Annotated in this window: 84 protein-coding genes and 2 other RNA genes (1 of these 86 cut by a window edge); 71 read left to right on the top strand and 15 right to left on the bottom strand. The window is 44.3% G+C overall.

What is annotated here, in order from left to right; genetic code table 11:
- From AAAT93_RS01245 to yfbR, 11 genes are all read left to right on the top strand, one after another.
- Nucleotides 1–134, top strand: the 3' portion of a protein-coding gene (locus tag AAAT93_RS01245; protein WP_021985718.1) for an acyl carrier protein. 94 nt of this gene lie to the left of the window's left edge; 134 of the gene's 228 nt are visible here — the last part of the coding sequence; the start codon falls outside the window, past its left edge; its stop codon occupies nt 132–134.
- A 20-nt stretch (nt 135–154) separates the two neighbouring features.
- On the top strand, nt 155–1,648 hold the full coding sequence (locus AAAT93_RS01250; protein WP_227573329.1) for an MBOAT family O-acyltransferase: 1,494 nt from the start codon (nt 155–157) through the stop codon (nt 1,646–1,648).
- A 110-nt stretch (nt 1,649–1,758) separates the two neighbouring features.
- A complete protein-coding gene (locus AAAT93_RS01255; RefSeq protein ID WP_227573330.1) occupies nt 1,759–2,739 on the top strand; it encodes a hypothetical protein in 981 nt (326 codons plus the stop codon).
- A 301-nt stretch (nt 2,740–3,040) separates the two neighbouring features.
- Nucleotides 3,041–3,808 (top strand): ABC transporter ATP-binding protein, encoded by a 768-nt coding sequence (locus AAAT93_RS01260; RefSeq protein WP_118734825.1) that lies wholly within the window; start codon nt 3,041–3,043, stop codon nt 3,806–3,808.
- Nucleotides 3,795–5,858 (top strand): FtsX-like permease family protein, encoded by a 2,064-nt coding sequence (locus AAAT93_RS01265; RefSeq protein WP_227573331.1) that lies wholly within the window; start codon nt 3,795–3,797, stop codon nt 5,856–5,858. Before AAAT93_RS01260 ends, AAAT93_RS01265 begins: the two co-directional genes overlap by 14 nt.
- Nucleotides 5,859–5,912: 54 nt before the next feature.
- Nucleotides 5,913–6,093, top strand: a non-coding RNA gene (ssrS, locus tag AAAT93_RS01270) — 6S RNA.
- Nucleotides 6,094–6,110: 17 nt separating this feature from the next.
- Nucleotides 6,111–8,468, top strand: a complete 2,358-nt coding sequence (locus AAAT93_RS01275) for a SpoIID/LytB domain-containing protein (RefSeq protein WP_196021136.1) — start codon at nt 6,111–6,113, stop codon at nt 8,466–8,468.
- Between the two features lie 15 nt (nt 8,469–8,483).
- Nucleotides 8,484–9,392 (top strand): YihY/virulence factor BrkB family protein, encoded by a 909-nt coding sequence (locus tag AAAT93_RS01280; RefSeq protein ID WP_021985712.1) that lies wholly within the window; start codon nt 8,484–8,486, stop codon nt 9,390–9,392.
- A gap of 76 nt (nt 9,393–9,468) precedes the next feature.
- Nucleotides 9,469–10,704, top strand: a complete 1,236-nt coding sequence (glyA, locus tag AAAT93_RS01285) for a serine hydroxymethyltransferase (RefSeq protein ID WP_117780796.1) — start codon at nt 9,469–9,471, stop codon at nt 10,702–10,704.
- Nucleotides 10,705–10,918: 214 nt separating this feature from the next.
- Nucleotides 10,919–12,814, top strand: a complete 1,896-nt coding sequence (gene ftsH / locus AAAT93_RS01290) for an ATP-dependent zinc metalloprotease FtsH (protein WP_117780797.1) — start codon at nt 10,919–10,921, stop codon at nt 12,812–12,814.
- A gap of 10 nt (nt 12,815–12,824) precedes the next feature.
- Nucleotides 12,825–13,424, top strand: a complete 600-nt coding sequence (gene yfbR / locus AAAT93_RS01295) for a 5'-deoxynucleotidase (protein ID WP_117780798.1) — start codon at nt 12,825–12,827, stop codon at nt 13,422–13,424.
- Here yfbR and AAAT93_RS01300 read toward each other — a convergent pair.
- The 3 genes from AAAT93_RS01300 to AAAT93_RS13635 are packed head-to-tail and all read right to left on the bottom strand — an operon-like array spanning nt 13,421 to nt 16,220.
- A complete protein-coding gene (locus AAAT93_RS01300) occupies nt 13,421–14,746 on the bottom strand; it encodes a sensor histidine kinase (protein WP_118734828.1) in 1,326 nt (441 codons plus the stop codon). The two genes, yfbR and AAAT93_RS01300, sit on opposite strands and share 4 nt — an antisense overlap.
- Before the next feature lies 1 nt (nt 14,747).
- Nucleotides 14,748–15,512: a LytR/AlgR family response regulator transcription factor gene (locus AAAT93_RS01305; protein ID WP_021985707.1), complete on the bottom strand. Its 765-nt coding sequence runs from the start codon at nt 15,510–15,512 to the stop codon at nt 14,748–14,750.
- Entirely contained in the window at nt 15,513–16,220 is a 708-nt protein-coding gene (locus tag AAAT93_RS13635) for an accessory gene regulator B family protein (protein ID WP_118734829.1), read from the bottom strand. It lies immediately after the preceding gene.
- 103 nt (nt 16,221–16,323) lie between these two features.
- Between AAAT93_RS13635 and AAAT93_RS01310 the strand changes: the two genes are divergently transcribed.
- From AAAT93_RS01310 to AAAT93_RS01340, 7 genes are all read left to right on the top strand, one after another.
- Entirely contained in the window at nt 16,324–16,485 is a 162-nt protein-coding gene (locus tag AAAT93_RS01310) for a cyclic lactone autoinducer peptide (RefSeq protein WP_021985705.1), read from the top strand.
- Nucleotides 16,486–16,504: 19 nt separating this feature from the next.
- Nucleotides 16,505–16,963 carry a hypothetical protein gene (locus tag AAAT93_RS01315; protein ID WP_021985704.1) on the top strand — a complete coding sequence of 153 codons (459 nt, stop codon included), beginning with the start codon at nt 16,505–16,507 and terminating at the stop codon, nt 16,961–16,963.
- 67 nt (nt 16,964–17,030) lie between these two features.
- Nucleotides 17,031–17,924 carry a hypothetical protein gene (locus AAAT93_RS01320; protein WP_021985703.1) on the top strand — a complete coding sequence of 298 codons (894 nt, stop codon included), beginning with the start codon at nt 17,031–17,033 and terminating at the stop codon, nt 17,922–17,924.
- 29 nt (nt 17,925–17,953) lie between these two features.
- Nucleotides 17,954–18,532 (top strand): hypothetical protein, encoded by a 579-nt coding sequence (locus tag AAAT93_RS01325; protein WP_021985702.1) that lies wholly within the window; start codon nt 17,954–17,956, stop codon nt 18,530–18,532.
- The gene (locus AAAT93_RS01330; protein WP_021985701.1) at nt 18,516–19,313 is read left to right on the top strand and encodes an ABC transporter permease; all 798 of its coding nucleotides are present in this window, start codon (nt 18,516–18,518) and stop codon (nt 19,311–19,313) included. Before AAAT93_RS01325 ends, AAAT93_RS01330 begins: the two co-directional genes overlap by 17 nt.
- Nucleotides 19,310–19,963: an ABC transporter ATP-binding protein gene (locus AAAT93_RS01335; protein WP_118734830.1), complete on the top strand. Its 654-nt coding sequence runs from the start codon at nt 19,310–19,312 to the stop codon at nt 19,961–19,963. Before AAAT93_RS01330 ends, AAAT93_RS01335 begins: the two co-directional genes overlap by 4 nt.
- Nucleotides 19,960–20,793: a hypothetical protein gene (locus tag AAAT93_RS01340; protein WP_196021126.1), complete on the top strand. Its 834-nt coding sequence runs from the start codon at nt 19,960–19,962 to the stop codon at nt 20,791–20,793. The genes AAAT93_RS01335 and AAAT93_RS01340 overlap by 4 nt, the downstream gene beginning before the upstream one ends.
- A 58-nt stretch (nt 20,794–20,851) precedes the next feature.
- Here the strand turns inward: AAAT93_RS01340 and gltX are convergent, their stop codons facing one another.
- The gene (gene gltX, locus AAAT93_RS01345; RefSeq protein ID WP_227573333.1) at nt 20,852–22,309 is read right to left on the bottom strand and encodes a glutamate--tRNA ligase; all 1,458 of its coding nucleotides are present in this window, start codon (nt 22,307–22,309) and stop codon (nt 20,852–20,854) included.
- Between the two features lie 179 nt (nt 22,310–22,488).
- On the opposite strand from gltX, the gene AAAT93_RS01350 reads away from it, so the two are divergent.
- A complete protein-coding gene (locus AAAT93_RS01350) occupies nt 22,489–24,009 on the top strand; it encodes a hypothetical protein (protein ID WP_227573334.1) in 1,521 nt (506 codons plus the stop codon).
- Between the two features lie 6 nt (nt 24,010–24,015).
- Nucleotides 24,016–24,915, top strand: a complete 900-nt coding sequence (locus tag AAAT93_RS01355; protein WP_021985696.1) for a DUF2156 domain-containing protein — start codon at nt 24,016–24,018, stop codon at nt 24,913–24,915.
- Here AAAT93_RS01355 and AAAT93_RS01360 read toward each other — a convergent pair.
- Nucleotides 24,896–25,810, bottom strand: coding sequence for a DUF368 domain-containing protein (locus AAAT93_RS01360; RefSeq protein ID WP_021985695.1), 915 nt, complete (start codon nt 25,808–25,810; stop codon nt 24,896–24,898). The two genes, AAAT93_RS01355 and AAAT93_RS01360, sit on opposite strands and share 20 nt — an antisense overlap.
- Before the next feature lie 235 nt (nt 25,811–26,045).
- On the opposite strand from AAAT93_RS01360, the gene AAAT93_RS01365 reads away from it, so the two are divergent.
- The 8 genes from AAAT93_RS01365 to AAAT93_RS01400 all read left to right on the top strand — a co-directional run bounded on the left by AAAT93_RS01365 (nt 26,046) and on the right by AAAT93_RS01400 (nt 35,384).
- A complete protein-coding gene (locus tag AAAT93_RS01365) occupies nt 26,046–26,876 on the top strand; it encodes a DegV family protein (RefSeq protein WP_227573335.1) in 831 nt (276 codons plus the stop codon).
- 129 nt (nt 26,877–27,005) lie between these two features.
- Nucleotides 27,006–28,106, top strand: a complete 1,101-nt coding sequence (locus AAAT93_RS01370; RefSeq protein WP_021985693.1) for an N-acetylmuramoyl-L-alanine amidase — start codon at nt 27,006–27,008, stop codon at nt 28,104–28,106.
- 17 nt (nt 28,107–28,123) lie between these two features.
- Nucleotides 28,124–28,996, top strand: a complete 873-nt coding sequence (locus AAAT93_RS01375) for a DegV family protein (RefSeq protein ID WP_227573336.1) — start codon at nt 28,124–28,126, stop codon at nt 28,994–28,996.
- 102 nt (nt 28,997–29,098) lie between these two features.
- Nucleotides 29,099–30,451 (top strand): cell wall hydrolase, encoded by a 1,353-nt coding sequence (locus tag AAAT93_RS01380; RefSeq protein WP_227573337.1) that lies wholly within the window; start codon nt 29,099–29,101, stop codon nt 30,449–30,451.
- Between the two features lie 132 nt (nt 30,452–30,583).
- A complete protein-coding gene (locus tag AAAT93_RS01385; protein WP_181985586.1) occupies nt 30,584–31,753 on the top strand; it encodes a glycosyltransferase family 4 protein in 1,170 nt (389 codons plus the stop codon).
- Nucleotide 31,754: 1 nt separating this feature from the next.
- Nucleotides 31,755–32,663: a glycosyltransferase gene (locus AAAT93_RS01390; RefSeq protein ID WP_021985689.1), complete on the top strand. Its 909-nt coding sequence runs from the start codon at nt 31,755–31,757 to the stop codon at nt 32,661–32,663.
- Nucleotides 32,660–33,583, top strand: coding sequence for a glycosyltransferase (locus AAAT93_RS01395; protein WP_118373715.1), 924 nt, complete (start codon nt 32,660–32,662; stop codon nt 33,581–33,583). The genes AAAT93_RS01390 and AAAT93_RS01395 overlap by 4 nt, the downstream gene beginning before the upstream one ends.
- Nucleotides 33,584–33,593: 10 nt before the next feature.
- Nucleotides 33,594–35,384, top strand: a complete 1,791-nt coding sequence (locus tag AAAT93_RS01400) for a glycosyltransferase (protein ID WP_227573339.1) — start codon at nt 33,594–33,596, stop codon at nt 35,382–35,384.
- A gap of 62 nt (nt 35,385–35,446) precedes the next feature.
- Here AAAT93_RS01400 and AAAT93_RS01405 read toward each other — a convergent pair whose 3' ends face one another.
- Nucleotides 35,447–36,685, bottom strand: coding sequence for an argininosuccinate synthase (locus tag AAAT93_RS01405; RefSeq protein WP_021985686.1), 1,239 nt, complete (start codon nt 36,683–36,685; stop codon nt 35,447–35,449).
- A 251-nt stretch (nt 36,686–36,936) separates the two neighbouring features.
- Between AAAT93_RS01405 and argC the strand changes: the two genes are divergently transcribed.
- The 6 genes from argC (at nt 36,937) to AAAT93_RS01435 (ending at nt 42,358) form a co-directional block, all read left to right on the top strand.
- Nucleotides 36,937–37,980: an N-acetyl-gamma-glutamyl-phosphate reductase gene (gene argC / locus AAAT93_RS01410; RefSeq protein ID WP_021985685.1), complete on the top strand. Its 1,044-nt coding sequence runs from the start codon at nt 36,937–36,939 to the stop codon at nt 37,978–37,980.
- A gap of 236 nt (nt 37,981–38,216) precedes the next feature.
- On the top strand, nt 38,217–39,440 hold the full coding sequence (argJ, locus tag AAAT93_RS01415) for a bifunctional ornithine acetyltransferase/N-acetylglutamate synthase (RefSeq protein ID WP_227573340.1): 1,224 nt from the start codon (nt 38,217–38,219) through the stop codon (nt 39,438–39,440).
- A gap of 26 nt (nt 39,441–39,466) precedes the next feature.
- Complete coding sequence (gene argB / locus AAAT93_RS01420) at nt 39,467–40,357, top strand: acetylglutamate kinase (protein ID WP_330594741.1); 891 nt, start codon at nt 39,467–39,469, stop codon at nt 40,355–40,357.
- A gap of 73 nt (nt 40,358–40,430) precedes the next feature.
- Nucleotides 40,431–40,871: a DMT family transporter gene (locus AAAT93_RS01425; RefSeq protein ID WP_227573341.1), complete on the top strand. Its 441-nt coding sequence runs from the start codon at nt 40,431–40,433 to the stop codon at nt 40,869–40,871.
- Nucleotides 40,872–40,986: 115 nt separating this feature from the next.
- Entirely contained in the window at nt 40,987–41,661 is a 675-nt protein-coding gene (locus AAAT93_RS01430) for a helix-hairpin-helix domain-containing protein (RefSeq protein WP_227573342.1), read from the top strand.
- A gap of 10 nt (nt 41,662–41,671) precedes the next feature.
- Nucleotides 41,672–42,358, top strand: a complete 687-nt coding sequence (locus tag AAAT93_RS01435) for a response regulator transcription factor (protein WP_117780822.1) — start codon at nt 41,672–41,674, stop codon at nt 42,356–42,358.
- A gap of 24 nt (nt 42,359–42,382) precedes the next feature.
- On the opposite strand, the gene add is transcribed toward AAAT93_RS01435, so the two are convergent.
- Nucleotides 42,383–43,354, bottom strand: coding sequence for an adenosine deaminase (add, locus tag AAAT93_RS01440; protein ID WP_021985679.1), 972 nt, complete (start codon nt 43,352–43,354; stop codon nt 42,383–42,385).
- A gap of 128 nt (nt 43,355–43,482) precedes the next feature.
- Between add and AAAT93_RS01445 the strand changes: the two genes are divergently transcribed.
- The 4 genes from AAAT93_RS01445 to holA all read left to right on the top strand — a co-directional run bounded on the left by AAAT93_RS01445 (nt 43,483) and on the right by holA (nt 49,532).
- The gene (locus tag AAAT93_RS01445; RefSeq protein WP_021985678.1) at nt 43,483–45,009 is read left to right on the top strand and encodes a sensor histidine kinase; all 1,527 of its coding nucleotides are present in this window, start codon (nt 43,483–43,485) and stop codon (nt 45,007–45,009) included.
- Nucleotides 45,006–45,884 (top strand): GerMN domain-containing protein, encoded by an 879-nt coding sequence (locus tag AAAT93_RS01450; RefSeq protein ID WP_195541312.1) that lies wholly within the window; start codon nt 45,006–45,008, stop codon nt 45,882–45,884. Before AAAT93_RS01445 ends, AAAT93_RS01450 begins: the two co-directional genes overlap by 4 nt.
- A gap of 17 nt (nt 45,885–45,901) precedes the next feature.
- Complete coding sequence (locus AAAT93_RS01455; protein ID WP_227573343.1) at nt 45,902–48,316, top strand: DNA internalization-related competence protein ComEC/Rec2; 2,415 nt, start codon at nt 45,902–45,904, stop codon at nt 48,314–48,316.
- A 187-nt stretch (nt 48,317–48,503) separates the two neighbouring features.
- Nucleotides 48,504–49,532 (top strand): DNA polymerase III subunit delta, encoded by a 1,029-nt coding sequence (holA, locus tag AAAT93_RS01460; RefSeq protein ID WP_147353285.1) that lies wholly within the window; start codon nt 48,504–48,506, stop codon nt 49,530–49,532.
- Nucleotides 49,533–49,598: 66 nt separating this feature from the next.
- Here holA and AAAT93_RS01465 read toward each other — a convergent pair whose 3' ends face one another.
- The 4 genes from AAAT93_RS01465 to AAAT93_RS01480 are packed head-to-tail and all read right to left on the bottom strand — an operon-like array spanning nt 49,599 to nt 52,610.
- Nucleotides 49,599–50,531, bottom strand: coding sequence for a thiamine pyrophosphate-dependent enzyme (locus AAAT93_RS01465; RefSeq protein WP_021985674.1), 933 nt, complete (start codon nt 50,529–50,531; stop codon nt 49,599–49,601).
- 14 nt (nt 50,532–50,545) lie between these two features.
- Nucleotides 50,546–51,727, bottom strand: coding sequence for a pyruvate ferredoxin oxidoreductase (porA, locus tag AAAT93_RS01470; protein ID WP_196021110.1), 1,182 nt, complete (start codon nt 51,725–51,727; stop codon nt 50,546–50,548).
- Nucleotide 51,728: 1 nt separating this feature from the next.
- A complete protein-coding gene (locus AAAT93_RS01475) occupies nt 51,729–52,037 on the bottom strand; it encodes a 4Fe-4S binding protein (RefSeq protein WP_021985672.1) in 309 nt (102 codons plus the stop codon).
- Nucleotides 52,038–52,610 (bottom strand): 2-oxoacid:acceptor oxidoreductase family protein, encoded by a 573-nt coding sequence (locus AAAT93_RS01480; protein ID WP_021985671.1) that lies wholly within the window; start codon nt 52,608–52,610, stop codon nt 52,038–52,040.
- A 182-nt stretch (nt 52,611–52,792) separates the two neighbouring features.
- On the opposite strand from AAAT93_RS01480, the gene AAAT93_RS01485 reads away from it, so the two are divergent.
- From AAAT93_RS01485 to AAAT93_RS01500, 4 genes are all read left to right on the top strand, one after another.
- Nucleotides 52,793–53,575, top strand: coding sequence for a hypothetical protein (locus tag AAAT93_RS01485; protein ID WP_196021101.1), 783 nt, complete (start codon nt 52,793–52,795; stop codon nt 53,573–53,575).
- A gap of 11 nt (nt 53,576–53,586) precedes the next feature.
- On the top strand, nt 53,587–55,062 hold the full coding sequence (locus AAAT93_RS01490) for a hypothetical protein (protein WP_227573344.1): 1,476 nt from the start codon (nt 53,587–53,589) through the stop codon (nt 55,060–55,062).
- Nucleotides 55,063–55,088: 26 nt separating this feature from the next.
- Entirely contained in the window at nt 55,089–57,371 is a 2,283-nt protein-coding gene (locus tag AAAT93_RS01495; RefSeq protein ID WP_117781206.1) for a hydratase, read from the top strand.
- 74 nt (nt 57,372–57,445) lie between these two features.
- Nucleotides 57,446–58,096 (top strand): DUF1836 domain-containing protein, encoded by a 651-nt coding sequence (locus AAAT93_RS01500; RefSeq protein WP_021985667.1) that lies wholly within the window; start codon nt 57,446–57,448, stop codon nt 58,094–58,096.
- Nucleotides 58,097–58,114: 18 nt separating this feature from the next.
- On the opposite strand, the gene AAAT93_RS01505 is transcribed toward AAAT93_RS01500, so the two are convergent.
- Nucleotides 58,115–59,413, bottom strand: coding sequence for an HlyC/CorC family transporter (locus tag AAAT93_RS01505; RefSeq protein WP_420315038.1), 1,299 nt, complete (start codon nt 59,411–59,413; stop codon nt 58,115–58,117).
- A 222-nt stretch (nt 59,414–59,635) separates the two neighbouring features.
- Here AAAT93_RS01505 and AAAT93_RS01510 point away from each other — a divergent pair, with 222 nt between their 5' ends.
- The 5 genes from AAAT93_RS01510 to AAAT93_RS01530 all read left to right on the top strand — a co-directional run bounded on the left by AAAT93_RS01510 (nt 59,636) and on the right by AAAT93_RS01530 (nt 64,652).
- On the top strand, nt 59,636–60,949 hold the full coding sequence (locus tag AAAT93_RS01510; protein ID WP_227573346.1) for an O-acetylhomoserine aminocarboxypropyltransferase/cysteine synthase family protein: 1,314 nt from the start codon (nt 59,636–59,638) through the stop codon (nt 60,947–60,949).
- Between the two features lie 119 nt (nt 60,950–61,068).
- Complete coding sequence (locus tag AAAT93_RS01515) at nt 61,069–62,007, top strand: glycosyltransferase family 2 protein (RefSeq protein ID WP_021985664.1); 939 nt, start codon at nt 61,069–61,071, stop codon at nt 62,005–62,007.
- Between the two features lie 26 nt (nt 62,008–62,033).
- Entirely contained in the window at nt 62,034–62,612 is a 579-nt protein-coding gene (locus tag AAAT93_RS01520; protein ID WP_021985663.1) for a zinc dependent phospholipase C family protein, read from the top strand.
- A gap of 67 nt (nt 62,613–62,679) precedes the next feature.
- A complete protein-coding gene (locus AAAT93_RS01525) occupies nt 62,680–62,865 on the top strand; it encodes a hypothetical protein (RefSeq protein ID WP_021985662.1) in 186 nt (61 codons plus the stop codon).
- A 155-nt stretch (nt 62,866–63,020) separates the two neighbouring features.
- Nucleotides 63,021–64,652: an ABC-F family ATP-binding cassette domain-containing protein gene (locus AAAT93_RS01530; RefSeq protein WP_021985661.1), complete on the top strand. Its 1,632-nt coding sequence runs from the start codon at nt 63,021–63,023 to the stop codon at nt 64,650–64,652.
- Nucleotides 64,653–64,775: 123 nt separating this feature from the next.
- Here AAAT93_RS01530 and AAAT93_RS01535 read toward each other — a convergent pair whose 3' ends face one another.
- Complete coding sequence (locus AAAT93_RS01535; RefSeq protein WP_195541306.1) at nt 64,776–65,687, bottom strand: hypothetical protein; 912 nt, start codon at nt 65,685–65,687, stop codon at nt 64,776–64,778.
- 200 nt (nt 65,688–65,887) lie between these two features.
- On the opposite strand from AAAT93_RS01535, the gene AAAT93_RS01540 reads away from it, so the two are divergent.
- The 11 genes from AAAT93_RS01540 (at nt 65,888) to AAAT93_RS01590 (ending at nt 79,585) form a co-directional block, all read left to right on the top strand.
- Nucleotides 65,888–66,997, top strand: a complete 1,110-nt coding sequence (locus AAAT93_RS01540; RefSeq protein WP_195541305.1) for an alpha/beta fold hydrolase — start codon at nt 65,888–65,890, stop codon at nt 66,995–66,997.
- Nucleotides 66,998–67,333: 336 nt separating this feature from the next.
- Nucleotides 67,334–68,737: an extracellular solute-binding protein gene (locus AAAT93_RS01545; RefSeq protein ID WP_227573347.1), complete on the top strand. Its 1,404-nt coding sequence runs from the start codon at nt 67,334–67,336 to the stop codon at nt 68,735–68,737.
- Nucleotides 68,738–68,928: 191 nt separating this feature from the next.
- On the top strand, nt 68,929–69,912 hold the full coding sequence (locus AAAT93_RS01550) for a carbohydrate ABC transporter permease (protein WP_021985657.1): 984 nt from the start codon (nt 68,929–68,931) through the stop codon (nt 69,910–69,912).
- Nucleotides 69,913–69,927: 15 nt separating this feature from the next.
- Nucleotides 69,928–70,809: a carbohydrate ABC transporter permease gene (locus AAAT93_RS01555; RefSeq protein ID WP_195541303.1), complete on the top strand. Its 882-nt coding sequence runs from the start codon at nt 69,928–69,930 to the stop codon at nt 70,807–70,809.
- 152 nt (nt 70,810–70,961) lie between these two features.
- Complete coding sequence (locus AAAT93_RS01560) at nt 70,962–72,101, top strand: peptidylprolyl isomerase (RefSeq protein WP_021985655.1); 1,140 nt, start codon at nt 70,962–70,964, stop codon at nt 72,099–72,101.
- Nucleotides 72,102–72,246: 145 nt separating this feature from the next.
- A complete protein-coding gene (locus AAAT93_RS01565; protein WP_117781196.1) occupies nt 72,247–73,254 on the top strand; it encodes a deoxyguanosinetriphosphate triphosphohydrolase in 1,008 nt (335 codons plus the stop codon).
- Nucleotides 73,255–73,299: 45 nt separating this feature from the next.
- A complete protein-coding gene (gene dnaG, locus AAAT93_RS01570) occupies nt 73,300–75,111 on the top strand; it encodes a DNA primase (protein ID WP_021985654.1) in 1,812 nt (603 codons plus the stop codon).
- Nucleotides 75,112–75,206: 95 nt separating this feature from the next.
- Nucleotides 75,207–76,334 (top strand): RNA polymerase sigma factor RpoD, encoded by a 1,128-nt coding sequence (gene rpoD / locus AAAT93_RS01575; protein ID WP_227573353.1) that lies wholly within the window; start codon nt 75,207–75,209, stop codon nt 76,332–76,334.
- Between the two features lies 1 nt (nt 76,335).
- Nucleotides 76,336–77,085: a tRNA (adenine(22)-N(1))-methyltransferase gene (locus AAAT93_RS01580; protein ID WP_227573348.1), complete on the top strand. Its 750-nt coding sequence runs from the start codon at nt 76,336–76,338 to the stop codon at nt 77,083–77,085.
- A gap of 1 nt (nt 77,086) precedes the next feature.
- Nucleotides 77,087–77,875: a Nif3-like dinuclear metal center hexameric protein gene (locus tag AAAT93_RS01585; protein WP_227573349.1), complete on the top strand. Its 789-nt coding sequence runs from the start codon at nt 77,087–77,089 to the stop codon at nt 77,873–77,875.
- A gap of 24 nt (nt 77,876–77,899) precedes the next feature.
- On the top strand, nt 77,900–79,585 hold the full coding sequence (locus tag AAAT93_RS01590) for a nucleoside kinase (protein WP_117781193.1): 1,686 nt from the start codon (nt 77,900–77,902) through the stop codon (nt 79,583–79,585).
- Between the two features lie 16 nt (nt 79,586–79,601).
- On the opposite strand, the gene rnpB is transcribed toward AAAT93_RS01590, so the two are convergent.
- Nucleotides 79,602–79,949: RNase P RNA component class A (gene rnpB, locus AAAT93_RS01595), an RNA gene on the bottom strand.
- Nucleotides 79,950–80,018: 69 nt separating this feature from the next.
- Here rnpB and AAAT93_RS01600 point away from each other — a divergent pair.
- The 6 genes from AAAT93_RS01600 (at nt 80,019) to metF (ending at nt 84,236) form a co-directional block, all read left to right on the top strand.
- Nucleotides 80,019–80,564 (top strand): nitroreductase family protein, encoded by a 546-nt coding sequence (locus AAAT93_RS01600; protein ID WP_021985649.1) that lies wholly within the window; start codon nt 80,019–80,021, stop codon nt 80,562–80,564.
- Nucleotides 80,565–80,584: 20 nt separating this feature from the next.
- A complete protein-coding gene (locus tag AAAT93_RS01605) occupies nt 80,585–81,325 on the top strand; it encodes a LytR/AlgR family response regulator transcription factor (RefSeq protein WP_021985648.1) in 741 nt (246 codons plus the stop codon).
- The gene (locus tag AAAT93_RS01610) at nt 81,312–82,157 is read left to right on the top strand and encodes a sensor histidine kinase (protein ID WP_021985647.1); all 846 of its coding nucleotides are present in this window, start codon (nt 81,312–81,314) and stop codon (nt 82,155–82,157) included. Before AAAT93_RS01605 ends, AAAT93_RS01610 begins: the two co-directional genes overlap by 14 nt.
- Before the next feature lie 79 nt (nt 82,158–82,236).
- Nucleotides 82,237–82,932, top strand: coding sequence for a hypothetical protein (locus AAAT93_RS01615; protein ID WP_021985646.1), 696 nt, complete (start codon nt 82,237–82,239; stop codon nt 82,930–82,932).
- Entirely contained in the window at nt 82,929–83,360 is a 432-nt protein-coding gene (locus AAAT93_RS01620; protein ID WP_021985645.1) for an acyl-CoA thioesterase, read from the top strand. Before AAAT93_RS01615 ends, AAAT93_RS01620 begins: the two co-directional genes overlap by 4 nt.
- 21 nt (nt 83,361–83,381) lie before the next feature.
- The gene (metF, locus tag AAAT93_RS01625; protein WP_021985644.1) at nt 83,382–84,236 is read left to right on the top strand and encodes a methylenetetrahydrofolate reductase [NAD(P)H]; all 855 of its coding nucleotides are present in this window, start codon (nt 83,382–83,384) and stop codon (nt 84,234–84,236) included.
- On the opposite strand, the gene AAAT93_RS01630 is transcribed toward metF, so the two are convergent.
- The gene (locus AAAT93_RS01630) at nt 84,233–86,548 is read right to left on the bottom strand and encodes a diguanylate cyclase domain-containing protein (RefSeq protein WP_227573350.1); all 2,316 of its coding nucleotides are present in this window, start codon (nt 86,546–86,548) and stop codon (nt 84,233–84,235) included. The genes metF and AAAT93_RS01630 overlap by 4 nt on opposite strands.
- A gap of 229 nt (nt 86,549–86,777) precedes the next feature.
- Between AAAT93_RS01630 and purM the strand changes: the two genes are divergently transcribed.
- The 7 genes from purM (at nt 86,778) to radA (ending at nt 94,525) form a co-directional block, all read left to right on the top strand.
- Nucleotides 86,778–87,803 (top strand): phosphoribosylformylglycinamidine cyclo-ligase, encoded by a 1,026-nt coding sequence (gene purM / locus AAAT93_RS01635; protein WP_021985642.1) that lies wholly within the window; start codon nt 86,778–86,780, stop codon nt 87,801–87,803.
- Nucleotides 87,797–88,390 carry a phosphoribosylglycinamide formyltransferase gene (gene purN, locus AAAT93_RS01640; RefSeq protein WP_021985641.1) on the top strand — a complete coding sequence of 198 codons (594 nt, stop codon included), beginning with the start codon at nt 87,797–87,799 and terminating at the stop codon, nt 88,388–88,390. Before purM ends, purN begins: the two co-directional genes overlap by 7 nt.
- A 27-nt stretch (nt 88,391–88,417) precedes the next feature.
- Nucleotides 88,418–89,689, top strand: a complete 1,272-nt coding sequence (purD, locus tag AAAT93_RS01645) for a phosphoribosylamine--glycine ligase (RefSeq protein ID WP_021985640.1) — start codon at nt 88,418–88,420, stop codon at nt 89,687–89,689.
- An 18-nt stretch (nt 89,690–89,707) separates the two neighbouring features.
- Complete coding sequence (locus AAAT93_RS01650) at nt 89,708–90,109, top strand: GntR family transcriptional regulator (RefSeq protein WP_118734855.1); 402 nt, start codon at nt 89,708–89,710, stop codon at nt 90,107–90,109.
- Nucleotides 90,106–92,541 (top strand): ATP-dependent Clp protease ATP-binding subunit, encoded by a 2,436-nt coding sequence (locus AAAT93_RS01655; RefSeq protein ID WP_021985638.1) that lies wholly within the window; start codon nt 90,106–90,108, stop codon nt 92,539–92,541. Before AAAT93_RS01650 ends, AAAT93_RS01655 begins: the two co-directional genes overlap by 4 nt.
- 127 nt (nt 92,542–92,668) lie before the next feature.
- Entirely contained in the window at nt 92,669–93,082 is a 414-nt protein-coding gene (locus AAAT93_RS01660) for a hypothetical protein (RefSeq protein WP_021985637.1), read from the top strand.
- 84 nt (nt 93,083–93,166) lie between these two features.
- Nucleotides 93,167–94,525: a DNA repair protein RadA gene (radA, locus tag AAAT93_RS01665; protein WP_021985636.1), complete on the top strand. Its 1,359-nt coding sequence runs from the start codon at nt 93,167–93,169 to the stop codon at nt 94,523–94,525.
- The last annotated feature ends 302 nt before the right edge of the window (nt 94,526–94,827 follow it).

The following is a 94,827-nucleotide window of genomic DNA, read 5'->3' on the forward strand; positions in this document are numbered from 1 at the left end:
TTGCGATTTTATCACTTGTATCAGAAATCGAGGATACCTTTGATGTAGAGGTATCACCGGCAGAGCTGATCCCTGCGAACTTCAATTCAGCAAAGAGCTTGTGGGAGATGATTTGCAGACTCAAGGAAGACTAGTGTAGGAAAGGATGAATCATATGGCTTACCATCTGCTTACATACAGTTTAATATTTTTGCCAGTCGTGATCGCATTGTACCAGTTATGTCCGGCACGGTTCCGGTTTGTGGTACTGCTTGCAGCCGATTATACATTTTTCTGTATGATAAGCGGTAAGCTTCTTGTCTGGCTGCTTCTGGCGACGCTTGTGACATATGGAGCCGGCAGATGGCTGGCGGCGATTCCGGTCCGGCACAGTGATCTTCACGGAAAAGCACTGACGCGGAAAAAGCGTGGTGTGCTGGCACTTGGAATTGTTTTGATCTTAGGGGCGCTTGTGACACTCAAATACCTCCGCGTATTTGGGGTGACACTTGCAGCACCAATCGGTATTTCCTATTATAGCCTGCAGGCAATTTCCTATATGACGGACGTCTATCGTGGCACACAGGAGTCCTGTAAGAATCCAATCAAGGTGGCACTTTATTTGAGCTTCTTCCCGCAGATCATGGAAGGTCCGATCAGCCGGTTTTCCGAGACAGCAGATGCTCTGTATGGTGGGAACAGTATTCAGTTTGAGAATCTGGTCTTTGGTTACCAGCGTATCATCTGGGGGCTGTTCAAGAAGATGGTGATTGCAGACCGGCTGGCACCGCTTGTATCAAAGGTGTTCAGCAGCTACAACAATTTCGATGGTGCGGCAATCCTCGTCGGGGTGCTGGCATACACGATGCAGCTATATATGGAGTTTTCCGGATGTATGGATATCATCATGGGAAGTGGCGAGATCTTCGGTGTACCATTGCCTGAGAATTTCCGTCAGCCGTTCTTCGCGAAGAATGCGGGGGACTTCTGGCGCAGATGGCATATTACGCTTGGTGCATGGCTGAAGGATTATGTATTCTATCCGATCTCACTTGCCAAGCCAGTGAAGAATCTGGCGAAGAAGATCAAGAAGAAAGCTGGATTTTCGGTCAGCAAATTCGTAGCACCGACGATTGCGTTATTCTTTGTCTGGTTGTCAAACGGCATCTGGCATGGACCACATATGAATTATATCTTTTATGGCATGTATTATTTTATGCTCATTGTGATCGAGAATCTGACCGAGGAACCATGCAGGAAGCTGGTGGAGCGATTCAAGCTTGATACAGAATGCATCGGATTTCGGATCTTCCAGTTCCTGAAACTGTTTGTGATCGTGAATATTGGCGAGATGTTCTTCCGTGCTGACACGGTTGCAACTGGATTTCGGATGCTGCGCGGAATCGTGACAGACTTCCATATCACAGCACTTGCGGAGACGAATTTCGGTGTGGATGTGCCGGATCTCATTCTGGCAGTTGTCAGTATCCTGCTCGTATTTGTGGTGGACATCATCCATGAAAAGGGCATTTCAATTCGAAGAAAGGTAGCGGATTGCAAGCTGCCAGTCCGTTGGAGCTTCTGGTATGCAGTTGTACTTCTGGTTGTTGTATTTGGTGCCTATGGCAGTGGATACACGATCGTGGATATGATCTACGCGGCGTACTGATAGAGGGATGAATAATTACGTGGAAGATGACATTCGATGTTTGGTAATTTGAAATATTATGGATTGCATGGATAGCGTAATTGTATGTGATTTACGAAAGAGGAATGTTTATGAAAAAAGAAAGTGGAAAATGGAAAACAACTCTCAAGATGGCAGCGGGCAGCGTCGGGTTTCTAGCGGGACTTTGTGTGGTGCTGATTCTGGCAGGACGATTCCTGTGTCGGAAGAGTAACGCTGACATCTATGATACAACAGCCGTGCGCACGAAAGATGCGGAAGTGAAAAATGAAGTGAAGGATACGATTGACGTAGTGTTCTTAGGTGATAGTGAATGTTATTCGAGCTTCAATCCTCTGCAGATGTTCGCAGAGCATGGCTACACCTCATTTATCTGCGGGACATCGGCACAGCGTATGTGCGACTCGTATGCGATTTTACAGGCGGCATTTGAGACGCAGACGCCGGAGGTCGTTGTGTTGGAGACGAACTGTCTGTTCCGAAGCGTGAAATCTAAGGGTGATTCGAAAGATTATGTCTTAGACCGTCTGTCCGATCATGTGGAGATTTTTAAGAATCATTCCCGCTGGAAGGATGCGTTCGTAAGTACAAATTCCTTAACGAAGAAAAAAAATGAGAAGAACCGTGGGTTTATCAAGCGAAGCACGGTCAAGCCGTATGAGGGTGGAGCCTATATGCATGCGAGCGAGGAACGTAAATCTATGGATGCGGACGCAGAGAAATATCTGCTTTTGATGAAGGAATATTGCGAGAGTCATGGTGCAAAGCTTGTCTTAGTCAGTTCCCCTTCCCCGAAGAACTGGACGTATGCCAAGCACAACAGTGTGTCCGACTGGGCGCAGGAAAACGCGGTTACTTATGAAGATCTGAATTTGAATGATGCGCTTGGCATCGACTGGACGTCCGATACGAAGGATGGAGGCGACCATCTGAACTTTGACGGCGCGAAGAAAGTAAGCAATTACATTGGCGCGTGGTTGAGCGAGAACTATACACTGCCGGATAAGCGGAAGAATCCAGATTACAAACACTGGAACGAAGACAGTGTGGAGTATGCAGCAGCAAAGAACTAGCTTGCTGAAACATATTATTTTGGAGGCAGGGATGCCTCCTTTTTTCTTGCTTGGAGCAAAACATGAAATATCGGAAAATCCCCCAATCAGCTCCAATCAATCTTCCAAAAGGAAACTCTTGCATAGGAATTTGCAGGAAATCAATATATAATACAACCATTATATTACAAAATCGTAAGAAACCTGTAATCAAGACCGATGGATGGCGGCTGGAAAACCATATATACTGAATACAGTTAAAAGCGGCAGAAACCCCAGAATTCCTGCCTGCAGAATGTTAGCAAACGAAGGGAGACTATCTATGAATGAGATATTAAAGCTTGACAATGTAGAAAAATACTATGGCAACAAAGCGAATCTGACAAAGGCGGTAGATAAGATTTCTTTCTCTGTAGAGAAAGGCGAGTTTGTCGGAATTATGGGAGCCAGCGGCTCCGGCAAGACAACACTCTTAAACTGTATATCCACGATTGACCGTGTGACGGCCGGACATATCTATGTCGGAGAGAAAGATATCACGACGATCCGGGGGAATGAATTAAATAAGTTCCGTCGGGAAGAACTGGGATTTATCTTCCAGGATTTTAATCTGCTGGATACGCTGACCGGATATGAGAATATTGCACTGGCGCTCTCCATCCAGAACGTAAAACCGAAGGAGATTGACAGCCGGATCCAAGAGGTTGCGAAGCGGCTTGGCATCGAGGAAGTTCTGAACAAATACAGCTATCAGATGAGTGGTGGACAGAAGCAGCGCGTGGCGGCAGCCAGAGCCCTGATCACGAATCCGAAGCTGATCTTAGCCGATGAGCCAACCGGTGCTCTTGATTCCAAATCCTCCCGCTATCTGTTGGAGAGTATGAAGGAGATGAATGAAGGGCTTGCCGCAACGATCCTGATGGTTACACACGATGCATTTACAGCAAGCTATGCATCGCGCGTAATCTTCATCAAGGATGGCAAGATCTTCAATGAGATCCGCAGAGGGGATGATACCCGGAAACAGTTTTTTAACCGCATTATTGAGGTTGTGACAGTGTTAGGGGGTAGTTTGAATGATGCTCTTTAAATTATCCGCCCGGAATATCCGGAAAAGTATGCAGAATTATCTGATTTATTTTGCAACGTTGATCTTAGGAGTGGCAATCTTCTATGTATTTAATGCACTTGGAAGTCAGACGGTTATGCTGAAGGTATCGTCAAATACGGAAGAAATCATCGGGCTTATGAACGAGGCAATGTCTGTTGTCAGTGTGTTCGTGTCGGTTGTGCTCGGTTTCCTTGTTGTGTACGCAAGTACCTTCCTGATGAAGCGAAGGAAGAAGGAGTTTGGTATCTACTTAACGCTCGGTATGGGAAAAACACAGGTGGCAAAGATTCTGGTGATCGAGACACTGCTGATCGGCGTGATCTCTCTGGTAATCGGGTTACTGCTCGGTATCGGTATCTCACAGGGGATGAGTGTCGTGACAGCGAACCTCTTCGAAGCGGATATGACGAACTTCCAGTTTATGGTCAGCACATCAGCCATCATCAAAACGATTATTTATTTTGCAATCATGTATGTGATCGTCATGGCATTAGATGTAATCATTGTCAGCCGCGCCAAGTTAATAAACCTGCTTTATGCAGGCGCAAAGGCACAGAAAAACCATGCAAAAAACCCGGTTGTCTGTGTGCTTGTATTTATTATAGCGGCTATTCTGCTTGGAACGGCATATTATAAAGTGACAGCCGGTGTCCGTACAATCTCTGACTTTCAGGGACTTGGTATCCAGATCGCGAAAGGTATCATCGGAACCTTCCTTGTATTCTGGTCGGTATCCGGGATGCTGCTTGCAATCGTGAAGCGGTGCAGACGGTTTTATTATAAAGGTATCAACTCGTTCAGTGTGAAGGAACTTGGAAGCCGGATCAACACAACGGTGTTCTCTGGCGGGATTATCTGTCTGCTGCTCTTTTTTACGATCTGTATTCTGTCAAGCGCAATGGCAATCCGCAACTCAATGAACCATGTGTTAGAGACATGTACGCCGGTTGATGTGCAGTTTTCAAAGCTGTATTCCTATGATGCAGCCGAGGACTATGATATGACCGGACACAATGTGGAAGAAAACCTGAAAGCCTGTGATATCGATACATCGAAGCTTACGGATGTGACCGAGATGATTCTCTATGCACCGGAAGATATCAATATCGGAGATTTCTTCGGAAAGGCGTTTGCAGAGAGCGGATCGGAGGATTATTTCAAAGAAGCATCGATGGAGACGATGCATATTGGAGAATACAATGCGTTTGTAAGCTCCTTTGGCGGAACGACAATCGACCTTGCAGAGGATGAATATGTGATACTCTGTAATTACGGGGAGATGGAACCACGATACAACGAAGGACTTGCGGAGGGACAGACGGTTACGATAAAAGGAAAGACCTATCATCCGAAATACAGTACCTGTGTGGATGGAATCGTACACATCAGCAATTCAGAGAGCAATGCAGGCGTGCTGCTTGTCCCGGATTCTGTGGATATGTCTGACTGTGATTTCTGGTATGATATCTATTCCGCAAATTATAATACGACAGACCAGACAGAGGTGGATGCACTTAATGAGTACTATAGTGATGCGAATTTCTACAAACTGCAGGAGGCGAAGACAGAAGCAGTCTTAGGCGAGGATGGTTCCTATTATTCCATGAATTGCGAGACAAGCAAGCGGCTCCGTGATAACAGCGTGGGACTTACTGCGATGATCGTATTTATCGGAATCTACTTAGGTGTTGTATTTCTGATCTCCGGTGCGGCAATTCTGTCACTCAAGGAGCTTTCCGAGGCAGCCGACAGCAAGGAGAAATACAGGATCCTGCGCCGGATCGGAGTGGACGAGAAGAAAATCCGTCATTCCCTCCTGGCACAGTCGGGCGTGTTCTTTGCCATGCCGCTTTTACTTGCAATCGTGCATTCCGTCTTCGGAATGCAGACAGCAATGTTTATTCTGTCTGCATTTGGACGGGGCGGACTGCTTGGTTCTATCCTGCTTGCGGCAGCCGTGATATTGGTAATTTATGGTATTTATTTTATGATCACATATATCTGCAGCCGTAAGATCATCAGCGAATAAATATCTTGAAAAAAAAGAATAAGTAAGCTATAATTAGCACATATTAAAAATATAATATATCTGGAATGTTCGATAACTCCTGTTATTTTTGAACCTACATTTACTTTAAACGGGATTCCTATATCTGTGATATTATGTCAGGCCTCCTCCGAGTGGAAGACAGACGATCACATGCGGTTGCCCACCTAGCGTCAGCTAGGAGTCAAAAGGCAGGAACCGGCATCCCGGATATATTTTTTTGGAGGAAAATACGTGAAAAAGAAGATACTCACGTTTATGCTTTTGCTGGTTATAGCCGGGGTAGTTATGATTGCTGGTCATGAGATCGGGCGGCATATGCACAAAGCGGAACAAAATACAGAAACAACGGAAGCATCCGTGGATTATAGCTTATATTACACATACGAAGATGTGGAAAAGGTCGTCAGTTATCTGGCAGATACAAAGGCAGAATCCGAGGCGTTATCGCGCCTGATTGATCCTCTGAAAAAAAGCGAGGTCATCGATGTGGCATTTGTAAAGTCTGTGGCACAGACGATACAGGTGAAAGCTTCTATTTATGAGGAAGCCCTGAACGGAAAAAAGGATTCTGACTACGTGACGAAAGCGGAATTTGAGGACTTCTATGAGCGGATCGTCGCATCGGCAACCGTCAAAGGACTGCTTCGGAAAGATGTTCTGGTGCTTGCAATTTCCGAGGAGGACAAGACATCCTTTTTCGATGGACAGGACACCTACAATGCAGAATTTGAAATCGACGAAAGCTACGAGGGAAATGTGCTCGATGTCTATATGAAGAATGGAAAGATCTTCAAGATCAACCGTCTTGGAGATACCCAGATCACATTGCAAAATGTATGGGTGGAGTCTGTGACGGATGGAAAATGCACGTTTTTATATGGAAATCTGGAAAAAACCTACCCTGCCCGGACGGAGGAAGGCATCCCGGATGGAGCTGTGACAGTTGCAACAAGTCTGGATGCGGACCGGCAGACGGAAGCCGGCTATGAGACGACGGGCTATGTTGCAAATCTCGTGTTTGACTATGCAGGCATCTGTAAAATCGAACGACCACAGAAGGTGCTGCGCGGCAAAGTCATTTCGACGGGAGATACGGATATTCAGGTGGAAAATATCGGCGGACTCACACTTGCCGATCATTATAAAATGTACAATGTGTATGAGGATGCCGTGGACGAGGAAAGTCTGTCTCTGCTGCTTGGCTACTCGTATGTGGACATGTATCTGCAGGATGGAAAAGTTGGTGCTGTCGTGATTAACCAGGAGTTAAAAAGCGAGGATATCCGCGTGATCATCAGCAACGATGATTACTCTTCGTATGAGATGGAAATGGTGCAGTTTACGGCGACATCTGCGTTCACCGTGGCGTATCCAGATGAGACGGAGAAAACATATGAGGCTGGTGAGACGGTCACGATCACACCGGAAGATTATGCGCCGGACGATACATTGACAGTAACACCGGATACGCACAGTGGACGGATCAAACTGCTTAGCGTGACGCGGGAATGTGGCAATCCGGAATACGATGGAATGATGGAGCTTGATGTACAGGATGGCTATATCTATGTGATCAATGAGCTTTCGTTAGAGCGTTATCTGGCAAATGTCGTGGCAAATGCAATGCCATCGGATTACCCGGATGCAGCTATGCAGGCGATGGCAATCTGTGCCAGAGGAACGGCGTATGCGAAGTTAAAGGATGAAAGTTACGCAGAATATCATGCACATCTTGACGATTCCAGCCTTTGTCAGGTATATAATAATGTGGCAGAGACCGATGCGTCGATCCGTGCGGTGAAGGATACATACGGGCTGGTGCCGACTTACCGGGGAACTTTGATCGTACCGATGACATTTAACACATCTTTCGGAACGACCTGCACGAATGCTGAGATCTGGGGCGGTGATGCGTATAGTTATCTGGAGTCCAATGTGGAGAATCCGGATAAGGACAAGATCGATTTATCGGATGAAGCAGATTTTGAGGCATTTTTGACAGATAGTGATGCGTATACTATTATAGATAAAGATTCGCCGTATTACCGGTGGGATATTACATTTACGCAGGAAGAAATGACAGACGCGATCGAGACGGTTTTGGAAAACCGCAAATCTCTGATGGCAGAGGCGATACTTGTCGAGGATGAAACCGGCGAGTTTGTATCGGCAGACGTGCCGGAGCTTGGAACCGTGACAGAGATCGAAGTTGCGGAGCGCACGGTGAGCGGTGTTGTATCGAAGCTTGTGATTCACGGAAGTGAACATACGATATCCATCAGCGGACAGAGCAATATCCGTGCGATCTTGAATCCAGTCAATCAGGAGATTGTACGGCAGGATGGTTCGACGGTAACCGGCTGGACATCACTTCCAAGCCCATATTATTATGTGGAGAAGACAGACGCGGGATTTGTCGTTCATGGTGGTGGATTCGGACATGGTGCCGGGATGAGTATCTATGGTGCCGGCGTGCTTGGCAGACAGGGAAAAAGCTACAAATATATATTACGGCATTATTTTTCGTATGTTGATTTTACGTCGATCTATACAATGGATGATGGAGAGGAAACAGCAGATTCAGAATAACAAAACGGGGGATGTATGAAAAAGGTCGTTCGGTTTATTATCAAATTTGTGAACAAAGCAACCGCAGACAGCGTGCCGGCGTATGCGGCACAGGTTGCTTTCTTTGTCATGCTTTCTTTTTTTCCGTTTATGATGCTGCTTGTCATGATCGTATCGAAGCTGTCCGTTATGAACACAAATGTACTTGGCTATATTCTGCGTGTCGTACCGAGCGGACTGGAATCTTATGTGGCGTATATTGTGGATGATGTAGTCAATGCAAATGTGCAGTCGTTTACACTCATTACGGTATTTGTCAGCTTGTGGTCTGCAGCAAAGGGCATTCAGGCACTCTCGACCGGGTTAAATAAAATTTATGGTGTGGAACAGAACAAAAATTATTTCCTTGTGCGGCTGATCTGTGCGTTATATACACTGGTGTTTATGGTACTTTGTATCGTCGTGATCGCGATACAGGCATTCGGTTCGCAGATCGCCCATAAGATTATTGACAATTACCCGGCATTTGCAGATGCAACACTTTTGATTTTGAGCTTGAAGAATGTTGTGACATTTCTTGTTATCTTTGTCTTTTTGCTTCTGATTTATTATCAGCTTCCGAACCGGCGCGGACATATGCGGCATGAGTTTACCGGAGCTGTGCTTGCTTCGCTTGCATGGATGCTGATGACGCGGGGATTTTCTGTATATATCAAATATTCGGCGGATAATTCAAAGATGTATGGCAGTATGACATCTGTCGTATTGATTATCATCTGGCTGTATATCGGTATGCAGATTGTTTTGTATGGTGCAGAAATCAATTATTATCTGTCAGATCTGATCTGGAAATACCGGGAAAAATACCACATGAAGAAAAAAGCTAAACGGGAAGAAAAACAAAAAATTAAAAAAAATCAGAAAGAAAAAGCAGAGATATCTTAAGGTCAATCGGTTGACACTCCCCAAGGGATGTGCGATAATCTAACAGATAGAATTATAACAAGATGGAGGGACAAAGATGTACAGTTTTGATGAAATAGCAAATTTCGATCCAGAGATTGCACAGGCAATGACGGACGAGATCAACAGACAGGATCATAATATTGAGCTGATCGCATCAGAGAATATCGTATCCAAGGCAGTTATGGCAGCTATGGGAAGTCCGCTTACAAACAAATACGCTGAAGGGTATCCGGGAAAGCGTTATTATGGCGGATGTGAGTATGTTGATGTAGTGGAAGACCTTGCTAGAGAGCGGGCAAAGAAGTTGTTTGGATGTGAATATGTCAATGTTCAGCCACATTCCGGCGCACAGGCAAATATGGCAGTATTCTTCGCTATTTTGCAGCCGGGCGATACATTTATGGGAATGAATCTGGCACACGGTGGACATCTGACACACGGTTCACCGGTCAATATGTCAGGTAAGTATTTCAATGTCGTACCTTATGGTGTTAATGATGATGGTTTTATTGATTATGATGAGGTACTCCGCATTGCGAAGGAATGCAAGCCGAAGATGATCGTAGCCGGTGCATCTGCATATGCGAGAGCAATTGATTTCAAGCGTTTCCGTGAGATTGCGGATGAGGTTGGCGCAGTGCTTATGGTAGACATGGCACACATTGCAGGGCTTGTTGCTGCCGGACTTCATGAAAGCCCAATCCCATACGCACACGTAACAACAACCACAACGCACAAGACATTGCGTGGTCCGCGTGGTGGTATGATTCTTTCCAGCAATGAAGTAAATGAGAAATATAACTTCAATAAGGCAGTGTTCCCAGGTATTCAGGGTGGTCCTCTGATGCACGTGATTGCAGGTAAGGCTGTCTGCCTGAAGGAAGCACTGACAGATGAATACAAAGAGTATCAGAAGCAGGTTGTGAAGAACGCAGCATGTCTGGCACAGGCACTGACTGAGCGTGGATTCAAGATTGTATCTGGCGGTACAGATAATCACCTGATGCTTGTTGACTTACAGAACCTTGACCTGACCGGTAAGGAAGTGGAGAAGCTTCTCGATTCTGTTCATATCACAGCGAACAAGAACACGGTACCGAACGATCCAAAGTCGCCATTTGTTACAAGTGGTATCCGTCTTGGTACACCGGCTATCACAACACGTGGTGCAAAAGAAGATGATATGATTGTGATCGCAGATGCAATCAAGGCTGCAGTCATTGACAAGGATAATGACAAGGCAATGGCACTTGTAAAGAGCATCACAGACAAGTATCCATTGTATGCATAATACGCATAATACGCATAAAGAACGAGATCAAATCGTATACTAAGTAAAATCAAATGCAAAACCGGGGGCTGCGCGAGAGGGAATCCGTTCCCTTGACATGTGGCTTCCGGTTTATTATGTCTTAAGAAATATCTTAATAATACAGAAAGAAATAGCTTGCTCATGGTTGTATGAGATTTATAGATAAGTACGCTTGAATAACGGAGAATGATATATGGAAAATCAGCAGAAAAATTCCGCCCCGGAGAACAATTCGGACAACCGGAATTCGAATAATAATAAGAAAAAGCCATCCAAGACGGTGGTGATATGGATCGTATCCATTCTATTGACATTTATGATCTGGCAGGGAATTACGGCGATACAGCAGTCCAAACAGGAGAAGATCACGTATGACACGTTCCTGCAGATGCTTGATGATAAATTAGTTACCGATGTGAAGCTCTACAATGACCGGATCAGCTTCACGCCGATCTCGAAGGAGACGGGTGCGGAGATGGACAAGACGTATTATGTGATCCGCATCAGTGATTACAAGATCGTGGACCGTCTGCAGAAGGCGGGTGTGCAGTTTGAGGAAATGGATGAAGGGAAAAATGCAGTCGTTTCGACGATTCTCTCGTATGTGGTAATGATCGGTGCCTTCTATCTGCTGATGTCGTTACTGATGCGGAATATGTCCAAATCCGGCGGCATCGGAAAAAGCAATGCGAAGATGTATGTGGAGAAGAAAACCGGTGTGACATTCGCGGATGTTGCAGGTCAGGAGGAGGCAAAGGAATCCCTCTGCGAGATGGTAGATTTCTTAGATCAGCCGGACCGATACTTAAAGATCGGTGCGAAGCTGCCGAAGGGTGCCCTGCTTGTAGGACCTCCGGGAACCGGTAAGACACTGCTTGCCAAGGCGGTTGCCGGCGAGGCGAATGTTCCGTTCTTTTCGCTGTCCGGTTCGGAGTTCGTGGAGATGTTCGTCGGTGTCGGTGCGAGCCGTGTGCGTGATCTGTTCCGCAAGGCGAACAATATGGCACCATGTATCATATTTATTGATGAGATCGATGCGATCGGAGGAAAGCGTGACACGCGTCATGGCGGTGGCGATTCCGAGCGGGAACAGACCTTGAATCAGCTCTTATCGGAGATGGATGGTTTCGACAGCTCGAAGGGAATTATCGTGCTTGCAGCGACAAACCGCCCGGAGGTGCTTGACAAAGCATTGCTTCGTCCGGGACGGTTCGACCGGAGAATCATCGTGTCAAAGCCGGATATGCAGGGACGTATCGATACACTCAAAGTACATTCGAAGAATGTGAAGATGGATGAGACGGTAGATTTCAAGGAACTTGCACTTGCCACATCCGGGGCTGTCGGTGCAGACCTTGCGAATATCATCAATGAGGCGGCGTTAATGGCAGTCCGCAACAAGCGGGATTATGTATCCCAGAAGGATCTGATCGCTTCGGTGGAAGTTGTATTCGCCGGAAAAGAGAAGAAAGAGAAGCTGCTCTCACCAAGAGAGAAGAAGATCGTTGCCTACCATGAGGTTGGACACGCGCTTGTTGCTGCATTGCAGAAGAACACACTTCCGATCCAGCGTATCACGATCGTACCGCGTACATCCGGAGCGCTTGGCTATGTATGGCAGGTGCCGGAGGAAGAGAAGCAGTTACAGACGAAGAAAGAAATGGAAGAGGATATCGTGACATTTCTGGCGGGGCGTGCCGCGGAGGAGCTGAAGTTCGATTCCGTTACGAATGGTGCCTCCAATGATATTGAGAAAGCGACGAGCCTGGCGCGGACGATGATCACGATGTACGGTATGTCCGAGAAGTTCGGCATGGTGCAGCTCGAAGGCGTAACCGGAGAATACTTGGATAACCGCCGCGTATTAAATTGTTCTTCTGAGACAGAGACGAAGGTCGATACCGAAGTCAAGAACATGATGAAAGCAAGCTACGAGAAGGCATACAAGTTACTTAAAAAGAATATGCCGACACTCGATGCGATCGCACAGGTACTCTACGAGAAGGAGAACCTGAGCGGTAAAGAATTCATGGAATTATACGAGAAATACCAGAATGTAAAGCTTACGGAAGCGGAGAAGGTACAGTAGGGAGAAAATTATGGAATACAATTTCTTTGCGACGGTGGCGCGCATGAAATATATTGAGCGCTGGGCGCTCATGCGGAACACATACCCGGAGACATTGTCGGAACACAGCCTGGAGGTAAGCATGCTTGCGCATGCGCTCTGCGTGATCGGAAATGTGCGGTATGGCAAGCATTTAGATGCCGACAAGGCGGCAGTGATCGGACTGTATCACGACGCGTCCGAGATCATCACCGGAGATATGCCAACACCGATCAAATATTACAATAACCGGATGAAGGATCTCTTTCATTCTATCGAGGATGAAGCGTGCGAGAAGCTGATCGGACAGCTTCCGGAAGATCTGCAGACATATTACCGGGACTACTTCTTCAAGCAGGGCGATGATACGGAAGAGACGAAGTATCTCTGGAAGCTCGTAAAGGCTGCAGATAAGCTCTCCGCACTCATCAAGTGCATGGAAGAAGAAAAAACCGGCAACCGCGAATTCGTCAAGGCGAAGGAAAGCACGGAGCAGATGGTGCAGGAGCTATCAAAGAGCTACCCGGAAGTAAAGGACTTCGTTCAGGAATTCCTGCCAGCCTATGCGAAGACACTCGATGAGTTAAGTTAGAGCATAATGCGTTTGCTTTTTTCGATAATTGGAATCATCAAGTCCATATAGAAGAGGGTTTCAACGCTGTAAGTGAAGAAACCATGATATTTTTCTGCTGTATTCCGGATATTGGTGAGACCATATCCGTGATAGAGGGAATTTTGCCGGTTGGCATGTATGTGCTCCAGGGATGTTCCCTCTGCGGTTGTGTTCTCGCAGTGAATCGTGAATTTATCATTTTCGGTAGTCGCAATCGCGATGTGGATAAAATTCTCACTGGAAGGATTGGCAATACATGCTTTCAGACAGTTATCAAGCATATTGCCGAGAATCACGCATAAATCATAATCATTGACCGGAATCCGGTTATACGTTACCCCAAGCTTAGCAACAAATTGAATATGATTTTTCGCTGCAAGTGTATCATAGTTTGTCAGGAAAGAATCAATGACCAGATTGCCGGTATTGTATTTGGAATAAGTGGATTCGATATCCCTGACTGCCTCACTGGTGAAGGTTTTCAGTTTATCGTATTCCTTGTTGTCGACATATTCGTTGATACAGAAATACTGCTTTTTGAGGTCGTGGATGATCCGGCGGCTTTGCCGATAGGATTCACTGAGCTGTTCGTATTTTTCTTTCTGAAAGCGAATCTGATCTTCCATCTGGGCGTTTGTGTATTTTAATGTGGTCGATGCATATTCTTTCTGGATCAGAATATAGTTTATGATATTTAACAACACCAGACAGAAAATCAAAAGCTCATAGAAAAGTATGTTATCAATCAGAAACAGATGTTGAAGCGGCAGGCATACATAAATGATGATGGATATGATTGGTGTAGATAAAATCAAAAACTTGTATTCCAGAGAGTGCGCAGGTGTCTGCTTCCGAAACAATAATGACATGAGCAGGCAGAGTATGAACAGGACGACCTTGGAACCGATATTCATAACACTGTATAAAAAAGCAGTGTCATTTTCTGCATAGAAGTCAGGATTTAGTTTTGTAAACAGGAAAGTAAAGATGGCTTCTCCAAGTGATGCAAGGATCTGGAACAGCAGTACCACATATAGCTTTGCTTTCAGACTGCTTGTGAAAAATAAGCAGAGGATAAACGTTGTACCCAGACTGATAAGCGTTGCGGTAATTTCTGATTGTATGGTAGGGAAATGGCTGTTTAATACTTCACATCCATACAGACAGCATTCGCAACCGACAAGGACACAAAGATATAGTGGGGCATAACGTTTCTTGAAATGATGTAATGTGTTCATCAGAAATGTAGTTAAGATGAACATATCAAAAAGATATGTAAGTATCGTAAGTGCGTACTGCATATTAGACTCCTTGGTGTGTATAAAAATCCGAGTGCATGGCAACCACCTGATTCAGATAGCGGTCCGTGATCAGTTTCCGGTTCCGCCTGCTCATGGAGACGGTGGCACCGTTGTCAAAAATAATCGAGCAATCCTTCAGATAGTGAATATGGGAAAGATTGACAAGAACTGTGCGGGAACACATCATAAACATCGTTTCATCCAGCATGGAACTCCAGGTAGTGATTGTCCCTTTCGCAGGAATCGTATCCTCCCGCATATGAAAGCATAATTCTTTGGACTTCGCATTTTTCACTTTGATGTAATAGACATCTTTTAAGTTCAATGTATATTCCCGGTCATAGCCATCTACAACGGAAATCAACGATAGATTTTTCGTGTACTCTTCGAGGATATCTGATATCAGCTGCTTCATCTCGACTTCCTGGACTGGCTTTTGAAGGAAGTGGTAGGGGTGGACGGCGAAGCTGTCCTGCATATATTTTGGATAGTTGCTGACAAAGACAATCATTACATGATGGTCGAAATTTCTCTTGATTACATCTGCAAGCGTGATTCCGCTTCCATCCGGCATCTCGATATCCAGAAAGAGCAACTGATAGGGCGCTCCTGTGGATTCCCGGTAGCGAGTCAGAAGTGCCTGTGCACTTGTATAAGTATCAATGTGCAGATCAATATTGAATTGGAAAGAGCATATATCTAAAAGATGACATAATGGCTCGAATTCTTTTGCTTCATCATCGCAGATGGCTATATTCAGTGTCATTTATTTTTTTTCCCCCTTTGAAACATGTAATGTCCTATGATTCAAGCAACGTGCGATACATTGATTGATAAGAACGATGCACAAGCAAATCAATATCATATGATAATAGAGTTGCTGTTTCCATGATAGCATGAGGACTGCAAATGCGTAAATAAAGAATAACAGAAAGAACAATATTTTTTTGATTTTTGTTCTTTCGGCAGTGGTGTAGTGCTTGTGTGCATTTCCAACTGGAGCCAGCCCCCAGATTATAAGAGTAAGCAGGCTGATAAGAAGAATATAGAGTCCAGGCATAATCAAATATGGTAACCGAGATAAAAATAGAGTCAGAAAATAAATGGAATAAGAAAGCAGGAAGCAGGAGTAAGGACTTTTTGCATGGGCACCGCCTGCCAGCATGAGTATTGGAACCAGGATAATAATATATACAAGCGATGGGAGAAAAAAATCGAGGAGTCCCCCAATCAATAGCAGACTGCAATTAAACAAAATCAGATCCAGCGCAAAATCAAGGCAATAGAAATAAATGTCTTTCTTTTGAGATTCTATAATTTCGTTTGTCACAAGTATATCGGTTATCTTCTTACTTATTTTTTTAGAGAGTATCATTTCATTTATCCTTTCATTTTTTACAGTATAGCAGAGAACGTCGGACAGATAGAAAAAGGGATACGAACGGTCAAAAATAAGGGATGAACGAACATTCATCCCTTATTTTTGACCGTTCGTAGCAGATTTCAACAGGAAATCATAAAAGCATGTTATAGTGCGATTACCATATTGATGGAAGACAGAAGAGAAGGAGGAACTTATGAAAACAAAGGTTAAGAAGTGGCTTGTGAAACATGGAAATGCCATATGTGCAGTTGCGGTTTCACTGGCATCACTATCATCCCTTTGCTGCCGGGGATGTTGGTATCAACCAGAGGAACCGGAAGGGTTGAAGGAGTTTGCAAAAAATCATATGGAGTAGAGATGGGAGGAAGAAGCTTATGAGAAAAGGAAAAATAAAAAATTCAATTGTAACAATAGCGATGGCAATGATGCTGTCTGTAACAGCCGTAGTGGGATTTGGAACGAATGCAAAAGCAGCGGCAGGTAATACAGGTAATAAACAGTATTCGTATAGTAATATAGATCCTATAGGAAGTTGTGAATGGAGAACTAAAAATAATGCTACTAAAGTTTATGTATATCCAACTGCAGGACCTAAGATATATTATGAGGCTAATGGAAGAAAAAAGAACAGCATTACAGGTCAGTATGAAAAATTTGCAGGGTCATATTCCTATGCAATTCCAACAGGAACACAGGGAAGCATTACAAATTGGATAAATGAAAAGGGAGGGACAGAGGCCAGATTGGTAATGTCAAGAATTTCATATTCGCGACTTGACACTAGTGGAGTATGGAGCCCGGATTCAACAAGGAATTACACTATTTTTGGCTAGAAGAAAGATAGAAAATAGGGGGAAACTAGGTGAATTGTTTCCTCCTATAAAAGGAATGTGAGGAAGTATGAAAAATCGCAAAAAGTTAATAAGTGGATGCTTGCTTGGCATTGTTGGAATTGCGTGTTTACGATACATTGTGAAAAATGAAAAAGATAAGAAGTATCCGGTTGAGAGATATTGGGATGAACAAGAAGAAAAGCAACAGAATACATCTGGGGATGATACACAAACAGATTGTGATGCTGAGGAAAAAGATGTGACACATAGTGTGACTATTGATAATATAACATATGAGTTTGTAGATTGCGATATGATTGAAGATACAGAAATAGAAATGCAGACACGTTATCCGGCAGAGTTTTTTATTGACAGTGCACTTCCTGATGCAAATTATCAGACGGATCTGTTATGGGATTATGAGAAAATGTATGAGGAAATCCCTGAATTGGAGGATATAAAAGAAATTGTATTAAATCCCTATAATTATACAGAGGAAGAATATAATGCGTTGACAGATCCATATGCAAGACAGGATGCAGGTGATAAATATCGGATAGAAGGACATCCAAAATCCAGATATTATTTTGTGAAAATGCGTATAGAAAATGAATCGGTCGAATCAAGAGAAATTGTTTTAAGCGATTTATATTTGATTCAAACAAATAGAGCGAAAAGCTATGCTGTGACGACTGATAATATAATATATTTTGATAAAACGCAATATGTAGAAAATCCAGATCGACTCAGTTGGTTTACATGGTATACAATGAAACCGAAAGAGGTATTGGAATGTGTCATTGGATATGAGATAGATGAACATTCCTTATATGATTTACATGAAGAAAGACTCATGTATATAGGAACTATTAGTGTGGAAATGTTGGATTCGTGGGTAAATCCGGTATTATCCAAGACGGTTGTGCCATTGTATGATCTTATGGGGAATGAGTCAGAATAGATATAAGCAACAGTGAGGAGCGTGTGCATATGAAAAATCAGATAACCGTGTTCCTGATTATGTTTGGACTCTTGCTATGGGTAATCCAAGTTGTGAACCTGAATCGTGGGAAGGAAAACAATGTAATGTATGTGGAACAGGGACAGGAATTTTATTATGGAGGGCTTGCAATTCAGGCGGATGAGTTTCTGCTATTGGATTCGGATGAATATGGTACTTATTTTGGTATGGAGAATGATGTGGCAGATAGTGAGAAGGCTGTCTGTGTGCGATTAATGGTTCGAAATGATTCGGATGAAGCGATATCCTGGGACGATATATTTTCCGTGATAGGAGAAGGATTTGTCTGCAGGGGGTGGGGAAGTGCTTATAATCCGTATATGGGGGCTAAATTGAATAAATTTTATGGTGAACAGCTAGATACGGGAAAGAAACAGGATATTTGGATTGCAACTACGATGTCCCGTGCCTGCTTTCGTGAGAAAACATGGGAGAATCTTTCAGACATGGAGTTTGAATATGTGGTGTCGCTGTATCCGGATGCCGTACGCATCCGGTTAAAAACAGGGGGAATTATGGAGGAGCGAGCCTATGAAACCAGTGATTAAATTTGAGTTTTACAGAGCTTTTCGGTCGGGTGGATTTTATGTGGCATTGCTGTTAGGAACGGCTCTAGCAATTGGCGATATCGTACTCTTTCATAATGCATTTCGGGATACGATAGATACAAAAGTTGTGATGCAGACATGGATTGGGACAGATTATCAGTTCGTGACGAACAGTCTGTTTTATGCGCTGCTTCCGATTCTGGCAGCATTACCATATGCGGGAACTTATTATGAAGACATCAAAACAGGTTATCTGAAGAATATTTTACTGCACACTTCCAGACGTGGGTACTATATGGCAAAATCATTTGTTGTGTTTGTGATGGCAGCAATCACTGTGATGATTCCGTTGTTGTTAGATTTGATGGCGGTTATGACAATATATCCACTTCGTATGCCGGAACGACTGGAATTTCTGTCGGCTGGAATTCTGGATGTGAATTTGTTTTCCGGACTGTATGAGACAAACGGTGCATTGTATGCATTGGCATTTATCCTTTTAGATGGTTTGTTTGCAGGACTTCTGGCACTTGTTTCTGTATGTGTGGCAGAACGGGTCGAGAGTATGTTTAGTGCGATTGTAATTCCTTTTGCTTTCTATATCATGTGGAGCACTGTTATGATGGAAAACAATGATGGCAGATTTTCTGTGATGGAGATGCTAAATCCGCGACAATCGGTTGTTTTCAGCAGGCTGCAGGTCGTGCTTATGGCAGTCGGTGGGACGCTGATTATTATACTCTGGCTGTTCTTAAAGGGAAGGAGAAAAGACGTGTTATGATAGAGGTTGAATTAAAAAATATATCGAAGACGATACATAAAACGCCGATTTTGCATGATATCAATCTGAAATTCCATTCGGGAGCAATTTATGGCCTGAAAGGGAAAAATGGATGTGGGAAAACCATGCTTATGCGAACTATTTGCGGATTGATGATACCAAGCACAGGAACGGTCAGTATCAACGGAAAAGTACTCATGAAGGATATCGAGTTCCCGGAAAGCATTGGGGCGTTGATTGAGAATCCGGCATTTCTGCCGCAATATACAGGATATAAGAATCTGTGTATGCTGGCATCGCTTCGCAGTGATATAGACAAAGAGGCTGTGGCGGAAGCTATGCGGCGGGTGCAGCTTGATCCGGAGGATAAGCGTGTATATCGGAAATATTCGCTCGGAATGAAACAGAAGCTTGGAATCGCAAATGCAATTATGGGAGAGCCGGATATCATTGTATTGGATGAACCAATCAATGCGCTGGATGAAGCAAGCGTGGAGCAGGTAAAGAAGGTGCTGGTGGATTTGCGGGAACGGGATCATCTGATTATTATTGCCTGTCATGATCGGGAAGAACTGGAGTATTTGAGCGATGAGATCATTGAGATCAAGGACGGTACAGTTGTGCGTAAGCAGAAGGAGGGAGTGGCATGAGAACAGCAAAGATGTTCTGGCGGGACATGTGTCTTGGGACGTTCCGGCATGGTGCCCGATTTCTGATCATACCTCTTGTTGTCGTGCTGATGACTGCCGGTTTTGCGGAATATGCTGCAAACATATACGAAGCGGGGACAATCGCCGGAAGCGGAACAGCGGCGGATTATTATCTGTATGTTATGCAGGGAATGTATATCTATAAATTCAGTCCCGATTCGACGTTCGTGATTCCGATTTCGTGGTTTATGCTTCACATTGGACTGGCATATCTGACTGCATATTATCCATGTAAGGATTATAATGAGTATGGAGCGATTGTGCTTCCGGCAGGCGGTTCCCGCGTTCGTTGGTGGATTGCGAAGATGTTCTGGTGTCTGATGACAGTTTTCCTATACTATATTGGAATTGCTGTAACCTGTACGATCAGTGCCTGTGTGCATGGAGCAAAGCTAAGTGCGGATTTTTCTGTGGATCTGCTGGAACATTTGTATGGAGATTCTATGAATTATGTCAGCCAGTCTGATATGATTTTGATTTCCGTTTTGCTGCCATTTGCCATATCTGTGTTGATGACAGAAGTACAGATGCTTTTCAGTTTTTTGTTTACACCCGTTATAAGCTTTGCTGCAACGTGTGGTGTCTATATTCTATCTGCTTATTATACCTGTTGGTGGCTGCCGGGAAGTTATACGATGTGGCAGAGAAGTTCCTATATCAATTATGAAGGCGTAAAACCAATGAGTGGATTTGTGATTGCCCTGTTCGGATTACTTTGTGTGATTGTATGTGGGACTTTATATTTTCAAGATAAGGATATACTGGATTAAATAAAAAACAGGGACTACCCTTTTGAGGTAGTCCCTGTTTTTCTGTCTGTCAAAGAGATTATGCATTTTCTAACTTCGTAATCGCAGCCTTGATTCTTGCAAGTGTCTCATCCTTGCCAAGGATACTCATAAGCTCGGTTGCGCCGCCCGGTGTTGCCTGCTTGCCGGATACAGCGGTACGAAGCGGCCACATGACGAAGCCGGTCTTGTACTCGTGCTCTTTACCGAATGCAGAAAGAGCCGCGAACAGGCTGTCATTGTCGAACGCTTCCTGTGCCTCAAGAACCGGAAGAACTTCTTTTAATAACTGCAGTGAATTCTCTGCGTTTGTCTTCATCTTCTTGTGTGTATACATTGCGATATCGTATTCCGGTACAGCTGCTAAGAAATCAATCTGCTCCTTGATATCCGGGAATACTTCGATTCTTGTCTTTACCATAGCTTCGATCTTCTTCGCATCCATCTTGTCGCCAACGACTTCCCGGATGTAAGGAAGTGCCATCTCGTAGAACTTCTCATCGTCCATTGCCTTGATGTATTCGCCGTTCATCCATTTGAGCTTTGTCATATCCAGAACTGCCGGGGACTTGGAGATATTGTGGTAGTCAAAGGCTTCTACCAGCTCCTGCAAAGAGAAGATCTCACGGTTATCCTCCGGGCTCCAGCCGAGCAGTGCAACGAAGTTGATGATTGCTTCGGTCAAAAATCCCTGCTCCAACAGATCCTCGAAGGATGAGTGACCACTACGCTTGGAAAGCTTCTGGTGATCTTCGTTCGTGATCAGTGGACAGTGGATATAGGTTGGAACTTCCCAGCCAAATGCATCATAGAGACGGTTGTACTTTGGAGAGGAAGATAAGTATTCATTTCCACGGACAACGTGTGTGATGTTCATCAGATGGTCGTCCACAACATTTGCGAAGTTGTAGGTCGGGAAACCGTCGGACTTGATCAGGATCATATCGTCAAGCTCGATGTTCGGAACGGTGATGTCGCCGTACAGTTCATCCGAGAATGTCGTCGTGCCCTCTTCCGGATTATTCTGACGGATGACATATGGCTTGCCAGCCGCGAGGTTTGCCTCAACCTCTTCCTTCGAAAGGTGTAAGCAGTGCTTGTCGTAACGGGAGATGGTCTTTCCCTCGAATTCTGTGACAAGTGTCTTCAGACGGCACTCATCGCAGAAGCAGTAGTATGCCTCACCCTTGTCGATCAGCTTCTTTGCGTATTCTAAGTAGATGCCCTGCTTCTGACGCTCACTCTGGATGTATGGACCAACGCCGCCGTCCTTGTCCGGACCTTCGTCGTGCTCAAGTCCTGTTTCCTTCAGGGTACGGTAGATGATGTCGACAGCACCTTCCACCTCGCGCTCCTGATCCGTATCTTCGATACGCAAAATAAAATCGCCACCCTCATGCTTTGCAATCAGGTATGCGTATAAAGCAGTTCTCAAATTTCCTACATGCATCCGGCCGGTCGGGCTCGGTGCAAATCTTGTTCTAATCTTCTTTGCCATTTTAATATGATAGCCTCCTGTATAACAGATAAATTCTTAGGAAATTATAACAAAGGAAAAATCATTTTACAACATAATGTTGATTATTGAATTTATTTTTAGTATACTACAAAAGGATTGTTCTCGTTTTTGGGAGTGGTTATTTTATAAGAAAGCTGGGAAATGATATGGATCGATCAATGATTTCAATGATATATTTTGTCGCATTGCTTGCGCTGTTTCTAATTATGATTATTGCAACGATTGCGGTAATCGCAAGCAGATCAAGACGACGCGACGAGGACGATGATGAGTTTGAGGATGGCACAGAGTATGAAGATACCGAACAGCCGGACGAAGGGCAAACGGTATTTGATGATGCGGATGCCATGTTATCGGATGATTTCTATGTAGATAATCTGGATATGCCGGGGGAGGATTCTGCGTTTGCACCAGAAGACACCGGTTATGATGATGAATACGAGGATGAATATGCAGAGGACGGCGGTTATGAAGACGTCGATACAGCGGATGCAGATGATTCCTATGAAGATTATGAGAATGTAGAAGTTGATGAGTATGATGCAGAGCTTGACAGTGCATTTGATGTACCTGGTTCGCTGAAGATCGATCCGGTTCAGGCAAATGCGCCGACACAGGAGATCGATACGAAGGCAGTCAAGGAAGAACGTCGGAATCCAAAGCCGGAGACAGAGGATATTATGCAGGCAGATGCAGGTATTCCGGAGATTGCGACGGAGACTGAGACATCGGTACAGAATGAATCAGAAGATACAGCAGAGACTGTGGAAACGGATGAGAAAGAAACATCGATTATGCCAGAGGAGTCAGACTCCACAGAAAATGTGGTTTCTGCATCCACAGATGCCGTAGAAGATCAGAAAGCGATTAATACAGAAATTCCTGCGGAGCAGGAGCTGGAAGCTGATACAGTGGCGGAGAAACCGGTAGAAGCAGAGATGCCGGTTGAATCTCCAAAGAAGCAGAAGAAAAAGCATGTAAGAAAGCAGAAGAAACAGCCAGAAGCGATTGCGGAACCGAAGACGGAGGCTGTAAATGATGACTTTACAGATTCTGCATTTGGACCGGATATTCCAGAGATCAATATCAGCAACGAGGCGCTTGCTGCATCTGTACGGGAAGCAGAGGCGATGGGCGCAGCCATCATGGGAGATCTGAAGGCAGCAAAGGTGCCGGTCGAGACGATGTTTGGTATCAACGAAGAACTTTCTTCTTATGGTTCTAAGAAGAATAAACGTGCAAAATCCAAGGTTGCAAGTGATGAAGATTTCTATTGGTATAACAAAGAGGATGCGGCAGACCGTCCGGCGCGCCGTCCGATCGAAGCATATTATCATCATTTTAATATTGCAGATGACTGTATTGAGGATCTGCTGGTAGAGATGTATGACTGTGCATTGGTTCGTACCGAAGAGATCCGTTATATTGCATATGGCATTGAGCCACGGACACTTACGATGAAGGAGATTATGTCAGGTGCAGTTTCTTTGAACGATCATAAGAAGAAGGAGCCGACCGAGCAGGATCTGGTTCGTATCTACGAGAAGTGGTGTGGTTATGTGGATCATTTGCTGGATAAGGTAGAAATTCATGCAGATGAGTATACAATTCAGGAAATCCGCAAACAATTATGTGCGTACGGACGAAATGACGTCGATACATTATTGGAAGGAAAGTAGACAAACATGGATATTATCAGACCGAGTATTGAGACCAAAGAGTTGTTAGATCATTATTTGCAGTACAATCATTACAGAGGATGTGAATTCTCTGCTGCAAACAGCCTGTTCTGGTGTGATTTTTATCAGACGAAATTCACGATTTTAGAGGATATGCTTGTGTTTTGCAGAGTGGAGGATGGCATTCCGACTTCATTTACGTTTCCAATCGGGGAACACGATCCGAAGGATGCATTTGACAGAGTGGTAGATTACTTTGAACAAAGTAATCTGCCATTTGCTATGTATATGGTAGAGCCGGAAATGTTCGAGATGATTGAACGCTGGTATCCGGGACAGTATCAGATTGAATATGACAGAGACAGCGCCGATTATCTGTACAGACAGGAGTCGCTTGCGACACTTGCAGGCAAGAAGCTGCATGCGAAGAGAAACCATATTAACCGGTTTTTAGAGAATTACCCGGATTATCAATATGAGCGGATCAATGGGAAAAACTGGAAGGAATGTCTGGAATTAGAAGAAGCATGGGCGCGGGAGAACAACCCGGAACACGATGGGGATAAAGAAAATGAGAAAGCAGTTATTGCCTATGCGCTTGCGCATCGGAAGATGTTTGGCATGATCGGCGGACTGATCCGTGCAGAGGGCAAGGTTGTAGCATTTACATTGGGAGAACGATTGACAGAAGATACGTTTGATGTGCATTTTGAAAAGGCATACGCAGATGTACAAGGTGCGTATGCCATGATCAATCGGGAATTTGTCAGACGGGAATTGTCGGACTATACCTATATAAACCGGGAAGAAGATATGGGAATTCCCGGACTTCGCCAGGCAAAGCTGTCCTATCAGCCGGACAGCCTTGTGGAGAAAGGAATCGTAACTAAGACTCGGACACCGTAGATTCCGGTGCTCCGAGTTTTTCCATGAATAAGGTTAATGCTACACAGGCAACCAGCAGAACCACACCGACGATGATGGATACGACGGAAGTTCCATTCATGCTGTATTCCTGATTTACCTTATAGAAGATTGAAATCGGCGAAGACGCTACAAGCGCGAAGATTCCGCTGAACGTCGCAGATGCAAAATGCTTCAGCAGATAGCTTATGAGCTTGGAGATAAAGAAGATTCCAAGTACACAGCCAATCGCAAAAGGAATCAGGATGAAAAGCTGATTCAGCATGCCCTGCAGATTCAGTGTGCGGAGTGCCTCTACAAACTGTTTTACAGAATTGATAACACCGAAGTAATATCCGAGAATCATAAGCACCAGAGAACCGCTGACACCGGGGATTACCATAGTTGCACTTGCGATGATTCCCATGAAGAAGATCTTCACGATCATACCGGCACTTGCAGTCAGTGCAATGCCGCTTTCGCTGTCACCATTTAAAAATACCATTGCCATTGCTACGGCAAGTAAAATCAAAAATACAAGAATGTTCACAAGCAGAGATTTCTTCTCTTCACTTTGCCAGCCGTCCTTCAGGGAACGTAAGATAGCTGGAATACCGCCGATGATCAGCCCTGTAAATGCACAGGAAGTTGCAAATGGAAAGTTTGCAAGCAGCCACGGAATGATATAAGTAAAACCAACAATTCCAATTACCATTCCGAGTATGATCGGAAGCAGGGTCAAAAAGCTTTTTTTGAAGCTTTTCAAGAGGCTGGAAATTGCATTCAGCAGCTTGTCATAAATGCCGAACGAAACTGCCATCGTACCTCCGCTGACCCCCGGAATAACATTTGCGATACCGACAAAAACACCTTTGATCAGATCAACTAAAAAATTCAAGTTTTCTTACTCCTTCACTATTATATTGAATGTATAATACAAACTTTTGAAATTATACTATGAAAGGTATAAAAATACAATTTGAAAAAGGTAAATAAAAGATAAATAATTTATAAATCATGAAAAACTTATGAATTCGTATAAGAATAGGTTGCAATTCGTGTTTTAACATGCTATCATATGTAGTATTAAAAACCACGTGTAATAGTTCTAAAAGAGTTGAAAGGCGAAAACTATGAAATATAAGATTGTTGGAGACAGCTGTTGTGATTTTACAGCCGAGGATTTGAAAAAGGAATATATCAGCCGGGTACCGTTGATTCTCACAGTTGGGGATACGGATGTGATTGATGATGATACCTTTGATCAGGAGAAATATCTGGATATGGTAGACCGATGCCCGGAATGCCCTCGTTCTTCCTGCCCTTCACCAGAGAATTATATGCAGCATTTTGAAGGTGCGGAAAATGTATTTGTAGTGACACTTTCTTCCAAGTTAAGCGGCTCCTACAACAGTGCAATGCTTGCAAAGCAGATCTATCAGGAGAATCATCCAGATGTAAAAATCCATGTGTTTGATTCGAAGTCGGCAGCGGCAGCACAGCATCTGATCTGCGAGCGTCTGGAACGCTATATAGAGCAGGATCTTGACTTCAAGACGATCGTGGAAAAGACAGAGGAATATGTTGGAGAGATTCGTACACTTTTTGTACTGGATAACCTCGATACGATGCGGAAGAACGGAAGAATTACGAAGGTAAAGGCACTGGCAGCCAATATGTTAAATATCAAGCCGGTACTGCATGGTGTTGACGGAGAGATTCAGCAGCTCGATCAGGCGCGCGGTATGAACAAAGCGTTAAATAAGCTGTTGTCACATATTGAGAAGGAAGGCTATGACAATACAAAGCCGGTTCGGATTACACAGTGCGGAAGCATGGAACGCTGTAAGAACGTGAGAAAGATTTTGATGGAACGGTTTGGATTTACAGATGTGAAGATTCTTGATGCCAATGGGATTAGTACCACTTACGAGAGCCGTGGCGGAGTGATCGTTTGTTTCTAATTTTATATTTCAAAAGATTGGAAAAGACAAGATGCGGAAAACATCTTGTCTTTTTTTGCGTGGAATGATACTATTTATAAATACGCTTTTTACAGATGAATCAAGATACGAAAATGGGAGTAACAAGCTATGAAGAAAAAACTAAATCGAAGAAATAAACTGGCAGGCTGGCTGATTGGTGCCGTCTGTATGATGATGCTCGGTGGCTGTGGAAAGAAACAGGATGGAACAACGGAGGCAGTTACAACAGCAGAACCTGCAGTTGTGGCAACGAATGCGGATGCAGCGCAGGAACCGGATCTGCCGATGGATGCCGATGGTTACTATATTACAAATGATTATGTGAAAACGTTGGGAGAGACGATCAATGTCCGCGTGGCAGCATCCACGGACGCAGATATTTACAAGCTGCTTCCGGGTGGTGAGATATTAAATCGTGTCGGTTACAATGAAGAGTGGACAAAGGTTATGGTGGATGGCAGTACATTTTACGTGTATTCCGAATATGTGATCCAGACAGAACCGCCAGCCGGAACCCTGCCAGATACAACCGAGGAAGAGACACCGACGGATACGGCAACAAAAAGCGATGCCGAGAAGGTAAAGAAGATCGTTATGCTTGATCCAGCCAATCAGGCGGTTGTGAATGCGGAACAGGTCGAGATCGGACCGAATACTGATGTGACCAAACAGGGGGCATCTACGGGAAATGTTGGAACGACACTTGGAACGAAAGAGAGTGAACTGAATCTGACTTATGCGAATCTGTTAAAGACAGAACTGGAAAGCCGTGGTTACCAGGTGCTGATGACAAGAGATACCGATGAGATCAATTTGTCGAACAAGGATCGTGCATTGCTTGCGAATGATTCAGAGGCAACCGTGTATGTGCGTATTCAGATGAATTTCAGTGAGAACAGTTCCCTGACTGGTGTAATGGGTGTGTGTATGACACCGGATAGTGAATTTAACAGTGACTTGTACAATGACAGTTACCGTTTGGCAACGCGTTTGATTCAGGGTGTTCTGGATAATACGGCATGTACGAATCAGGGAATTTACGAGACAGACCAGATGACAGCCATTAACTGGAGTGAAAAGCCGGTCGCACTGATCAAGCTTGGATATCTGAGCAATGAAGAGGAGGAATCCAAACTGATCGATCAGGATTATCAGAAAGAAATCGTTCAGGGACTTGCAGATGGCTTAGATGCATATTATGGATATTAAATTGGAGGATAGATTGTATGCGAGATTATGTCGTTATAAGTGATTCAACAGCAGATTTGCCAATTGCGGTTGTAAAGGAATTAGAAGTTCCTATCGTGCCATTTTCCTATTCGATTGAGGAGCAGGTGTACGAATATTATCTGGATGAGCGTGACGGTGACATTGGAAGCTTTTATGAGCGCCTGCGCAAGGGTGCGATGCCTGTGACGTCACAGATCAATCCGGCGATGTATCAGGATTTTTTTGAGCCATATGTGAAAGAAGGAAAGGATGTTTTATACATCAGTTTTTCTTCTGGCTTAAGTGGTTCGTATCAGTCTTCTATGCTTGGCGCGGATATGGTGCTGGACAAATACCCGGAAGCAAAGATCGTATGCGTGGATTCTCGTTCCGCCGCTGTTGGACAGGGGGCGTTTCTGTATGAGATCGTAAGGAAGAAACGGGAAGGCCTGGATCTGGATGCACTTACAGAGTGGGTGAAGCAGATACGTGGACATGTGCATCACTGGTTTATGGTGGAAGATCTGTTCCATTTAAAACGTGGTGGACGTGTGTCGACTGTCGAGGCGATGGTCGGGAGTGCCCTTAAAATCAAGCCAATCCTGAGCGTGGACGAGGAAGGTAAGCTGGTCATCCGTTCCAAAGCGCGTGGAACAAATAAGGCGATGGAATACCTTATTGCAAAGACCGTGGAAGAGGGTGGCGATTTAAGTACACTCCGCGCTGTGATCGGACATGCGGACTGCATTGAGAAAGCAGAAAAATTAAAGCAGATGGCGGTGGACGCTGGTATGCAGGCGGACAATCTGATGATTGCGCCAATTGGACCGATCATTGGTACGCATGTCGGTTCTGGTATGTTAGCGATTGCATTTGTAACAAATATGTAACAAACTATTGACACCTTTGTAAGATAATGTTAAGATACTTCTGTAATAAAAATGTAACAATGTGTGTAAAAAGTTACGAAATTATTTTGCAAGGTGAAAGAAATGAGCAGAAGAACGAAGTTAAAAGTACGGAATATGCGATTATTCCTCACAAAGAATGTATTTAACAGTCGTTACATAGTTAGAAATATTTTAGCCATTACGATTATGGTTACAGTCGTTGCTATGTGTGCAGGCGCAGGCATTATGATTGGAAACAGGAAAGAAGCAAAAGCAGATACAGTTGTTGCTTCTGGAAATGTGGAAGAGGTTGTGACTCTGGATTGTTCGATGACTTCTATGAATGCAGCCGGAACCAATATGATCCGTGCAGATCTGGAGTCTGTTATGACTGCAGATAAGGAAGCAAAGGAAAAAGAGGTGGTTGCTGCGGCAGCTGCAGAGTTTACAGATAAGTGTGCAGCCAATCGGGATGATGTGAATGTCCGTGCAGAGGCATCTACGGATTCTGCAATCGTTGGCCATATGAATATCGGTGCTTGTGGCGATGTGCTTGCACAGGCAGACGGATGGGTGCAGATTTCGTCTGGTGATGTAAAGGGCTATGTGAAAGCAGATTATGTTACAATCGGCGAGGAAGCATATGCACTTGCAAAGCAGTATTATTCTATGACAGCCGTTGCGAAGGAAGATGGTATCAATCTTCGTGCAGCAGCCAATAAGGACGCTGAGGTTGTCGGTGCGGTTTATGAGAATGTAACTTATACAGTTACACCAGAGAAAACAGATGATGCATGGGTATGTCTTCAGGTGGCAACTGGTACCGAAGGATATGCAAGTGCAGATTATATGGAAGTCACAGAAGGGTATCGTGTTGCAGAGCCAGTCGATGGTACAGCGGTAGACGAAGATACAACTTCTGAGGAGACATCTACAACTGAGACAAAGAAGGCTTCTGGCAGTGTAGAGGAGAACAAGCAGTCGACACAGACAACAACAGAAAAGACTTCTACAACACAGCAGACAACAACAGAAGCAACAACACAGGCAAACAACAGCTCGAATATCGGCTCTTCATCCAGAACACCGGTATCCCTGAGTGATGCAGATATCAATCTGATGGCAGCTGTAATGACACTGGAATGTGGAAATGAGTCCTACGAAGGACAGCTTGCGGTAGCAAATGTAATTTTGAACCGCCTGCAGTCTGGCGCATGGGGCAGTACGATCAGCAGTGTTGTTTATGCAGCCAACCAGTTCAGCGTTGTATCGGATTCCAGATTGCAAGGACTGATTCAGAACGGTGCGCAGGCAAGCTGTATTCAGGCAGCCAGAGATGCGTGTGCAGGCAATAACAACATCGGTGATCTGATGTCATTCCGTCCTGCAAGATATGTGGATACAAGTACACTTGGAACCTATAAGCAGATTGGTAATCACGTGTTCTTCAAATAGACAGAGAGATAAGAAAAGCAACATGTTAGCGGGCAGCTAAGATGTTGCTTTTTTTCTTGCTTTCTTGTATGGAATTGGGTACAATGTAGAAGTATTATGACAAAAAATAAAGGTAGTCAAAGAAGGAAAATAATGAAGGTAGCATTGATTGCTTCGGATAATAATGCAAGTTCTGGAGCTTTCCTAAGCATGACAAATCTTGCAATACAATTAAATCAATTACATGTAAAAACGATTGTGATCATTCCAAAGGAAGGACCTTATGTAGGACCTGGCGATGGAGTAAACTTATTAAGAAAACACAAAATCAAATATTATGTGGTTCCATCCATATCAGGAGTTGTATCATGTGATTTTCCAAGAAATATACTGGCAACACTGGGACAGATAAAATATATTTTAAGAAATAAAATCTATGCACGTGGATTGGCGGGTATCCTAAAGAAGGAACATGTGGATTTGGTGCATATTAACACGGTGTATAGCTATTTTGGCGCATATGCTGCCCGTAAGGTGAATATTCCTTATGTATGGCATATCCGGGAGTTTTTGGAGGAAGATCAGGGGAATGAGTTCTATTTTCCGAAATATATGTATAAGTTGATGAACCGGGCAGATCTAGTCATTGCCATTTCCCGTAGCATTTATAAAAAATATAGTAAATCACTTCATAAAAATGTCATGAAGGTTATATATAATGGAATTGACATAGATCAATTTTATAAGCCAGAGAGACAGATATTTGAAGATTCGATATTGAAACTTTGCTATGTTGGCGGACTTTCAGAATTAAAGGGAACGGATGATTTGATTGAGGCTTGCCGCTTGTTGAATCAGGAGGGGTATCAGGATGCATACCGGCTGATGATTGCAGGAAGAGGTGGGGAAGAGTATGAGGAAGCATTGCGCGAGAAATTAAAAGCGAATCATATAGAAAATGTAGAACTGCTTGGATTTCGAAGTGATGTGCCCGATGTGATGGCACAGGCAGATGTATCGGTTGTAACTTCCCGGTGTGAGGCGTTTGGGCGTGTAACCGTGGAAGCAATGCTGACGGGAAATCTGGTGCTGGGTGCGGATTCAGCGGGAACAAAAGAACTTTTGAAAGACGGAAAATTCGGTGTGCTGTATCAATGCGGAAATCCAGAAAGTATTAAGCAGAAGATGCTATATATTTTAAATCATAAAGAAGAATTGCGGGAGACAGCAAAGACAGCCCGTGATTTCATGGCAGAGCATATGACAGCAAAGAAAAATGCCGAAAACATATATCGTGAATACCAGCGAATTTTAGGAGAGTAAAATGGCAGATATTATTTTTGCGTTTGTGGTACTCCATTATAATGAACCAAAAGTGACAGAAAAATGTGTGAAAGCAATCCGGGAGAATACAAAGAAGCACAGTTCAGAGATTGTCATTGTTGATAATTGTTCTCCGGATGGTTCAGGGGGTTATTTGGAGAAAAAATATAAAGACCAACCGCATATTACAGTTTTGAAAGCAGAGAAAAATCTGGGGTTTGCCAGAGGAAATAACATTGGGTATACCTATGCAAAGCAGACGTTGCATGCAGATTATATATGTGTGATGAACAATGATGTATTGCTGTTACAGCCGGATTTTATAGAGCGGATTGTACAGGAGTATGAGACGTCGAAGTGTGGAATAGTTGGACCGCATATCACATTATTGAATGGCTATACCAATTATATGTATCTCAAAATACATACGCGGGAATATTTTGAACATGAATTACAAATGTCGAAACAGATGTACCGGTATTATACTTCCAGATTTTATCCGGTTCGAAATATAATCAATCGAACACTGGACAAACTGCTCCCTGCGTTGAAGTTTCAGAAGCAACCGGTTAAGGAGACATTGGACGATAAGATACAGATGGTGATTGCGAGCAAGCAACGGCACAAAAATATCGTTTTGCATGGCTGCTGTCTGATTCTGACACCGCTCTATATTGGAAAGTTTGATACAGCATTTGACGACCGGACATTTATGTTCCGTGAGGAAGAGCTTTTATATTTGCGGTGCCGCAAGCATGAAATTGAAACGGTATATGAACCGTCGATTGATATTCTGCATTTGGAGGATATGTCTACCAATGCAACATTTAAGAAGGACTGTAAACGGGAGGCGTTTAAAAACAAATGCCAGATCGATTCGTTACAGATTTTGCTGGAGGAACTAAGATGAAATATGGAGTCGTAATTGTAACATATAACCGGTTAGAATTACTGAAGGAATGTATTGAGAATTGTATCAGACAGACAATCCCGTTTGAAAAGATTATTATCGTAAATAATTGCAGTACCGATGGAACGGACGAGTATTTGCAACAGTACAAAGCAGATATGCGGTTTGTGATTTCGGAACAGACGGAGAATCTGGGCGGTGCAGGCGGATTCCGTGTAGGATTGGAGCTTGCAGGTAAAGAAGATCTGGACTGGGTGCTGATCATCGATGATGATGCGATGATCGCAGAAGATTATATTCAGAAATGTGACCGCGTGATTCGCCGGTATCCGAATGTGGTAGCATGTTCGGGAACGGTTTATACGGATGGAAAGATTCAGACGATCCACCGGAGAGTGATTGCAAACCGGACGTTGTATCTGGAGAAGAACGTTCCGTTATCTGCATATGAGCGCAAATGCTTCCGCTACGATCTGGCAACGTTTTGCGGTTTGATGGTTCGTGCAGATATCCTTGCAAAGATTGGACTTCCGAAATCAGAATATTTTATCTGGTATGACGATACCGAGTTTTCGATGCGCCTGCGGAAGTATGGCGGCATTGTAAACGTCAATGCGGCACATCTGAATCATAAAACGGTGTTGCCATCGGGTGAACAGAAGGGCTTTTTCATGCGGATGGGCTGGAGAACCTATTATGGACACCGGAACCGACTGGATGCAGTGAAAACGCATTGCAGCAAGGTGACACAGCTTGTGATCTATGCAGAGTTTATGGTCTTTATTGTATGTGGCGCAGGCATGTGCCTGATCCCGAAATACCATCGTCAGGGAAAATATATCACACGAATGTTGTGGGACGCGTGGATGGATGGGAAAGCAGGAAGATTAGGAAAAAATAAAAAGTATGTACCAAACTAGGAGGGGAATTATGATTATACAACCGCTTTTGTTTCCGAAGCAGGAGGTCTGCCCGGAGCAGAAAATGTATTATAGAATTAAGGAAGACAAGATATCGTTAGAGACATATTTTAACGCATTTTCAATTGGAAAGTGGAAGAAATATACCGATCTGGATAACCTTTATTTTGAGGTAGAGTCCGAAGAAGCATTGCAGTTTACCTGCGTACACGCAGTCGGCAGTGTAGCAGCCGGACATGATTGTACACGGGAAATGATTCAGAAAGAGTCGCCATCTAAGTATGTAGCAGTTGTGCGTCGTAAAATTCCGTGTTCCGTGTCAAAGGATGGAAACAAATACCACCTGCAGTTTGAGGAATTGCCAGACGATGGTATTTTGTATGTGAATATAAAATGCCAGAAAGAGGTATCTGATATCTCGGAGGTTCTATTGTCCGGTGGGTATGGAACCGAGGCTGTGATGACGCAGAAGCCGGTCATTGCACTTGGAATCTGTACATTTAAGCGGGAGGAGTTTTTAAAACGAAATGTTAATCTGGTATTGAATCACATTATCAATAATCCGGACAGCCCGCTTTATGGAAATCTGGAGGTCTATGTATCCGATAATGGACAGACGATCGAGCCGGATACCTTTGACAGCGATAAGATTCATGTATTCCCGAATATCAATGCGGGTGGTGCAGGTGGATTTACCCGCTGCATTATGGAAGCTTTGTTTTATAGAAAACCATCGCCATTTACGCATATTATCCTGATGGATGATGATATTCTGCTTGATACAGCCGTAGTAGAACGGACATGGTTGTTCCTGTCACATGTGAAGAAGGAATATCAGAGCGCAATCCTTGGTGGCGAGATGTTTGAGCTTGACCGTAAATATATGCAGTTTGAGGCAGGTGCTTTGACACATTGGCAGCTGAATGATTTCTATCATCGCCATTATGACATGCGCAAGCCGGATATGGTAAGTGCAAACGAGCAGGAGACACCGATCAATTACAGTGGCTGGTGGTATAACTGTATTCCAACAACAGAGATACAGGCAGACAATCTCCCAATTCCTGCATTTATTCATTTCGATGATATTGAATACGGTGTGCGCCATTCAGACAAGGGTGTCATCCTGATCAATGGTATTTGCGTATGGCATCCACAGGCACCAAACAAGGCGTCTGTATCGATGTCATATTATGACATGCGAAATGCATTGATTGCGGAGGCATCTACGATGAAAGAACTTGGCTCACCGTGGAAGCTGCTTGGATATATGACGATGATGATGGGAATTCATGTAGTTGATTACCGGTACAATCTGGTAGAGTGTATCCTGCAGGGATACAATGATTTCCACAAGGGACCGGAAGCATTTATGCAGATCGACCCGGTACAGAAACATGCAGAGCTTGCAACACTCAATTACAAGTTTATCTCACCGGAAGAAGCAGGCATCAAGGAGCCGGTGAAGATGAAGAAGAATTTCTTCCCGCCGTTTGTCAATGGAATCATCTGTATGTTCTGCTGGTTGTTGCCACCATTGCGGGATATCAAGGCAGTATCTGCGATCGGTATCGAGCAGCCACATATCTACAAGCGGATGTTCCTGTACGATGAAGAGAAGAATGCAGGCTATATCCTGCAGAGAGATTACAAGAAAGGTTTCCATTATCTGGGCGAGTATTTAAAGACAGCCAAGAATATCCTGCTGTATTACAAGCGGGACAGAAAGAAATGGCATAAAGCAAGACCACAGTTTACTTCTTTGGAATTCTGGGAGAAGTATCTGAAGCTTGATAAATAATCAGACAAAAAAGAAGAACCCCGGCATTTGCCGAGGTTCTTCTTTTTATAGAACACGTAAATTTATTTATCGTTATTCTTATCCTTTTCTTCACGCTTCTGGTCGAGCATTGCACGAACCTTCATAGAAAGACCGAACAGATGGATGAAGCCTTCTGCGTCGTGATGATCGTACAGATCGCCAGTTGTAAAGCTTGCAAGTGACTCAGAGTAGAGTGTATAAGGAGAAGTTGTACCAGCCTTGATGATGTTACCTTTGTAAAGCTTGAACTTCACTTCACCTGTGATACGATCCTGTGTGCTTTCGATAAATGCCTGCAATGCCTCACGGAGTGGGCAGAACCATTTTCCTTCGTATACAAGATCTGCATACTTGTCTGAAACTGTCTTCTTGAATGCAAGTGTATCTCTGTCGAGGATCAACTCTTCCAACTGCTTATGAGCAGCTAAGAGGATGGTTCCACCAGGAGTCTCATAGACACCACGGGACTTCATACCAACGACACGGTTCTCTACGATATCTACGATACCAACACCATGCTTGCCACCGAGACGGTTCAGCTCACGGACTACGTCGGACATCTTCATCTGCTTGCCATTGACTGCAGTCGGAACACCCTTCTCGAAGTTTACAGTTACATATTCAGCCTCATCTGGTGCCTTCTCAGGATATGTACCAAGTACAAGAAGGTGATCCCAGTTTGGCTCCAAAGATGGATCTTCAAGCTCCAGACCTTCGTGGCTGATGTGCCAGATGTTACGGTCACGGCTGTAAGATGTTGTCACATCAAATGGAAGATCGATGCCGTGCTTCTTACAGAATGCGATTTCATCCTCACGGGACTGCATCGTCCACTCTGGCTGTCTCCATGTTGCGATGACATTTAAGTCTGGTGCAAGTGCCTTGATATTGATCTCGAAACGAACCTGATCATTTCCTTTACCAGTAGCACCGTGGCAGATCGTTGTAGCACCTTCCTTACGTGCGATCTCTACCAGCTTCTTTGCGATCAGCGGTCTTGCAAAAGAAGTACCAAGCAGATACTCATACTCGTAAGTTGCATTTGCCTTTACACCTGGAAGGATGTACTCATCACAGAATTCATCAACGACATCCAGAATGTAGAGCTTCTCAGCTCCTGAATATTTGGCTCTCTCGTCGAGGCCTTCCAGCTCGCTTTCCTGTCCGACATCGATACATACACATACAACATCGAAATTGTAAGTTTCCTTTAACCAAGGGATGATTGCTGTGGTATCCAGACCACCAGAATACGCAAGAATAACTTTCTCTTTACCCATCAAAGTTTCCTCCATAAAATATGTAATAATTCACGTTGCGACACGTTTTGTCTAGTATACTTCTTTTTTCTGCAAGATGCAACCAGAAATTTTGCATATTTCTGCATAATATATGTATAAATGAATAAAATTATGCATAAAACAAGATTATCCTGTGAAATTATACATAAAATATTGAAATAGGGTTGCATAAATAAAACTACGGATGTATAATGAGACAAATTTGTGATTACGGAAAAGAGGCAGGAACAATGGTAAAGGTCGGAATTATAGGAGCAACCGGATATGCCGGTCAGGAATTAGTACGTATTTTGCTGGGACATAAGGACGCAGAGATCGTCTGGTATGGTTCCAGAAGTTATATCGATCAGGAATACGCATCTGTATATCGGAACATGTTTCAGTTAGTCGATGCGAAATGTATGGATGATAATATGGATGAGCTTAGCAAGCAGGCGGATGTAATCTTTACTGCGACACCGCAGGGGCTTTGCGCATCGCTTGTAAATGAGCAGATCTTATCGAATACGAAGATTGTGGATCTGTCCGCGGATTTCCGTATCAAGGATGTAGCGACGTATGAGAAATGGTACAACTTAGAGCACAAGAGTCCACAGTTTATCGAAGAGGCAGTATATGGACTGTGTGAGATCAATCGTGAGGATATCAAGAAGGCACGTCTGATCGCGAATCCGGGCTGTTATACAACCTGCTCGATTCTTTCTCTGTATCCACTCGTAAAGGAGCGTCTGGTTGATGTCGATACGATCATCGTGGATGCGAAATCCGGAACATCCGGAGCGGGACGTGGCGCCAAGGTTGCAAACCTCTACTGTGAGGTCAATGAGAGCATCAAGGCGTACGGCGTGACAACACACCGACATACTCCGGAGATCGAAGAGCAGCTTGGTTATGCTTATGATGGTACACCGCTTACAATCAACTTCACACCACATCTCGTACCGATGAACCGCGGTATTTTAGTAACAGCATATGCAAAGCTTGTGAAGGATGTCTCTTACGAGGATATCAAGGCAGTGTATGATAAATATTATGGCAAGGAGCGCTTCGTGCGTGTGCTTGAAAAGGGCGTCTGCCCGGAGACACGCTGGGTAGAAGGCAGCAACTATGTGGATGTGAATTTTGTGATTGACCCTAGAACGAAACGTGTCGTTGTGATGGGTGCGATGGATAATCTGGTGAAGGGTGCTGCCGGACAGGCAGTCCAGAACATGAACCTGATCATGGGCTTACCGGAAGAAGAAGGACTTCTGATGCCACCAATGTTCCCATAACAAGGTAAGGTTTAGCAACAACGATTTATACAAAAAGAATTTGTGATTAATATGTGGATAGAGACGGATGCAATTACGAATTCTAAAGCAGACCATTGAAGCACGTTGGTACTTAATGAACGGCAAACTTGTTTGACGTGAATTTAGTACCACTACGTGATGAAGTGAGCGGGAGCGCGTCTGCGTAGAATCGTAATTGTATCCGTCTCGATACAAATAATAAGGAGGAAATCGAGATGAAGCAGATCGAGGGCGGCGTAACCGCCGCAAAGGGATATACAACCGCCGGCACAAGAGCCGGAATCAAAAAAGGAAAGACGAATAAGGATATGGCAATGATCTTCTCAGAGAAGCCGGCGGTCACCGCAGGTACCTTCACGAAGAATCTTGTCAAGGCAGCTCCGGTACTCTGGGACAAGAAGGTCACAGATGCTGGTGTGGCACAGGCAGTTGTAATAAATACCGGTATTGCAAATGCATGTACCGGACAGGCAGGCTATGAGAATGCAGCAGAGACAGCAAAGCTTGCGGGCGAGGCATTGAATATTTCATCCGATACGGTGCTGGTTGCATCGACCGGTGTCATCGGATTTACATTGCCGATGGACGTGATTGCAGATGGTGTGAAGAAGCTTTCCGGTATGCTGAAAAGTGATGTACAGTCTGCACAGGATGCCGCAGAGGCAATCCTTACAACCGATACGCATCCGAAACAGATTGCCTATGAGACAACAATCGGTGGAAAGACAGTCACATTTGGAGCAATGTGCAAAGGTTCCGGTATGATCCATCCGAACATGGGAACGATGCTTGGGTTCATCATGACAGATGCAGCAATCTCGAAGAATCTGCTGGACAAGGCGCTGAAGGGTTCTATCGAGGATACATTTAACATGGTATCGGTGGACGGCGATACATCAACGAACGATACCGTATTAGTGATGGCAAATGGTATGGCAGGTAACCCGGAGATTACCGAGGAGAACGAAGATTACGAGGCATTCAAGGAGGCACTGCTCGCAGTCAATACTTATCTTGCAAAGCAGATCGCCGGTGACGGAGAGGGGGCAAGCCGTCTGTTCGAGGTGCAGGTGAAACACGCGAAGGATAAGCAGACAGCAAAGGTGCTTGCAAAGTCTATCATCACTTCCAACCTGACGAAATGTGCAATCTTTGGAAAAGACGCAAACTGGGGACGAATTCTGTGTGCAATGGGATATTCTGGCGCACAGTTTGATCCACTCAAGGTCGATATCGTGATGGCATCTGAAAAAGGCGAGATCGCACTGGTAGAAAATGGTGTGGCAACTGCCTTTGATGAGGAGAAGGCAGCAGAGATCCTGTCGCCGGATGTCGTGATTGCAAAGGTCGATGTCCGTGATGGCGATGCGGAAGCAACTGCATGGGGCTGTGACCTCACCTATGATTACGTGAAAATCAATGCGGACTATCGTTCCTAGGATGAATGAAAATGGAGGAAAACAAGATGGTAAATAATGATTCAATGGATATGATACTTGCGAAAGCGCAGACACTGATCGAGGCGCTTCCTTACATACAGAAATTCAACGGCAAGCGTGTCGTTGTCAAATACGGTGGAAGTGCAATGGTTGATGAGAACTTAAAATACAATGTCATCAAGGATGTTGCCCTGCTGAAGTTGATCGGTATGGAGCCGATCATTGTACATGGCGGCGGCAAGGAGATCAGCGCATGGTTAAAGAAAATCGGTAAAGAATCCGAGTTCGTAAATGGTCTGCGTGTGACTGACGAGGAGACACTCGATGTCGCAGAGATGGTACTTTCCAAGGTCAACAAGAGCCTGGTATCTATGATGCAGAAGCTTGGATTAAAAGCAGTTGGTATCAGCGGTAAGGATTCCGGACTTCTGAAGGTACAGAAGAAGCTTTCCGGCGGCAAGGATATCGGCTATGTCGGAGAGGTTGTATCCGCAGATCCTACGATTATTGACACACTGATTGCAAATGATTTCATCCCGGTTATCGCTCCGATTGGTATTGGCATCGACGATTATCATGGCTATAACATCAATGCAGATGATGCAGCATGTGCGATCGCAACAGCCATCAACGCAGAGAAGCTTGTATTCCTGACCGATATCGAAGGTGTATTCGTAGATCCAACGGACAAGACAACTTTGATTTCCGAGATGGATATTAACGAAGCACAGGAATTTATCGACAGCGGCGTTGTCGGCGGCGGTATGCTTCCAAAGCTTACAAACTGTATCGAGGCAATGAAGAACGGTGTTGCACGTGTCCATATGCTCGATGGTCGTGTAGAGCATTGCCTGCTTCTGGAGTTCTTTACGGAAAAGGGTATTGGTACCGCGATTTTGAAGGAGCCATTATTCTAAGTTGTCCGAATGAAAATGAAATAATTAACACAAACTACCTCTATATACATTTTGTCTATGGAGGTAGTTTTTTATGTGGGGAATAATAGTCGCATTGATATCCGGTGCATTGATGAGTGTACAGGGTGTATTTAATACAGGCGTGACAAAGCAGACGTCTACGTGGCTTGCGTCTGCGTGGGTGGCATTTTCCGGATTTGTTGTTGCGATTGCCCTGTGGGCGATCTTTGAGCGGAATCATGCAGGGATATTCTCGCTTGCGCAGGTCGATCACAAATATATGCTGTTAGGCGGTGTGATCGGTGCCTTTATTACATGGACCGTCATTACAGCGATGGCAGGATTGGGACCGGCGAAGGCAGTGCTGCTGATTGTGATTTCGCAGCTATTGATTGCATACCTGATTGAGCTTTTTGGCTGGTTCGGTGTCGAGAAAGCAGATTTTCAGTGGACGAAGCTGGTTGGTATCGTTGTGTCCGTAGTGGGATTTATCATTTTTCAGTGGGAGAAGTAACTTTTTTTCGTGAAATCCGCCTATTGTAATTCCGTGGGAAGTTCTGTACAATGGGTGTATGTCTTGAATATGCAATATGGAATACCAGACTTTTTTAGAAGGGAGCTATTTCATTTTGCAGTACATAAAATTTATAATTGCTGGCTGTGTGTTGGCAGTGGCTTTGTGTGGCTGTGGCAGACAGGTAAAGCTGCTTACGAGTGAGACACAGACAGAAACGCAGATGATGGATGACGCTGGTGGAGAAGAAACAGTGGTTTCATCGGCAGAGGCGTTTGCAACGACGACAACCGAAGCGGAAACACCGGAGCAGGAGCAGTCAGACGATGTGGCTGTGTATGTGTGTGGTGCGGTACGACAGCCGGGTGTCTATTATGTTGCAGGTTCTGCAATCAGAGAGACAGCGGTTCAAATGGCAGGTGGATTTACGGACGATGCGGATGTTACCTATGTGAATCTGGCGCAGACCGTTGTGGCGGGAGAACAGATCTACATTCCGACGATGGAGGAGACAAACGGGATTTCCTTATCAGGTCGGGAGACAGATGGGACATCGGCGCAGGATGCACCAGCCGGTACAAATGTGGAAATGGACGGGAAGATCAACATCAATACCGCCGGAAAAGACGCACTGATGACATTGCCGGGAATTGGCGAGAGCAAAGCGGATGCGATTATCGCATATCGGGAAGCCCAGGGGAAATTTCAGAACACGGAGGAGCTTATGAATATCCGTGGAATCAAAGAGGGCATATATAATAAAATCAAGGACTTAATTATTGTGGGATGAGGTGTATAGAATGAAGAAAATTTTGGTGGTAGATGATGAAAAGTCAATCGTAAAGGGTATCAAGTTCAGCTTAGAGCAGGACGATATGAAAGTCGAAGTTGCTTACGATGGTGAAACCGCACTGGAGCTTGCAAAGGCAAATCATTACGATATGATTTTACTGGACATCATGCTGCCGGGATTTAGCGGACTGGAAGTGTGTCAGATGATCCGCGAGTTTTCGGATGTGCCAATCATTATGCTGACAGCTAAGGGCGATGATATGGACAAGATACTGGGACTGGAATATGGCGCAGACGATTACATAACAAAGCCGTTTAATATATTGGAAGTAAAGGCGAGAATCAAGGCGATTTTCCGTCGGAATAACCGGAATGTGCCGGAACAGGAAAATCAGAAGGTGATTGAGACAAAGGGACTGAAGATTGATGTGGACAGCCGCCGGGTATATATCGATGACAAGGAAGTCAACCTGACAGCCAAGGAGTTTGAACTTGTATATCTGCTGGTATCAAACCCGAACAAGGTATATTCCAGAGAGCAGTTGCTCAAAACTATCTGGGGACCATCTTATCCGGGCGATGCCAGAACCGTGGATGTGCATGTGCGTCGACTTCGTGAGAAGATTGAGGCAACACCAGCCGATCCAAAATACATTCATACAAAATGGGGCGTGGGATATTATTTCCACGAGTAATCTGTACACAGCGAAAAAAGTTCGCTATGGCAGAAGATACAGTAATTGATGCTTGACAGAGTCAGAGGCAAAGGAGATTTCCACACTGTTTTTATACAGTGTCCGGAGATCTTCTTTTTCTATGTGGAGCTTTTCAAGGGCAAAGGTATATTCGTCAGTCAGCGTTGTGTGGCTCACGGTACGATTGTCGGTGTTGATTGTTGCAAGCAGTCCAAAATCCAGAAACGCATGGAGTGGATACGCGTCCAGTTCAGTCGCTGCTTTTGTCTGGAAATTCGAGGTTGGACAAAGCTCAAAACCGATGTGTGCGTTGCGACAGGCTTCCAGCAGAGCAGGATCTTTGATGGCTGCAATGCCATGTCCGATCCGGCGTGCTCCATATTGGAGGGCGAGCGCGACATTTCTGGCACTGCCACATTCGCCGGAATGAATTGTGACAGGCACCTCCATTCGCCTTGCTTCCTCGAACAGCGCTTCAAATTCTTCGTTTGGATGTCCGGCTTCATCACCGGCAAGGTCTAACGCACAGACGCCATTTCCTAAGAATTCTCTGGCACAGCGGACAACCAGATGATTTTGCTGTGGGGAGTGATGGCGCATCGCACATAAGATCAGATTGGTGAATACTCCATACCGGTCAAATGCTTTCTGGCATCCATAGACAGCCGCCTGCACGACATTTTCCAGATCCAGGTGACTGTTGACGCTCAGCATAGGTGCAAACCGGATTTCCATATAGCGGACATTTTCTGCGGCTGCCTGTCGCACGACATCAACGACGGCATCCCGGATATGCTCTTTTTCCTGCAGTGCGGATACCGGAAGGTCAAAGCAGGTCAGATATTCGGCAAGTGACTGACAGTTGGCAGGTGCCTGTATTGTATGCATGTCCAGTGTCGAAAGCTGTAAGGTCTGCATCAGGAATTCTTTGCTCAAAGAACCATCCAGATGGCAGTGCAGTTCGACCTTTGGCATGGAAACAGGATCAAAATTCATAAGTGTATCCCCCTTTCGGTGTTGTACTTGTATCATAGCAATTTCGCATGGATTGTACAAGTGCCTTGAAGCAAAACGGACGGTGTGATATAGTAGTGGTATTCTGGAAAAGGACGGAATGAAACAACGTGAAAGACGAAATAAAAGAAGAAAAAAAGGATGAAAAATTAGAACGTAAAAAGCTGAAACGCCGGGAACGGGCGGAGAAGCGCCAGCATAAACATATGGGCATCAGCCTCCGATGGTTTGTGACGTTTCTGATCATCGTGCTGTGTGCAGGGATTATGCTTGTGTATTCGCTGATGTCAAGCCGTCTGTATGTGCAGCGATATCAGGAACAGCTTGAAAAAAATGTGATGGCGCAGGCGGAATATCTGAAGAATAATCTGCTTGAGAATCATATGACGCTCGATGACCCACAGGATTTAAATCTTCGTATCGAAGGTGTCGCAACGACTTTTTACGGCAGGGTGCTTGTGATAAACCGGGAGTACCGGGTGATCAAGGATACTTATGGAAACCATGAAAATGCACAGATTGTAAATCCGGATATTATGGCTGTAATGCGCGGACAGGCGAGTGAGAAGATATCGAAGAAGGATGGATATCTTGAATATATCACAGCTGTGAAGCAGGAACAGGATGTACAGGGCGTGCTTGTGATTCAGGCATCGACGGACAGCCTGAAGGTAATTGAACGCCGGGTAGAACGACGAAACTGGTTGTCATTTGCACTTATCATGGCAATCTGCATTGGTGCAGCATGGGCAATCGGCAATGCAAGCTCACGTGGGATCAAGCGTATCAATCAGCAGATGGAAATCGCGGGAGAAGGACAGCTGGAGACACAGATTCCAGTGCGTGGATTCAAGGAGTTTAAACAGCTGACGGAACGTTACAATGCGACGATATCCAAGCTGATGGTCATTGACTCCACACGACAGGAGTTTGTATCGAATGTGTCACATGAATTAAAGACGCCGATCACGTCGATGAAGGTGTTGGCAGATTCTCTGATACAGAACGAATCTGCGGATCTTGCAATGTACAAGGAATTTATGACTGATATCGTGGATGAGATTGACAGAGAAAGTAAAATTATTACCGATCTGCTGACACTTGTAAAAATGGATAAAAAATCAGCCGCGATGAATATCGAGGAGATAAAGATCAATGATCTGTTGGAGGTGATCCTGAAGCGCGTAACGCCAATCGCCAAAAGCCGTGGAATCCAGATTACTTACGAGAGCTACCGTGATGTGACGGCATGGGTGGATGAGGTCAAACTGAGTCTGGCTCTGACGAATATTATAGAGAATGCGGTGAAGTACAATGTTGACAATGGCTGGGTGAAAGTGACGCTCAATGCAGACCACCGCAACTTCTATGTGAAGGTTGCAGATTCCGGTGTTGGAATCCCGGATGACTGCAAGGAGCATGTATTTGAACGTTTCTACCGGGTAGATAAAGCGCGAAGCCGGGATACCGGTGGTACAGGACTTGGACTTGCTATCACGAAAAGCGTCATTCAGATGCACAAGGGTTCAATCAAATTGTACAGCGAGTCTGGAGAGGGCACTACATTTACCATTCGCATTCCGATGAAATCGGATGCCTCCGTGGATACAGCACGAAAGGAGGGCGATGCAGAATGAGAAAGAAGTATTGGAAAACCGGATGCGTGATCGCGACACTGCTTTGCCTGACAGCCTGTGGGAAAGCACAGACTGGAGAGATTACACCGCTTGCAGATAATATGATTCATCTGTATCTGGCAGAGGATAACACAGTTGTGCGTGCCGATGCAGATTACCAGTTGAAAACACCGGATGCAATCGCATCCTGCGTGGAGGATGCAATGACGGCACTCACAGCAATGGAAACATCGAAGATCGAAGCTTACAGTTATATGATGGGCGAGGATAACAGTTTGCAGATGGATATCACACTTGTGGAAGGCAGTTACGAGCAGGAAGATATATTGCTGATCATGGCAGCCACAACGAAGACATTGTTCCAGATGGATGATATTTCCAGCATTGCACTGACCGTAAAGGGGCATGACGAAAAAGTGTATGCAGAGCAGTTGTTCCTGCGGGATTCTGTTTATTATTATGGTACCGACGAACTGAGTCTGGCAGAGGAATCAATTACCATGTATGCACCAAATGCGCAGGGAACTGCACTGGAATCCTATGGAATCAAAGTGCAGTCGGAGCCACAGACGTCCGATCAGGAGTATATCGTGCGGGAGCTGGTACAGAAAAAAGTGCTTTCGCCAGACACAAAGGTGAACCAGGTGTCGGTTCATGATTCGGTCTGCTATCTGGATCTGTCAGAGGAATTTACAAATGCCGTGGGAACGATTTCACCAGAGCTTGCGTTGTATGCAGTCGTGAATTCGGTAATTGCACAGACAGACGTGGATACGGTACAGATTCTGATTGATGGAAAAATCGTGCCAATGTACCGGAATGTGGTTGCAATAGACAAACCATTACCATTTAATGCAAATGTAGTACAAGAATAAAAGAATATAGGAGACGTATGAAACGACCAGTATTTTGTGTGGCTTTGGCGTATGCACTTGGAGAGGTGATTGGCCTGTACACAAGAACGGTGGGCGAGATAGGCATAGTGAGTGCTATGCTTGTTTGCGTTGGGATTTTCGTGCGGAAGAAAAAACAGGGAAAAAGCGCATGCGTGCTGGGACTGGGAGTCGGTCTTGGAATGCTTGGCGCTTTTTTGCGTATTCCGCAGGATCTACGGGAAAAGCCGGATATCCGGCAGGAAAACGGTTACGATATTATAACCTATGCAACGGGAGGGGAGACGCAGGGGCAGCCTGTCATCTGTGCCGGGATTCTGACTGACCGGCAGGGAGAAACATGGACGATGCGGGTACTGGACGGAGCTGACGTGCATGGAGATATTCAGCTCCGTGGTGTGGAAGGGGAACACACGATTGCGGAGATTGTACAGGTAACAGGTACTTATGATACATTTGAGCATGTGAGAAATCCGGGTGGGTTCCAGTCACGCAGCTATTATCTTGCCCGGAATATCAGCGGATATTATTATGCACCGCAGGTGACGACGATCACCGTTAATCAGCGGGAAATACTTGGGCTGCCTAGATATTTGTATTATCAGGGAAAACGTATATTATATGAATTGCGTATACGGGCAGACTGCCAGATTGCAAAGCTTCTTCCAGAAGAACAGGCGTCGCTTGTGTCTGGAATCCTGCTTGGAGAAAAATCAAGGATAGATGCAGAACTCAAGACATTATATCAGATGGGCGGGATTGCGCATATTCTGGCGATATCAGGACTTCATATTTCCCTGCTTGGAGGACTGCTCTTTCGACTGATGCGGCGGGCTCGTGTGCCGATTCCGGTAGCAGGAATTATCACGATAGCAGGACTTTTGTTGTACGGCATGATGACCGGAATGAGTCTGGCAACGATGCGTGCGATCTGGATGATGGTGATTTTTCTTGTGGCGCAGATGTTCGGGAAATCCTATGATATGCCGACTGCGATGGGAGTTGCCTTGTTCTTTATGCTTCTATGCAACCCGGTTCGCATCTTAGATGCCGGGATGCAGTTAAGCTATATGGCGATTGCGGGGGTATCACTTGGAAACTATGGGATGAAGCGCTTGCATAAAAAAACTGGATTTCGGCGGTTTCAGAAACGATATCCGCTTCGGTTCCGTGTGGTGCAGAGCCTGTTTTATTCTGTAACATTGCAGGGGATGATGCTTCTTGTGGTGGCAAAAACCTATTACGAGATACCAGTCTATGCAGGATTGCTGAATCTGATCGTTGTACCGGGGATGACGGTTGTGGTAGCAGGAAGCTGGTTCGGCTTGCTTGTATCCATTGGCACGATTTCGCTTGGCAGGTTCGTCATGCTGCCGGTTGGGTGGATGTTACAGGGATATACATGGCTTTGCGAAAGGACACTGGAACTGCCGTGGAATACACTTGTTACAGGAGAGATACGAGGCTGGCAGATTGGCATGTGGTATGGCGGGATTGCATGCACGCTGGTATTGCTTCGCACAAAAACAAGAAATAAGCTGCGGGACTTTGTATATAAACATACCGGCAGGTTCTGGCGTAAAAGAGAGGTCGTGCGCTACACTGTATGCACGATCCTTATAAGTATGCTGTTACAGGGGGCAGGACAGGCGTTATGCGTGTGGCAGCAACGCACAGAAGCAATCTATTTCTTGGATGTTGGACAAGGCGATGGAATCCTGATACGATCCCCGGACGGAAGAAATATCGTGATTGACGGCGGCTCGACGTCACAGTCAAAATGTGGGACATACACACTGCTTCCGGCGCTGCGATCGCAAGGCATGACGGAGATTGACTGTTGGTTTGTGACACATACCGATGAGGATCATATCAGTGGATTAAAAGAACTTTTATTGCAGGGAAAACTGACGCAGATCAAGGTGCGGACGGTTGTCTTTTCCGCCTATGTGTTTCAGGATGCGGCATTGGCAGAGTTAGAAGCAGTGATTCGGGCTGCCGGAATCACAATCGTGTGGATGAGGGAGGGCGACGTGATCGGCGATGATACATTTACGCTTACCTGCCTGCATCCAACTGCAGAATATCGTGCAAAGGATAAGAATGCAGCGAGTCTGGCACTGGCATATCATTCTGATACATTTGACATGTTATTTACTGGAGACATGGATGCAGATGCCGTCGCAGATATGGATATACAACAGGATTATGATTGCATCAAGCTTCCGCATCATGGCTCGAAGTACTCGTATGTGGAGGGGGTCTATGCGCATGCGGACTATGGTTTGATTTCCTGTGGATACAATAACCGTTATGGACATCCACACACGGAAGTGCTACAAGGGTTAGCGCAGGAAGGGACGAAGGTACTTCGGACGGATGAGATGGGCGCAGTTGTTTTTCGGGGGAGATAAAAAGCTTGGAGGATACAATAATATTTAATAGGGACGAAGTGGTAATGAAATAGATTGTGTCAGAAAATTGATAGAAGAAGAAAGGTGTGATACAATGTATTCGTTGAAAACAACGAGGTATTCAAACGAAACAAAAGGTGAACATACCGAATAATAAGAGGAGTTAGTGTTCTATATCGGAGTCAACATGGCAAAAAAAGAAAAAGCAAATGGCATGGCCATTTTAAATGAACAAATCAATAAGAAAGAATTCAGTCGTGTGTATCTGCTTGGTGGAACGGAACCATATCTGATCTATCAGTATCGGGACAAACTGATCGCGGCGATGATCAATCCAAACGATACAATGAATTTTATCACCTACAAGGGTGAGAATTCCAAACCAGAGGACATCATTGAATTTGCAGATACCATGCCATTTTTTACAGAACGCAGAGTGGTGCTGGTTGAGAACAGCAATTTCTTCAAGAACGGCTGTGAAAAGCTGGAAGAAGCCTTAGATGGACTGCCAGATACGACAGTGCTGATCTTCGTGGAGAAGAATATTGACAACCGGAAGAAACTAAGCAAGCTTGTCGCACAGCTTGGTACGGTAGCAATGTTTGATGCACCGGACAGTGAGATGTTAGCTGTCTGGTTAAATGGAATGTTTGTAGAGGATCAGATTGCGATCAGCGGTGCGACATTGCGATATCTGATCGATCGAGTTGGAACGAGTATGAATCTGCTTAAAAATGAAGCAGACAAGCTCCGCTCCTATGCTGTGGAAAAAGGAAGCGTATCCAAAGAAGACATTGACCTGCTTTGTGTGAATCAGGTGGAAGACAAAATCTTTGATATGATTGATGCGATATCAGAAAAAAAACAGCAAAAGGCAATGGAATTATATGATGATCTGCTGTATTTGCAGGAGGCACCGATGAAGATTCTCGTGTTGATCACACGGAACTTCATGCAGCTTCTGAAGATCCGGTTTGCACTGGATACTGGTACACCAGAGGGACAGATTGCTTCGGCGTTCGGTATCCGTCCGTACTTTGTGAAAAAATATATTGCGCAGGCACGCTCTTTCACGAAAGAGCAACTGCTTTCCTGTGTGAGGTTATGTCAGGAAGCAGATACGAGCATCAAAACAGGTAAAATGCGGGATAAGCTTGCAACCGAGATGGTGATATTAGAGCTTTTGCTGCATGGCGGAGAAAAACAGGAAGTATAGTATAACAGATATAAAAAGCTCCACGCTTATAAGTTAAGCGTGGAGCTTTTGCGTTGTCGTAGATATTTACTTCGAACACATATAAAGCAGGTTTTCCCATCTGCGGTCAACCTCTTCCTGATACTGTACAAGCAGGTTCTCGTTTTCTGGCTTGAACAGATGCTTGAATCTTCCCTGTGGACGAAGGAAGTCTTCAATTGGAAGCTTCTTCTTTGGCTCATAGTTCAAGATCCACTTGCCTTCCACAACCTCGAACAGTGGCCAGTAGCATGTCTCCACTGCGAGCTTGCAGATCTTCATGATATCGGGTGTGTCATAACGCCAGCCACGAGGACATGGTGACATGATATTTAAGAATGCTGCACCTGGTGTGTAGATTGCCTTCTCAGACTTCTCATACAGATCCTTCATGGTTCCGATGAAGGTAGACTGTGCAACATACGGAATATCATGGTTTGCGATGATAGATGCGAGATCCTTCCGGTTCTGCATCTTACCGTTGGAGCATTTACCAACTGGTGTTGTCGTTGTATCTGCGAACATTGGTGTTGCAGAAGAACGCTGGATACCGGTGTTCATGTAAGCGCCGTTATCATAGCAGACATATACCATATCGTGATTACGCTCCATGGCACCGGACAGGGACTGGAGACCGATATCGTAAGTACCGCCGTCACCACCGAATGTGATGAACTTGTAATTCGCGGAAATCTTTCCCTTCTTCTTTAATGCGTGGTAAGCAGTTTCAATACCGGAAAGTGTTGCACCTGCATTTTCAAATGCATTGTGCATGTAGCTGTCCTCCCATGCGGTATATGGATACATGAAGCTGGATACTTCCAGACAGCCGGTTGCATTTCCGATAACCGCCTTATCCCCCTCATGCAGGGCACGCAGGACTGTACGAACAGCGATTGTTCCGCCGCAGCCTGCACACATTCTATGTCCCGGAGCGAGACGTTCCGGTTTGCTCATTACTTCTTTAAAATTAAATGCCATCTCGATTCCCTCCGTTACTTTCTAAGTCCGATATACTTGAACTGTTCTGCTTCCTGCTTGCCGGATACATAATCTATCAGATCCTGATAGATACCGCAGGCTGTTTCTACTGTGTAATCTCTTCCGGCAAGACCGTAGAAATAGTTGACTGTTGTTGATTCGTTCTTTGCATCGTATAAAGCAGCCTTCAGTTCAGAACCAAGCGGACCGCCGCATCCGGAGAAGCTTTCTGCACGATCCATGATCGCGATGCCCTTTGCATTTTCGAGGGCAGCAGCTAATTCGGCGCCTGGGAATGGACGGAATACACGTACCTTGATCATACCTGCCTTGATGCCCTGCTCGCGAAGCTCATCAACGGCTTCCTTCGTTGTTCCGGCAGCAGAACCCATGATCACGATCACATACTCGGCGTCATCCATGCGATACTCCTCGAAAAGTCCGTATTTTCTTCCGGAGATCTTCTCGAATTCCTCTGCGACCTCTAAGATAACCTTCTTGGCATTCTTCATGGCGATACGCTGGTTCATCTTTGTCTCCATGTAGAATGGAGAGTTTGCATAAGGACCAACTGCCATCGGCATATCTGCATTTAACAGGAAGTTTTCTGGTTCATAGCTTCCTACAAATTCTTTTACTTTCTCTGTCTCAATCAGTGAGATATTCTCAACTGCATGGCTGGTGATGAAACCATCCTGACAAGCCATAAATGGAAGCTTAACGTCCGGATGCTCTGCAATGCGGAACGCCTGGATGTAATTGTCGTAGGCTTCCTGATTGTTCTCAGCGTAGATCTGAATCCAGCCGGCATCTCTGGCACCCATACTGTCAGAGTGGTCACAGTTGATGTTGATCGGTCCGGTTAATGCACGGTTTACAACCGCCATAACGATTGGAAGACGATCGGAAGCTGCGACATAAAGTACTTCCCACATGTAGGCAAGGCCACAGGAAGAAGTAGCTGTGATTGCTCTTGCGCCAGCGGCGCAGGCACCCATGGTGGCACTCATAGAGCTGTGCTCGGATTCAACCGGGATAAACTCGGTGTCGATGTCACCGTTTGCAATGAAGGTGGATACCATCTGAGGAATCTCTGTCGATGGTGTGATTGGGAATGCTGCCATTACGTCAGGATTGATCTGCTTGATTGCATGTGCAACTGCCTCGTTACCTGACATTCTTTCACGAATTGCCATATTAGATTCCCTCCTTCATTGTAATTGCACCGAAGCTGCAGACGCGCTCGCAGATACCGCAGCCTTTGCAGTGGTCTAAGTCGAAGTCTTCTCTTTTTCCGTCTTTTACCGGAATACAGCTATCCGGGCAGACGGGTGTGCAGAGCAGACACTGTGTACATTTTTCCCAGTCGATCACTGGAGTTTTTGTTCTCCACTCGCCTGTACAGAATTTACGGGAACCGCCGCCGCCATAGATCTGGTTGCCCGGCGTCATATCATAGTAAGGACTATGTTCATTGATTTTAGAAATATCTGTTGCCTTTGACATTTATTTTACCTCCTCGAACGCCATTTTCAGTGCACGCATATTGCCGTCGATTACTTCCGGCTTCTTTGCGAATTTGTGTTCATAAGATGCCTGCATCTGGGATAAGAACACATCTTTATCCATGATGTCTGCAACCTTTACGATAGCAGCAAGCATCGGGGAGTTAGGGAAATACTTTCCAAGTGTTTCCATTGATACTTTGTGTGCATCAATCGTATAAACGCTTCCCTTGTATCCATTTAATAAAGGAAGAATCTCTTCTTTTGGACGCGGTGTGTTGATCACGATGGCACCATCTTCCTTCAGACCATTTGTGACATCTACGGAATGAAGCAGTGTCTCATCTACAACAACCACATAGTCCGGATGATAAATATTGGAATGTACCCGGATTTCGGATTCGCCAATTCGATTGTAGGCCGTGATTGGTGCGCCCATACGTTCCGGACCATACTCCGGAAATCCCTGGACGTGCATACCTGTGTTGAAAGCAACGTCCGCAAGCAGAAGTGCTGCGGTTTTGGCACCCTGACCTCCACGTCCGTGCCATCTGATCTCGATGTTCTTTTTCATATATTGCACTCCATTTCTCATAAATACAGTAAAAAACACAATAATTATACCATTCTGATAAAAAATGTAAAGGGAGTCGGTGGTTTTTCTTGGCAAATTACAATCTTTCTTGAATAATCTGGTTGAAATTGATATAATCAGTACGTTAAGCTTTTACACAACAAAAACAAAGGAGTTTTGTTATGCGAAGAAAGAAGAAAGACAAAAATAACATAAATAATCAGGAAGAAATTGATTTGATTCCGATAGAGTCACAGCAGGAAGAAACGGAAGTGGGTACACAGCCGGATGCGGAGCCAGAAAATCCGGAAGCGACGGCAGAAGATACATCTGATGCATCTCTGGAGACAGAAACGGAAGTAGAATCAATAAAAACGGAAGCAGAATCGGCAGAACCGGAAAGTTCGGAAGTGGCAGCAGAGGATACGTCTGCACAGCCGGAAACACCGGAGGAAGAAAGCGAATCTTCTGCATTGTTTGGTGCGTATGTTGCTGAGGAGAACAAATGGGAGCGCAAGAACCGGATCAAGGATGAGAAGATCAAGGCAAAACAGGAGAAGAAGCGTGCGAAGTACGCGGATGTTGATGACGATACATACGAGCAGATGAAAGCGGGCGGCGCTCATAAGTTTTTTGGTGTGCTGTCTTTGATGATGCTGATTGTCGGAATTGCCGCAGTTGCACTGTTTGTCTACCGTTTGGTCATTGCACCTTCCTACGCGCAGGTGGGAGAGAAGGAAAAAAACCTGCATGTAGAAGGATTTGCCACGGAGACAGATACTTCCAAATATGAGCAGCAGGTAACTGCCCTGCAGGGAATTGCAACTCCGTCTGACCTGACTGATACATGGGTGGAACAGCCGTTTGAGCAGGCAACACCAAGTGATGTATCTGCACAGGATACAGAAGGCGCTGATACATTACCGGCAGACGATGCAGAGGCAAAGCCTGTTGTGATTGATTAGGAGGTGCAAGGATGAAAAAGACATGGAATAAACTTATTATTGTGTCGTTTATAGTGCTTGCGGTCGTTGCCTGTGCGGCAATCGTATTCCTATATCCGTACTACAATGAATATAAGGTATTTGACGGTATTGAAGCTGGACAGTGGAACGAGGTGCAAAAAAGCTACGAAGCGTTAGATAGCGAAAAGCAAAAGGCAGTACAGGAAATGCTTCCGGATTATGCGAAGCACATCTGCCTGGAATATCAGACCGGTGAAAAAGATTACATTTATACAGTCGCAGCATATGATGCGATCAACAGTATCGATGAGACAAAGAGCATTTGTACAAAATACAATGTGCTTGTCAATCGTACCGAATACCGGGATGCGATCGAACAGATTTATAATTCAAACCAGAATTACAATGGACAGGGTGTTGTGCAGGCGAACGAGACGATCAACAAGATCAATCTTCGACTGGATACAGACACGAAAAAAGAGGTTGTAATTGAGGTTTTAAATGAGAAGTATCAGCAGTATGTAGATGGTGAAATTACGGCGGATGCGATGAACAGCTATATTTCTATTGTCAATGGTCTGGCTGTGACAGATATTGCAGATTATACAACCGTGCTCACCAATAACATTCAGGTGATCGAGTCTTACCGGACATTGTATGACACAGCACAAGCAGCATATGATCAGGGAGATTATTTTACGGCATTGAATATTTGCCAGTCCGTGCAGTTAGATCCGCTGGATTCGCAGTATATTGATAAATTTTACTCATTATACAAGCTTGCGTATTCTACAGGCATGAATTATTATGACGGTCTGCTTGATACGTATATTGAGATCGGGGATAACCAGAACGCATTGAACCTGTTGGATAAGCTGGAAAAATATTATGCCGAAGATATGAATCTTCAGAAATACAAGCTGTCTATGGCAGCCGACTGGCAGAAGGCATATGTGAAGCTGGCAGAAAATGCAGATTCAGAAATCCAGAAGGTACTTGGAGAGACCGAGGACGGTATCAATATATTAGATTCGTTCTATAAAAATATCAAACCAGACAGTATGCTGTTGTATGATGTCGATGAGGACGGTGTGCCGGAGGCATTTTTCTATAACAGTATGGAACGCAACGAGACCTATGTGAGCTGCTTTATCTTTACCTACCGGGATGGCGCGGTTTCTTACCTTGGCTATGCGAAGGTGCGGAGCTTCTGCAGCGACAGCAGCTTTGTCGCATTTCCTTGGCTATCGACACGGACTTCCGGGGATGAATATTGCCTGAAACGGTATTCGGATGGCGTGATCACAGATGGACCGTATGTCCAGAATGTGGATGGTACTTATTATGTCAATGAGCAGGTTGTGGATGAGACGGAGTATCTCTCCCAGCAGAGTGAAACACTTGCAACATCTTTAAATAAGGGTGTGAAGGACTTTGATACAGCAACATTAGAAGACAGCGAAAGCTATATCTTAGCTTACAAATAAATTAAACGAGAGTATGGAGGCGAATTATGGTAAAACTTTATGAAACAGGTGCATACTTACTGAATGGTTCCGAGCTGGTTCCAGATGACGGACAGGCACAGGCAGTACTTGCATCGAAGGGTGTACAGACATCCAAAGAGGATGCATCGAAAAACACAATGGCATATGGAATACTCGAAGCACACAATACTTCGGGCAATATGGAACAGCTTAAGATCAAGTTCGATAAGATGACAAGCCATGATATTACATTTGTTGGTATTATCCAGACAGCGAGAGCATCAGGACTGACAGAGTTCCCAATCCCGTATGTACTTACAAACTGTCACAACTCTTTGTGCGCAGTTGGTGGAACAATCAACGAGGACGATCATGTGTTTGGTCTTTCCTGTGCAAAGAAATACGGCGGAATCTATGTACCACCTCATCAGGCGGTTATCCATCAGTTCGCAAGAGAGATGCTTGCAGAATGTGGAGCTATGATTCTTGGCTCTGACAGCCATACACGTTACGGTGCCCTTGGTACGATGGCAATCGGCGAAGGTGGCGGCGAGCTCGCAAAGCAGCTTCTGAAGCGTACATACGATGTGGCAAAGCCGGGGGTTGTGGCAATTTACTTAGACGGTGAAGTACAGAAGGGCGTTGGTCCACAGGACGTTGCCCTTGCAATTATCGGCGCAACCTTTGGCTGTGGTTATGTAAAGAATAAGGTTATGGAGTTCGTAGGACCGGGTGTAGATAAGCTGTCCGCAGATTTCCGTATCGGTGTCGATGTTATGACGACAGAGACAACCTGTCTGTCATCCATCTGGAAAACAGATGAGAAGATCGAAGAGTGGTATGAGACACACTACAGACCGGAGTGCTACAAAGAATTAAATCCGGGTGCTGTTGCATATTACGACGGTGTTGTTTATGTAGATCTCTCCAAGGTAAAACCTATGATCGCAATGCCATTCCACCCAAGCAATGTCTACACAATTGAGGACGTGAAGGCAAATCTGATGGATGTTTTGGACGATGTAGAAAAACGTGCGCAGGTATCCTTGGATGGCAAGATTGACTTTACACTGAAGGATAAGGTTGTTGACGGAAAGCTCTATGTAGAGCAGGGAATCATCGCAGGCTGTGCCGGTGGTGGATTCGAGAATATCTGTCAGGCAGCAGACCTGATCCGTGGAAAATACATTGGCGCGGACGAATTTACACTTTCTGTATATCCGGCATCCACTCCGATTTATATGGAGCTTGCGAAGAATGGTGTACTTTCCGATCTGATCGAGACGGGTGCGATCGTCAAGACTGCATTCTGTGGACCATGCTTCGGTGCTGGAGATACACCGGCAAATAATGCATTCTCGATCCGTCACTCAACAAGAAACTTCCCGAACCGTGAAGGTTCGAAGATCCAGAATGGTCAGATTGCTTCTGTCGCACTGATGGATGCACGTTCGATCGCAGCGACAGCCGCAAACAAGGGCTTCTTAACAGCTGCAACCGATCTGGATGTAGAATACAAGGGACAGAAATATTTCTTCGACAAGAAGATCTACGATAACCGTGTCTATAATGGATGGGGACATCCACAGCCGGAGCAGGAGATTAAGTTTGGACCAAACATCAAGGATTGGCCGGAGATGGTGGCGTTGACAGACAACCTGATGCTCAAGGTCGCTTCCGTGATCCATGATCCGGTTACAACGACGGATGAGCTGATTCCTTCCGGTGAGACATCTTCTTATCGTTCGAATCCACTCGGACTTGCGGAGTTTACATTGTCCCGTAAGGATCCGGAGTATGTAGGCAGAGCCAAGGCAATCCAGAAGGTCGAGCGTGTGCGTGAAGCTGGTGAGTGCATGGGCGAAGCAGATCCGAACATGAAGACAGCTATGCACAAGGTGAAGGAAATGTTCCCGGATGCATGTGGCTCGAATACCGGTGTCGGAAGTACGATCTTTGCGGTGAAACCGGGTGATGGATCTGCACGTGAGCAGGCGGCTTCCTGCCAGAAGGTACTTGGCGGCTGGGCTAATATCGCCAAGGAGTATGCAACAAAGCGTTATCGTTCAAACCTGATCAACTGGGGTATGCTTCCGTTTGTCATGGATGAGGATTACGACTTTGATGTGGATGATTATGTATTCATTCCTGGCGTTGCACAGGCAATCCGCAACAAGGATGAAATTATCAAGGCGTATGTTGTGAACAAGGATATGAAGGAGTTGTCGTTGAAACTGGGCGACCTGACAGACGATGAGAGAGATATCATTCTGGCTGGCTGTCTGATCAACTACTACAAGACACATTAATCAGATATATTCATTTAAACCTTTACACATGGTTTTCAATACTATATAATATACGCATTAGGAGCGTATATTATATGGATATTGAAAAGGACAGCCTGAAAAAACAAATACGGGAAATGACACAGCTTGGCTATATTGCACCGGAGGATCTTCCTTCGATTGAGCTTTATATGGATCAGGTGACGACGTTCATGGATAAATATCTTTCGCAGAACAAACGGTATGAGGAAGATAAGACGCTGACGAAAACGATGATCAACAACTATACGAAGAACAATCTGCTCCCGCCGCCAGAGAAGAAGCGGTATACGAAGGAACATCTGATTTTGCTGATTTATATTTATTATCTGAAGAATGTGGTTTCAATCAACGATATTCAGATTATGCTGAAACCGCTGATTGATCATTATTTCGAGAATCCGGAGGCTGCACACAGCTTAGAAGAGATCTATGCAAGTCTTTATAAGCTTGAACAGCGTCAGCATTTCCGGGTAGAGAATAGCATTATGAAGACATTTGAATTATCAGAACGAGATTTTCCGGGTGCAGATGATCAATACATCAAGAACCTGAATTTCCTCTCTTTGCTTGGATACGATATCTATATGAAGAAGAAGATCATGGAGCGGATTATCGATGAGATGGCTGCGGAGCAGGCGAAAGAACAGGAGCAGACAAACGGGAAAGAGAAGAAAATAAAAGAAGAAAATAAGAGAAAAAAATAAAAAGAGACGAGGCGTCAATTACGCCTCGTCTTTTTCGTTGGATGGTTCTGCCGGAAGAAGTGTGAGAGTCACGCGTTCGATACGGTTTCTGTGCACTTCGGTTACCTTAAAGTGGGCACCTTCACAATGAGCTTCTTCACCGGCGGTTGGAATCTTATCTAACAATTCAATGATGAATCCGGCAAGTGAATCATAATCCTTGGATTGGAAATTCGTGTGGAGTTTATCATTTAAATCATCCAGCTTGATGGATGCATCAATATCATAAGTATGGTTGCCGAGATCCCGGATCAGATCATTCTCGTTCTCGTCGTATTCGTCCCGGATATCCCCGACGATCTCCTCGACCAGATCCTCCATTGTGATGATTCCGGAAGCCTGTCCGTATTCATCAAGTACGATTGCCATACTGTCTGCGGAGGTTTTCATCTCCGCGAAGATCTGGCTCGTCTTCTGATACTCATATACAAACAATGGTTTACGCAGGATGCTTCGCAGATCAAAATAACGGATATCTAACAGCTCCCGGTAGAAAAACAGATCCTTGATATTAAGGATACCGATGATATTTTCTTTGGAATCCTCGTAAATCGGGATTCTGGTATAGGTTTCACTCTTGAAGATATCGACAAGCTCTTCATAGGTAGAATTCACGTCGGCAGATATAACATCGGCTCTTGGAATCATGATGTCCTTCGATAATGCATCGCCAAAATCAACAACATTGGAGATCATGAATTTCTCTTCGGGCTCAATGACGCCTTCTTCATGCGATACATTTACGATAGTTCGAAGCTCTGCTTCGGTAATGCTTGCCTTCTTCGCGGATGGGTCGACACGGAACAGCTTGAAGATGGCTCCGGTCAATATATTTAACAGGAAGATAACAGGGGTGAGCAACGTCATCAACCACGAAATCGGGTAGACAACGACCATGGAAAGCTGCAATGCATATTGTGTTGCAAGGGTCTTCGGGGAGATCTCACCGAAGATCAGGACAAGCAATGTCAGAATTCCGGTCGATACACCAATGTACTTACTTCCGAACATGTTTGTACAAAAGGTTGTTGCAAGTGCGGAGGCGGAGATGTTGACGATGTTGTTTCCGACCAGGATCGCACTTAATAGTTTGCTTGAATTTTCAGTTACTTTTAATACTTTCTTTGCTTTCTTGTTTCCGCTATCTGCGAGAGAACGAAGCTTTAGATGGCTTACCGTTGTCAGTGCAGTCTCTGAGGAAGAGAAAAAAGCGGAAAGTGCCAGTAAAATCAGAATTATAATTAGTTGTAACGCGGGACTATTGTCCAAAAAAACCACTCCTTTTGTGTATAAATTTCCTTATATTCTATATATTTGGATGAAGGGTGTCAAGTATAGATTTGGCTATAACATATAATTATAACTGATTCAATTTAATTCCTATTAGACAAATAGGAATTAAGATGGTAAGATAACCTTGCAATCAAGAAAACGGGTTGCAAACAAGAAAAGACAACAAGGCACAAGCTGGAAAATAAAAGAAAGATGAGGTACAAAATTATGGGAAAGAAACATTACGAGGACAGAAATTTAAAGTTTGAAACATTACAGTTACATGTAGGACAGGAACAGCCAGATCCAGTGACAGACGCAAGAGCCGTTCCAATTTATCTGACATCTTCTTATGTGTTCCACAACAGTCAGCATGCGGCTGACCGTTTTGGATTGAAGGATGCCGGTAACATCTATGGACGTCTGACAAACCCGACAGAGGATGTATTTGAGAAGCGTATCGCAGCACTCGAAGGTGGTGTCGCAGCACTTGCAGTTGGTTCCGGAGCAGCCGCTCTTACATATGCATTTCAGGCACTGGCACATGCAGGCGACCATATCGTAGCAGCCAAGAACATCTACGGTGGAACTTACAACCTGCTTGCACATACACTTCCGGATTATGGTATCGAGGCAACTTTCGTAGATCCATTTGACTACGATGCAATCGAAGCAGCTATCAAGCCAAACACAAAGGCAGTTCAGATCGAGACACTTGGAAATCCGAATTCAGAGGTTGTAGATATTGAGCGTATCGCAAAGATTGCACATGCACACAACATTCCGCTTGTTGTTGATAATACATTTGCAACACCATACCTTGTAAGACCAATCGAGTATGGTGCAGATATCGTCGTTCATTCCGCAACAAAGTTTATCGGTGGTCATGGAACAACACTCGGCGGTGTGATCATTGATAGTGGTAAATTTGACTGGCTCAAGGCAGCGGACAAGTTCCCATGGCTGGTAGAGCCAAACGTATCTTATCATGGAGTCAGCTTTGCAAAGGATACTGCTCCGGCAGCATTTGCAACTTACATCCGTGCGATTCTGCTCCGTGATACAGGTGCAACAATCTCGCCAGTACATTCCTTCATCTTCTTACAGGGGCTTGAGACATTGTCTCTCCGTGTAGAGCGCCATGTAGAAAATGCACTGAAGGTTGTACAGTATCTGAAGAATCAGCCACAGGTAGAGAAGGTAAATCACCCATCGATCTCTGAGAATCCAGAGCAGCAGGCACTTTACAAGAAGTACTTCCCGAATGGTGGAGGATCAATCTTTACATTTGAAATTAAGGGTGGCGCTGCAGAAGCACAGAAGTTTATCGATAACCTCGAGCTCTTCTCCCTGCTTGCAAATGTAGCGGATGTGAAGTCGCTTGCAATCCATCCGGCATCAACCACACATTCTGAGTGCAACGAGGCAGAGCTTCTCGATCAGGGAATCAAGCCAAATACGATCCGTCTTTCTATCGGTACAGAAAATATCGATGATATCATTGAGGATCTCGATGAGGCATTTAAAGCACTTGCAGAGTAATCACTTGTGAAAATATGGTTAAAAAGAGGCAGAAACTTGGTCTGCCTCTTTTTTATTTACAGAAAATGTGGTAAAATAAGATTAGTAAAAACAAACAGGAAAGTGTAAACGGTGAAAAGATGTTATCAGTCGTATTACCTGCCTATAATGAAGAAAAAATGATTCAGAAAGCGGCAGGAACCATAGGCGGAATTTTACAAAAAGAAGCCATTGATTATGAGATTATATTCGTAGATGATGGTTCCAAAGATGGAACGTGGCAGCAAATAGAACAGACACAAAAAGAAGATCAGCATGTCAATGGAGTTCGTTTTTCCAGAAATTTCGGAAAAGAATCTGCCATGATGGCGGGACTGGAAAATGCAGGTGGCGATTGCGTTGTTGTGATGGATTGTGATCTACAGCATCCACCAGAGACAATCGTGGAGATGTATCGGCTGTGGCAGCAGGGATACGAAGTTGTCGAGGGCGTGAAGCGTACGCGTGGAAAGGAAAACGTCTTTCATAAATTAAGCGCGGGACTTTTTTATAAACTGATTTCGAAGGCTGTCAAGATTGATATGTCCAGAGCGTCGGATTTCAAACTGATGGATCGACGCGCGGTAGAGGCGTTGCTTGCAATGCCGGAGCGAAATGCTTTCTTCCGGGCGTTATCTTCCTGGATTGGATTCCGGACAACCTCGGTGGAGTTTGACGTGCAGGAACGGGAAATTGGCGAGTCGAAATGGTCGACCAAGTCATTGATCCGTTACGCAATCTCCAATATCGTGTCGTTTTCTTCAGCACCGATGACACTGGTAACAATTACCGGTATACTTGGGTTTCTGTTTGCGGTTATACTAGGCATACAGACACTTGTAAATTATTTTTCTGGTCATGCGGTCGAAGGATTTACGACAGTGATCCTGATTATCCTGATCATGGGCAGTCTGATTCTTATGGGATTGGGTGTCATAGGATATTATATTGCGAAGATCTATGAGGAGGTTAAGTGCCGCCCACGCTATATTGTATCGCGAAAAGTCGGAGCAGGCATGACATGGGAGAAACGTAGATAGGTTTAAAAAACCAAAGGAGGTATTGGATGCGTAAGAAATCACACATATCGCTTACAAAGGGTGTTGTACACGGACTGTCCGCAGAACAGCGGTTCGGACATCGCTTATCCCTGTATGTGGGAAGCATACTTCCAGATTGTACACCTTCTTTTTTGACAAGACGTCATTGTATCGAGGATACGTTTGATGTGTGTGAAAAGAAGATGCTTGGATTCTTGAAGCATTACAAAACAAAGAAAAAAGGCGTTTCGATCTTATCAAGTATTCGGATGGGTGTGGTATTGCATTACATTGCAGATTATTTTACATATCCGCACAATGCACATTATCCGGGAACTTTGAAAGATCATTGCAGTTATGAAGAGGACTTGAAGCATCGCATGCGAAGCTTTGTGCGCAACAGATATGAATCTGGCGAGATGCAGTACGATGAACGGATGCTGCCAACGATTCATTCCCTGCAGGAGTTGCTCGATTATGTCAAAGAAAAACATGAATATTATGTACATGATCGTGGAAATGTGAATCTGGATTGCGCGTATTCGTATATTGTTTGTCTGGCTGTGATGTATTCTCTGTTGCAGCTTGCTGTAAATCCAGCATAAAAATAGAGAATCTGACGCATACTATCCGGGAACTGTAAGAAAACAGTTCAGAGAAGGAGGATATTGTATGCGAGCTGGAGCAGAAGTTTACAGAGAAGTAGCTGAGCGTTGCAGCGCTTATGACAAGCGTGAGCGGAAATCTTGTTTTTGCAATGTGGCAGAGGGCGAGAAAAGCTGTCTGAATTGCAGACATTTCGCAGAGGACGAGCATTGCAGACTGGATCTGTACGATCCGATTGTAAAAGAGTTATAAGAAATGAAGGGACTTTTTCGGAAGTCCCTTTTTCTTATGGTCGGAGGATGGCGGAAGAGATACGATTCGGACATGGCATAATGCTTGACATAAAAGAGGGTGGTTGTTATACTCATAGCTAGTTTTGGATAAGCAGTATAGAAAGGAAACCAGATATGATTAGTGCAAATAATGTAACCCTGCGGCTTGGAAAGCGGGCTTTGTTTGAGGATGTAAATATAAAGTTTACAGAGGGAAACTGTTACGGTTTGATTGGTGCAAATGGTGCAGGCAAATCAACCTTTTTAAAGATTCTTTCCGGAGAACTTGAACCGACAAATGGTGAAGTTATCATGAATGATGGCGAGCGTCTGTCTGTCCTGCAGCAGGATCACTTCAAATACGACCAATATATGGTACTCGACACGGTTATTATGGGAAATAAACGCCTGTATGATATTATGAAAGAAAAGGACGCAATCTATGCGAAGGAAGACTTCACGGATGAAGATGGTATCCGTGCATCGGAGCTTGAAGCAGAGTTTGCAGAGATGGATGGCTGGAATGCAGAGAGTGATGCGGCAACCCTCCTGAATGGTCTTGGCGTTGATACAGATATTCATTACAAAATGATGAGCGAGCTTGATGGTAATCTGAAAGTCAAAGTCCTTCTGGCACAGGCTTTGTTTGGCAACCCGGATGTTCTGCTTCTGGATGAGCCAACCAACCATTTGGATCTCGATGCGATTGCTTGGCTCGAGGAGTTCCTGATCAACTTTGAGAATACGGTTATTGTTGTATCCCATGACCGTTATTTTCTGAACAAGGTATGTACCCATATCGCAGATATTGATTATGCGAAGATCCAGCTTTATGCCGGAAACTATGACTTCTGGTATGAGAGCAGCCAGTTGATGATCAAGCAGATGAAGGAAGCAAATAAGAAGAAGGAAGAAAAAATCAAGGAGCTGCAGGACTTTATTCAGCGTTTCTCTGCAAATGCTTCAAAGTCCAAGCAGGCGACTTCCAGAAAACGTGCGTTGGAGAAGATTCAGCTTGATGAGATTCGTCCATCCAGCCGTAAATATCCATATATTGATTTCCGTCCGAAGAGAGAGATTGGAAATGAGGTCCTTACTGTATCAAACATTTCCAAGACAATCGATGGTGTAAAGGTGCTTGACAATATTTCCTTTACAGTCGGACATGACGATAAGATTGCATTTGTCGGACCAAACACGATTGCAACGACAACGCTGTTCCGTATCCTTGCCGGAGAAGAAGAACCGGATGAAGGAAGCTACAAGTGGGGCGTTACAACATCACAGGGATATTTCCCGAAAGACAATACGAAGGAGTTTGATAATGATCTTGTGATCGCAGACTGGCTGGCACAGTATTCTGACGACAAGGATGCAACGTATGTGCGTGGATTCCTTGGCAGAATGTTATTTGCCGGTGAAGATGGCGTGAAGAAGGTTAAGGTGCTTTCCGGTGGTGAGAAGGTGCGCTGCCTGTTGTCAAAGCTTATGATTATGGGTTCCAACGTGTTAATCCTCGACGAGCCGACGAACCATCTGGATATGGAGAGTATCACAGCGTTAAATAATGGATTGATCAAGTTCCCTGGCGTCTGCCTTTTTGCCTGTCAGGATCATCAGTTTGTACAGACAACCGCGAACCGTATCATGGAGCTTACGAATACGGGCTTGATTGACAAACAGACAACCTACGATGAATACCTTGCGAATGATGAACTTGCAAGAAAACGTCAGGTCATGAATATGGCAAGCGACGATCAGGATTGATCGGAATAATGAAAATCGAATGATTTGAAAAGAATAAAAATGGACAGGCTTTTGAAAAAGCCTGCCCATTTTTTACTATGCGAACGTTCGTGATAGTAAAGAAACACACGATGCAGCATTTTACTAATAGGTTGTTTCTGTATCGATATCCAGATGCAGAATGAATTTCAACATCCGTTTTGCGTTGACGTAATTCCGCTCTGTGTTCCCCGGAAAACCTAAGTATACTTTGTCATAACCGAGATTTAACCCTTTTGCGAAGTCTGTGTCACTGATATCAATGGCGAAAGGTACATTTACCCCATCGTTATCGTCTGCAGTACAGATCCGGGATTCCACTTCTGAATAAATTTCGGCTGGCAGATAGTTTCGCAAAGGATAGATGATTTCCTGCATTGCACAGTATTCCAGTCCTTTTTCGTCCATGATCATAACATCATAAAAACCATTAAAGCAAAGCATTGGCAGCTCGGTATAGACGGAGGCACTGGAGTTTTGTGAATATTCTTCCAGGTAAGTATCCTTATCCAGATGTACGGTTACGTCACTCTCTAACTGATAAGCACCGTTCAGATTGTAAAAGTCCAGATATTCATCAACGAAGGATGTGTCTACTGCGGAAGGCTCCGGTGAATTGACGATGCAGTAGGACAAAGCAACTGGACGGCTCTTCTTATAGATCGTAACCGGAATTGCAATACAGATGGCGAGTAAAACCAGACCAAGGATAATTCGCCCCTTATAATAAGATAGGATGTATCCGAATTTTTGACCTTTCGTCATACCTTCCATGTGTTCTTTGATCCGTGCACGTTTGGCACGCTGACGGTCGCGGAAACTCAAACTGTGTAATTCGAGGTTGTCCTCGGTATTGACAGTTGGCTTTGTGTCTTTGGATTTATTTTCAACATCTGTTTTTTCTGTACCTTCCGGTGCGGATTGATCTGACTGGGATTCGTTGATCTCTTCGACAACATCTGTGCTGACAGCTTCGGACTCATCGACTGTTGATTTTGACAGTTCCTGTTTGCTCATGTTTATGCTTGTTCCCTGTATAAAGGAAATTCCTCCTCGAAATAAAACTTTCTACTATATTAACATAGAAGCAGTGCAGGAGGAAGTGCAAAATTGTGAAATAAATATCACACACCTGAAAACTATTTACTTTTCAAATAATCTACATTATTATATAGGTATGTGAAATGCAACAAAATAAAGGAAAAGGGAATGGAAACGTGAAAAAAGAAGCAAATCCAAAGGAAAAAAAGAAGTTCAAAGAATTTCTTCATAAGTTTTTCAAAATCTTTATTATTATATTTGGGGCCGCAATTGCGATTAACATCCTTGTGATTGGTGTGTTGTTTTTGATCCACAAAAACAAGCTGGCGGATGAACGGGGGTATCTGAATCCACAGGGGCAGATGGTTGATGTCGGCGGACATTCTGTGCATGTGATCGTAGATGGCGATGAAAACGCAGATAAAACACTGGTTTTTATCCATAGCAATGGTATCACGGATGATTCGGTTGCCTTAGAACCGTTGTTTGGCAAGCTACAGGAGTATCGTCTAGTGTATGTTGACCGGAGTGGATTTGGTTACAGTGATACGACAAAGACGGATAAAGATATTGAGAGTATTGTCACAGAGCTTCGGACGGCATTGGAGAAAGTGAATGTCAAAGGACCATATGTACTTGTGCCAAATGGCATTGCGGGACTGGAAGCAACCTATTGGGCAGATAAATATCCAGATGAGGTGGAATCAATCATTGGAATCAATATTTCAGTGGCGGATGATTTTGACGGTGTGACCGAAGAGCAGTACTGCGGATTCTTCAATTATTTGATGGTTAAATTTGCTGCGATTGGCGGACAACGGTATGTTAAGAGCGTTTACCCGGATAATTTTGGTGCGGTATATACAGAAAAACAGATGATCGTGCGTAAGGCATTGATCTCAAAGAATTTCTATACCTCCGATATGTATGAGGAGGATCTGCAGGCGGTACACAATGCTGCTGTTGTGAAGGAACTGGGTTGGCCGGAGCAGACGCCGATGCTTGTGATTCTTGCTAATCCACTGATGGCACCGTATATCGAGGACGATTCGTCTGTACGGGAAGAGTATGAGGACGCTTTAAAGGAAGTCTATGGAACTGCAACGGATGCGAGTGCGGGTGATGCAGACGGCGTAGACTATGTCGGAGAATACAACGCGGACAAGAAAGCATATTACAGTCAGTATAAGAATGTCCAGATAGAGGAGATGTCTGGCCCGTCGAGATTATACACTTATGATCCGGACGGAGTAGCAAAATTAATCAAAGCATACCTGGACGATTAGGCGGATTTTGACACATTTATTCCAAATTATAGTAATAATGCACAAAATTGTGAAGAAAAAGTGAAAAAGTACTTGCATACTTGGTAAATATGTCCTATAATTACCTTAGTCATGACGGAGTATGTTATGATATTTCACAATTAACTAAGGAACCGACAGTCTTAGACTGGAATAATAACAGGTTCAAACAAGTCTTATTTGACCGATATGTCGTAGGCTTCGTTTAAATTGCACATAGATAATACGAATTTTAGAAGGATTTATCTGTGGAATGTTCGGAGGAAGATATGGTATGGAGGTTAAAATGACAAAAACACATTAAAGGAGGGTTTTTTTGTGAAGAAATTTAAAAAAGCAATGGCATTGTCATTGGCACTTGCAATGGGACTTTCTCTTGTAGCTTGTGGCGACAAGGAGAAAGAGACAACAACAGAGGCTACAACAACAGAGGCTACAACAACAGAGGCAGCCGCAACAGATGACGCTACAGCAGATGACGCATCAGCATCAAACGCAGAGGTGGCTCTTCCAATGCCTGCAGAAGACAGCGATCCAATCTATGTATACTCATGGAATACAGAGCTTGGTGACAGACTTCAGTATGTAAAGGATAAGTATCCTCAGTATGCTGACCTCATTCAGTATGAGAACCTTGGTCTTGGCGGAACATCTGATGAGTACAAGAGTGCTATTGAGAACGCTATCGCTAATGGCGGAGACAAGGTACCTTCAATCGTAGCATGTGATGATGATGTAGCTCTGTACTTCCTGAACTCAGAATCTATCGTTCCTGTTGAGGATCTTGGCATCACAGCTGATATGTACAGCAACGCTTACCAGTATACAGTTGACTACGCTACAATCGATGGCAAGCTCAAGGGTATGTGCTGGCAGGCAACACCTGGATGTTTCATCTACAGAACAGATATCGCTGAGGAAGTTCTTGGAACATCAGATCCAGCTAAGGTTCAGGAGTATGTAAAGGATTGGGATACATTCCTTGATACAGCTGAGACAATGAAGCAGGCTGGTTACAAGATGCTTTCAGGTCCTTCAGATGCTAAGAAGCCTATCATCGATCAGAGAACATCTGCATGGGTAGAGAACGACACAGTTAACATCGACCCAGTTATCACAGAGTATATTGAGTTCGCTAAGAAGCTTTATGATGGTGAGTATACAAACAACAATGCTCAGTGGTCAGATGGCTGGAACACAGACTTTACAGCTGATGTATTTGGCTACTTCGGATGTACATGGTTCACTTACTGGTCAATCAATGATGAGGAAGGTTCTGATACATACGGAAAGAGAAATATGTGCCAGGGTCCTGTAACATATCACTGGGGCGGTACATACCTTGGTGTAACAGATCAGTGTCCTAACAAGGAACTTGCTGCACTTGTTCTTTACACACTTTGCTGTGATACAGACACAATGTACAAGCTCTCAGATGAGACTCTTGACTTCGTAAACAACAAGGCTGCAGTTGCTAAGCTTATCGCTGATGGTAAGGGTGAGTCTCCAGTTCTTGGTGGCGCTAATCCACTTCAGACATGGGCTGACAATGCAGAGAAGATCAACCTTCAGTACGCTACAGAGTACGATTCAACATTCAATGGTTATCTTGACAATGCTTCAGAGGCATACAACTCAGGCGAGCTTAAGACTGTTGATGACGCTGTAGAGGCAATCAAGCAGTCTATCAGAGATGGTTACCAGAACCTTACAGTAGAGTAATTTACTGGAACCTATATTTGATATGAATTTATGGTTATGCACCGGGTACGCCCGGTGCATAATTTAAAAAAAACATACCGCTGTTAGGCATTTTACAGATAATACTCCAATCAGTATTACCTGTAAAATGTCTAACGGGGGACGCGAAAAAATATGTTTAAAAATTATGAAAAGGTTGGGGAAGTGAAATCATGAAGAAAAAGAAAGTTGAATATGGTAAGTATGGATACTTCTTCATACTTCCATTCTTCTTAGTATTTTTTGTATTCCAGCTGTATCCGTTGATTTATACTTTTTACCTCAGTTTTGTAGAATATTACCAGATTAAACTTGGAAAGTTCCAGGGTCCAAACTTTAACGGACTTAAGAACTATGTAATGGTACTTGCAACTACAAAGGGTTCTGGAAAGAATCTTGAGGTTGTATCATGGTTCGATACCATGACAGTTAAGACCATTGGCAACACATTGAAGATTTGGGTTTTGAACTTCATTCCACAGATCCTCTTAGCCTTGCTTTTGGCTTCTTGGTTTACAGATACAGTCGTAAAATTAAAGGGACAGGGCGCATTCAAGATCATGATGTTCATGCCGAACATCATTACAGCATCTTCCATCGCCGTATTGTTCTACAGTTTGTTTAATGCAAACGGACCTATTGCTATGATGCTTAGAAATGCACACATCATCGGACAGAAGTATGACTTCATGGAGAGCCCTGGTGGTACAATCGGACTGATTGCATTCATGCAGTTCTGGATGTGGTATGGTAACTCTATGATCGTCCTGATTGCAGGTATCTTAGGTATCAGTCCATCACTCTACGAAGCTGCCATGGTAGATGGTGCAAACAGCAAGCAGCAGTTCTTCAAGATTACATTGCCACTGTTGAAGCCGATTATCCAGTACAATCTGGTAACATCCGCTATCGGTGGTTTGCAGATGTATGATATTCCATCTCTGTTCAACGTTGACCAGTCCTTCAATGGTAAGCCAAACTATGCATCAGAGACAATTACAATGTGGATCAAGTCACTTGGATTCACATCTAAGGATTATGGTAAAGCAGCCGCTTCATCTATTATCCTGTTCCTTGTAACAATGGTAATCAGTATCGTCTTCTTCGCTGTAACAAAAGACAGACAGCCGAAGCAGAAGCATGCTGTAATTCGATAAGGGGGTGTACGAATAATGGCTAAAAACGCAGAAGTTGAAGCAAGCTACTCAGGACGTATTCGTGCAACGAAGATATTTAGAACAATTATTTGTGTCATATTGTGTATCATCAGTGTGTTCCCGTTCTATTTGATGATCGTGAACTCAACACTGGATTCAAACACAATCAAGACTGGTGTACATTTGCTTCCGGGTTCTTTCGCACAGTTTGGTAAGAACTTTTCAGGATTGATGGCAAAGGCACAGGGCGTTGGTACTTCACTTTGGGGCGCTATGCTTCACAGTGCAATTATCTCTGTACCGGCTACAATCCTTACAGTATATTGTTCTACATTGACAGCTTATGGTCTTACAGTATATAACTTTAAGCTGAAGAATGCGGCTCATACATTTATTATGGCTATCATGATGATTCCTGCACAGGTTTCTATCATCGGTTTCATGCAGTTCATGATGAAGGTTCATCTGTATGATTCTTACTGGCCATTGATTCTTCCTGCAGCAGCATCACCTGCTACATATTATTTCATGAAGCAGTATATGGCTACAGGCCTTTCGCTTGAAATTATCGAGGCAGCCAGAATTGATGGTTCTGGAGAGTTCTCTACATTCAATAAGATTGCATTACCTTTGATGAAGCCAGCTATGGCTACACAGGCGATCTTCGCTTTCATTACATCATGGAACAACTTGTATACACCTTCTATGATGTTGACAGATACAGCAAAGAAGACATTGCCTATGTTCATCATGGCTCTTCGTTCAGAGCAGTTCAGACAGGATTATGGTGTTATCTACCTTGGCCTGTTCTTGACAGTATTGCCTATCTTCATTGTATACTTCACATTATCAAAGTACATCATTGCTGGTGTAGCTCTTGGCGGTGTAAAGGAGTAATTTCAAGGATTTTAAAAGGATCGCGTAAGCGGTCCTTTTTTTATGCCTGATAAATGATTGCTTTCTGTGTATTTACTGTGAAAAGAGTTGACGATAGACAAAAAGAAAAGTAAAATAGAACATGCATATAAAGAAAGGGTTGGAGGACCAAAATGATTAAAGGTAAGAAGTATTTAAAGAAACAGGTGGTTGCTTCTGTGCTTGCATTGAGCATGGCTGCAGCATCGCTGACAGGTTGTAGTAACGGACTGAGCAGTTCGAAGAAGGAATCGTCCAATGTTGGCACGATGACACAGGAAGAGGCATCTACAACAAAGGTCATGGTGATTGGCGATTATGATATATATATGGATGAACTTCTGGTGTATGCGATTCAGGCAATGGTTACGAACAATGGAACACTGGCATCAGTAAAGGCAAATCCGGATACATACAAGGAACAGACGTTGTCTTTGATTCGTACGACCAAGATTTTGTACGATGTTACACAGCATAATGATGTGACGCTGGATGATAGTGATATGGAGACAACCAATAATACAATCAATAATTTCCTGAAGTCTATGCCGGATGGATTGTTGGAAAAGTATGGTATTTCTGAAGATGTAGTACGTAAAGTTTTTACAGAACAGACGTATGTATCGAAGTTTGAGAATGATATTAAGAACGACATGGGTAAGACGATACAGGATGACGTAGAAGAAAAAGTGAAAGATTATAATTTTATGGTTTTTGATTATATCTTGTTTCCGACTGTAGAGACGACTGAGGATGACACTCCGGCAACGAATACAGATGGAAGCTATAAGTATGTGGATGATGCAGCAAAGCAAAAGGCAAAGGAAAACGCAGAGGCTCTGTTAAAGGAACTGGAAGCAGGCGGTGATGCAGAAACCCTTGCAACAAAATATGGAGTTTCGAATTATTATTTTGAGAGAACTGGTTATGTAGGAAGCTTTACAGATAGTATTAATAAAGCGGTGGAGAATATGAAGGCTGGTGATTGCTCTGGCGTGCTGGAAGAGAAGTTGGGCTATGCAGTCATTCATATGAAGTCGGATCATGATGAAGAATTGTTGAAGAATTATGCATATGCGGTTGCCAGTGATACGGTTGATGATCAGTTTGATAAGCTGGAAGAACAGTGGCTCAGTACAATCGAAGTTGACACGGAGAAGGATATGGAAGGCACTGTGTGGGCAGATTATGATTTGTCTGGGTTGGCACAGTCCCTGGCTGATGGCGGATTGTTAAATGGAGCTTCTTCCACATCCAGTGCCGGATCGAACTAAATATGATTTATTAGTCAAAGATACAAATACGGAACAGTTTGCGACAGACTGTTTCGTATTTTTTTGTAAAAAAATAAAGGGAAAATGAGAAAAGTGTGGAATATATTATATAGGTGAGTTTTGACATGAACGAAAGGAAAAAAGATTGACAATTCGAGAAGAATTAGAAAAAAGAGAACATCAAATCTATCGTACATGTGCCTGCTTTGCGGATCGGACAAAAGGACGAGTAAGGCAGGAAGAAAAATGCGATTTGCGTACAGAATTTCAGAGAGACCGGGATCGGATTTTGCATTCCAAATCATTCCGTCGGATGAAACATAAGACGCAGGTTTTTTTGTCTCCGGGCGGAGATCATTACCGAACCAGACTGACACATACGCTGGAAGTTGCGCAGATTGGACGGACGATTGCCAGATCTCTGTTTTTGAATGAGGATCTGGTTGAGGCGATTGCTTTGGGACATGATCTTGGACATACGCCGTTTGGTCATGTTGGAGAACGGGCACTCTCTAAGTATACATCCAAGCCATTCTGTCACAATGAGCAAAGTATTCGGGTGGTGGAGCATCTGGAGAAAAATGGCGCGGGATTGAATCTGACATGGGAAGTACGGGATGGCATTTTGAATCATCGGAGTGCATGCGAACCGGCGACTTTGGAAGGAAAGATTGTCCGTTTGTCAGACAAAATAGCATATGTCAATCATGATATTGATGATGGAATACGTGCGGGGATATTGACAGAGGAGATGTTGCCGGTTGAGTGTACAAACCTTTTGGGGCATAGTACACGTGATCGTATCAATACATTGATTCATACGGTTGTTACAGCGAGCCATGATGTGGAAGATGTGGTTTTGCCGAAGGAATATCAGCAGGCGTTTCAGGAACTGCGCAGATTTATGTTTCAGGATCTGTATACCAATCCTGTTGCAAAAAGCGAGGAAGTGAAGGCAGAGCGCCTGATAGGTATGCTGTATGAAGAGTTTATGGAGCATGAAGACTGGTTGCCGGCAGAATATCAGAGATTTATTGAACAGGGAGAACCGAAGGAAACAGTGATCTGTGATTATATAGCAGGAATGACGGATAATTATGCGATTGATATGGCAAAGAAGATATTTATTCCGAAGTCGTGGAGCAAGGAATAACCATAGAGTCGCTCAAAATCCGTTGATAAGAATAGAGGAAGACAGTTGTATTATTCAGAAGATATAATTGAAGAGGTTCGGAGCCGCAATGATATTGTGGATGTGATCGGTGGATATGTGACCTTGAAACGCCGGGGAAATTCCTATATGGCGTGCTGCCCATTTCACCATGAGAAAACACCCTCCTTCCATGTAAACCGGGATAAGCAGATGTATCATTGCTTTGGTTGCGGCGTTGGAGGAAATGTGATCACGTTTGTGATGGAATATGAGAACTTCTCGTTTCCAGAAGCACTCAAGATGCTGGCGGAGCGTGCGGGTGTTGCTTTGCCAGAACAGAATTATTCCAGGGAACAGCGGCAAAGAGAAAATTATAAGATGGTTCTGAAGGAGATGAACCGGACAGCAGCGATTTATTTTAATTATTTACTGACTGCGACCTCGGCCGGTAAGCACGCACTGGAATACTATCATGACCGGGGATTCTCGGACGAGACGATTCAGCGGTTTGGGCTAGGATACGCGAATATTTATGAAAATGATTTGTACCAGTATTTGAAGAAACAGGGGTATACGGATGCACAGATGAAGGATTCCGGATTGGTGCGGATTGATGAACGCCGTGGCGGGCAGGATATGTTCTGGAACCGCGCGATGGTGCCGATAATGGATATCAATGGAAAAGTTGTCGGCTTTGGAGGACGTGTACTGGGGGATGGAACACCAAAGTATATTAACACCAAGGAAACGGCAGTTTTTGATAAGAGTCATACATTGTTTGCAATGAATATTGCCCGCAGATCCAAACGGCGGGGAATCATTTTATGCGAGGGATATATGGACGTCATCGCTATGCATCAGGCGGGCTTTGATAATGCGGCGGCATCTCTTGGTACGGCACTTACAATGGGACATGCAACAATTGTAAAACGATATACCGATGAGGTATATCTGGCGTACGATAGCGATGGCGCGGGTCGCAAGGCGACGATGAAGGCGATTGGCATTATGCGGGAAGTTGGAATATCAACCAGAATTATTGATCTGAAGCCGTATAAGGATCCGGATGAGTTCATACATAATCTTGGAAAAGAAGCATTTGAAGGACGGATTGCTGATGCGGTGACGGGAATTGTATTTGAGATTGACGGCATTGCACAGGGGTATAACCTGAGAGATCCGGAAGAGAAAATCCGTTTTACAAAAGAGGCGGCAAAACGATTATCTGCATTAGATGAACCGGTCGTCCGGCATAGTTATATTGAGGCGGTCGCTGAGAAGTACAAGATAGATGCAGCAGATTTGAAAGCAATGGTGACAAGGTATGGAACGATTGGATTGCAGACGCAGACAACCAATATGGATGACACGGCGCGTCCAGTGATTGCGACGCCGCCACCGGAAGGAAATCGGAATCCAAGGGATGAAGCGGCTGATCGGGAGACGCAACCACAACGGTTGCTGCTCACATGGATGGTTGGAAAGCCAGAGCTGTTTGGACAACTTGAAGGAATTCTGACGGAGGAGGACTTTATTGATGAGGATTACCATACGGTAGCCAAACGGTTGTTTGACCAGTACCGCGATAGCGGAACAGTGAATCCGGCGGCAATCGTAAATCTGTTTGAAGATATAGAAAAACAACGTCTGGTTGCAAAGATTTTGCAGACAGAGCTGGATGTGGAGATCACTGAGGATGAAAAAGAGCGGGTGATCAATGATTTAGTGAGAAAAGTCAAGATGGCGCGGATTGATTATGAACTTGCGCATATTGCTGACAATCCGGAGAAACTGCCGGAGGTAATTGCTGAAAAGGCAAGACTCACGAAATTGCATATTTCGTTAAAGAATGGATAGAATATAATCACAATGGAAGGATGGAACCTAAAATGGCAAAGAAAGTAACAGATAAGGACACAAAGCAGACAACAAAGGCGACAAACGAGAATATCATGAATTCAGACCAGATGAAAGAGCATCTGGACAATCTTGTCGATATGGCGAAGAAAAATGATAACACATTGATTGACACAGAAATCGTCAACTATTTTGTTGGAAAGCCGGATATTGAGCTTAATACAGATATGATGACAAAAATCTTCGATTATCTCGATGAACACCATGTCGCTGTTTTGTCAGAGACAGAGGAGGACGATGAGATCTTAGATGACATGATTCTGGAGGACGCAGAGGACGCAGATATTGACATTGAGAAGATTGATCTCTCTGTACCAGACGGTGTCAGCATCGAAGACCCGGTTCGTATGTATCTGAAGGAGATTGGTAAGGTGCCATTGCTGACGGCGGAGGAAGAGATTGAACTGGCAAAGCGGATGGAGGCCGGTGATGAAAAGGCAAAGCAGAAGCTGGCAGAGGCGAACCTCAGACTGGTTGTCAGCATTGCAAAACGTTATGTTGGTCGTGGTATGCTGTTTCTGGATCTGATTCAGGAAGGTAACCTTGGTTTGATCAAAGCTGTTGAGAAGTTTGATTATGAAAAAGGATATAAGTTCAGTACGTATGCAACATGGTGGATTCGCCAGGCAATCACAAGAGCAATCGCTGATCAGGCAAGAACAATCCGTATTCCAGTGCATATGGTAGAGACAATCAATAAGCTGATTCGCGAGTCCAGACAGCTTCTGCAGGAGCTTGGAAGAGAACCATTGCCGGAGGAGATCGCAGAGCGTATGGGAATCTCTGTAGAGCGTGTACGGGAGATCTTAAAGATCTCACAGGAGCCTGTATCTCTGGAGACGCCAATTGGTGAAGAGGAAGATAGTCATTTAGGCGATTTTATTCAGGATCAGAATGTACCAGTGCCGGCAGAGGCGGCAGCGAGCAACTTACTGCGTGATCAGTTAAATGAGGTGCTTGATACACTGACAGAACGAGAACAGAAGGTATTGCGTTTGCGGTTTGGTATGGATGATGGACGTGCAAGAACGTTGGAGGAAGTTGGTAAGGAATTCCAGGTTACAAGAGAGCGTATCCGTCAGATTGAGGCAAAGGCACTTCGTAGATTAAGACATCCTAGCAAGAGCAGAAAATTGAAGGATTACCTGGATGCCAATGACTAATATGCAGAATCGGGACAAGAAAATACCATTGTCAAACCGTATGCAGTCGATTCTTGCGATGCTTCAGCAGGAAAAGCTGTCCCACGGGAAGATTCCGTGTGTGGCGGATATTGGCTGCGATCATGCGTTTGTATCAATGGCATGTGTAAGAGATGGCTTGGCAGAGCGTGTTATAGCGATGGACGTGCGGAAAGGACCACTCTCCATTGCGCAGACACATATTCAGGAATATGGATTTGCAAAAAGTGTAGAAACGAGATTATCCAATGGGTTTGAAGCTATGGAACCGGGCGAAGCAACATGGGCGGTGCTTGCCGGAATGGGCGGAGAACTCATGAAAACTATTCTGCAAAATGGAAAAGCACATCTGGATGCGGGGATTGGGCTGATTTTACAGCCTCAGTCAGAGCCGCAGGCGGTCAGATCGTATCTGCAGGAAGAGCGGTACATAATCATAGATGAAGATTTTTTGCAGGAAGATGGAAAGTTTTACACAATAATCAAGGCAATAAAAAACACGGGAACGAAGAAACTGCCACAGATGGATAATGTGGAATTGAAGTATGGTCCGGTGTTGCTTCGGAAGGAAAATCCGGTTTTTCAGGAATATTTGATGGAAGAACAGCATAAAATGCAGGAATTGCAGAATCGTTTATCTCTGCAGGATACAGTATCTTCGAAACGAAGACGGAAAGAGTTGGAAGAGGAGCTTTTGTTGCTTGCGCGCGCGATGACGTGGAATCATGGATGAGATGAGAGGTGATAGAATGCGGTGTGATGAGATTATCCAGTTGTTGGAGAAGAAAGCACCCATCGAGTATGCGATGGATTGGGATCATGTAGGATTGCTGGTAGGCAGGCGGGACAAAGAAGTTCATAAGCTGATGCTGGTTGTCGATGTTACAGAAGAGATTGTGGATGCTGCGGTCGCGCAGAACGTAGATATGATTGTATCCCATCATCCGATGATTTTTGGCAAAGTAGATCGCGTAAATGATGAGACTGTGCTGGGACGGAAGATTTTGAAGCTGATTGAACATGGGATTGCCTGCTATGCGATGCATACGAATTTCGATACGATCGGCGGTATGGCGAAGGAAGCAGCAGCGATGCTTGGACTTCAGAACATGGAAGTGCTGGAAGAAACGAAAGATGGCGAAGGAATTGGCGAGGTTGGATATCTTCCGGCAGCGACGACTGTAACAGCGCTTGTAGTTTTAATCAAAGAGAAATTTGATTTAAAAAATGTGATATTGTATGGAAATCCAAATGACACAGTGGAAAAAATTGCGATCTGTCCTGGCTCTGGCAAGAGTGTGATCAATGAGGCGGTGCAGAAAAAAGCAGATTGTCTGATTACAGGAGATATCGGACATCATGAAGGGCTGGATGCAAATGAGATGGGGCTTACGATTCTGGATGCGTCCCATTATGGCTTGGAACATATATTTATGCATATCATGTATGAATATCTAAAAGGATATTGTATGGATGTTGAAATTGGAATCGCGGACGTTGGGGTGCCGTTTTCGATTTTATAGATGTGCGTGAAAGGAGTGGGTGTTATGGAAAAAATCAAGGTTACGATGGACGGAAAAGTGTATGAGGTGGATAAATTTTCTGCAATCACGGAATTTGTACACGCGCATATGCAGGAGAATAAGCAGAAGTATGTGCTTGCATTTTGCAACCGGAAGCTTTGCGAGCTTGGAAAGCTGTTAGACCGAGATGTGGAATTGAAGCTTGTAGAGAAGACTTCTGTAATTGGTATGGACACATATAAGCGAAGCCTGACATTCCTTATGGTGAAAGCATTTTCGGATGTTATGGGAAGCGGTTACAGCGTTAAGGTAATGTATTCGCTTGGCAAGGGGTATTATTGCAGATTGCTGAAGAATTTCCGCGAGGGTGACCGTATGGTATCGGAGGAAGTTCCGGTGACAAAAGATATCTTATTCCGCGTGAAAAATCGTATGAATGAATTGGTTCGTAAGGATATTGCGATCATCAAGGAGTCGGTTTCCACAGAGGAAGCAGTACAGCGGTTTGCAAAACAGGGACGCTTTGATAAGGAACGTTTATTCCGATACAGACGTGTGTCTAAGGCAAACCTGTACAGTATTGAAGATTATGAGGATTATTTTTATGGATATATGGTACCGTCAACCGGTTATATAACCTGTTATGATCTTGTTCCGTATGATACGGGATTTATGCTGATGGCACCAACACGGGAAGAACCGGAAATCATACCGGAGTTTGAACCACGGGAGAAACTATTCTCTGTATTGAAGACGTCGGATGAGTGGAGCCAGACGCTGGATGTCAGCAATGTTGGACAGCTGAATGAGTGTATTACAAAGGGAGATATCCGGGAACTGATGCTTGTCCATGAGGCATTGCAGGAAAAACAGATTGCACAGATCGCTGATATGATCCGCGCAGGGGAAAAGAAGATTGTTTTAATCGCAGGACCGAGTTCTTCCGGAAAAACGACATTTTCTCATCGATTAAGTGTACAGCTTCGTGCACATGGTCTGCGTCCGTATCCCCTTGCGCTTGATAATTATTTTGTGGATCGGGAGCATACACCGAAGGATGAGAATGGTAATTACGATTTTGAATGCATTGAGGCGATGGATCTTGATCTGTTCCATTCGGATATGAAGAAACTGCTTGCTGGAGAAGAAATTCCAATTCCAACGTTTAATTTCAAACAGGGAAGAAAGGAATATAAAGGCAAAAAACTAAAACTGAATGCAGGAGATGTGTTGGTTGCAGAAGGCATCCATGCACTAAATCCGCTGATGACAGAAGGACTTTCTGATGATAGCAAATTCAAGATTTACATCAGTGCGCTGACGCAGATCAACATTGATGACCATAACCGGATACCTACGACAGATGGAAGATTGATTCGACGAATTGTCCGGGATGCGCGTACACGCGGAAATGATGCGCGCGAGACGATTGCGATGTGGCCATCAGTGCGACGCGGCGAAGAAAAATATATCTTCCCTTATCAGGAGGAAGCAGATGTGATGTTTAACTCTGCACTGATCTACGAGCTGAGTGTGATCAAACAGTATGCGGAGCCACTTTTGTTCTCGGTACCAAAGGATTGCGATGAATATTATGAGGCAAAACGTCTGTTGAAGTTTTTAGATTATTTCCTTGGAATGGAAGTGACGAATATTCCGATGAATTCGATTTTACGGGAATTTGTTGGTGGTGGTTGTTTCGACGTTTAAGCAGAAAGAAATTAAAAGCGTAAGCCAGACGATAAGCCGGGTTATGTCGAGAGTGATTATCTATCTAGGCCTTACGTTACCGTAAGGCTCAAGCAACCTACCTGAAAACACAGCGGGCAACTGTATGGTTTTCTGTTTGGTCTTGCTCCGGATGGGGTTTACAGAGCCTGCCCTGTTACCAGAACAGCGGTGAGCTCTTACCTCGCCTTTCCACCCTTACCTCGTGTCCGAAGACAGAGGCGGTTTATTTCTGTTGCACTGGCCTGGGAGTCACCTCCACCGGACGTTATCCGGCATCCTGCCCTATGGAGCCCGGACTTTCCTCACCTGCCGATGTGGCAGCCGCAATCACTTATCTGACTTACGCAGTGATTAGAGTACCATAACTTGAATATAGATTCAAGCAAAAATAAAATATTAGGAGGATGAAACGATGGAATTATTAGAAGGATTAAAGACAAGAAGAAGTGTGAGACGGTATACGGACGAGCTGATCAGTCATGAACTGTTTGAAGAGATCATTGACACTGCAAAAATGGCTCCGACATGGAAGAATACACAGACGCTTCGCTACATATTGATTCAGAATGAAGAAATTATAAAGAAAATCTGTGACGATTGTCTGCTTGGATTTGAGCACAACGCAAAGACACTGTCCAAGTGTAAAAATCTGGTTGTGTTGACCCAGGTGAATGGCAGATGCGGGTATGAGAAGGATGGAAGCTTCTCCACAAGCAAGGGTACTGGCTGGGAGATGTTTGATGCAGGTATTGCGGCAATGACATTTAGCCTGGCTGCTTATGATAAGGGTGTTGGAAGTTGCATCATGGGCGTATTTGACGATGCGAAGGTTGCAGAGGCAATCGGATTGGAAGAGGGTAAGACGGTTGCAGCCCTGATCCCAATCGGATTTCCGAAATTTACACCGGATGCCACACCGAGAAAAGAGACAGCAGATTTGATCAGTTATATAGATTAGTAGTAATGTGAGTTTTAGATATGATATTAAAGATAGCAGTATGCGATGACAATGATAAGGATATAGAGATCATAAACCGGGAACTCCTGCTGCTGGAAGAAAAAGCAAGGGAAAAGGGATGTACCTATCAGATACAGGCATTTAAAAGCGGAAATGATATCCTGAAGAGCTTTGCGCTTGTGCAGGACATGCATATTTTGTTTCTGGATATTGATATGCCAGGAATCGATGGAATGGAGATTGCGAAAAGGCTGGAGCAGACAGAACGCCGTGTGAAAGTAATCTTTGTGACAAACCATGCAGATATGGTATTTACCGCGATTCATTACAGACCGTTCCGGTTTATCCGGAAGGAGCGCCTTCACATAGAGTTGGAGGAGGCGCTGCTTTGCGCGATTGAAGAGATTCGGGAAGAATCTTTGTATGGAGAGATATTCATAGAAAAAGACGAGGCGGAAATCCGGATCAGTGATATTACATATCTGGAAAGTCAGCGGCATTATGTGATCGTACATTTCCGAAGGAAAGATGACCAGGTGATTCGTGCAAAAATCTCGGATTTTTCAGAACGGCTGGAACGTTATGGCTTTGTTCGCACACATGTCGGGTATATCGTGAATATCCGGGACATCTATTCAATCAATACAAAACGGGTGTTGCTGGATGACCGGACACCAATCCCGGTCAGTCGGAAATATACAGAGCATGTAAGAGAAATGCATGCAAAGTATGTCAGGAGGATGTACCATGCAATTTCTTAAAAGACTGGTTGTCGCGTTGGCGTGCGCTTTGACACTTGGATTGGCGTGCCTGCTGGCACTTCTGATCCAGAATCCGGAGACAGAAGAGCATGAGCATACGTGGATTATCATTTTCTTAGTAGTACTGCTGTTGGCGGGGATCTTGATTGCAAGCTGTCTGTATGCGATTTTCAAATCCCAGCATTATACGGAAGAAAACGAAATTCTGAACAAACAGCTCGACCATGAAGGGACGATGTACTCAAGAACGAGTGAGCTTTATGAGCGAACGAGACGGCTGAACCATGATTTGAAATCTTATCTTCTGATCATTTTAGGCTATCTTGAAAATGCAGAATATGAACAGGCACGCTTGCATCTGGTAGAGATTTTGGATCGGCAGTTAAAGATGAATCTGATTCATTATGAATCGAGTGGAGAAATCAATGCCGTGTTGAACGACAAGTTGAGTTATGCGGAACAGCATGCAATCACGCTTGATATGCATATCAGCGGAGAAGTGCCACGGGAGGATAGCATGAATGTTGCAATTCTGTTATCCAATTTGCTGGACAATGCGATGGAAGCTGCGGAGAAGGCGGAATTGCGCAAGGTGCAGCTTGAGATGTATGAAGAAAAGGGCATGTATTATATCGACATTATCAATACGGTAAATGCATCAGTGTTACATCATAATCCAAAACTGCAATCCACGAAGAAAGATAAACAACAGCACGGAATTGGATTGAAGAGCGTTCGACATATTGTAAAGCAGCTTGAAGGCAGCCTGCAGATGTTTGAAGAGGATGATGCATTTCATTCCTGTGTCTCATTTCCGATGCAAAAGGGTTGAAATATAAAATAAAAGCTTGTATATTAAAATGAGTTTTGCAAAAGACGGAATGAAATATAGAAGAAAGTAGACAAAAGCAATGATAGAAAAAGGAAGAACAGATCAGATTATAGAGCAGCTGATCGATAGCGTTGAGAATGGACAAAATGTTCCATTTGCGCCAGGTAAGGTATCGGTTAATAAAGAAGAGACAATACGATTGTTGCGGGAATTAGAAAATATCGTACAGGGCGAGCTGAAAATTTACCGGGAAGTCAATGACCGGAAAGGTAAGATTCTGACAGAGGCAAAGAAGGAAGCAGAAGAAATTCTGACGCAGGCGGAGCAGAACGCCAGCCGTATCCGTGTGACAAAACGGATGTCCACACTTCCTGCATTTCATCCGGGCGATTTGGAGCCGGAGGATCGGGAAGCGTTGCGGACTGCCGGAGACATCTATGCGGCATCTTTGATCTACACAGATGAGATGCTCACGGAGGTAAATGATCTGTTGGCAGATTCGTATGATCTGGTGAAACAGCAGTATGCGAAGATGGTAGAGACGTTGGAGGAAAAGACTCGGATCGTGGCAGAAAATAAAGCAGAGTTGATGGGCAATCTCAAGGAACTCAGCAAGGAAGAACGTTATGCACAGATTCTGGAGCTTGGACAGCTTCTCTCGAATGAGTTATATGATGAGAAGAACAAGGTAAAGCTTGCAGCGGCGAAAAAGAAACCTGTGAAATTGGAATATGAAGAAGAAACAGGAAAAGAAGAAAAGGAACAGAAGTCATGACGAGATATCCATATTATGAAAGAACCATTCATTATTACGAGACAGACCGGATGGGGGTTGTACATCATTCGAATTATGCGCGGATTCTGGAAGACTGCCGTATCGATATGATGGCGTATTACGGACTGCCATATGCGGAGCTGGAACGCATGGGATATATGATTCCTGTGCTGGAGTTATCTGAGAAATTCACGGAGAGCCTGAAGTTTGGAGAAGTGGTAAAGGTAGTTCCAGATATTTACAAGGTTAGTGCATACAAATTTTATATCAGTTACAAAATCTATGATGAAGGGATGAAGACGGTCAAGCATACGGCAACGACAGCACATTGCTTTTTAAACAATGATTTCAAACCGGTCAGTCTGAAAAAAGAAGCACCGGAATTATATGACAAGCTGTTGCTGATGGCAAATCCGGAAGCATATTAGGAAATACAAAAGGAGAATGACATGATACAGGAAAAGGAACATAAGGGCGTCGTATTTTCGTGTGAGGTTTTTCCGCCAAAGCGTGATGATGACATCTATCAGATTTATAAAACACTGGATGAGATTAAGACATTGAAACCGGATTTTATCAGTGTGACTTATGGTGCCGGTGGTAGTAACAGTAAGAAAACGGCAACGATTGCAGCGTATATTCAGAATATCTGTGAGGTGGAAGCGCTTGCGCATATGACAGCGGTCGGTATGGATGAAGCAAGCCTTCGTGCATTGCTGTTTGAGTTAAAAAAGAAAGGCGTGGAGAATATTCTGGCATTGCGTGGCGATAAGCCGAGAACAATGTCACAGGAGGAATTCGACCAGCGCTATTTTAAGTATGCAACCGATCTGATTCCAGAGATCAAGAAAAATGGAGATTTCTTTATCGCGGGTGCCTGCTATCCAGAGGTACACCCGGAGTCTAAGAATCAGGAAGAGGACATCCAACATTTGAAACAGAAGGTAGATCTGGGATTGAACTGTCTGATCACACAGATGTTTTTTGATAATAACGCATTTTATTCTTTTATGGATAAATTGGAGAAAGCGGGCATTGATATTCCGGTGCATGCAGGTATTATGCCAGTGACAGCGGCAAAGCAGCTCGGTACGAGTGTAACGTTGTCCGGCTCTTCGGTTCCGGTAGAAATGAGTAATATGATCGCAAAGTACGGCGAGAATCCAGAAGATATGAAGAAAGCCGGCATTGAATATGCCGTGAATCAAATTCTGGATCTCAAGAAACACGGCGTTGCCGGCGTACATATTTATTCGATGAATAAAGCAGATGTGACAAAACAAATTTATGAAGCCAGCTTTTAAACTGGCTTCAATACGTCTTTTCGTTTATTTTTCTTGTGTTCATACAGCGATTCGTCTGCCTGATGCAGAACATCCTCGATGTTCAATGTCGGGTTACAGATGAAGGTAGAAACACCCAAACTGATATCGACATAATACGGCTTTCCGTTCGTCTCGTTGAGATGTTCGGAGAGCGCTTTTATTTTGCTGCACAGATGATCCGGTGTGTGTGGATCGTCTAGGAAGCAAAATGCTACGAACTCATCGCCGCCGATACGTCCGATGACGTCGTCAGTGTCGAAGCTCTGCTGCAGGATCTGGGCAATGCTCTTGATTGCATAATCGCCATTTTTGTGTCCGAAGCGGTCATTGACCTGCTTTAGATTATCCATATCAGCAAACAGTAGCATAGCAGGTTTTCCTTCGTTGTAGGAAGAGTTGACAAGGTGCTGTACACTGTCTAAGAATCCGCGACGGTTGTTAATGCCGGTCAGACCATCTGTGATTGACAGTTTGTTTAATAACTTGTTTTTTTCACTCAGCTCAGATGCGGAGCTGGCAAGCTTGCTCTGGGTAAGAAGCTGCTGCTTCATCAGAGAAATAAAGTTCAATGAAGTTGCAAGCTGTAAACTGTTTGGATAGATATTCTGGAAATGCTCGATGCCAATCTCGCCGACGAACAATCCATATTGGATATTATTTGTAAACAGTGGCGTGATCACGAGGGTACGCCGACGGTCATAGGACGTGTACTGGTTGAAGAATAATTTATCCGAAGAAATCAATCGGTCGTCCCCGCTTAAGTATACGGTTTTTCCGTTATTGTTGCATGCCTGAAGATAAAGGTTCTTTGGAATCTTCCATGAACCGTCAGACATCAGCATGACTGGATCTTCATAGATGTACATATAGGAGCTTATAAAATGTGCATCCTGTAATTTATCCATGATGAGACGGAAGCAGGATTCCTCGTCGTCACTATATGTCAGTGTATCTCTTGTGATGTACATAGAGGACCACACAGCCTTTTTGTGATCGTGAATCGTGTTATATAAGGTGCTTGACGATTTTGCCAGCATATCAGAATAAAGCTGGTTGAATAACCGCATAATCTTGCACCGGTTGTTGTCATCCACGAGGGAACAGAGCAACTGATTCAACTCGCGTATCGCATGAGTGAGCTTGTCGTTGCTGAAGTACAGGTCGACAAAGTCTGTGGCAATCAAGGCCAGCAGACTACCGGAAATAGCGGCAGCGTCAAATGCCATGGAACCATCCGCAACCGGCTTTAAAATGAGTTCCAAAGGTTCTGAGAACCGCTCAATCAGTTCCTCGTAGTAGAAATTGTCTTTGTAATCATCAAAGAGATAATTTAAGACATAATTTTTGGCTTTCTGCAGATCGTTGGCTGCAAAAACGGAAGTCAGCTCCTTGGCTTTGTTTAATTTATAATTGCCGCAGCCACACGAAGAACGAACGATCAGGCTGGAACTTAAAATACTTGTGCTTGTACTTCCGTGGTCGAGTAAATTCAATACTTCGTATACGGCATGGTAGCCCATGTCGATGATATGGTTATGAACGGTTGTAAGTGGTGGATCTAATACCAGTGCAGCAGGGGCATCATCGTAACCAGTCACAAGAATATCCTTGCCAATTTCCAGTCCCCTTGCTTTGATGGCGTTGTAACCGCCGATTGCCATCGAATCGTTTGCGAAGACGATCGCTTCCAGATCCGGGTTTGCATCCAGCAGATTATTTACAATATCCTCAGTAAATTCTGAGAAATTTCCATACACAATACGGTCTTCTTCTACCGGAATGTTATGATCCATCAGAACCTGGCAGTAGGTATCCAGACGTTCTTTTGCGTCTGCGTTTTCTCTTCTTCCGCTGACAAAACCGATTTTTGTCTTATGATGTTCGGTGATCAGATGCTCGATTGCCTGCCGCATGCCGGTACGACCTTCTGTATACAGATATGGGTAGCCTGGAACTTCAATCTCAATCGTGAGGATTGGAATATTGAAATTCTTCAAAAATGCAATCATATCGTTTTCTGACAGGAAGCTTCCGATTGAACCAATCGAAACGATCAGGGCATCCAGTGTATGCTTGGATGCATAATAAAAAATAGAATTATACTGGTAGTCAAACCGCGCATTTTTCGGATCATTATATGATGCGTTCATATACATGCCCGGAAAGACGATCAGATTAACGTCAAGTTCTTTTGCTGCATAATCGACACCTTTACAAACCTCGTAAGCATAGTCGTTATCCAGATGACAAGTGAAAAAACCAATGTTTAGCCGTTTGTTGCTTTTCTTCATGAAATTATTACACCCCCGAAAGTCTTTATCGCGGCACAGACCCTGTGCACAAAGACCTGATAATAAAATAGTAACACCCACTTATAAAAGTAGCATATATACGCTGAAAATTCAACAAAATCCGACATAAAAAATACACATTTTCAAGGTTTACAAACTGTTCTATATCGACTATAATTATCGGGTATGAAAAGAAGACAGGGTTCGCCCAAAACAGGAGGATAAGATTATGGATTACAAAAAAGCTGGCGTTGATATCGAGGCAGGTTACAAGTCTGTAGAACTGATGAAAGAGCATATCAAGAAGACGATGCGAAAAGAAGTGCTGACCAACATTGGTGGATTTTCCGGAGCATTTTCATTAAGCACGATAAAGGATATGGAAGAGCCGGTTTTGTTATCCGGAACAGACGGCTGTGGAACGAAAGTAAAGCTTGCGATGGTGATGGATAAGCATGATACAATCGGTATTGATGCAGTTGCAATGTGCGTCAATGATATTGCCTGTGCAGGTGGAGAGCCATTGTTCTTCCTGGACTATATTGCATGCGGAAAGAATTATCCGGAGAAGATCGCAACGATCGTCAGCGGTGTCGCAGAAGGCTGTGTACAGTCAGATGCTGCACTGATCGGTGGTGAGACCGCGGAGCATCCGGGACTGATGCAGGAGGATGAGTACGATCTTGCAGGATTTGCAGTTGGTGTTTGCGATAAGAAGGATATGATCACAGGACAGAACATCAAGCCGGGTGATGCGTTGATTGGTATTGCATCAACGGGTGTACATAGCAACGGATTCTCGCTTGTCCGCAAAGTATTTGATATGACAAAGGAAAGCCTTTCTACCTATTATGATGAACTTGGAACAACACTTGGAGAGGCATTGCTTGCGCCGACAAGAATCTATGTGAAGGCACTTCGCGGTGTGAAGGATGCTGGTGTGACAATCAAGGGCTGTAGCCACATCACAGGTGGTGGATTCTATGAGAATATTCCACGTATGCTGCCAGACGGTATTGTTGCAAGCGTGAAGAAGGACAGCTATGAAGTACCAGCAATCTTCAAGCTTCTTGCAAAGACTGGCGATATTGAAGAAAAGATGATGTACAACACATATAATATGGGTATTGGTATGGTACTTGCCGTAGATGCTGCCGATGTAGATAAAACACTTGCTGCTTTGGAGAAGACTGGCGATAAGGCATGGGTGATCGGTGAGACAAAGGCAGGAGAAAAAGGAGTCGAATTATGCTAAGAGTTGTCGTGTGCGTGTCCGGTGGCGGAACGAATCTGCAGGCAATCATTGATGCTGTTGCAGATGGTACGATCACGAATACAGAGCTGGTCGGTGTGATCAGCAACAATTATGGTGTGCGCGCATTGGAACGTGCAGAGAAAGCAGGTATTGATGCAAAGGTTGTATCCCCGAAGGATTACGAGAACCGTGCGGCATTTAATGAAGGACTGCTTACCACAATCCGGGCATATAAGCCGGATCTGATTGTACTTGCGGGATTTTTGGTTGTGATTCCGGAAGCTATGATCGAGGAATATGAGAATAGGATTATCAACATTCACCCATCCCTGATTCCATCGTTCTGTGGAACCGGGTATTATGGATTGAAGGTGCATGAGGCAGCACTTGCCCGTGGCGTTAAGCTGACCGGTGCAACCGTGCATTACGTGGATAAGGGAACGGATACCGGCCCGATTCTTCTGCAGAAAGCAGTCGAAGTAAAACCGGAAGATACACCGGAGATTCTGCAGAGACGTGTGATGGAAGAGGCGGAGTGGAAACTACTTCCGGCAGCTATCAATATGATCGCAAATGGTGAAGCATAGGAATAGAACCGAATAAAGGAGGAAATCATGAAAGTACTTATCGTAGGTGGCGGTGGCAGAGAGCATGCCATTGCATGGAAGTGTAGTCAGAGCAAACGTGTGACAGAGCTTTATGCAGCTCCTGGAAATGCAGGTATTGCACAGCTTGCAACCTGTGTAGATATATCGGTAATGGATGCAGAGAAACTGGTTTCATTCGCAAAGGAAAAGGAAATTGATCTTGCAATCGTCGGACCGGATGATCCGCTTGTTGCCGGTGTTGCAGATGCTTTTATGGATGCTGGAATCCGTGTGTTTGGACCAAGAGCCAATGCAGCAATTATCGAAGGATCGAAGGCATTTTCCAAGGACCTGATGAAGAAGTATGGAATCCCATCTGCAGCCTATGAGACATTTGATAATGCAGATGCGGCACTTGCATATTTAGAGACAGCCAAGATGCCAATCGTACTGAAGGCGGATGGTCTTGCACTTGGCAAAGGTGTGTTGATCTGCAACACTCTTGAAGAGGCGAAGGAGGGCGTCAAGACATTGATGCTCGACAAGCAGTTTGGCTCTGCCGGAGATAAGATTGTTATTGAAGAGTTCATGACAGGACGGGAAGTATCCGTACTCTGCTTCTGCGATGGAACGCATATCAAGCCGATGGCTTCTGCACAGGATCACAAGCGTGCGAAGGACGGCGATCAGGGACTTAACACCGGAGGTATGGGAACATTCTCACCAAGCCCATTCTATACAGATGATGTAGACAAATTCTGCAAGGAACATGTCTACCAGAAGACAATGGATGCGATGAAGGCGGAGGGCAGAGATTTCACAGGAATTTTATTCTGTGGTCTGATGCTGACACCAGATGGCCCACGTGTGCTGGAGTACAATGCGAGATTTGGCGATCCAGAGGCACAGGTCGTACTTCCACGTATGAAGAACGATATCATTGATGTGATGGAAGCCTGTATCGATGGCAAGCTCGATGAGGTAGAGCTGGAGTTTGACGAGCAGGCAGCGGTCTGCGTTGTTCTCGCATCAGACGGATATCCGGAGCATTATGACAAGGGATTTGTGATTGACGGTCTGGATACATTTAAGGATAAAGAAGGATACTATGTATTCCATGCAGGAACTAAACAGACAGATAAAGGAATTGTAACAAATGGTGGCCGTGTATTAGGTGTGACAGCGAAGGGAAAGACATTGGTAGAGGCACGTGCGAACGCATATAAAGCAACAGAATGGATTCAGTTTGAGAACAAATATATGCGACATGATATTGGTAAGGCCATCGATGAACAGTAATTAGGAAGAAGGAATTTTATGTTCATTGAACTTGATTTTAACAGCAACGAGGCAATTTATATGCAGTTGCGGAATCAGATCATACTGGGAATTGCACAGGATAAAATCAAGAATGGTGAGTCGTTGCCGTCTGTTCGGCAATTGGCGGAAGATATCGGTGTGAATATGCACACAGTAAACAAAGCATATGCATTACTTCGAAATGACGGATATCTGAAGCTTGACCGTAGAAAAGGAGCTGTTGTCTGCGTGACGGTAGATTCGCGCAAGGAACAGCTCGAAAAGGTCAATCTGGATATGCAGATGCTGGTTGCGGAGGCAATATGCAAAGATATCAGTCTTGCTGAAATGCACCAGATTATAACGGATATGTATAAAGAATTTGGCGACATTGCAAACGGAGGTAACAAAGAAACATGAGACTGGAATATACAGAGCAGGCACAGGAGGTGCTTGCTGTGATGGAGGAGACTGCCCATCAGATGAAGTTCAGCTATATCGGTACCGAGCATCTGCTCTATGGTATGCTAAGCTGTCCGTGGGTGACTGCGTGGAAGATTCTCGCGGAGAATGGGGCAGACGAATCCTTTGTTTTAAAATATCTGGAACAAAACAGTGGAACGAAGAAGATAAAGACACTTGTGTATTCAGATAAGCTGAATACACTTTTGGAACAGGCAGAAAAAGAAGCGGACAGGCTGCGTAACGAGAAGATCGGTACGGAGCATATTTTACTTGCTATTTTAAAATCCGAAGATACACTTGCCATCAAGCTTTTAAACTCGATGGCAGTCAATTTAAAGAAAACCTTTGTGGACACATTAGTGGCACTTGGTATGGATATGACACAGGCAAAACGGGAGCTTGGCGCATTAAGCAACCCAAAGAACAAGAAGAAATCCTCATTTCCGACTTTGGAGCAATACAGCCGTGATCTGACGGAAGCAGCACGGGAAGACCGGTTAGATCCTGTTGTTGGCAGAAATGCAGAAGTGGAACGCGTGATGCAGATTCTGTGTCGCCGTATGAAGAACAATCCATGTCTGGTTGGAGAACCGGGTGTTGGTAAGACCGCAGTTGTAGAGGGACTGGCACAGATGATCGCATCTGGCACAGTACCGGAGATTCTCGCAGACAAGCGTATTTTGAGTCTGGATTTGTCTGGTATGGTGGCAGGTTCGAAATATCGTGGAGAGTTTGAGGAGCGTATCAAACGTGTGATCGCGGAAGTGCGTGCTGCTGGAAATGTAATTTTATTTGTGGATGAACTGCATACGCTGATTGGCGCAGGTGGTGCCGAGGGCGCGATGGATGCGTCTAATATCCTGAAGCCGGCATTGTCCCGTGGCGAAGTGCAGATGATTGGTGCGACGACGCGGACAGAATACCGGAAGTATATCGAGAAAGATGCAGCGCTAGAACGGCGGTTTCAGCCAGTTTATGTGGAGGAACCGACGCGTGAGGAGACGATTGCCATCTTGCAGGGCTTGCGTAGCAAGTACGAGGAACATCATGGGGTAACCATTTCCGATGATGCGTTAGAGGCGGCAACGGATTATGCAATCCGTTATATCAATGACCGGTTCCTGCCAGATAAGGCAATTGATCTGATCGATGAGGCAGCTTCGAGAAAGAAACTCGGCATTTTTGCAGGAAATAAGACGGCGAAGAAGGCAGAAGAGACACGCCATAATCTGGAAGAGGCGCTGGAGGCTGCGCTTGCAGAGGGCGATATCGAAGCGGCACAGGCATTGAAGAAGGATCTGGATAAGACAGATAAGAAAATCGAAAAGACCAAACATAACATGCGTGAAAAAGAGCAGGAACAGATGCTTGTGACAGAAGAGGATGTCACGGATGTTGTTTCTGTATGGACAAAAATCCCGGTCAGCAAGATTACTCAGACGGAGTCTCAGCGGTTGTTGAAGCTGGAAGAGATTCTGCATAAGCGTGTGGTGGGACAGAATGAGGCGGTGGAAACTGTGGCAAAGGCAATCCGCCGTGGCAGAGTTGGCTTGAAAGATCCGAAGCGTCCGATTGGATCATTTTTGTTCCTTGGACCAACTGGTGTTGGTAAGACAGAATTGTCTAAGGCACTTGCGGAAGCGATGTTTGGCAATGAAAATGCGATTATCCGTGTGGATATGTCTGAATATATGGAAAAACACAGCGTATCGAAGATGATAGGTTCGCCTCCGGGCTATGTCGGTTTTGAAGAGGGTGGACAGCTTTCCGAACAGGTACGGAAGAATCCATATTCTGTAATTTTGTTTGACGAGATTGAGAAGGCACATCCGGATGTGTTTAATGTGCTGTTGCAGGTACTCGATGATGGACGTATCACAGATTCACAGGGAAGAACCGTGGATTTCAAGAATACGATCATTATTATGACAAGTAATGCCGGTGCACAGCGTATCGTTGATCCGAAGAAATTGGGATTTTCTAACGTAGAAAATGCAGAGTCCGAGCATAAAGATATGAAGAATAATGTCATGGAAGAGATTAAGCGGATGTTCAAACCAGAATTTCTGAACCGTATTGATGACATTATTGTATTCCGTGCACTCTCGAAAGAGGATGTCAAGGGAATTGCTGCGCTTATGCTGAAGGAACTGAAGAACCGTCTGGCAAAACAGATGGATATTACACTTACCTACGGCGACACAGTGAAGAACTTCATTTTCGAAAAAGGCTACGACAAGAAATATGGAGCAAGACCACTGAAACGGGCAATTCAAAATAATATAGAAGATTCTCTGGCGGAGGAAATTCTGTCCGGAAAGATTCAGGCATCCGACAAGGTAAGCATGACCGTGGTGGATGGCAAAGTTGTGTTCACAAAAAAATAATAATTTTGTACAAATTCCACGTAAGATTTTGTAGAAATTCATGTAAAATTGTTGTATAATGAAAAAGAATTGAGCAAGAACGAATTCGAGATACGAAATTATAAAATACAATACGGAGGAACAGAATATGGCAGTGATTGATGAACTGATCCGCGAAGAAGAGACAGGAGCCTTGAGCTTTGGTAATTTTGCACTGGCAACAAAGACAAAGAAGGATGGCTTCCAGTATCAGGGCGATAGCTATAAGATTAAAACTTTCCGTGAGATTACGAAGCTGGAAAGAAATGGAATGTTTGTATATGAATCCGTACCTGGTACAGTTGTACATGACTTCCGCGCGACAGATAAGGCAGTGAATTTTGTGGTAGAAGGCGAAGAAGATTCCCAGATCACGCTGGAGTTAGAGGCTGAGAAGGAATACAAGATTCATATTGACAAGGTATATGTTGGAAAGATGAAGACAAACCTTGGTGGCAAACTGAATCTGAGTGTAGAGCTGGAACCAGCTAAGATGGTAGATATTCTTGTAGAGAAAATCTAATTCGATGAAATGACAGGGCTGTCGCACCGGACATGATATGTTATGTCTGGTATGGCAGCTCTTTTGTTGTATAAGGAGAAATCAATGGCAGCAAAGGAAAAACAGATATTTTTTTGTAAAGAATGTGGATATGAGTCTGCAAAATGGCAGGGACAGTGTCCGGGATGCCGTGCGTGGAATACATTTGTAGAAGAAAAGGTGAAAGTTGGTGTCAAAGGAGCGGTGAAGCAACCGAAGGATGCAGTCAGTCCTATGGGTATTTTGCAGGTGACAACGGCGGAGGAAAGCCGCGTGCAGACCGGTATGCGGGAACTTGACCGTGTGCTCGGTGGAGGTATCGTCAAGGGCTCTCTGGTGCTTGTCGGCGGTGATCCCGGAATCGGAAAATCAACCATCCTCTTACAGATGTGCCGCAATCTGGTGCATCAGAATGTAAATGTACTCTATGTCTCTGGGGAGGAATCGCTGTCGCAGATCAAGATGCGTGCAGAACGGATTGGCGTATTTGAGAAGGATATGCTTCTTCTGTGTGACAATGACATGGATAATATTGAGCGGGTAATTACGAAAAGCAATGCAAGCGTGGTGATTATTGATTCTATACAGACCATGGTCGTAGAAGAGGTTGGATCGGCACCGGGTACAGTGACACAGGTGCGCGAAGTGACGGCAAGACTGATGCAGGTAGCTAAGCAGTATGGAATTGCGATCTTTATTGTCGGACATGTCACAAAAGAAGGAAATGTGGCAGGTCCACGTACATTGGAACACATGGTAGATTCCGTCTTGTATTTTGAAGGTGACCGGAATCATGGGTTCCGTATTTTGCGTGGTGTGAAAAACCGATTTGGCTCTACGAATGAGATTGGCGTATTTACCATGACAGAAAAAGGATTGGAGGAAGTTGATAATCCTTCACAGGCCCTCCTAAATGGACGCCCGCAAAATGTATCCGGCTCTGTTGTTGTATCTTCCTTAGAAGGAACACGTCCAATTCTGGTAGAATTGCAGGCACTTGTCTGCCAGACGAATTTTAATATGCCGCGGCGTACATCGGTAGGAATTGATTATAACCGCGTGAATCTGATCTTGGCGGTCATGGAAAAACGTGTCGGCATGAACCTGTGGGGGTACGATGCATATGTCAATATTGCTGGTGGTATGAAAGTAAATGATACTGCTGTTGATTTAGGCGTTGCGTTTGCGATAGCATCCAGCATGAATAATAAAGTTGTGCCAAGTGATACGATGATTATCGGGGAGATTGGACTTGCCGGGGAGATCCGAGGTGTCACAAATGTCCTGCAGCGAGTGAAGGAAGCCGACAAGATGGGATTCGCAACCTGTATTATTCCGAAGTCCAATTATGATAAAGCGATGGATAAGCTCAATGTAAAAATCCTATGTGTATCGACGCTGGTAGAGGCTCTTTCTCTGCTTTGATGGGGGCTTTGAAAAAGGCACTTGGAAGCAACTAGAAAAAATTCAAAAAAATTCAAATTAGCTGTTGACATTCTAAAAATGAAGTGATATTATAAGCAAGCTGTCGCTGATACGACAGCAAAAAACACCATTCGATATCACGTTTTGAAAATCAAAAAGTTGAAAAAACTTCTTGACAAAGACACAACAAAGTGATATTATAAGGAAGCTGTCGCTGAGGACAGCAAACAACGAACCTTTGACAAATTAATAACATGTTAACCCTGAAAATTTCTTTAAGATATTTTCAAGGATTTGATACA

It is taken from the genome of Coprococcus hominis (ex Arizal et al. 2022) (assembly GCF_040094675.1).
Lineage (GTDB): Bacteria > Bacillota > Clostridia > Lachnospirales > Lachnospiraceae > Coprococcus_C > Coprococcus_C hominis.

Coding starts and splice junctions, on each gene's coding strand:
- AAAT93_RS01385 (WP_181985586.1), top strand. CDS start 30,584: ATGAAGGTAGCATTGATTGCTTCGGATAATAATGCAAGTTCTGGAGCT.
- AAAT93_RS01520 (WP_021985663.1), top strand. CDS start 62,034: ATGCGTAAGAAATCACACATATCGCTTACAAAGGGTGTTGTACACGGA.
- AAAT93_RS01480 (WP_021985671.1), bottom strand. CDS start 52,610: ATGAAAAAGAACATCGAGATCAGATGGCACGGACGTGGAGGTCAGGGT.
- AAAT93_RS01280 (WP_021985712.1), top strand. CDS start 8,484: ATGAAAAAGGTCGTTCGGTTTATTATCAAATTTGTGAACAAAGCAACC.
- AAAT93_RS01450 (WP_195541312.1), top strand. CDS start 45,006: ATGAGAAAGAAGTATTGGAAAACCGGATGCGTGATCGCGACACTGCTT.
- AAAT93_RS01590 (WP_117781193.1), top strand. CDS start 77,900: ATGGAAAAAATCAAGGTTACGATGGACGGAAAAGTGTATGAGGTGGAT.
- AAAT93_RS01340 (WP_196021126.1), top strand. CDS start 19,960: ATGAGAACAGCAAAGATGTTCTGGCGGGACATGTGTCTTGGGACGTTC.
- AAAT93_RS01490 (WP_227573344.1), top strand. CDS start 53,587: ATGAAAAAGACATGGAATAAACTTATTATTGTGTCGTTTATAGTGCTT.
- AAAT93_RS01250 (WP_227573329.1), top strand. CDS start 155: ATGGCTTACCATCTGCTTACATACAGTTTAATATTTTTGCCAGTCGTG.
- purD (WP_021985640.1), top strand. CDS start 88,418: ATGAAAGTACTTATCGTAGGTGGCGGTGGCAGAGAGCATGCCATTGCA.
- AAAT93_RS01300 (WP_118734828.1), bottom strand. CDS start 14,746: ATGCAGTACGCACTTACGATACTTACATATCTTTTTGATATGTTCATC.
- AAAT93_RS01265 (WP_227573331.1), top strand. CDS start 3,795: ATGATGCTCTTTAAATTATCCGCCCGGAATATCCGGAAAAGTATGCAG.
- AAAT93_RS01560 (WP_021985655.1), top strand. CDS start 70,962: ATGATTAAAGGTAAGAAGTATTTAAAGAAACAGGTGGTTGCTTCTGTG.
- AAAT93_RS01530 (WP_021985661.1), top strand. CDS start 63,021: ATGATTAGTGCAAATAATGTAACCCTGCGGCTTGGAAAGCGGGCTTTG.
- yfbR (WP_117780798.1), top strand. CDS start 12,825: ATGGAATACAATTTCTTTGCGACGGTGGCGCGCATGAAATATATTGAG.
- glyA (WP_117780796.1), top strand. CDS start 9,469: ATGTACAGTTTTGATGAAATAGCAAATTTCGATCCAGAGATTGCACAG.
- AAAT93_RS01510 (WP_227573346.1), top strand. CDS start 59,636: ATGGGAAAGAAACATTACGAGGACAGAAATTTAAAGTTTGAAACATTA.
- AAAT93_RS01365 (WP_227573335.1), top strand. CDS start 26,046: ATGAAATATAAGATTGTTGGAGACAGCTGTTGTGATTTTACAGCCGAG.
- AAAT93_RS01630 (WP_227573350.1), bottom strand. CDS start 86,548: ATGAAGAAAAGCAACAAACGGCTAAACATTGGTTTTTTCACTTGTCAT.
- AAAT93_RS01305 (WP_021985707.1), bottom strand. CDS start 15,512: ATGACACTGAATATAGCCATCTGCGATGATGAAGCAAAAGAATTCGAG.
- AAAT93_RS01320 (WP_021985703.1), top strand. CDS start 17,031: ATGAAAAATCGCAAAAAGTTAATAAGTGGATGCTTGCTTGGCATTGTT.
- AAAT93_RS01620 (WP_021985645.1), top strand. CDS start 82,929: ATGACGAGATATCCATATTATGAAAGAACCATTCATTATTACGAGACA.
- AAAT93_RS01550 (WP_021985657.1), top strand. CDS start 68,929: ATGAAGAAAAAGAAAGTTGAATATGGTAAGTATGGATACTTCTTCATA.
- ftsH (WP_117780797.1), top strand. CDS start 10,919: ATGGAAAATCAGCAGAAAAATTCCGCCCCGGAGAACAATTCGGACAAC.
- AAAT93_RS01485 (WP_196021101.1), top strand. CDS start 52,793: ATGCGAAGAAAGAAGAAAGACAAAAATAACATAAATAATCAGGAAGAA.
- AAAT93_RS01255 (WP_227573330.1), top strand. CDS start 1,759: ATGAAAAAAGAAAGTGGAAAATGGAAAACAACTCTCAAGATGGCAGCG.
- AAAT93_RS01370 (WP_021985693.1), top strand. CDS start 27,006: ATGAAGAAAAAACTAAATCGAAGAAATAAACTGGCAGGCTGGCTGATT.
- purM (WP_021985642.1), top strand. CDS start 86,778: ATGGATTACAAAAAAGCTGGCGTTGATATCGAGGCAGGTTACAAGTCT.
- AAAT93_RS01325 (WP_021985702.1), top strand. CDS start 17,954: ATGAAAAATCAGATAACCGTGTTCCTGATTATGTTTGGACTCTTGCTA.
- AAAT93_RS01555 (WP_195541303.1), top strand. CDS start 69,928: ATGGCTAAAAACGCAGAAGTTGAAGCAAGCTACTCAGGACGTATTCGT.
- AAAT93_RS01425 (WP_227573341.1), top strand. CDS start 40,431: ATGTGGGGAATAATAGTCGCATTGATATCCGGTGCATTGATGAGTGTA.
- AAAT93_RS01610 (WP_021985647.1), top strand. CDS start 81,312: ATGCAATTTCTTAAAAGACTGGTTGTCGCGTTGGCGTGCGCTTTGACA.
- AAAT93_RS01585 (WP_227573349.1), top strand. CDS start 77,087: ATGAGAGGTGATAGAATGCGGTGTGATGAGATTATCCAGTTGTTGGAG.
- AAAT93_RS01315 (WP_021985704.1), top strand. CDS start 16,505: ATGAGAAAAGGAAAAATAAAAAATTCAATTGTAACAATAGCGATGGCA.
- AAAT93_RS01390 (WP_021985689.1), top strand. CDS start 31,755: ATGGCAGATATTATTTTTGCGTTTGTGGTACTCCATTATAATGAACCA.
- rpoD (WP_227573353.1), top strand. CDS start 75,207: ATGAATTCAGACCAGATGAAAGAGCATCTGGACAATCTTGTCGATATG.
- AAAT93_RS01525 (WP_021985662.1), top strand. CDS start 62,680: ATGCGAGCTGGAGCAGAAGTTTACAGAGAAGTAGCTGAGCGTTGCAGC.
- AAAT93_RS01380 (WP_227573337.1), top strand. CDS start 29,099: ATGAGCAGAAGAACGAAGTTAAAAGTACGGAATATGCGATTATTCCTC.
- AAAT93_RS01335 (WP_118734830.1), top strand. CDS start 19,310: ATGATAGAGGTTGAATTAAAAAATATATCGAAGACGATACATAAAACG.
- AAAT93_RS01330 (WP_021985701.1), top strand. CDS start 18,516: ATGAAACCAGTGATTAAATTTGAGTTTTACAGAGCTTTTCGGTCGGGT.
- add (WP_021985679.1), bottom strand. CDS start 43,354: ATGAATTTTGATCCTGTTTCCATGCCAAAGGTCGAACTGCACTGCCAT.
- purN (WP_021985641.1), top strand. CDS start 87,797: ATGCTAAGAGTTGTCGTGTGCGTGTCCGGTGGCGGAACGAATCTGCAG.
- AAAT93_RS01400 (WP_227573339.1), top strand. CDS start 33,594: ATGATTATACAACCGCTTTTGTTTCCGAAGCAGGAGGTCTGCCCGGAG.
- argB (WP_330594741.1), top strand. CDS start 39,467: ATGGTAAATAATGATTCAATGGATATGATACTTGCGAAAGCGCAGACA.
- metF (WP_021985644.1), top strand. CDS start 83,382: ATGATACAGGAAAAGGAACATAAGGGCGTCGTATTTTCGTGTGAGGTT.
- AAAT93_RS01465 (WP_021985674.1), bottom strand. CDS start 50,531: ATGGCATTTAATTTTAAAGAAGTAATGAGCAAACCGGAACGTCTCGCT.
- AAAT93_RS01605 (WP_021985648.1), top strand. CDS start 80,585: ATGATATTAAAGATAGCAGTATGCGATGACAATGATAAGGATATAGAG.
- AAAT93_RS01650 (WP_118734855.1), top strand. CDS start 89,708: ATGTTCATTGAACTTGATTTTAACAGCAACGAGGCAATTTATATGCAG.
- AAAT93_RS01310 (WP_021985705.1), top strand. CDS start 16,324: ATGAAAACAAAGGTTAAGAAGTGGCTTGTGAAACATGGAAATGCCATA.
- AAAT93_RS01350 (WP_227573334.1), top strand. CDS start 22,489: ATGATTTCAATGATATATTTTGTCGCATTGCTTGCGCTGTTTCTAATT.
- AAAT93_RS01515 (WP_021985664.1), top strand. CDS start 61,069: ATGTTATCAGTCGTATTACCTGCCTATAATGAAGAAAAAATGATTCAG.
- AAAT93_RS01660 (WP_021985637.1), top strand. CDS start 92,669: ATGGCAGTGATTGATGAACTGATCCGCGAAGAAGAGACAGGAGCCTTG.
- AAAT93_RS01615 (WP_021985646.1), top strand. CDS start 82,237: ATGATAGAAAAAGGAAGAACAGATCAGATTATAGAGCAGCTGATCGAT.
- AAAT93_RS01600 (WP_021985649.1), top strand. CDS start 80,019: ATGGAATTATTAGAAGGATTAAAGACAAGAAGAAGTGTGAGACGGTAT.
- AAAT93_RS01405 (WP_021985686.1), bottom strand. CDS start 36,685: ATGGGTAAAGAGAAAGTTATTCTTGCGTATTCTGGTGGTCTGGATACC.
- AAAT93_RS01475 (WP_021985672.1), bottom strand. CDS start 52,037: ATGTCAAAGGCAACAGATATTTCTAAAATCAATGAACATAGTCCTTAC.
- AAAT93_RS01495 (WP_117781206.1), top strand. CDS start 55,089: ATGGTAAAACTTTATGAAACAGGTGCATACTTACTGAATGGTTCCGAG.
- argJ (WP_227573340.1), top strand. CDS start 38,217: ATGAAGCAGATCGAGGGCGGCGTAACCGCCGCAAAGGGATATACAACC.
- porA (WP_196021110.1), bottom strand. CDS start 51,727: ATGGCAATTCGTGAAAGAATGTCAGGTAACGAGGCAGTTGCACATGCA.
- AAAT93_RS13635 (WP_118734829.1), bottom strand. CDS start 16,220: ATGAATGTTCGTTCATCCCTTATTTTTGACCGTTCGTATCCCTTTTTC.
- AAAT93_RS01580 (WP_227573348.1), top strand. CDS start 76,336: ATGCAGAATCGGGACAAGAAAATACCATTGTCAAACCGTATGCAGTCG.
- AAAT93_RS01395 (WP_118373715.1), top strand. CDS start 32,660: ATGAAATATGGAGTCGTAATTGTAACATATAACCGGTTAGAATTACTG.
- holA (WP_147353285.1), top strand. CDS start 48,504: ATGGCAAAAAAAGAAAAAGCAAATGGCATGGCCATTTTAAATGAACAA.
- AAAT93_RS01655 (WP_021985638.1), top strand. CDS start 90,106: ATGAGACTGGAATATACAGAGCAGGCACAGGAGGTGCTTGCTGTGATG.
- AAAT93_RS01455 (WP_227573343.1), top strand. CDS start 45,902: ATGAAACGACCAGTATTTTGTGTGGCTTTGGCGTATGCACTTGGAGAG.
- AAAT93_RS01375 (WP_227573336.1), top strand. CDS start 28,124: ATGCGAGATTATGTCGTTATAAGTGATTCAACAGCAGATTTGCCAATT.
- AAAT93_RS01355 (WP_021985696.1), top strand. CDS start 24,016: ATGGATATTATCAGACCGAGTATTGAGACCAAAGAGTTGTTAGATCAT.
- AAAT93_RS01500 (WP_021985667.1), top strand. CDS start 57,446: ATGGATATTGAAAAGGACAGCCTGAAAAAACAAATACGGGAAATGACA.
- AAAT93_RS01260 (WP_118734825.1), top strand. CDS start 3,041: ATGAATGAGATATTAAAGCTTGACAATGTAGAAAAATACTATGGCAAC.
- AAAT93_RS01535 (WP_195541306.1), bottom strand. CDS start 65,687: ATGAGCAAACAGGAACTGTCAAAATCAACAGTCGATGAGTCCGAAGCT.
- argC (WP_021985685.1), top strand. CDS start 36,937: ATGGTAAAGGTCGGAATTATAGGAGCAACCGGATATGCCGGTCAGGAA.
- radA (WP_021985636.1), top strand. CDS start 93,167: ATGGCAGCAAAGGAAAAACAGATATTTTTTTGTAAAGAATGTGGATAT.
- AAAT93_RS01435 (WP_117780822.1), top strand. CDS start 41,672: ATGAAGAAAATTTTGGTGGTAGATGATGAAAAGTCAATCGTAAAGGGT.
- gltX (WP_227573333.1), bottom strand. CDS start 22,309: ATGGCAAAGAAGATTAGAACAAGATTTGCACCGAGCCCGACCGGCCGG.